Genomic DNA, 113,394 nt, shown 5'->3' on the forward strand with positions numbered 1-113,394 from the left:
AATACTGGGCGTACTTCTTGTCCAGCAGGTTCTTGCCGAACACGTAGATCCCCCAGTGCTCCTGCTCATAGCCGAACCGCCCGTTGACCAGGGCCCGCGCCTTGACCGGGTCGTCGGTGGCCTGGTTCACGTCGGCCTGGGAATAGGCCTTGGTGCGGAAGTTGGCGTTGAGGTTGGCCACGAAACCGTTGTCCCAGCGATAGTCGGCGCCGGCGGCCAGGGTCCAGTGCGGGGCGTAGGGGAACTCCGCGCCCGTCAGGTCGGTCGAGGTCGTGCCGACATTGACCTTGAACTCGTCGAACTGGGTGCGCGTGTGACCGGCCGAGGCGTACCAGTTGAACCGAGGCGTCACCTGCTGCGACACCTCCAGCTCAAAGCCGTAAAGGTGCGACTTGCCGGCGTTGACCACCTGATAGTCGTAGGCGTTCAGGCCCAGATAGACGATGACCTGCTGGTCCTTCCAGTCGGTGTAGTAGGCGTTGGCGTTGACCGTCAGGGTGTTGTCCAGCCAGGCGGTGCGCAGCGAGGCTTCGTAGTTCCAGGTATACTCCTGGTCATAGGGCGCGACCGTCGAGCGCGCGATGTTGACCATCTGGCCGCCTGAGCGATAGCCGCGTTGGGCGGTCAGGCTGGTGGAGATGTCGTCGGTCCAGGCGTACTTCACGCCGATCTTGGGTAGCCAGGCATTGAACTTGCGGGTCGATTCCGGGGCTGAGGCGCCGGCCTGCGCCACCATGCCGGTGACGAAAGCGTTCACGGTCGGCACGAAAGGTTGGTAGGGCGCGGGGAAGGCCGCTGCCGAGGGCAGGGCCGAGGCCAGGATCGCCGTCGCCGTGCTGCTGCTGGTGTTTTCTTCGTGATCGTAGCGCAGGCCGCCCAGCAGGGTCAGCTTGTCGTTCAGGGCGAAGCTGCCGTCGAAGAACAAGGCGCTCGTTTCGATCGTCTCGGGGTTCACCGAGCTGTAATTGACCGGAATGACTGGCAAAGCGCCGGCATAGCGGGCCGAGAAGTCCGCCGCCGTCGCCGCCGCGACGGGCTGGGAATAGCCCATGCCCGCCAGGGTTTGCGTCATGACCGCCGTGAGGGTCGAGGTTGGGAACTGGACGTTGGTCAGGCTGACGGAGCTTAGGTCGCTGTCTCGTTTGGCGTGATAGAAACCCAACAGGCCCTTGAAGCGGGTGTGGGCGTAGTTCAGCCGCAGCTCCTGCGAGGCGGTCTTGGTTGTATCGTCGCGCGTCCCGTAGCTGATACGGGCCGGCGAGTAGTCGGCGTCGTACTTGCCGATCGAGTGCAGCTTGTTCCAGGACACGACGCCGGTCGCCGTCAGCTGGTCGGTCAACTTGTAGCTGGCGTCGAGCGTGAAGATGTCGCCCTTGGAATTGGAGGTCTGCGGATCGCCGGAGGTGTCGACCCGGTGGTCGTAGTGGTCCGGCGTATCGGTGCGCGAATAGGTATAGAGGTAGCCGGCGTCGCGCTTGAAATGGCTGTAGGTCGCCAGCGCCTTGAGGCCGGGCAGGGCGGTCGGGGTCAGCAGCAGCTTGCCGCGGACGTTGAAGATGTCGGCGGCCTCGGCGTCGACGTGACGGGTCGGGTTGTAGATGAAGCCGTCGGTGGACTTGTCCTCGACCGCCAGGCGGAAGGCCAGCTGGTCGGCGATGATCGGGCCGCCCCCGGCGAAGGCGATCGAGCGCTCGTCGCCACTGGCGGCTTCGGCGCGGGCCTTGAAGCCCCAGGTGAAGGTCGGATCGGTCGAGCGGATCACCACCGCGCCGGCCAGGGCGTTGCGGCCCTGAAGCGTCGATTGAGGACCGCGGAACACTTCGATCTGGCCGATGTCCCACATCTCCAGCGGGCCGCTATAGGCCGCGGCGTCGGGCAGGGCCGCGCCGTCCAGGTAGATCGTCGCCAGGCCGCTGGAGCCGCCGCCCGAGACGTTGGTGTTGGACACCCCTCGGATGGTGAAGCCGCTCTTGCCGTAGGTGTCGCTCATGTTGGCGGTGCGATTGACCACATCGTAGAGGGTTTTCAGATGCTCGCGCTCGATCGTGCGGGCCGTGGTCACCGCGACGCTGGTCGTCGTCTCCTGCAGGCCACGCGACGACTTCTCGCCGGTGACGATCACGGCTTCGACGGCGTTGGTCGATGGATCGACCGCGGGCGCTGTCGGGGTTTCCGCCGCGTGGGCCATGCCCATGGTCAAGGCCAGAGCGCTGACGGCTCCGATCATCGAAAGTTGAAAACGCATCACCGCCCCAGAATCTAATAATGCGTCGCAATTACGTTTAAGTGAGAATGACTGTCAATCGCAGTTTCCGGGGCTGTATCTCTCTTGCGCGCTTGGGGATCGAAGGTCTTCCCGTCCGGAAACAGCCGACGCATCTGCACCTCGTGGAAGAGGCCCGGAAAGAGGTCGGCCGGCGACGGCGGCAGGCGGCAAAAAGCGGCGAGCAGCCAGCCGGGCCGGCTGCTCGCCAGTCAGGGCCATCGAACCGATCGCCCGGTCGGCCGGCCATAAGGGGAGGACCGGCCAGAGTTTAGCTTTTGCGGGTGCGGCCAGGGGCTACTTCGACAGGTAGGGCCCGAACCGCTTCATGGTCTCGCGGCGGGCGTCGGTGTCGTTGAGGACAAAGACTTCGTACTGCTCGCCGCCGGGCGCGACGCGGATGACGACGTGGCCGTTATAGCTCTTGTAGAGGCTGTCCATGATCGGCCCGATCGCAGCCCGCGTCTCCGGCGCCATGCCGGTGGAGAAGACATCGCGCGGACCCGGATAGAGACCCTTGGACGCCATGCGGGTGACGACTTCCTCGCCCGGCTGCGGCGAGAGCCAGTTTTCCTGCACCATGACGCGGGGCGCGAGATTGCGCAGGATGTTCTCGTTGATGGTGTCGCGGTTGCCGTGGTGGTCGAGCAGCATGACGTCGACCGGGCCGACCACCGCCGACACCGGAGTCTCGATGTCGCGCCACCAGGGCTGGGTGTAGTTGGGCACGCCCGGGATATCGCCGCCCGAATAGTATTTGAACCGGCCATAGGCGAGCGTCAGTACGTTGCTGAACGGGTTCTCGTCGAAGCCGCAATCCTTGACCGCGCCCTTGGGGATGTAGTCCTGGGTCTCGTCGCGCGCGCCGGTTTCGACGGTGCTCAGCGACATGCTCATCCGCCGGGCGATTTCCACTTGGGAGACCCCGTCGAAATGGTACTGGCTGAACACGTTGCGGACGGCGGGAGGCAGTTCGTAGAGCGCCGAGACCAGGCTCTGCAGGGTCTCGCGGCTTTGCAGCACCCGTTCGGGCGAGAAGCCGGCCTGATCCTCCGCATCGAAATCACCGTGCTGAGCGACGATGAAGGCGCGAGTGCTGGCTCGGCGCGCCTGATCGCGCAGAACATTGGCGGCGATCTGGAAGATATAGCCGTGGAGGTTGTCCACCGTTGAAAGGTTCTGCCGGGCCAGCCGTCCAAACACTTCCTGGACGAGATCGTCCGCCTCTTGGCCCGCCCGGATACGTCGCTGGAAAAAGCGCGTGAGCGGTCCTGAGTAGTCGATCACGACCTGCTCAAGCGGTGTTCTCATGACCGACGCCGACATGCTGGGGCCTCCTGTTCGTAGGACGCAGCAGCGTTTCGATGCCGTAAGAAAAATGTCTCCCGTCCCGATTCCGGGCTGTGGGCCAGACGCCCGCGTCTCCAGATGAGTCCGTTTCGGCGAAGGCCAGTGCTTGGAACGGCGAGCCTTGCCCGCCTCCTAATCCCTCACTTCGTTCGCGCAGCCCTGGCCATGACCCCAGAAGCTGCCCTTGCTGCTTTCCAGGATGTTCTGGTCGCGGCGGGGCAGGGCGGTCAGGAAGTCGAGGCCGGTCTCGACCTCGAGCTGGCTGATCGGCACGATGAACTTGTCCGACGGCGTCTTCTTGTAGGCCTTGTTGTCGAGGCGGAAGCCGATCGCCCGGCCGCGCTGCACGTCGTACAGCACCTTGAAATAGGCGGCCGGCGACAGGATCTTGTATGGGCCCTTGCCGATCCACAGCGCGCTCGACCCATAGATCGGGCCGGTGATGACGATCACGTCCTGGTGGCCGCCGCACAGCACGGCCGCGCGCACGTCCTCCTCCAGGAACCGCCACTGGGCGCGGTTGAAGCCGGCCCCGACCTGCGGCGACATGTTGCTCATGTAGAAGCTGTCGTCGGTCAGGGGCTGGCTGGACTTGAAGTCGGCCGCCGGGGCCTGGTGGCCGCGATCGCGGGGATTGGCCGGGTCGGTATAGTCCTGCGGCGTCGGGCTGAAGCCCTTGGCGTCGGGATCGGCGCGGAAATTGTCCTTGCGCTTGGCGGTTCCGGTCAGGGCGGCCGGCGACAGCCGCTCGATCACCCAGTCGGGATTGCGCGTCTCCTTGTTGAACGACACGGCGTAGCCGTCGCGGCAGATCAGGATCTGCTTGGCCAATTCGTCGTCGCCGCGATGCCGGGGCAGGCCGACCTGGGCGAAGCGGTTCAGGCAGGCCGCCGGGGCCGGATCGGCCCGCGCGCCTTTCTGCGGCGTCCCGGGCGGCGTGGCCTGGGCCCACGAAGCGTCTGGGGCGGCGGCCGGCGCCAGCGCCAGCAGCGCGGCCCCGAGCAGGCTTGAGCGAAGCATCGCGGTCTCTCCCGTCTCGCGGTCAGGGTTAGCGGTCAGCTTTCGGCGGTCAGGTCTGGCTGGCGTCGCCGGTATTGGCCGTTCCGCCCGTGCCGCCGCTGCTGTTGCTGGAAATGCCCTTGGAGATGATGAAGCTGCCGCCGCTGATGCCGATCAGGCCCAGCACGGTCGGCGGCACCTCGACGAAGGCCCCGGCCTCGATCGACAGCAGCAGGAAGAGTCCCGCCACCACGAAGGTGAAGATCAGGAACTGGAAGCGTGACAGGCTGGCCTTGACCGGCACGCGACGGACGGCGGCGGCCACGGCGTCGGCGGTCGGGGCCTGGCCGCCGGCGGCGGTGACGGCCGCGACCAGGGCCGCCTTCAGCGCCGTCTCGGACGGGATCTCGGCGATCAGCCCGTCCAGCTCGCCGCGCTTGGTGGCCAGCCGCCAGGCGACCACGGCCGCGAAGCCCAGGATGATGGCGACGACGGCGACGCCGACGATATAGGCCAGCAGGCCCCAGGGCGTGTTGATCATGATGCTTCCCCCTTATGTGCGTTCATAGAGCTTGCCGCCGATATGCACGCCGAGGCTGGCGGCCAGGATCGAGAGCGCCTCGGTCGGAAGTTCGGGCAGCTTGTCGGCGTGGGCCGAGACCGCCTGCAGCCCCAGGGTCGCGTACCAGCCGGCGAACCCGACCACGACGCCCAGGGCTTGCAGGCGCGCGGGCGACACGCCGCCGGTCTTGGGATTGACGATCAGCCCCCGGATGTCGCCGCCGGAGACGCCCTTCAGCAGCAAGACCGCACCGACCACGGCCAGCCAGATCAGCAGGCCGTATTGCGCGAGGTCGGCGACAGGCTTCAGCGACATGGCAGGCCCCGGACGGAGGTCGACGCGAACGAAAGCCAGAAAAGGAGGGCGCGGCCGGACGCGACGCGCGTCTACGGGCTCGACAAATTCACGCCCCCGGTACGGTGCGGACTTTGGCGAGAATTTATTCTTCTGTCAACTCAGAGATGTTTTACGAGTCGCTCCACCGTCAGCGGATCGGGCGCGCCCGAGAAGTACTTGTCGAGCGCCTTCTGGAAGCTCGGCTCGTCCGGCGCGGCGGCCTGGAACAGGGGCAGGGACGAGCGCAGCTTCAGGTCGTCGGGCGATCCGAACACGGCGGTGGCGTCGTGGCCGGGCAGGGCCAGGATGGCCTCGACCGCCTCGACGAGGCGCGGGCCCAGGACGGGATGGGCCAGGTAGGCGCGGGCCTCGTCCAGATCGGCGATGGCGTAGAAGCGCGCGGTCGGGCTGCGGCCCAGGCCGGCGATCTGCGGGAACACGAACCACATCCAGTGGCTGGTCTTCCGGCCGCGCTTCAGCTCGGCCAGGGCGGTGTCGTGGACGGTCGTCTGGGCCTCGACGAAGCGGCTGAGATCCGCCATCGCAAACCTCCCGATGCAAGTCTCTGTCATCCCGAACCGAACCGCCGCGCGGCCCAGTCGATGAACACCCGAACGCGCGGGGACAGCTGTCGGCTGCGCGGATAGAGCAGGGACACCGGCGTCGGGCTGGGCGGGAAGTCGGCCAGCACCTCGACCAGGCCGCCGTCGGCCAGCTGCGCCTCGACCCGGTAGCGCGGGACCTGGATCAGGCCCAGGCCCAGCAGGCCCATGGCCACGGTGTTCTCGGCCGAGTTGACGGTGACGTCGGCGGGCACGGCGATCTGGCGCGGCTTGCCGTCGATCGTCAGTTCCAGCGGGTAGGGATGTCCGGTCCCCGCTTGCAGGAAGCCGACCATGCTGTGGGCCTTCAGGTCCTCGGGCGTGCGGGGTGTTCCCTGGCGGTCCAGATAGGCCGGGGCGGCGCAGGTCACCTCGGGCAGCAGGGCCACGCGGCGGCCGACCATGGCGCTGTCCTCCAGGTCGCCCAGCCGCAGCACGCAGTCGACGCCCTCGCGCACCAGGTCCACGAGGCGATCGCCCTCGGTCATCTGGATCTTCAGCTCCGGATAGTGGGCGAGGAACGCGGGCAGACCCGGAACGATGAACCGCCGCGCCAGCGCGCCCTGGACGTCGATCCGCAGCAGGCCGCGCGGCGTGCGCTCGCGGAACGCGCCCTCGGCTTCCTCCAGATCGTCCAGCAGGCGCAGGCAGCGCTGGTAGTAGGCCTCGCCGTCCAGGGTGGGACTGACCTGGCGGGTGGTGCGCTGGAGCAGCCGCGCGCCCAGCCGGCTCTCCAGCTGCTGCATGGCCTCGGTGGCGGTCGAGCGGGGCAGGTCGAGATCGGCGGCGGCCTGGGTGAAGCTGCGGCGCTCCACGATCCGCGTGAACAGGCGCATCGCCTCGAACCGATCCACGTTTATGTCTCCATTATTCGACACTGCGAACAGTCATGTCGCGATTGGCTGAATTATTCAATCAGGGCGAAGGCGCATGGTCTCCCGGCCGACAAGAGGTCGGCCCCGAAAGAGACCGGAGACATTCCAATGACTCAGCAAACTTCGAAGGTGGCGCTGGTGACCGGCGCCTCGGGCGGCATCGGCGCGGAAACCGCCCGGCGCCTGGCCCGCGACGGCTTCGCGGTGATCGTCAACTACGCCGGCGCCGCCGCGCCCGCCGAACAGGTGGCGCGCGAGATCGAGGCCGCCGGCGGCAAGGCCGTCGTCGCCCAGGCCGATGTCAGCGACCCCGCCGCCGTCCGCCGCTTGTTCGACAGCGCCGAGACGGCGTTCGGCGGCGTCGACGTGGTGATCAACAACGCCGGGATCATGAAACTGGCCAACATCGCCGACACCGACGACGCCCTGTTCGACCAGACCCTCGCGGTGAACCTGAAGGGCGTCTTCAACGTCCTGCGCGAGGCCGCCCGCCGCCTGCGCGACGGCGGCCGGATCATCAGTCTGTCGTCCAGCGTCGTCGGCCTGCTGCCGCCCGGCTACGGCGTCTATGCCGCCAGCAAGGCCGCGGTCGAGACGATGAGCGCCATCCTGGCCAAGGAGCTGCGCGGCCGGAACATCACGGTCAATGCGATCGCCCCCGGACCGACGGCGACCAGGCTCTTCCTGGACGGCAAGCCGGCCGAGGTGATCGAGCGCCTGTCCAAGGCCGCCCCTCTCGAGCGCCTGGGCCAGCCGGACGATATCGCCGGGAGCATCGCCTTCCTGGCCGGTCCGGACGGCGCCTGGGTCAACGGCCAGGTCCTGCGCGTCAACGGCGGCATCATCTGAGGGAGGGCCAGCGCCTGTCAGCCCGGACAGCCCCGCGCGGCTTCCGGGCTTTCCCGTGGCGGAGAGCCGAACAGCGTTCCCCGGCTGTTGACTCCCTCTAATACTGTATGTCACACAGTGTGTATCGCACACCATGTGCCACACACTATGCGACGCACACCCAATGCCCACCGATACGGACATCTTTGAATCGCTCCGCCTGGAGCTACGGCGAGGGACCCTGATCCTCGCCGTCCTCGCTCAGCTGCGGGAGGAGCGGTACGGCTACAGCCTGCGCCAGGCCCTCCAGGCCGTGGGCGTGGAGATCGACGAAGGCGCGCTCTATCCGATGCTCCGCCGGCTGGAGACCCAGGGGCTCCTGGCCAGCGAATGGCGCGAGGAAGGCAAGCGCAAGAAGCGTTTCTACCAGCTGTCGGATGAGGGAAAGCGCGTGCTGGCCCGTCTCGCCGACGAATGGCGCGCGATCAACGCCGCCCTCGAGCCGCTGCTGTGAAGGCGGCCTCTCATTTCCAAGGGGACAAGACCATGAGCGATCTGATCGATCGTTACCTGGCGGCCGTGGCCGCCCTGCTGCCGAAGGCCCAGCGCCAGGACATCACCGCCGAGCTGCGCGACCTGATCATGAACCGCGTCGAGGAAACGGAAGGGCGTCTTGGCCGCCCGCTCGACAAGCGCGAGATCGAGGGGCTGCTGCATGAGATCGGCCATCCGATCGCCGTGGCCGGACGCTATGGTCCGCGCCAGTCGCTGATCGGACCGGAGCTCTATCCGTTCTGGGAGTTCGCGGTGAAGGTGATGCTGGTCATCGCCGCCATGGCCACCTTCATCCCCGGCGGCGTGCTGCTGGTGATCGGCGACGCCGACGCGCATCGGATAGGCGGCCTTTTCGGCGACTTCGTCTCGCTCGCCTTCAGCCTGGTTGGCGTGGCCACCCTCGTCGGGGCCGCGATCGAGCGCGGCTGGATCAAGGTCGACGAGTTCGCCAAGTGGAAGGTCGCCGACCTGCCGCATATTCCGCGCGGCAGGCCCCTGTTCGCCAAGAGCCGTTTCGACGCCGTGTTCGAGCTGGCGGCCCTGGCGCTGTTCGTCGGCTGGTGGACCGGCGCGATGAAGTTCCCGATCGGGGCCATGTTCGACGCCGGCCGCGGCGACCTCGAGGTCATCCTGGCTCCGGTGCTCACCACGTTCTACTGGCCGATCCTGGCCCTGGCCCTGCTGCAGATGGTCTCCGCCGCCATCACGGTGATCCGGCCTGGCGCGGTGCGCGCCCGCGCCGCCGCCGAGATCGTCTGCGCTCTGGGCGGCGTGGCCCTGGTCGCCGTGCTCTGGCCGGCCCAGCCGCTGATCGTCTTCCAGGCTCCGGAGGGCGCCTATGCCGCGCTGGGCAACCTGCGGCGCAGTGTCGACCTCTCCATCCAGGTGATCCTGGTGGTGATGGTGGCGGTCAGTCTGACGACCCTGGCCGTCAACGCCTGGCGCCTGGCGCGGGGACGCTAGGCGGTGATTTCGAAAGGGCGGTTCGGAGGGCGGAAAGCTCCGTGTTCTGAGTCTTCATTCACCGCGAATGTTAAGGTTTATGTCGTCGTCGAGTAACGATGCGGCGCCGCCGAAGGCGGCTCAGAAATCGGCGAACACAGGTGCGACAAGGCGTTTCCATCCACAAAAAAACGCCGCTCGCAGTCGTCCAGCTTCTCGCGATGATTCAAGGCGTTAACAATTCAACTGTGCGACTTCTGAGCGCAGAGGCCATGTTGCAGTGCGGCAAGTGCTTGCGAGTCGGTCACGGATACGTCATAAGCCGCTACAAGCAGGACCTTGGCCACATCGTGATACGGCCGGGTCTCCGCTTCGAAGCGCTCCCCGCAGTGATTTTTCCGGGGATTTCGGGGCGGTTTTTGTCGGGGGGCCGGAGCGCCCTCGCCGCGCAGGACACGAGTTTTGTATATCAAGTCGCAGACGCGCGCGGATGCGCGCGGGCTGGTCGGCGCCGTATTGGTCGGATCCATCACGGGTCTGGCCCTGGGCGGCGTTTACCTTCTGGGTGGCCTGGCCCAATCGGCCTCTACCCACGCCCGCGTCGCCCGATTGGCGGAAGGCGCTTCGGGGAACTTCTCCGATGCGGCGATGCTCAGCGCTTCTACGCGTATGGACCCCGGCGCCCTTGCCGTGGCCAAACGTCATGATCCCTATCTCTTCGCCGCGGTCGAACGCAGCGGCCGTCAGACCCAGCAGCTTGCCGCCCGCCTCGAAGGCGCCGGCTCCAGCCTGATGCCCGGCCAGAGCGGCCGCACCGGTCCGCTGATGCTCCGCGCCAGCTTCGGCAACGCCTTCAACGTCGGCGGCAGCACGCCGTTCCAGTTGGGCAACGCCCTGGAGAGCTCGCGCGAGCTCGAATGCCTGGCCGACGCCGTCTATTACGAAGCGCGCGGCGAGACCCCCAGCGGCCAGGCGGCCGTGGCCCAGGTGGTGATGAACCGCGTGCGCCATCCGGCCTTCCCGAAGTCGATCTGCGGCGTGGTCTTCCAAGGCGCGGTCAACCGCACGGGCTGCCAGTTCAGCTTCGCCTGCGACGGCTCGATGCGCCGCGCCCGCGACGTCGGCGCCTGGGCCCGGGCCCGCAAGATCGCCTCGCGCACCCTGGCGGGCGCGATGCCCAGCGAGGTCGGTTCGGCCACGCACTTCCACACGATCAATGTCTCGCCCGGCTGGGGTCCGCGCCTGCTGCGCGTCGCCCAGGTCGGCATGCACATCTTCTACCGCTTCGGTCGCGGCGGCGCCTCGACCTACGCGCCCTCGCGCCTGCCCAGCGTCGACGACATCGCCCCGTCCGAGATCGCCAGCCTGACCGCCGATGGTCGTCCGCCGGTGGTCTACGCCGCCAGCGCCCTGGGCCGCCTCGAGCCCGCCTCGACGACCGCTCCGGGCATGGGCGGCCCGATCGGCGCGGCGGTGACCGAACCCGCTTCGGCGCCGATCGCCACGGCCGCCAAGACGACGCCGGCCTCGGCGCTGTCGATCAAGGCTCCGGCGACCGCGGCCTCGACCAAGGCGATCCCGGTCTCGTCCGACCGCGCGCCGCTGGAAGGCCTCAAGACGACAGTAGGGGCCGGGAGCGGAGCTGCTTCCTGACGGCGCCCGGCATGTGGCTGGTGGCGAAGCGCATCTGCTTCGCCCGCTTGCCCACGAAATAGTGCAGCTGTTTGCCGTGGGCGGCGTCCCAGACCGCCTGGGCGGCGTCCTCCACGGGATAGACCTCCAGCCCGCCGGCGCGCAGGGCGTCGGCCATGTGCTCGTTGGAGCCCGAGGCCCCGGCGTTCAGGATCGGCGTCTCGACGAACCACGGCATGACGCAGGCGACGCTGACCCCGTGCCGGGCGTATTCGACGTCCAGGGCTTCGGACAGGCCCCGCACCGCGAACTTGGTGGCTGAATAGACCGCCAGCTTCGGCGAGCCGTAGAGCCCCGCGCACGAGGCGATATTGATCAGCCGCCCGCCGGCGGCCTTCAGCAGCGGCAGACCCGCCCGCGCGCCGTTGATCACGCCCTTGATGTTGACGTCGATCTGGATGTCGCAGTCGGCGTCGGAGAGATCCTCCAGCACCCCAAACCGGGCGACCCCGGCGTTGTTGAGCACGACATCGGCCTTGCCGTCCGTCTCCTGGCCGAATTCGCCCAGGGCGTTGGCCCATCCGTCGCGGTCGCGGACGTCCAGCGGATGGATGGAGCCGTTGTCCGGTCCGATCGCCAGCAGGGCGGCCTTCAGCCCGGCCTTGTCGATGTCCGACAGCCCGATGAACCACCCAGCGCTGGCGAAGCGCTTGGCGCAGGCCAGGCCGATGCCGCTGGCGGCCCCGGTGATGAAGATGCTCTTGCGCCCGTTGGCCGGCATGACGGCTCCCTCCCGTATCATTGTTATCAATGATCAGAAGGCCAGGAGCGGGAAGGGTCAAGGTATCTCTGAAAGATCCTCCCCCGCGCAGCGGGGGAGGTGGCCCAGAGGGCCGGAGGGGGCCTGCACGGCCTGCCCCCTCAGTCGGCTCGGCCGACAGCTCCCCCGCATCGCGGGGGAGCATCTATCACTCCGCCAGCGTCTGGTCGTCGATCTCGGCGCCCGGGCCGTTCTTCAGGATCGACTCGATCGCGTTCTTGGCCGAGGCCTTCGACGCATAGCCTTCGGTCCAGAAGATGGTCTCGCTGTTGTAGGTGAAGTAGGCGACGAACTCGCCCGCCTTGTTCTTCTTGATCACGAACTTATGGGCCATCGGTCGTCTCCATCGATCGGTTTGACTTGAGGTCGGCCCCACCCGACCCGCCGAGCGTCGCCTTGCGAAGGCGGGCCTGTCAATCACCGGGTGATGACGTTTAGGTTGGTCTCGCACGCCGGCTCAGCCGATGATCCGGTCTTCACCCGCCCAAGAGCCCGCCCATGAATGTCGACGACCGCCTCGACCAGTTGTCCCGCCAACTTCTGTCTGTCCCCTATGGACAGCTGAACGAGGTCCAGAAGAGCGTCATCGACCTGATCTGCGCCGAGGCGCCGACCGGCCTGAACTCGATCCTGCTCAATGACGACCGCTCGTTCTGGGACCGGCTGGCCGACAAGGTGGCGGCGGTCGGCGGCTCGTGGGGTTTCATCGGCGGTTTCAGCGCGGCCTTGCTGCTATGGACGGCGGTCAATGTCGCGCTCAAGCCGCTGAACCTGGCTTTCGACCCCTATCCGTTCATCTTCCTCAACCTGCTGCTGTCCACCGTCGCGGCGCTACAGGCCCCGGTGATCATGATGAGCCAGAACCGCCAGGCGCTGAAGGACCGCCAGAACGCCGAGCACGACTATGTCGTCAACCTGCGGGCCGAGCTGGAGATCATACACCTGCACGACAAGCTGGACGCCCTGCGCGAGCGTGACATCGTCGCGCTGAGCAAGCAGCACGCCGAGGCGCTGGGACGGCTCGAGGCCCAGATGACCGCGCTGACGGCGCGGCTGGAGGCCAAGGGGTAGACGGCATGGTTCTGAAGGTCGCGACCGCCCAGTTCGCCGTCTCGTCCGACATCGCCGGCAACCTGGCGGCGGTCGAGCGGCTGATGCGCCAGGCGCGGGCGGCGAACGCCGATGTCGTGCATTTCTGCGAGGCGGCGCTGTCGGGCTATGCCGGCGTCGACTTCGCGCGCTTCGCCGGTTTCGACTGGCCGCGCCTGGAGACCGCCACGCGGCGGGTCATGGCGCTGGCCGGGGAACTGGGCCTCTGGGTCGTGGTCGGCTCGGCCCATCGTCTGTCGAACGGCCACAAGCCCCACAACAGCGTCCATGTCATCGATGCGTCCGGCGCCCTGGTCGACCGCTACGACAAGCGCTTCTGCGCTGGCGACGCCGAAGGGCTGACCGGAGACCTGGCCCATTACACGCCCGGCGACCACTTCGCGGTGTTCGAGATCGCCGGCGTCCGCTGCGGGGTGCTGGTCTGTCACGACTACCGCTATCCGGAGCTCTATCGCGCCTATCATCGCCTGGGCGCGCGGATGATGTTCCACGGCTTCCACGCGGGCGGGCTGTCCGCGGAGCGGTTCGCCGCGATGGAGGCCGGGGTCGGCGTCCATCACCTGACCGGCGGGACCACCCTGCCGGCCATCACCATGCCCGCCGGCATGATCGCGGCCGCCTCGAACAACAACCTGTGGATCAGCTGTCCGAACTCGTCGGCGCCGAGAAGCTGCTGGCCGTCGTTCTTCGTGCGGCCCGACGGGGTGATCACCGGGGCGCTGGAGGCCGAGATCGAAGGCCTGCTGCTGTCCGAGGTCGACCTGACAGCGGACATTTACGACAGCACCGTCGCCTGGCGCGACCGGGCCATCGACGGGGTGCTGCACTCGGGGGATCTGGTCGAGGATCCGAGGTCGAAGGACCGGACGGGGCTTTAGAGTTTCAGACCCAGCTTCGGTCCGGCCCAGACCATCGCCGCGTAAAGCGCCATGGTCAGAACGCAGCCGGCGACGAGAGCCGTCCAGAACGGCGCGCCGCGCTTCAGCATCGCCGGGATCAGCAGGAACATCGGCAGCGAGGGCAGGACGAACCAGAACGTGCCGCTGGCGTGGGCCGCCATCCGCGCGGGATCATGGGTGTCGCGCCACAGCCAGATCATGCCCAGCACCGAGACCAGCGGCAGCGACGCCACCAAGCCGCCCAGACCCGGATAGCGCTTGGCGATCTCCGACACGGCGGCGACGATGACGCCCGAGACGGCGGCCTTGATGACGAGATAGAGCATGGAGCCGAGCCTGGACCGATCCGGCGTTCGGGCCAAGGGTGAGCGGACCTTGGCGCTCAGACGCTCTTGGCCGATCGCCGCAGCGCCTGGGGCGGCTGGCCGAAGGCGCGGATGAAGGCCCGGCGCATCCGCTCGCTGTCGCCGAACCCGGTCTCCAGGGCCACGTCCTCGACCTGCAGCGGCTGGCTGTCCAGCAGGGCGCGGGCGGCCTCGACCCGCAGGCGCTCGACGGCCTTGGCGGGGGTGACGCCAGTCTCCTGGGCGAACAGGCGGGCGAAGTTGCGCGGGCTCATGGCGGCGCGGTCGGCCAGCTGCTCGACCGACAGGGACTGCGCCAGGTTCTGGCGGGCCCAGGACAGCAGGGCGTCGAAGCGCCCGGGGCGCAGGTCGATTAGCGCCGAGAATTGCGACTGGCCGCCGGGGCGGTGGTGATAGACCACCAACTGCTGGGCGGTGCGGCGGGCGATGGCCTCGCCCTCGTCGGCGCCGATCAGGGCTAGGGACAGGTCGATGCCGGCGGTGATGCCGGCCGAGCTCCACACCGCCCCGTCCTGGATCCAGATGCGGTCGGGCTCCAGCTTCACGTCGGGATAGCGGCGTTGGAAGTCCTTCGTCCGGCTCCAGTGGGTGGTGGCGCGCTTGCCGTCCAGGAGGCCCGCCTCGGCCAGGACATAGGCGCCAGAGCAGACCGAGGCCACGCGGCGGCAGTCGCGGCCGGCCGCGCGGACGAAGGCCAGGGTCTCGGGGCAGGTCGCCGGGACCTTCACCCCGTCACCGCCCGAGATCAGCAGGGTGTCGAGGCGCGGCGCGTCGGCCAGGGCGGTGGTGTGGATCGTCACGCCCGACGAGCTGGGCGTCGGCTCGCCGCGCAGCGACAGGAAATGCAAGGCATAGGCGCCCGGCGAGAACCGCCCGGCGATCTCGAAGGCCGCGATGGGGCCGGTGGCGTCCAGCAGCTGGAAGCCGGGATAGACGAGGAAGCCGATCGCGCGGGGCATGCCCATAGCCTTGGCTGAAACCGTGGGAACTATGTCATTTCAGACGGACGCTAACTGAACCATGGTCTCCGCGCAATCATGACGGAGACCATCGCATGAGCCAGTCCCAAAGCCCTTCCCTTCAGATCGTGATCGCCATCTTCCCGGGCGTGACCCACCTGGACTTCACCGGTCCGCACCAGATCCTTTGCCGCCTGCCGGGCGCCAAGGTGACCGTGGCCAGTCTCGAGGGCGGCGAGATCGAGGCCGACGGCCTGGTCTTCGCGCGCCTGACGAAACTGTCGGACATCGAGGCCTGCGACGTGCTGATCGTGCCGGGCGGGTTCGGGACGACGCAGGCCATGGGCGACATGGACTTCATCGCGGAAATCCGGCGGCTGGCCGATGGCGCGCGGTACGTGACCTCGGTCTGCACCGGCTCGCTGGTGCTGGGCGCGGCGGGACTGCTGAAGGGCAGGCGCGCGGCGTGCCATTGGGCCTGGCGCGACCAGCTGGCGCTGTTCGGCGCCATCCCGGATCCGTCGCGGGTGGCGCGGGACGGCCGCTACATCACCGGCGGAGGGGTGACGGCGGGCATCGACTTCGCCCTGACCGTCGTGGCCGAACTGGCCGGCGAGGCGGTGGCGCAGGGCATCCAGCTGGCGGTCGAGTATGCGCCGGCCCCGCCGTTCGACGCCGGCCGGCCGGAGACCGCGCCGGCCGAGGTGCTGCGGCGGATTTCGGGGATGTACGGCAAGGGCATGGAGCAGCGGCTGGCGGCGGCGGAGAAGGCGGCGGCGGCGCTGTGAGCCGGCCGGCTCTCTCTCTCTCTCTCCTCCCCCTCTTTGGGGGAGAGGGACCGCCGAACGGCGGTGTAGGGGGTCAGCCGCAGCGCCATTGGGCCCGAGCCGTCCCCCTCCGTCACGGCGCGTATTCGCGCCGCGCCACCTCCCCCAAAGGGGGAGGAGAGACCTAAAGCGCCGCTCTAACCGATCCGCACCCCCGTCATCGAGATCGCCGCGAACACATCATCCGTGAAGAAGCTCACCGCCTCCCCGGGCGTCTGGGCGCCCAGCACATAGAGCAGCGGCAGGTAGTGCTCGGCGCTGTTGATCGAGATCTCCGCGTCCGGACCCAGGCTCCGCCAGTCGATCAGCGGATCATGGTCGCCGGCCAGGATCAGCGCCTTGGCCCTCTCGTTGAACCGGTCGGCCCACGGCGGCGCCTCGGGCCGGCGGAAGTCGGCCGCGCGCAGGTTGTGGACGATGTCGCCGCTGCCCATGATCAGCACGCCCTCGTCGCGCAGGGCGGCCAGGCGGCGGCCGGCCTCGTAGTGCCAGCGGTCCGGGCGGCCGCGGTCGATGCTGAGCTGCACCACCGGCACGTCCGCTGCGGGATACATCGGCTTCAGCACGCCCCAGGCGCCGTGGTCCAGGCCGCGCGTCGGGTGCTGCACCACGACGTCGGGGGACAGCAGCTCGGCGACCCGCGCCGCCAGGGCCGGGTCGCCCGGCGCGCGGTACTGGACGTCGAACAGCGCCTGCGGAAAGCCGCCGAAATCATGGATGGTCTCGGGCGCGCTGGAAGCGCTGACCGCCGAGGCGCCGCGCGTCTCCCAGTGAGCGCTGACCATCAGCACCGCCTTGGGACGCGGCAGGGTCTGGCCCAGCCGGTGCCAGTCGCGGCTCCAGGCATTGTCCTCGATGGCGTTCATCGGCGAGCCATGGCCGACGAACAGGACGGGCAGGCGAGACATGGTCGATCCTATTAGAAACAGTAGAAGTTGCAGATAGTGGCCGCGACGCCATACCGCAAGACGACGTTCCGGACACGGCTTTCACACGGGCGACGGCTTTGTTATGGCGGGGCCTGTGATCGTCCCGCTTTCCCAGATTCCTCCGGACGCGCCGCAGGCCGCGGTTGTGCTGGAGCGTCCCGACAAGGCCGCTGTCCGGGGCGGCGCGCTGGATTTCCTGCGCTTCCTCGCCTCGCTGCTGATCGTCGTCTATCACTATGGCGCCGAGAGCCCGATGCGGATCGAGCGCTTCGGCCAGGTGTTCTCGCGCGGCTTCCTGGCGACGGACTTCTTCCTGATGCTGTCCGGCTATGTGCTGGGCCGGGCCTATGGCGGCTCGGTGATCAAGGGGCATATCAGCACCCCGCGCTTCTGGGCTCGCCGCGCGGCGCGGGTGTGGCCGGGGCACCTCGTGGTGCTGGCCATGCTGGCCGTGCTGGTGCTGCTGCTCAACACCGTCGGCACCGACGCCCACAAGCCCAGCCGCTTCGCCTGGGACCAGCTGCCGGCCCAGGCCTTCCTGGTCCACGCCTGGGGCTTCACCAGCGACGGCTGGAACCTGCCCAGCTGGTCGCTGTCGGCCCTGATCGTCTGCTACGCCCTGTTCCCATTCTTCTGGAAGACGGTCAGCAAGGTGCGCCACGCCTGGATCCTGCCGCTGGGCGCGGCCGCGATCCTGGGCGTGTTCGAGGTGATCGCCCGCCACGTCTTCCACCACGCCCTGCCGGATCTGCAGTTTCAGTACGGCGTGGTGCGCGCCCTGCCGCTGTTCATCCTGGGCGTCTGCCTGGCGCGGGTCGTCGACATGCGCTGGCCGTCGGAGACGGCGGCCAAGGCCCTGCTGTGGGGCGGCGTCGCCCTGCTGGTCGTCACCCAGCCGCTGGACCGCTACGCCCTTCCCGACCCCTGGCTGTTCGACGCCCCGTCGCTCTTGGCCATCGCCATGATCGTGCTGGGCGCCGGGCGCCTGCCGGTCAAGCACCCGAAGGCCTGGATCGAGGAGGGCGCCAAGCTGTCGTTCGCCCTGTTCATCACCCACATCTTCGTCGGGGTGATCTACTGGAGCGCCGTGCACAAGCTGATCGAGACGGTGCCGATCGGCATCGGCTGGCAGTGGCTGATGTGGCTGGCCGGCTTCCCGATCGCCTATGGCTTCGCGTGGCTGTTTCACACCTATGTCGACCAACCGCTGCAGGATCGCATCCAGCCGCTGCTGAGGAAGTAGCTTAAATTTTCCGTTCTCCCCGGCTAAAGCCGGGGCCCAGATACATTCGGAGAGGCTGGGGTGTTCGCGCCTTGGGTCGTCGCCGAAACCACGAGAGCTCTGGGTTCGATCTGGGCCCCGGCTTTCGCCGGGGAGAACGGGTTTGGGGTTTATTTTGAGTTTGGGCGGCGCTAATTCGGCCCATGACCAGAACCATCCCCCTGCAAGGCGTCGAGAACTTCCGTGACTTCGGCGACTACGCCGCGGGGGCGGGGCGCCTGAAGCGGGGCGTGCTGTTCCGCGCCGCCCACCAGGCCGAGGCGACCGACACCGACCTGGAGGCCCTGGCGGCCCTGGGCATCGTCACCCTGGTCGACCTGCGCCGGCCCAATGAGCGCGAGCGTTCGCCGTCGCGCCGCTGGACGGGCTTTTCCGCCCAGGTGATCGACAACGACCTGGGCGTCACGGGGACGGATCCGTGGCTGGAGTTCATCACCAGTACGGACCTGACCGTCGACGCGGTCCACGACTACATGGACGAGTACTATCGCCGCCTGCCGTTCAAGGAACGACATATCGACCTCTTCCGCCGCTTCTTCCTGGCGTTGGCGCAGAGCAAGGGTCCGGCCCTGATCCACTGCGCGGCGGGCAAGGACCGCACCGGCGTTCTGGCGGCCCTGACCCACCACATCGCCGGCGTGGCCGACGACGACGTCATCGACGACTACCTGCTGACCAACGACCCGACCCGCTTCGACCGTCGCGGGACGATGTTCATGGACCACATCGAGGGGATCACCGGCCGCCGCCCGGACGAGGCCGCCATGCGCGCGGCCATGGGCGTCGAGGCCCGCTATCTGGCGGCGGCGTTCGAGGTGATCAAGGCCGAACACGGCAGCCTGGACGGCTATCTGGAGCAGGCGGTGGGGCTCGATGCGGACACGCGGGAAAAGGTGCGGGCGCATATTCTGCTTTAGGGTTTCGCACCAACCCATCCCCAACTTCCGTCATTCCCGCCCTTGTGGCGGGAATGACGGTTGGATTTGAGTTTACTTCCCAGCTCAATCCGTAAGGTGACAAACGCTCGTTTAAGGTCCAGCCTGATGCCACGGTTCCATCAGAGGGCCGAGCGTCACTAGGGTGTGGTATGAGCGAGTTGGCGGGTACGCCTCCGGGCATGAGCGATGTCGCCGGCGACGATGTCCTGGTCCCCGCCCCCAAACAGAAGCTCTCCCGAAGCGCGCTCAGCTGGATCCTGCACCAGGGCTCGCGCGACCCCTATGTGATCCTCGTCACCATCTATGTCTTCTCGCCCTATTTCTCGCGGGTGCTGGTCGGGGATCCGGTCAGGGGCCAGGCGACCGTCGCCGACATCTCCACCGTCTATGGCCTGCTGACCGCCGCCCTGGCGCCGATCCTGGGCGCCTCGATCGAGCGGTTCGGGCCGCGCAAGCCGTTCATGGCCCTGATCCTGGCGATCATGGCGCCCCTGCTGTTCGCCCTGTGGTGGGCCAAGCCCGGCGGTCTGCCGGTCGATCTGGTGGGCGTGGCCCTGATCATCCTGGGCGTGGCCTACAACTGCGGCGACGTGCTCAACAATTCGCTGCTGGCCCGCGCGTCCGAGAAGGGCCAGGAGCCGGTGCTGTCGGGGCTGGGCTACGCCCTGGCCAACGGCCTGTCGGTCAGTCTGCTGATCTTCGTGATGTGGGCCTTCGTGCTGCCTGGTGTCGTGCCCTGGTCGTTCGTGCCCAGCGCGCCGCTGTTCGGCCTCAGCCAGGTCGAGCACGAGCCCAGCCGCATCGTCGGCCCGCTGTCGGCGGCGGTCATGCTGCTGGGCGCGATCCCGTTCTTCCTGTGGACCCGCGACGCCCCGCGCGCCGGCGCCTCGCTGGGCGCGGCGATCAAGGAGGGCGTCAAGCTGATCCTCGACACCTTCGCCAACCTCAAGGGCCACGCCGACATCGCCAAGTTCCTGGGCGCGCGGATGCTCTATTGCGACGGCATGACCGCCCTGCTGATCTTCGGCGGCCTGTTCGCGGCCGGACTGATGAAGTGGGGCGAGCTGGAGATGCTGGCCTACGGCATTTCGCTGTCGATCTTCGGCGTGCTGGGCGGCCTGATCGCGCCATGGCTGGACAAGACCCTGGGTCCACGGCGGGCGATCCAGGTCGAGGTCGGCATCTGCATCCTGGTGCTGCTGGGCACGCTGGGCATGGGCCGCGAGAAGATCCTGTACCTGTGGACCTGGGACGCGGCGACCCATCCGGCCGTCTGGAACGGTCCGCTGTTCCGCACCCTGCCGGAGCTGATCTATCTGGGCCTGGGTCTGCTGATCGCCGTCTTCGTCACCGCCCAGTACGCCTCGAGCCGCACCCTGCTGGTGCGCCTGGCCCCGCCGGACCGCATGGCCGCCTTCTTCGGCCTGTTCTCGCTGTCGGGCACCGCCACCATGTGGCTGGGCTCGCTGCTGGTGGCCCTGGCGACCAAGATGTTCGCCAGCCAGGTGGCCGGCTTCATCCCGATCGCCGGCCTGCTGGCCCTGGGGCTGGTCGGCCTGTTCACGGTGAAGGGCGGGGGTCGGGAGGCTCAGCACTAGCCCCCACCTGACCTGCTAGCGCAGGTCTGTCCGCCCCCAAGAGGGTGGCGGAGAAATCTCTCCTCCCCCTCTTGGGGGAGGGGGACCGCCGAACGGCGGTGGAGGGGGACTGCTCCGCCTGCTACATCCCCGCCCATGCGTCGCGTCGCTCTCCTTACCGCCCCCTGGCGCGAGCCGACGTGGGCGCTGGCCCCGTTCCGGGACGAGCCGTACGCCTGCGCCCTGGTCACCGGCGGCGCGGGGCGGTGGTCGTATCTGCTGCGCCAGCCCGACGCGACCTTCAGCCTCGCCGCCGCCGATTCCGCCGATCCGTTCGTCAGGCTCGCCGAGCTGACCGGCCCCCGCCAGCCGAGCGACCCTGACGGTCCGCCGTTCCAGGGCGGGGTTCTGGGCCTGGCGGCCTACGAACTGGGCGACCGCGTCGAGGATCTGGGTCTGGCCCGCGCCGCCTGGCCGGACCTGACCTGCGCCCGCTATCCGGCCCTGCTGGCCTTCGACCACCACGCCCGGCAGGTCGTGGCCGTGGGGCGAGGCGAGACGGACGCCGAGGCGGGAACCCGCGCTCGTGAGGCTCTGGCCTGGCTGGACGCGTCGGCCGATCGCGCGCCGTTCGAGGGCGCGCTGTGCCTGGATCTGACCGCTTCCGACGGCGAGGCCTACGAGGTCGCCGTGGCCGACGTGGTCGGGCGCATCCTCTCCGGAGAGATCTTCCAGGCCAATATCGCCCGCGCCTGGACTGGACGGCTGGCGGCCGGCGCCGATCCGTTCGACCTGTTCACGCGGCTGCGGAGCCAGAGCCCGGCGCCGTTCTCGGCCTATCTGCGCCTGCCGGGCCGGGCCGTGGTCTCCAACTCGCCGGAGCGGTTTCTGAAGGTCGACGCGGACGGGGCGATCCTGACCCAGCCGATCAAGGGCACGCGTCCTCGCGGCCGCGACGCCGCCGAAGACCGGGCCCTGGCCGCCGAGCTGCTGGCCAGCGACAAGGACCGGGCCGAGAACCTGATGATCGTGGATCTGATGCGCAACGACCTGGCCCGGGTCAGCCCGCCGGGCAGCGTCAGGGCGCGCGAGCTGTTCAAGGTCGAGAGCTTCGCCAACGTCCACCATCTGGTTTCGACGGTGACCGGCCAGCTGGCCGGCGGCCGGACGGTCGCCGACCTGCTGCGGGCCAGCTTCCCGCCGGGCTCGATCACCGGGGCGCCCAAGGTCCAGGCGATGAAGGTGATCGCCGGGCTGGAACCGCCGCGCGGACCCTATTGCGGGAGCCTGTTCTGGGCCGGCTTCGACGGGGCGTTCGACTCGAGCGTGCTGATCCGCACGGTCGGCCTGGTCGAGGACGGCCAGGGTTGGACCCTGGAGGCCCGCGCCGGGGCGGGCGTCGTCGCCGACAGCGATCCGCGCGGCGAGCGCCTGGAGACCGAGGCCAAGATCGCCGCGCTGAAGAGGGCCCTGACGGAATGATTATTCCTCTTGAGGACAGGGGCTTGCTGCTCGGCGACGGCCTGTTCGAGACGATGCTGGCGGCCGACGGCGCGCTGCCGCGTCTGGCCGCCCATCTCGACCGCATGGCCGCCGGCTGCGCGGTGCTGGGCCTGCCGTTCGACCGCGATGAGGCCGAGCGGCTGGTTCGCGAGGCGGCGCCGGCCGCTGGCCGGTTCGCCGTGCGCCTGACCCTGACCGCCGGTTCCGGCGGCCGGGGGCTGGACCGTCCGGCCGCGCCGCTGCCGCGCCTGTTCGCCACCGCCGCGCCGTCCGCGCCCGTCACCGCGCCGGCGACCGCGATCGTCGCGGCCGCGCGCCGTAACGAGGGCTCGCCCGCCTCGCGCCTGAAGACCCTGAGCTATCTCGACAACGTCCTGGCCCGGGCCGAGGCCAGGGCCGCCGGCGCCGACGAGGCGGTGATGCTGAACAATCGCGGCGAGATCGCCTGCGCCGGGGCGGCCAATCTGTTCTGGATCGAGGGCGGGCGTCTGTTCACCCCGCGCCTGGACTGCGGCGTGCTGGCCGGGATCACCCGGGCGCGGCTGATGGCGGCCGAAGCGGTCGAGGCGGTCGCCGTCGGGGTCGAGGCGCTGGAACGGGCCGAGGCGGTTTTCCTGACCAACAGCCTGATCGGCTTGCGCCCGCTCTCGCGGCTCGTCACCCCCTTGGGCGAGCGGACCTACGCCCCGCACCGGCTGGTCGAGCGCCTTGCTACAGCGTGCTGACCCAGGTCACCGTGTCGGAGCGGCGCGGGCGCAGATAGTAGTTGCGCTTGAAGGTCATGGTGGTGGGCATGACCAGCTTGGTCGGCGAGCTGTAGTCGTAGGTGGCCCGCGAGACGATGATGCTCTGATTGGCCGCCAGCACGCCGGTCGAGATGTCGGCGACGGTCGCGCCCTGGGCCGGGCAGCCGGCCATGCCCACGCCGGCGGGGTTGGGCTGCACCCAGGCGACGGTGTTCTTGCCCGCGGCGTCGGAGACGACGCTGTAGACGCACATCTTCAGGCCCGCGGTCGGATAGGGCGCCATGATCAGATTCCCGATGTTGAAGATGTCGGTCATCTTGCTCGGGCCGGTCTGGGGGCTCTGGGCGACAAGGTCGCCGATCTGCGCGGTGATGTTCGACAGGCGGCGCTGGGCCATCATGGCCTGGGTCGTCTCGGCGAAGCCGAAATACATCAGGATCAGCACCGGGGCGATCAGGGCGAACTCGATGGCCGAGACGCCGCGGGCATCGCGCCAGAAGGTCTTCAGAGAGGCCTGCTTCAGCCGGGGCGACGCGCGGCGGGTCATTGGTCGAACGGCTCGTTGGTGAAGGCGGTGGCGGCGTAGACGATCCACCGGCCGTTGGAGTTCTGGAAACCGGTCTGCATCAGCGGTGAGATCAGCGGCCAGGTGTAGTAGGCGCGGACCAGGACGATCGAGCCGGCCGTGCCGGGGTTCCACTGCATGTTGGTTGGCACCGCGTTGGCCGCCGAGGCCGAGCTGGCGCTGGCCGAGTAGTCGTCATAGGTCTGCACGTCGAGCTGCAGGGCGCTGTCGCAGCTCATCGCGCCGATCGGTCCGATCTTGTTGCAGACGGCGGTCTTGAAGGTGGCGGCGGTGCCGCCGCTGGTCTGCACCTCGCCGGTGCGGATGGTGCGGCCCACGTCGATGACCGCGTTCTCGAGCAGCAGCGAGACCATGTAGACCAGGGCCAACTCGATCAGCGCGAAGACGAGCATCAGGAAGGGCATGAAGACCAGGGCGAACTCGACCGCCGTGGCGCCCCGCTCGGCGCGCGCGAAGCGACCGGCGAAGCGGGCCAGCCGGCGTCGGGCGCGAGCGAAGATGTGATTGTAGGCCATGCGGCGGCGCGGACCCTGAAATGATCGTCCGCTAGTCTAGCCGGACGATCCTAACCACTGGTTAGAGCGCGCGCTCGCGTGGGCGAGGGCGCCTACGGCGTGCCCGAGGCCGGGCCGGGGGCCGCGCCGGCCGCGCCGACGCGCATGCAGCGGGCGGCCCCGCAGGCATAGCTGTTGGCCGTCGCGCCGCGATAGATGGTGACGCCCCCGTCGCCGACCTCGGAGACCACGACCTGGCGGTTGGTCAGGGTGCGGCCGCCGGCTCCGAAGGCCATCAGGGTGGTGACACCCGGACGCTTGCCCATCACGACCAGGGTGCGCTCGTTGACGATGCTGACGTCGGCGATGGTGGGATCGGCCACCACCACGTCCCGCACCGTGCCCCCCACGCTCATATAGGAGGCTTCGCCCGCGGCCAGCGACAGGTCGGCCGAGGTCGCCTTCGCCGGCAGGACGCCCGTGTTCTGAGCGTTGGCGCCGGCCCCCGAGAGGGTCAGGACGGCGGCGATGGCGAGCGAAAGGCGGCGCATGAGGTTTCCGATCTCGGATCCGAACGTGCCTCAGCATCCTTTGGTTTGGTCAACAAAAGACTAAGGCCCGTTTGCGTGCGTCCAAGCGTCGCTTGAGAAAGTCCTTGATTCAAAAGGGGTTGATCGCTTTCGCTGTGGCCATGGTTAAGAATAGATAACGTTAAATACAAATAAACCAAAAGAAAAATATGAGAAACCAACTGATGTTTACTCAGCATTAAGTGAGCTCGGCGAAATTGATCGTGTTTTCGGGGGTTAGCAAGTCGAGCCGGCTTGAAGCCTCAAATCAACCAGCTCTGACTTTAGGAGATCTAGACATGACCAAGTTCGTCACGCGCTTTCTGAAGGATGAATCGGGCGCCACGGCCATCGAATACGGCCTGATCGCTGCCCTCATCGCCGTCGTCATCATCACGGGCGTTGGCGCTCTGGGCACCACGCTGAACACGAAGTTCAACGACATCAAGACGAAGGTCGCGAACGCTGGCACCTAAGTCCAGCTAACGCTCGAAAAGAAAAGGGCCGAGGCTTAAGTCTCGGCCCTTTTTCTTTGCCTGGATGACAGATGTTCCAGGCTCCCGCCGAGGCGCGGGAAACGATTGCTTCATCCGTCCGTCCCAGAATGGCCCGGTACGGAAGGGGTCCCCGACGGGGATTTTACAAGGCGCGAGAGCATGCAAGCTATCCAGATCCCGCTGCTGCTGATCTTTCCGGTCCTGGCCATCGTTGGCGGCCTGAAGGACCTGATCAGCTACACGATCCCCAACTGGATTTCGCTGGCCCTGATCGCCGCCTTCGTTCCGGCCGCCCTGGTCAGCGGCGCGCCCCTGGCCCAGATCGGTCTGTGCCTGGCCGTGGGCCTCGGCGGCCTCGTCCTCGGAATGGGTATGTTCGCCGCCGGCTGGATCGGCGGCGGCGACGGCAAGCTGTTCGCCGTCTGCGCCCTGTGGATGGGCTGGCCCGGCGCCTTCCTGTTCCTGGTCTATACTGGCCTGGCGGGCGGCGTCCTGACCTTCGCTATCCTGACCCTGCGCTCGGGTTATCTGGTTCCGGCCGTGGCCGGCGGGCCGGCCTGGCTGCGCAAGCTGGCGGCCAAGGACGGCGATCTGCCGTACGGCGTCGCCATCGCCGCCGGCGCCCTGTGGGCCTTCCCGCACGGCGCCCTGGCCGTCGCGGCCCTGGGCTGAGACTCTCCTGAGTTGAGCCCGGCCGCGCGCTGACTCATCCCGCGACACCCTGCCGCGCGCCCCGCCGCCTGAACGATGAAAACTTTTAGCAGCCGTTAACCATGCGCGGGCGAGCATGGAGCGTGGCCAGAAAGGCTGACTGACGAATCGCGCGCGCCCGCCGGACGGCGGCCGTTCGGTTCCCCCTTGAGTTACAGCCCGCGCCATGAGTCCCGTTCGCCTCCTGATCGTCCTGATCGCCGCCGTCTCGGCCATCGGCCTGGCCGTGGTCCTGCAGCGCGCGCTGGGCGGCAAGCCGGTCGCTCCCGCCGTCGTGGCCGCGCCCGCCGCGCCGGGCAAGCCGATGACCCAGGTCCTGGTGGCCAAGCGCGACCTGCCGATCGGCACGCGCCTGGTGGCCGCCGACGTCGCCTGGCAGGCCTGGCCGTCCGACGCCATCAGCGGCGCCTTCATCACCAATGGCGCGACCCCGGCCGCGCCCGACGGCAAGGTCGAGGCCGCCAAGGCCGCCGTCAGCGGCGCCGCCGACCAGATGATTGGCGGCGATCCGGCCAAGATCGTCGAGGGCGCGATCGTCCGCGACCCGATCCTGACCGGCGAACCGGTCACCAACCGCAAGATCGTGCGCGGCGGCGAGGGCGGCTACCTGTCCGTCGTCCTGACCCCCGGCAAGCGCGCCATGGCCGTGCCCGTGACGTCCGAGACCGCGGCCGGCGGCTTCGTGCTGCCCGGCGACCGCGTCGACGTGCTGGTGACGCACGAGGCCCAGGTCAACGCCACCGGCGACAGCGGCTCGGCCAACGGCCGGGTCGTCCAGGCCGAGACCGTCCTGCAGAACATCCGCGTCCTGGCCCTGGACCAGTCCACGTCCGCCGACAAGGACGCCAAGTCGATCGTCGCGGCCACCGCCACCCTCGAAGTTGGCCCGGCCGAGGCCGAGGCCCTGACCCGCGCCAAGGCCGGCGGTCCGGTGACCCTGGCCCTGCGCGCCTATACTGATCTCGGCGGCCCCTCGGGCATCGTCGGGAAAACGGCCGCTTCGGACTCCACCATCCGCATCAATCGGGGCGGCCAGACCTCCAACGTCTCGGTGCGCCCGTGAGCCGCCCCCTGGACGCCTTCGCGAAAGCTCAAATGTCCCTGAAGCGCCGTATCCTGACGGCCCATCTGGCCGTCCTGCTGGGCCTGTCCTCGACCACGCCGGTCTTCGCCGACGGCCCGATTGGCGGCTCGCACGTCTATCGTCCCGCCGCCCGCGTCTCGCGCCCGGCGCCCCTGCCGCCGCCGGCCATGCCGCTGGCCCCGCCGCCGCTCGGCGACCAGGCGACCCGCATCACCCTGACGGCCGACCAGAGCGCCGCCACGGTCGAGCTGGTCAAGGGCAAGTCGGCGATCATCGAGCTGCCCGCGGACGTCCGCGACCTGCTGGTCACCAACCCGCTCGTCGCCGACGCGGTGCTGCGCGACAAGCGCCACATCCACGTGGTGGGCCTGGCGGAGGGTTCGACCGACGCCGCGTTCTACGACGCCTACGGCCGCCGGATCGTGTCGCTGAACATCCGCGTGACCCAACCCGTCGACCTTCTGGCGGCGACCCTGGCGCGGGTGCTGCCCGACGCCAAGATCCAGGTGCAGGCGATGCGCGACAGCGTCATCCTGACCGGCATGGTGCGCAACGCCTCGGAATCCGAAGCGGTGTCGCGCATCGCCGCCCAGTTCGCCGGCAAGCCGGAGAACGTGCTGAACATGCTGACCATCGCTGGCAAGGACCAGGTGATGCTGCAGGTTCGCATCATCGAGGTGCAGCGCAACGTCATCAAGCAGCTGGGCTTCGACCTCAACGCCATCATGGGCCAGCTGGGCCAGGACCAATTCTCGTTCGGCCTGTCGCCGACCTACGGCGTCAACGGCGCCCTGCTGGGCGGCGTGACCGGCGGCTACAGCCGCGACACCACCAAGGCGCCGGTGATCTCGCGCGACGTGAAGGTGCCGCTGACGAGCTGTGCGAACGGGGTCTGCACGACGTCCGAGACACTGAAGGCCTACGACTTCGTGGATCCCAAGGATCCGCTGTCGACGATCCGGACCGTGGCCGGCAGCACGGGCCTCAACCAGGCCAAGAGCATGGTCCAGGCGTTCGAGCGCGTGGGCCTGGTTCGCACCCTGGCCGAGCCGAACCTGACCGCGGTGTCCGGCGAGGCCGGCCATTTCCTGGTCGGCGGCGAGTTCCCGGTTCCGACCGGCAGCGACCAGACCGGCAAGATCTCGATCGAGTTCAAGCCCTACGGCGTGGGCCTGGGCTATACGCCCGTGGTGCTGTCGGGCGGCCGCATCTCGCTGAAGATCTCGACCGAGGTCTCGGAACTCTCCAGCCTGGGCGCCTTCACGGTGTCCTCAGGCTCGGCCTCGACGGCCCTGACGGTGCCGGGCCTGTCGGTGCGCCGCGCCGAGACGACCGTCGAGATCCCGTCGGGCGGCTCGCTGATGATCGCCGGCCTGCTGCAGCAGACGACCAAGCAGACGATCGACTCCATCCCCGGCATGACCTCGATGCCGATCCTGGGCACGCTGTTCCGGTCGCGAGACTTCCTGAACGGCCAGACCGAGCTGGTGATCATCGTCACCCCGTACATCGTCGACCCGACCCGTCCGCAGAACCTGCAGACGCCGGCCGACGGTCTGGTCTTCGCCAACGACATGAGCACGGTCCTGCTGGGCCGTCTGAACAAGGTGGTTAAGGCCCCGGCCGGCGCCAACGAGGGGCGCGCGTACCAGGGCCCCGTCGGCTATGTGATCGAGTAGGACGCACCCATGACGCACAAGCCTTTCGTCAAGACCGTCCTGACGGCCCTGGCCTTGTCCGGCCTGGTCGCCTGCGCCTCGACGCCGCCCGGCGAGGGGCCGTCGAAGACCGCCGCCACCGACACCCAGCAGTGGACGGACCGCATCAAGGTCACCTCCGCGCCGGACGAGATCGTGCTGGCGCCGCACGCCAAGGGCCTGTCGGCCAACCAGTCGGCCGCGCTGGAGGCCCTGATGGACCGCTGGCTGCAGGCCGAGGGGCGCGAACTGGTCGTCACCTCGCCCAACAGCGCCGGCGCCATGGCCACCCAGATCCGCGACCGTCTGGTCAGCCTGGGCGCGCCGGGCTCGCGCGTGCGGGTCGTCGGCTTCAACCCGACCGGTCCCGATGACGAGACCATCCGCGTCGGCTTCCTGCGCTACGAGGCCGAGAAGCTGAAATGCGGGCAGCGCTGGGAAAACCTGGCCGCCACCCGCAACAACGAAGCCTATGACAACTTCGGCTGCGCCATGGCCGCCAATCTGGCCGCCCAGGTCGCCAATCCCGAGGATCTGGTCCGCCCGCGCGACATGACGCCGGCCGACACCGGCCGTCGCGACACGGTGCTGGGCCTCTACCGCAAGGGTGAGACGACCAGCTCCAAGAAGGACGACCAGGCCAGCGGCTCGATCTCGAAGGCGATCCAGTAATGCGGCCGTCCGATAGCGATCCCTTCGACCTGGGCTTTGACGCCGCCGACGAATTCACGACCGGCGCGAACGATCCCTGGCGCGCGTCCGCGCCGCCGTCGCTGAACCCGACCGTGGGCGGCTTCGACGACCCGTTCGCCGACTTCCCGCCCGCCCGTCCCGAAGGACCCCAGGCGCCGCGTCCCGCGCCCCAGCCCCAGTCCCAGCCTCAGGCGCAGCGCGCCGCCCCGCCGCCTCAGCCGCCGCCGGAACCGCGCGCGTCGCGGCCGGCGGCCGTCCATGACGACGACCTCGACATCGCCGAGGCCGCCGCCCCGGCCGCGCCGGTCTATCATGAGCCGATCTCGGACGGCGGCCTGGGCGACGCGGCGATCCCGCGCATCACCATCCACGCCTTCTGCGCCCGTCCGGAAACGGCGGCCCTGGTCGAGCACGCCGCCGCGGACCGCCGCATGGCCCGGGCCTCGACCATCGTTCGCGACGGCGGGCTGGAGGCGGCCGTCGACTACTACCAGAACCAGCCGACGCCCTCGCTGGTCATGGTCGAGACGACCGACGGCGCCCAGCGCCTGCTGCATCTGCTGGACAGCCTGGCCCAGGTCTGCGACCCGGGCACCAAGGTGGTCGTGCTGGGCCAGACCAACGACATCGCCCTCTATCGCGAGCTGATGCGCCGCGGGGTCAGCGAGTACCTGACCCAGCCGCTCTCGCCCCTGCAGGTGATCCGCGCCGTCGGCGGCCTCTACGCCGATCCGTCCGCGCCGTTCGTCGGCCGCCAGATCGCCTTCGTCGGCGCCAAGGGCGGGGTGGGGGCCTCGACGCTGGCGCACAACTTCGCCTGGGCGATGGCCGAGAAGATGCAGACCGCCACGGTGCTGGTCGATCTCGACCTGGCCTTCGGCACCGCCGGCCTCGACTTCAACCAGGATCCGCTGCAAGGCGTCCTGGACGCCCTGACCCAGCCCGACCGCCTGGACCCGGTGCTGATGGACCGCATGATGGTCCGCTGCGGCGACCGCCTGTCGCTGTTCGCCGCCCCGGCGACGCTGGACGACGACTACGACATCGGCGCCGACGCCTACGAGGAAGCGACCCAGAAGATCCGCGGCGCCGCGCCGTTCGTGGTGCTGGACATCCCGCACGTCTGGAACGCCGCGACCCGCCGGGTGCTGGTCGGGTCCGACGACCTGGTGGTGGTGGCCATGCCGGACCTGGCGTCCCTGCGCAACGCCAAGAACATCATAGACCTGGTCAAGGCCTCGCGGCCCAACGACGTGCCGCCGCGCCTGGTTCTGAATCAGGTCGGCGTGCCCGGCCGTCCCGAGATCCCGGTGAAGGATTTCGGCGAGGCCCTGGGCATCCAGCCCTCGCTGGTGCTGCCGTTCGATCCCAAGCCCTACGGCCAGGCGGCCAACAACGGCCAGATGCTGGCCGAGGTGGCGCCCAAGTCGAAGGCCGCCGAGGGCCTGGAGCACCTGGCGCGCCTGATCAGCCGCCGCGAGCCGCCGCCCTCGCAGAAGTCCTCCGTGCTCTCCGGCCTGTTCAAGAAGAAGTAGATGTTCGGCAAGCGCGACCCGTCAGCCCCCGCCGAACAGAAGGCGCCGCCCCCCGCCCCGGCGGGCGGCGCGGCCATCGCCACGCGTCCCCAGCGGATCGAGCCGGCCGCCGCGCCGACCGCGCCGGCGCCAAAGGTCAACGGTCCCGCCCCGAAGGCGACGGCGGGCCTGGACCAGCTGCGCGCCGCGCAGGGGATCGCCGCCGCCCAGACGACCAACATCGTCCGTGAGCAGAGCGACTACTACCACGCCACCAAGACCGTCATCTTCAACGCCCTGCTGAACACCATCGACCTGAGCCAGCTGGCCCAGCTCGATCAGAAGCAGGCCGCCGAGGAGATCCGCGACATCGTCGCCGAGCTGGTGGCGATCAAGAACGTCTCGATGTCCGTGGCGGAACAGGAGACGCTGGTCCAGGACATCATCAACGACGTCCTCGGCTATGGTCCGCTGGAGCCCCTGCTGGCCCGCGACGACATCGCCGACATCATGGTCAACGGCGCCCACCGGGTGTTCATCGAAGTGGGCGGCAAGGTCCAGCTGACCAATGTCCGCTTCCGCGACAACATGCAGCTGATGAACATCTGCCAGCGGATCGTCAGCCAGGTCGGCCGCCGCGTCGACGAAAGCTCGCCGATCTGCGACGCCCGCCTGCCCGACGGCTCGCGCGTCAACGTCATCGCTCCGCCCTTGGCTCTGGATGGTCCGACCCTGACCATCCGGAAGTTCAAGAAGGACAAGCTGACGATGAAGAACCTGGTGGAGTACGCCTCCATCAGCCCGGAAGGGGCGCGGGTTCTCGGCGTCATCGGCGCCTGCCGCTGCAACATCGTCATCTCGGGCGGCACCGGCTCGGGCAAGACCACCCTGCTCAACACCATGACCGCCTTCATCGACCCCACGGAACGGGTCGTGACCTGCGAGGACGCCGCCGAACTGCAGCTGCAGCAGCCGCACGTGGTGCGCCTGGAAACCCGTCCGCCGAACCTGGAAGGCTCCGGCTCGGTGACCATGCGCGATCTGGTCAAGAACTGTCTGCGGATGCGTCCCGAACGCATCATCGTCGGCGAAGTCCGCGGCCCGGAGGCGTTCGACCTTCTCCAGGCCATGAACACCGGCCACGACGGCTCGATGGGCACGCTGCACGCCAACAGCCCGCGCGAGGCCATCAGCCGTATCGAGAGCATGATCACCATGGGCGGCTACGGCCTGCCCTCGAAGACCATCAAGGAGATGATCGTCGGCTCGGTCGACGTCATCGTCCAGGCGGCGCGCTTGCGCGATGGTAGTCGCCGCATCACCCACATCACCGAGGTGGTCGGCCTGGAAGGCGACGTGATCGTCACCCAGGACCTGTTCGTCTACGAGATCACCGGCGAGGACGCCGACGGCAAGGTGATCGGCAAGCACCGCTCGACCGGCATCGCCCGGCCGCGCTTCTGGGATCGCGCCCGCTACTACGGCCTGGAGCGCGAGCTGGCCGAAGCCCTCGACGCGGCGGAGTAGGCCATGCTGTTCGTGATCGCCGGCATCCTGGGGTTCATCACCATCGCGGGCCTGGGCTTCGCCTTCGCGGGCGGGGACAGCGGCCAGGCCAAGGCCGCCAAGCGGGCCCAGATGATCGCCGGAGGCGGCGAGCGCCAGGTCGCCGTGCGCGCCAAAGCCGCCGCCAACACGCCCGACGCCCGCCGCCAGAACATCCTCAAGGCGCTCAAGGAGCAGGAGCGCAAGCAGAAGAAGGCCACGCTGAGCATCAGCGCGCGCATGCTGGCCGCGGGCCTGGGCCAGAACGTCAGGATGTTCTGGATCATCAGCGGCGCGCTGGCGGTGGTCGTCGCCCTGATCGTCCTCGTGCTGAGCCAGAACCCGCTGATCGCCCTGGCGGGCGGCTTCGCCGCGGGTATGGGCCTGCCGCGCTGGGTCCTGGGCTTCCTGGCCAAGGGGCGGACCAAGAAGTTCACCGAGGCCTTTTCGGACGCCATCGACATCATCGTGCGCGGCATCAAGTCGGGCCTGCCGGTCCACGACTGCCTGAAGATCATCGGCAAGGAGAGCCCCGAGCCCCTGGGCGGCGAATTCCGCACCCTGACCGAGAACATCGCCATGGGCGTGCCGATAGATGCGGCCCTGGAGAAGATGTACGAGCGCATGCCGACCAACGAGCTGCGCTTCTTCTCGATCGTGCTGGGCATCCAGGCCAAGACCGGCGGCAACCTGGCCGAGGCGTTGGGCAACCTCTCCACCGTGCTGCGCGCGCGCAAGCTGATGAAGGAGAAGATCAAGGCGCTCTCCGCCGAGGCGATCGCCTCGGCCTCGATCATCGGCTGCCTGCCGCCCGGCGTCGTCATCCTGATCAGCGTCACCTCGCCAGCCTACATGAAGCCGATGTTCACCGACCCGCGCGGCCACCTGATGATCCTGGGCGGCCTGCTGTGGATGACCATGGGCATCCTGGTGATGCGCAAGATGATCAACTTCAAGTTCTGAGAGGAGGGTCGCCGTGAGTCTCGCCACCGCCCTGACCGATCCCTCGAACCTGCTGACGGCGTTCATCGCCCTGGTGACGTTCGCCACGATCATCACCCTGGCCTCGCCGGCGCTGCGCGACAACAACCTCGAGGGCCGCCTGAAGTCGGTGGCCAACCGCCGCGAGGAGCTGCGTCGAAGATCGCGCCAGAACATCGCCTCGCGCGGCGCGACGGGCGGCACCCTGCGCCACCAGGACGAGGGCCTCTACAAGAACGTCGTCGAGCGGCTGCAGCTGTCGCGGCTGCTCGAGGATCCCAAGGTCGTCGACAACCTGGCCCAGGCCGGCTTCCGCGGCCCGCGCCCGGTGACCACCTTCTATTTCTTCCGCTTCGTGGCGCCGTTCGTGTTCGCCGGGGTGGTCGGGTTCTATCTCAATGTCGTCAACGGCTTCGGCCTGTTGCCGATGCAGAAGCTGTGCGCCTGCGTCGCGGCCCTGGCCCTCGGCTACTACGCACCCAACGTCTACATCAGCAACATCGCCCAGAAGCGCCGCGAGTCGATCGTGGCGGCCTTCCCGGATTCGCTGGACCTGCTGCTGATCTGCGTGGAAAGCGGGATGTCGATCGAGGCGGCCATCCAGAAGGTCGGCTCGGAAGTCGGCGCCTCGTCGATGGAGCTGGCCGAGGAGCTGTCCCTGCTCACCGCCGAACTGTCGTACCTGCCCGACCGCCGCCTGGCCTATGAGAACCTGGCGCGCCGGACCAACCATCCGGGCATCAAGTCCGTGGCCACCGCCATGATCCAGGCCGAGCGCTACGGCACGCCGCTGGGCACGGCCCTGCGGGTCATGGCCAAGGAAAACCGCGAGCTGCGCCTCTCGGCCGCCGAGAAGAAGGCCGCGGCCCTGCCGGCCCAGCTGACCGTGCCGATGATCGTGTTCTTCCTGCCGGTGCTGTTCGTCATGATCCTGGGCCCGGCGATCCTGAAGGTGCAGGACATCTTCGGGAAGCACTGAGGCTTCCCACCCCTAAAAGACCCGTCCAAGGCGTGGCGCGCGGCTTGCGCTGACCCGACCCCTCGGTTTCGATTTGGGACAGTGGGATGAAACACATGGGGAAGGGCCCTCCGGTCCGCGCGTTCGCGGCCGCGGAAGAGGGAGGCGCGGCCATCGAGACGGCGCTGGTGGCGGGCCTGGCGGCGTTTCTGGCGTTCACCATGAAGAACATGGTGGCGATGCCGCTGCTGGGCTTTCTCACCAAGGCCAGCCGGGTGCTCACCCAGGCGCTGGGGGCCTGATCACGCCGCGGGCGACCGGAGACCGGACGGCGGTCCCGGCGGAGGTTCGCGGCGGCGCCTAGGCGTTCAGGTCGCCACGGCTTCCAGCTCCGCCATCACCGCGTCCGACAATTCCAGGTCCGCCGCCGCCAGGTTCTCGCGCAGGTGGGCGACCGACGAGGTGCCGGGGATCAGCAGGATGTTGGGCGACCGGCGCAGCAGCCAGGCCAGGGCTGTCTGCATCGGCGTGGCGCCGAGACGCTCGGCCACGGCCGACAGGGCCGACGACTGCAGCGGCGAGAAGCCGCCCAGCGGGAAGAACGGCGTATAGGCGATCCCGGCCTTGGCCAGGTCGTCGACCATCGCGTCGTCGTGGCGGTGGACCAGATTGTACATGTTCTGCACGCAGGCGATGTCGGTGAGGCTTCGCGCCTCGGCGACCTGGGCCCGCGTGACGTTGCTGATCCCGATCTGGCGCACCAGCCCCTCGCGCTTCAGGTCGGCCAGGACGCCCAACGGCTCGGCGATCGAGCCCTCGGCCGGACCCATCATGTCGAACATGGCGCGGTAGTTGACCACGTCCAGCGCCTCCAGCCCCAGGCGGCGCAGGTTGTCATGCACCGCCGACCTCAGCTCGGCGGGCGAGGTCGCCGTCAGCCACGCGCCGTCGTCGCCCCGCCGCGCGCCGATCTTGGTGACGATCACCAGGTCGTCGGCATAGGGGTGCAGCGCCTCGCGGATGATCTCGTTGGTGACATGGGGGCCGTAATAGTCGCTGGTGTCGATGTGGTTGACCCCCAGAGCCACGGCCTCGCGCAGCACGGCCAGAGCCGCCGCGCGATCCTTGGGTGGGCCGAACACATGCGGGCCGGCCAGCTGCATCGCCCCATAGCCCAGCCGCCGGACGGCGCGGTCGCCGAGCTTGAAGGTCCCGGCCCGATCCAGGCTGGAGGTGTCGATGCTGGTCATGCTGACTTCCCTTGCTTGCGTCTCAACGCGAGCTGGAGCATCTGAAGAATCCTTCAGGTTTGGAATTCGCTTTCGATGACCGCCCTCGCAGCGCCCCTGAAGCCAAGGAAACAGCCGGTCCAGGCCCGGTCGGCGGCCACGATCGAGGCGCTGCACACCGCCGTGATTCAGGTTCTGACCCGCGAGGGTCTCAGCCGCTGCACCACCACGCGGATCGCTGAGCGGGCCGGCATGTCGGTCGGCAGCGTCTATCAGTACTACCCCAACCGCGACGCCCTGCTGGCGGCGGTGCTGGAGCGGCACCTGAGCGGCATCGCCGACGCGATGGAGCGGGTGTGTCTCGACAGCCGGGGCCTTCCGGTCGCCCGGATGGCCGAGGCTCTGGTCGAGGGCTACATGGCGGCCAAGCTGCGCGACGCCGGCGAGTCCCGGGCGCTCTACGCCGTGGCGGGCGAGCGGGGCGGATTCGAGCTGGCGGCCCGCGTCTACAAGCGCATCGAAGCGGCGGTCACGGTCCTGCTGGCCACCGCGCCTGACGCGCGGTTCGAGGACCCCGCCATGACGGCGTCGATCGCGCTGAACGCCCTGGTCGGGCCGGTGCGCTCGATCTTGGACGGCCAGGCCACGCCCGCCTTCGAGGCGCGGCTGCAAGGCCAACTGGTGCTGCTGCTGACGGCCTACCTCAAGGCCGGCAAGGCCTGAGGGCCTACTGCCCGCCGCCGGCCTTCATCGCGTCCCAGCTGCGGCCGGAGCCGGCCTGGCCGAGGGCGGCGCGCAGATAGGCCAGGTTGTTGCTGACCTGCTCGGGCGGCAGATCGGCGCGGGCCAGTTTCTCGGCTTCCGGCAGGCGGCCTTGCAGACCGACCACCAGAGCTAGGTTCTGGCGCACCTGGATGCCGGCCGAGGGCAGGGCGGCGGCGCGGCGCAGCTGGACCTCGGCGCCGACCAGGTCGCCCTTGGCGGCCAGGTGCATGGCGTAGTTGGCCAGCGGCGTGGCCTCGGTCGGCGCCAGCGCCAGAGCCTGGCGGTGCGCGGCCTCGGCCTCGTCGTCGCGCTCGGCCTGCTCGTAGGCCACGCCCAGCAGGGTCAGCGGACGCCAGTCGCGGGGATTAAGGGCGGCGGCCTTGCGGGCCGGCTCGATGGCGTAGAAGCCCTGGCCCCGGGCGATGTGGGCGCGGGCCAGCTCCAGCAGCAGCGGGGCGTCGTCGGGACGGGAGACCAGGCCCTTGGTCGCGGCCCCGGCGGCGTCGTCATTGCGGCCCAGGGCGCGCAGGGACTGGGCCAGGGCGGCGCCGGCCTCGGCGTCGGCCGGGTCGGTCTCGAACTCCGCGCCCCAGAAGGCGGCGCGGGCCAGCGGGTCGAGGCGGCGGGCCTCGGCGCGCTGCTGCGGCGAGGCCTTGACCGGCGCGGCCTTGGCGGCCTCGACCTGGGCGGGCTTGGCGGAGTCGGCGGCGAAGGCGGCCGGCGCGATCAGCAGGACGGCCGGGGCGAGCAGGGTTGCGACGAGCGCGCGCTTGCGACACATGAAAGACATGTCTCCAGAAGGTTCGCCCATTGTCCGGGCGCGGCCCTCAAGGAATCGTTAAGCATAATTTTAAAGGACTTCGTCGATGTCCGACGCGACGCATCCGATCCTGGCCTCGGCGCAGGGGCAGGCGATCCCGGTCCATCCGGTGAGCGAGGCCGAACTCGAGGGCTTCCTGGCCAGAAAGCGCGCGCCCGTAAGGACTTACGCCGCCGCCAACGCGTTCACGGCCAAGGCCGGCCAGGTGCTGGCTGTGCCCGGATCCAGCGGCGCCGTCGAGCAGGTGCTGCTGGGCGCCGGCGCCGGCCGCGTTGATCTGTCGCTGTTCCGCACCCTGGCGGGCAAGCTGCCAGCCGGAGAGTACGCCCTCTCGAAGCTGCCGCGCGGTGTCGATCCGGAGCAGGCGGCCCTGGCCTTCGCCCTGGGGACCTATCGCTTCGACCGCTACAAGAAGCGCGGCGAGCCGATCGCCCGGCTGGTGGCGCCCAAGGGCGTCGACGCCGCCACCGTGACCGCCACGGCCCACGCCTGCGCCCTGGCCCGCGACATGGTCAACACCCCGGCCAACGACATGGGGCCGCTGCAGATCGAGACCATCGCCCGCGAGATCGCCGAGAAGTACGGCGCGGGGTTCTCCGTCATCACCGGCGACGACCTGCTGACCCAGGGCTATCCCGCCGTCCACGCCGTGGGCCGCGCCGCAGTCGAGGCGCGCAGCCCCCGCATGATCGAGATCACCTGGGGCGATGTAGCCCACCCGGTCGTGGCCCTCGTGGGGAAAGGCGTGGTGTTCGACACCGGCGGCCTGGACATCAAGCCCTCGGCCGGGATGCGGCTGATGAAGAAGGACATGGGCGGCGCCGCCCACGCCCTGGCCCTGGGCCGGATGGTCATGGAGGCCGGGCTGCCGGTGCGGCTGGTCATCCTGACCCCGGTGGTCGAGAACGCCATCGCCGGCGACGCCATGCGCCCGGGCGACGTGCTGCGGACCCGCGCCGGCCTGACCGTCGAAGTGGGTAACACCGACGCCGAGGGCCGGCTGATCCTGGCCGACGCCCTGACCCGCGCCGCCGAGCTGAAGCCCGCCCTGACCCTGGACTTCGCCACCCTGACCGGCGCGGCGCGCATGGCCATGGGGCCGTTCGTGATCCCGTTCTGGACGCCCGACGACAAGCTGGCCGGCCAGCTGGAGACGGCGTCGAAAACCGTCGCCGACGCGCTGTGGCGGATGCCCTTGACCGAGGCCTATCGCGAGGCCCTGGACAGCGACATCGCCGACCTCAAGAACGATCCCGACGGCTGGGCCCAGGCCGGGGCGACCACGGCGGCCTTGTTCCTGCAGCGCTTCGCCCCAAATGCTGAAGGTGTGGGACCCTGGGCCCACTTCGACGTCTTCGCCTGGAACCCCAAGGCGCGCCCCGGATTCCCGGTCGGCGGGGAAGTCCAGGCCATCCGCGCCGCCTTCGCCATGCTCAAGGGCCGTTTCGCATGACTTTGGACACTCGGATCACCCTGGCCCGGCCCGACCTGGCCGACCAGCGCCTGGAGGGCCTGGTCCCGGCCGAGCGCTACGCGGCCAGCCGATTGATGGTCTGCGCCGCGCCCGCGGCCGCCATCCGCGCCGCCGCCGCGCCCGACGCCGAGCAGTGGGACCAGCTGTTGTTCGGCGAGGTCTTCCGGGTGCTGGAGGAAAAGGACGGCTTCGCCTGGGGCCAGGCCCCGCGCGACGGCTATGTCGGCTATGTCGCGACCGGCGACCTGATCGAGCAGGGCCACCCGCCGACCCACGCGGTGTCGGCGATCCGCACCTACGCCTTCAGCAAGCCCGACATCAAGTCGCGGCCGGAGGGGCTCTACAGCCTCAACAGCCTTGTGACGATCGAGGCCCGCGAGGGCCGCTTCGCCAAGGCCGCCGGCACGGGCTGGTTCGTCGACGCGCACCTGACCCCGATCGGCCGGGGCGAGAAGGACTATGTCGCCGTGGCGATGCGCTTCCTGGGCGCGCCCTACCAGTGGGGCGGCCGCGAGAGCCTGGGCCTGGACTGCTCGGGCCTGGTGCAGCAGGCGCTCTACGCCTGCGCGCGGGCCTGCCCGAGGGACACCGACATGCAGCGCGGCTTCTTCCCGGAGATCGCCGAGGCCGACCGCCGGCGCGGCGACCTGGTGTTCTGGAAGGGCCACGTGGCCATCCTGCTGGACCCCGACACCATCCTCCACGCCAACGCCCACCACATGGCCACGGCGATCGAGCCCCTGGCCGAGGCGATCGCCCGGATCGAAGCGACGCCGACGGGCGCGGTGCTGGGATATCGGCGGGTTTAACACCCAACTCCCTCTCCTTCAGGGAGGGGGACCGTGTGTATTTAAGGCAAGGTCACAGCCAAACAAAAAGGCCGCGCAGCTTTCGCTGCGCGGCCTCTTCGATCTTGTCAGCCTTGGAAGGCTTAGGCCTTCGGCGGGGCCGTCGCGCCACCGGCGGCCGGAGCGGCCGGAGCAGCGGCGGCGCCAGCGGCCGGAGCCGTCGTGCCGCCCGGAGCGGCCGGGGCCGCGGCGTCGGCGGCGGGCGCGCCTTCGGCCGGAGCGGCGGCGGCGGCCGGACGCGGCGGCGGGATCGGCAGCTTCGAGCCGAGGCTGTGCAGGTAGGCGATGACCGCGATGCGATCTTCCGGCTTCTTCAGACCCACGAAGGTCATGTTGGTGCCGGGGACGTCCTTACCCGGGGCCTTCAGGAAGGTGTACAGGGCGTCGTAGTCCCACACCGGGGTCTTGCCCGAGAAGTCCTTCATCGCGCCCGAATAGTTGAAGCCCGGGTGGCCGGCCGGCTTGCGGCCGACGACGTCCCAGAGGCCCGGGCCGGTGGCGTTGGCGTTCGAGGCGTCCAGCTTGTGGCAGGCCGCGCACTTGGCCGAGACGGCGGCGCCGGCGGCCGCGTTGGCCGGGGTCAGGACCGCGTTCCAGTCGGGCGGGGTGTCGACCGCCGCGGCGGCGCCGCCGGCGGAGTCTTCCTGGACCGCGATCTCGTAGCCGGCCTTCTCGACTTCATGCTTCTTGAAGACGATGTCCGACGCTTCTCGCAGACCAAAGATGATGAGGCCGGTCAGCAGCACGCCGCCAGCGATCTTGTTGAACGTCAGGTCGCTCATTTCAGCCTAGTCAGCCTCTTGTCGGCCCACCCCAGGGCGGGCTTTGAACCAGCGCCTCGGACTCGCGATACGAGTCTCCAGCGCACGTCATGTTGCGCTCGCGTCTCTTACACGCTACCGCCCCTCGCGCAACCGGTCCGCAAAGATTTGAGACCCAGAACCGCCATGAACCCGATCGTCCTGATCCCCGCGCGGATGGCCGCGACGCGTCTGCCCAACAAACCGCTGGCCGACATCGGCGGGACGCCGATGATCGTCCGGGTTCTGGACCAGGCCCTGGCGGCCGGCATTGGCCCTGTCGCCGTGGCGGCCGGCGATCGCGAAATCGTTGAGGCCGTTCAAGCCGCTGGCGGCGTGGCGGTGCTGACCGATCCTGATCTGCCATCGGGTTCGGACCGGATTCTGGCGGCGCTGGCCGAACTCGATCCGGGGTTCGAACATGACGTCGTGATCAACCTGCAGGGCGACATGCCGTTCGTCGATCCGGCCGTGCTGAGCGACTGCGCCCGGATACTTAAGGAGTTCGACGACGCCGATATCGCCACCGTCGTCGCCCCGGAAGCATCAATCGCCGACCGCTCGAACCCGGACGTGGTCAAGGCCGTCCTGGCCATGGAGGACGACGGGCAAAGCGGCCGCGCGCTCTATTTCACCCGTTCGACGCTCTATGGCGACGGGCCGGTATGGCGCCACATCGGCCTCTACGGCTATCGCCGCGAGGCGCTGGTGGTGTTCAACGACGCCGCGCCGTCCGCCCTCGAGAAGCGCGAGAAGCTGGAGCAACTGCGCGCCCTCGAGCTGGGCCTGACCATCCGCGCCGCCGTGGCGACGAGCGCGCCCATTTCCGTCGACAATCCTTCCGACCTCGAAGCGGCCCGTAAGCAGGCCGAGGAAAACGCATGAGCATCCTCAAGAAGATCGCCTTCCAGGGCGAGCCCGGCGCCAACAGCCACGAGGCGTGCCGGACCTACTTCCCGGACTACGAGGCCTATCCCTGCAAGACCTTCGAGGAGGCGTTCGAGGCCATCAAGACCGGGATCGCCGCCCTGGGCATGATCCCGATCGAGAATTCGATCGCTGGCCGGGTCGCCGACGTCCACCACCTGCTGCCGGCCTCGGGCCTGAAGATCATCGGCGAGCGCTTCAAGCCGATCCGCTTCCAACTGATGGCCAACAAGGGCGTCAAGCTGGAGGACGTGAAGGTGGTCAGCTCGATGCCGATCGCGCTGTCCCAATGCCGCAACAGCCTCAAGCGCCTGGGCGTGGACACCGAAGCCGCCGGCGACACGGCCGGGGCGGCCAAGGCCCTGGCCCTGAAGCCCAACCCGACCCACGGCGCGGTCGCCCCGGCCCTGGCGGCCGAGATCTACGGCCTGGACATTCTGGCCCGCGACATCGAGGACGAGCGCCACAACACCACCCGCTTCCTGGTGATGACGGCCGACAAGACCCCGCCGGCCCCGGACTTCACCCACCGTTGCGTGACCAGTTTCGTGTTCCGCGTCCGCAACCTGCCGGCGGCGCTGTACAAGGCGCTTGGCGGCTTCGCGACCAACGGCGTCAACATGACCAAGCTGGAAAGCTACATGGAAGGCGGGAACTTCACGGCGACCTTTTTCTACGCCGAGGTCGACGGCCGGCCGGAGGATCGCTCGCTGGCCCTGGCGCTGGACGAGCTGAAGTTCTTCTCGGAGAAGTTCGAGATCCTGGGGGTCTATCCGGCCGATCCGTTCCGGGATCGGGGCCAAGGTTAGCGCCGTCCCCCAACGTCACCCTTCCGATATCGGCGTTATCCCGTTAGGCTTTCCCAAAACAAGGGGAGGGTTTACGTGAATAGTTCGATGATCGCGCCGGTGATGGCGCTGGTGGCCTGGTCGCTGGTGATCTGGGTCTGGATGTACGTCCAGCGGATCCCGGCGATGCAGAAGGCCGGGGTCAAGCCGCAGGACGCCCGCTTTCCGGGCTCGCTGGACATCCTGCCGGATTCCGCGCGGCAGGCGGCCGACAACTACAACCACCTGATGGAGCAGCCGACGATCTTCTACGCGGCGGCGCTGGCCATCCAGGTCGCGGGCCACGCCGACCCGATGGCGGTGCATTTCGCCTGGGTCTATGTCGGCGTGCGGGTGCTGCACAGCCTGCTGCAGATCAGCATCAACCTGGTGCCGGTGCGGTTCCTGCTGTTCGTGATTTCGACGGGCGTGCTGGCGGCGATGGTGGCGCGGGAGTTGATGAAGGTCTTCTGACCGCAAACCATTCTTGTCATCCCGGAAAGCCCGCAGGGCTTGTCCGGGACCCAGGGACAGCCGCATTGCATTGGCCCCTGGGTCCCGGCTGTCCGCTTCGCCGCGGCCGGGATGACAAGCTATTTCTGGCTTCGACTAAACCGCGTCCAGCCCGATATCCAGCACCGGCGCCGAGTGGGTCAGCGCCCCGACGCTGATCACGTCGACGCCGGTCTCGGCGATGGCCCGGACGGTGGTCAGGTTCACCCCGCCCGAGGCCTCCAGCACCGCGCGGCCCTTGGCCAGGCGCACGGCGGTCTTCAGGTCGTCGAGGCTGAAATTGTCCAGCATCACCACATCCGGCCGATGCTTGAGGGCCTCGTCCAGCTGGTCCAGGCTGTCGACCTCGACCTCCACCTTGACCAGGTGGCCGGCATGGGCGCGGGCGCGCCTCACGGCTTCGCCGACCCCGCCGCAGGCGGCGACGTGGTTGTCCTTGATCAGGATGGCGTCATCCAGGCCGAAGCGGTGATTGACCCCGCCGCCGCAGCGGACGGCGTATTTCTCCAGGGCCCGCAGGCCCGGCGTGGTCTTGCGGGTGTCGACGATGGTCGCCCCCGTGCCCTCGACCAGGCGGACATAGGCCCGCGTCAGGGTGGCGACGCCCGACAGCCGGCCCAGCAGGTTCAGCCCCGTGCGTTCGGCGGCCAGCACGGCGCGGGCGTTACCCTCGGCGCGGGCCAGGATCGCGCCCGGCATGACATCCGAGCCGTCCGGGGCCGCGACCTCGAAGGTCGCGGTCGGGTCGAGGGCCGCCAGCGCCAGGCGCGCGCAGGACAGGCCCGAGACCCGGCCGTCCTGGCGGCTGGCCCAGACCACCGACAGGCGGGCGTCCGGGTCGATGCAGGCCTGGCCGGTGATGTCGCCGGCCCGGCCCAGGTCCTCGGCCAGGGCGTGGTCGACGATCGGGCGGACGAGGATGTCGTCCAGAGGTTGGATAATCATTCGGCGGCGTAGCGGACGGCGGCGTCCGCGCTCGTGAGGGTGACGAAGGTGCGGACCGGCTCGGCGGTCGCGGGGAAGTCGCGGCGATAGTGGCCGCCGCGGCTTTCCTGGCGGGCCAGGGCGGTGTCGACGATCAGCCGGGCGGCGACCAGGGGCGGGCAGGGGCCGTAGGCGGGCTCCAGGGCGTCGATCTGTTCCAGCAGGCGGGTCAGGCCCGCTTCGTCGCGGATCACCCCGGCGTCGCGGCTCATGGCCTTGCGCAGCACCTGGAAGGCGGCGTCGGGCAGGTCGGGCAAGGGCTCCAGGCTGACCGGTTCGCCGCCCGCTTGACCCTCGGCCGCCGCCGCGTGGCCGGCGCGGGCGCCGAACACGGCCGCTTCCAGCAGGCTGTTGGAGGCCAGGCGGTTGGCGCCCTGGACGCCGGTCGAGGCGCACTCGCCGGCGGCGTAGAGGCCCGGCAGGCTGGCGCGGCCGTCCAGGTCCGTGGCGACCCCGCCCATGTGGTAGTGCACCGCAGGGACGACCGGGATCATCTCGCGGCGCGGGTCCAGGCCGCCCGCGCGGCAGGCCTCGAACACGGCCGGGAATTCCTTGGGGAAGTGCGGGCCGACGGCGGCGACGGCGTCGAGGAACGCGCCGCGCCCGGATTCGCGCTCGGCGTGGATGGCGCGGGCCACCACGTCGCGCGGGGCCAGCTCGCGGGCCGGGTGATAGTCGGCCATGAAGGCGCGACCGTCGACATTGCGCAGGATCGCGCCCTCGCCGCGCAGGGCCTCGGTGGCCAGCGGGGCGGGATCGCGGCCGATGTCGATGGCCGTGGGGTGGAACTGCACGAACTCCGGATCGGCGATCGTCGCGCCGGCCAGGGCGGCCAAGCCCAGGCCCTCGCCGCGCACCTCCTTGGGCGTGGTGGTGACGGCGTAGAGGCCGCCGATGCCGCCGGTGGCCAGGATCACCGCCTTGGCGCGGATCTCCACGAGCTCGCCGTCGATCTCGGCCAGGACCCCGACCACGCGGCCGGTCGCGTCCTGAAGCAGACGACGGGCGCGGGCGGTCTCGCGGACCTCGATGGTCGGGACGGCGCGGACGGCGGCGATGACGGCGGCCATGATCGCCGCGCCCGCGCCGTCGCCGCCGACCCGGGCGACCCGGGCCCTGGCGTGGGCGGCTTCCAGGCTGAGCACGAAGTCTCCACCTGTCTTGCGGTCGAACGGCGCGCCCAGAGCGGCCAGGTCGCGGACGGCCTGCGGGCCTTCGCGGGTCAGCAGGTCGACGGCCTTCGGATCGCAGAGGCCCGCGCCGGCGGCGATGGTGTCGGCGGCGTGCAGCGCCGGGCTGTCCTCGCTCGACAACGCCGCGGCCATGCCGCCCTGCGCCCAGGCGCTGGAGCAGCCGGTCGCTAGCGGGGTCGGCGACAGGACGAGCGCCTTGTGCGCGGCCAGCGCGGCGCTGAGGCCGGCCAGGCCGGCGCCGAGGATGACGGGGCCGTCGAAGTCTACGCGTTCGATCATTCCACACTCCACTCCCCTCCCCCTTGCGGGGAGGGGTTGGGGGTGGGGGTGTAAGCTCGGCTCAGAGCCGACACCCCCATCCGACCGCTTCGCGGCCACCTTCCCCGCAAGGGGGAAGGGAGCCAGTTCGTTAAATCAGCTCGACATTCACGTGATGCCGGGCCTTGACCAGGTCGTACCGGGCCGGGACGGCCGGCGGCGGCAGGTCGATCATCCGCTGCACGGCCAGGCGGGCGCGGTCGAGGATGTCGGCGTCGACCGTCACCTCGAACTGCTCGTGAACGAGGGCGTCGTGGATGTTCTGGAGCGTGATCCGCTTCATGTGCGGGCACATGTTGCAGGGGCCGATGAACTGGGTCAGCGGGCTTTCGGCCTGGACGTTGCTGGCCATCGAGCACTCGGTGATCAGCACCACCTGGGCCGGCTTGCGCTGGGCCACGTAGTCGTTCATCGCCGCGGTCGAGCCGGCGAAGTCGGCGGCTTCCAGGATCTCGGTCGGGCACTCGGGGTGGGCCAGGACTTCCGCGCCGGGCCAGGCCGCGCGCATGTCGGCGATGTCGCTGGCGGTGAAGCGCTTGTGCACCTCGCAGTGGCCGGCCCAGGCGATGATCTTGACGTCGGTCTGGCGCGCGACGTTGCGGGCCAGATACTCGTCAGGGATCAGGATGACCTTGTCGACGCCCCATTCCCTGGCGGCCCACTCGACCACCTGCACGGCGTTGGCGCTGGTGCAGCAGATGTCGGTCTCGGCCTTCACGTCGGCGGTGGTGTTGACATAGGTGACGACCGGGATCCCCGGATAGCGCTGCTTGATCAGCCGCACGTCGGCGCCGGTGATCGAGGAGGCGAGGCTGCAGCCGGCCTTCAGATCCGGGATCAGGATCTTCTTTTCGGGGCTGAGGACCTTGCTGGTCTCGGCCATGAAGTGGACGCCAGCCTGGACGATGATCTGGGCGTCCGACTTCGCGGCCTCCTTGGCCAGGGCCAGGCTGTCGCCGACGAAATCGCCGACGCCGTGGAAGATGTCCGGCGTCATGTAGTTGTGGGCCAGGATGGCGGCGTTCTTCTCGCGCTTGAGGCGGTTGATCTCGGCGATCAGCGGGGCCTGGACGCGCCACTCCATCGGGGTGACGTGGTGCTTGACCTTGTCCCAGACGCCGGCGGTCTCCGCCTCGACCTGGGCGGTGAACTCGAGCGGAGCGGCAAACCCGTCAGCCATCTGATACTCCGTTATGCTCAAAGTGAGCATTTCCAGGGCCTCAAAAAACGCCGGAGCTTCCGCGGATGTTCCGCTGGCGACCCGGCGCCAAGGTTATGCTGAAAGTGAGCATAACTGATCCGTACATATAGCCCCTGCTAGCGAGAATGCAAACCCGGCATAAAAGCGCGGCGCCATTTTCCGAGGTGACAGCTTCGCCTTGGAAGCAGCACGTTAAACTACGGCGAGGCGCCCGCAGCGGTCGCCGCTTGCCAAGACCTGCCGCGTTATCGCCAGGTTTCAGGCTTACATATCCGTAATGTGGAAGAAAAATTCTGTCACCAGCGCGACTACGCGGAAAGCTAGGTGCTTTTCGATGCGTTTCAAATGTACAGTATTTAGTGTACAAGTATAAGGTAGGAAGATAAGCGCATCAAATTTCATAATTTTTTATGGAATAATATTATCGATAGTAGTGAACTAAACTTCAATCTCTTTCACAGTCTCAGAATAGGTGCGATCATTACAAACTTGTAAGGCTGTGACTTTATTGCGACAGCCGTTTGGCGACGCATTTCAGGCTCGCGATGTTCGTTGACCTGAGATCCATTAAGTTCGTAGCTCCCCGCCAGTCGGATCCCAATCCGTGATCCGGAGCCGCGCATGTGCGCATGCGCGATGTGAGACGCTGGGGAGTACTACCTTGAATACGAAGTCCATCCGGGAGCGCTTGCTCGCTTCCTCCATGATCTGCGGCGCCGCCGTGGCCGTGCTGGGCGCCAGCCAAGCCGCCGCGCAGACCGCGCCCGCGGCCCAAAGCGACCAGACGCAAGTTGAGGAAATTATCGTCACCGGTTCGCTGTTCCGCCGCACCGACACCGAAACCCCGTCGCCGGTCACCGTGCTGACCTCGGAAAACCTGCAACGCGCCGGCATCGTCACCGCCTCCGACGCCATCCGCTCGATCTCGGCCGACGGCGCCGGTTCGATCGGCACCGGCTTCCAGAGCGGCTTCTCGGCCGGCGGTTCGGCCGTGTCGCTGCGCGGTCTGGGCGTTTCGTCGACCCTCGTGCTGGTCGACGGCCTGCGTTCGACCAACTTCCCGATCAACGACGACGGCCACAACGCCTATGTCGACCTCAACACCATCCCGTTCAGCCTGATCGACCGGATCGAAGTGCTAAAGGACGGCGCCTCGTCGTCGTACGGCGCTGACGCCATCGGCGGCGTCGTCAACCTGAAGCTCAAGAAGTCCTTCGTCGGCGTGGCCGGCAGCGCCGAAGTCGGCGAAAGCGGCCATAGCGACGCCAAGCACCGCCGCATGGACCTGACCCTGGGCTACGGCGACTACCAGGAGAGCGGCTGGAACTTCTACATCAACGGCGAATACCAGAAGGACGGTCGCGTCACGACGCACAGCCGTGGTTTCCCGTTCAACAACCGCGACCTGACCTCGATCGGCGGCCTGGACAACAACTCGGCCGACAACAGCATGGCCGTCCAGACGCCGAACGCGATCGTCTATCGCACCAGCGTCCGCGACCTGAACGATCCGCGCACGGGCTCCGGCACCGTTCTGGACGCGTCGAAGGTCTACACCTCGCTGAACCTGAACTGCGCCAACGGCACGTTCACGCAGACCAGCGCCAACGTGAACGGCACCGGCTGTAAGTGGAACCTGGTCGACGCCTACAACCAGATCGCGCCGCTGCAAAAGCGCTACGCCTTCAACGGCCGCCTGAGCATGCGCCTCAGCGACAGCGTCGAGGCCTATGTCACCGGCAGCTATTCGAGCAACGAAGTCGACATCAAGAACGCGCCGCGCGGCGTTCAGAACACCCAGCCATTCGGCGCCGCTCCGGCCCTGTCGGCCCTGCAGATCACTCTGCCGGTCTGGATCTGCTCGACGGGCGTGAACTGCGCCACCGCCGGGGCTCCGGGTCGCACGCTGAACCCGAACAACCCGTACGCCGCCGCCTACGCCAACGATCCGGCCAACGGCGCCGCGCGTCTCTACTATCTGTTCGGCGACATCCCGGCCGGCAGCAACCGCGTCAACGAAGTCATCCGCGGCGCCGCCGGTCTGAAGGGTAAGTTCGGCGACGGCTGGAACTGGCAAGTCGACGCCGTCGGCGCTCGTGACAACCTGCGCATCCGCCAGCGCGGCTACCTGAACATCGCGGGCCTGATGACCGCGATCAACACGGGCTCGTACAACTTCGTCGATCCGTCGAAGAACACCGAGGCCGTGCGCAACGCGATCTCGCCTGACGTCGTGACGAACTCGCACTCGTCGATGATGTCGCTGGACGGCTCGATCACCCACAAGCTGTGGACCCTGCCGGCCGGTGACATGATGCTGGCCGTCGGCGGTCAGATCCGTAAGGAAGTTCTGGAAAACAACAACCAGAACGCCCGTCTGGACACCTACGGCCTGACCACCTCGTCGGCCTTCGGCAAGCACACGGTCAAGGCCGCGTTCTTCGAAGTGCAGGCTCCGATCACCAGCGACCTGGAAGTCAACGTCTCGGGCCGTTACGACGACTACTCGGAAGGCTTCAGCCACTTCTCGCCGAAGATCGGCGCCAAGTACACGCCGATGAAGCAGCTGGCTTTCCGCGGCACCTACTCGGAAGGCTTCCGCGCCCCGACCTTCGCTGAGTCGGGTCCGCGTTCGCAGTACGCCGGTTTCGCGACCTACGTGCCGCCGACCTCGTTCGTCACCGCCCACGGCGGTTCGTCCAACCCCTACGCCAATTCCTACTCGCTGGGCTCGGGTCTGGTCGGCAACCCGAACCTGAAGCCGGAAACCTCGCGCAGCTTCACGCTGGGCACCATCGTGCAGCCGACCCGTTGGCTGTCGATGACGGTCGACTACTACAACGTCAAGAAGAACAACCTGATCGTCAGCGGCTCCAAGATCTCCGAGGCGAAGGGTGCGTACTTCAAGGGCGCGACCCAGGCTGAAGGCTGCGCCCTCGTGGCCGCCGTGGGCCCGGGCTACTCGTGCAACGTTGTGGACGCGCCGGATCCGCTGTTCCCCAACGCCCTGCCGCGCGTCCTGATCATCAACGCGCCGTTCGAGAACGCCAACTACTCGCAGACCTCGGGTGTCGACTTCTCGGCCCAGGCCAACCTGAACGTCTGGAACGACGTCAAGTGGACCAGCCGCGTCGAAGTCACCCACGTGCTGAAGTACGACCTGCACACCGCCGATGGTAAGGTCCAGAAGTACGCCGGCACCCTGGGTCCGTACGAACTGTCGTCGGGCAATGGTACGCCCGATTGGCGCGGCAACTGGCAGAACACCCTAGCGTTCGGCCGCTACACGGTCTCGGCGACGACCTACTTCGTCAACAAGATCAAGCAAGTCGCCGCCGACGACTACGGCACCACCGACTGCGTTGCTGGCAACACCTACGCCAACAACAACCAGACGGTCGCGCCGAAATTCTGTCACATCAAGAAGTTCATCTACACCGACCTGAACGCCACGGCCCAGATCACCGATCAGGTCCAGGTCTACGGCAACGTCGGCAACGTGTTCGACCAGAAGTCCCCGCTGGCCGCGGGTTCCTACGCCTCGAACCCGAACTTCCTGACCACCTTCCACTACGCCGGCGCCGTTGGCCGGACGTTCAAGCTGGGCGTGCGCTTCGCCTACTAAGACCTGATGACCCTCGGGTCGCCAGTCTGGAGACGGGGCCGGTTCCGAAAGGGACCGGCCCTTTCTTTTTGGACGGAATGTGAGCGGAGCGTCTTCGCCCGACACATCTTCCGATCTCCCCGGCGAACGCCGGGAAGGTCGGATTTTGGCGAGACCCGCCGCCCCAAAGAAAAAAGCCCCGGAGCGCGGGGCTCCGGGGCTCGAGGTTTTCCGGGGAGGAAACGCTTATTTCAGCTTGGCGCTGAGCGAGACGCCGACGATGCGGGGCTCGTTGTAGACGGCGGCCATGTAGTTCTCGATCACGCCCTTGAGGTTCTTCTCGTTCGTGATGTTGCGGCCGAACAGGGCGATCTCGTAGCCCTTGTCGAGGTTCTCGTAGCCCAGCTTCAGGCCGCCCTCGAAGCTGCCCTTGGAGTAGAACTCCTTGGTCTTGTAGAGCACGAAGTTGGTGTAGCCCTGGACGTTCCAGTCGGTGGCCACGAACACGCGGCCGGCCTCGCCGACCGGGATGTCGTAGCGGCCCGTGAAGTTCAGGTTGTACTTCGGGGCGTTCGGCAGCGGCTGGCCGTCGATCTGGGCGAAGGTGTTGGCGCCCACCTTGATCGTCGGGTTCTCGACCGTGCAGACCACCACGCCGTTCAGCGCGCAGACTTGAGCGTAGACGCGCTTGTCCTTGATCTCGCTGTGCAGGTAGCTGGCGCCGGCGGTCAGCAGCAGGTTGCGGACCGGACGCCACTCGAGGTCGGCCTCGACGCCGTAGGCTTGCGCCTTGTCGGCGTTGAACAGCACGCCGTTGCCGTTGCTGTCGTTGCCGTTCAGCTGGATGTCCTTGACCTCATAGGTGAAGGCCGAGGCGTTGAAGCGCAGGGTGTTCTCGAGCAGGAAGCTCTTGAAACCGACTTCGTACGACTGGATCGTTTCCGAGTCCGCCGTGGTGAAGTCGGCGTTGAACACCGCCGAGCGGCCCTGGATGGTCGGGCCGCGGAAGCCCTTGGCCGCGCGGGCGTAGACGCTGACGTCCGGATTGACCTGGTAGTTGGCCGACAGGTCCCAGCTGACCTGCTCGTCGGCCATGCGCACGTAGCGGCGGCCGCCGTAGGTCGACACGTTGGCGGCGTTGTTCGAGGTCTTCACCAGGACGGTCTTCTTGGCGTCATAGGTGTCGCGCAGACCGCCCGTGATCGTCAGGGCGTCGGTCAGCTGGTAGCTGACCTGGCCGAACACCGCCCACGAGGTGTTCAGGTTGTTCAGGCGCACCCAGTTGTTGGGGTTGTAGCCGGCCGAGGTCGGCAGCAGGAAATAACCGCGCTGATAGAAGTCGGTGGTGTCGCGCGAGTCGAAGTACAGGCCGCCGACCTGCCACTTCAGCTTGCCTTCGCCGTTGCTGGCCAGGCGGATTTCCTGGGTCAGCTGGTCGAGGTCGCGGATCTGGCCCATCGACTGGCCGAAGCCGTTCGGCACGCCATTGACCGGGAAGTTGGCCGCCGCGCCGCCGTCGGTGTCGCCACGGCTGTAGCCGCTGGTCGACTCATAGGCGCTGATCGAGGTCAGGGTGACCGGACCGAAGTCGTAGTCGATGTGAGCCGACGTGCCGTAGGTCTTGTAGGCCTGCGGGTTGTTGTTGGCCTCGTCGAGAGCAACCTGGTCACGAGGCGCGGTCGACTTGTTGCTGCCCTTGGTCAGGGCCTGGCGCAGGAACAGGGTCGAGGTGCCGTTGTAGTCGCGGGCGTGGGCCGAGACCAGGACCGACAGCTTGTCGTTCGGCTTGGCCAGCACCTGGATGCGGGCGTCCTTTTCGTCGAAGCCGCCCATGGCGTTCTTCTTCGGCGAGGCGGTGCCGTCGGCGCTGACGCCCGAGAAGGTGTTGTCCACATAGTCGTCGCGGTGCTGGTACAGCACCGAGGCGCGGAACATCAGGCCGTCGGCCAGCGGGCCGCCGACGCCGCCGTCGAAGGTGGTCGTGCCGTAGGTGCCGTACGAGGCCGCGAAGCGGGCGTTGAAGTCCTCGCTCGGCTTGATGGTGTCGAACTTGACGATGCCGGCGGTGGTGTTGCGGCCGAACAGCGAGCCTTGCGGGCCGCGCAGCACTTCCACCTGGCCGATGTCGAACAGCGGGTTCGACTTCAGGACCACGTGCTCCATGATCACGTCGTCATGGATGATCGACACCGGCTGCGAGGCGCCGAGGTAGAAGTCGATGTTGCCCAGGCCGCGGATGTAGAAGCGCGGGAAGATCCGGCCCGTGGTGGTTTCAGCGTAGAAGCTGGGGACCTTGCCCGACAGGGCCAGGATGTCGCTGCCGTCGGCGGTGATGGCGCGCAGCTGCTCGCCGGCCACGGCGGCGACCGACAACGGCACCTTCTGCAGGTTTTCCGAGCGGCGCTCGGCGGTGACGACGACTTCGTCCAGCGCCGTCGAGGCGGTGTCGGCCGGAGCGGCCTGCTGGGCGTGGGCGGCGCCGGCGATCAGGGTCGCGGCGGCCGCGCCCAGGAGCAGGGCGAGCTTGTTGGTGTGGGGAGTACGCATGGTGTTTGAGAGACCCTCGTTCGCGGCCTTGATGGCCGTCTAAGACGCGCCGGCGGCGAGGGAGCAAACCTCCCCGCGCCCGAGCGCTGGGGCGCTATAGCGGGGAATCGATGTCGGTTCAGTGAAAGGTTACTTACTTCCGGCGGGGTGTGGCTTTCTTCTGGCGGGGTGTGGCTTTGGCGCCGCTTGGTGGGGGGCGGGGACGTCGATCCATCGCCCCAGAAGGACGACGGATCTAAGGCGTCGTCTCTCTTTGTCCCAGGAAACGGCCATAGGAGGCGAGTATCCCAAAGGCGCTCAGAGAAAGGCAGACATAGCTGAGCGCCAGGAAGAACGGCAGCCAGTTGACGTCCGGCAGGGCGAACGCCTTCATCAGGAGGATGAGGACACTGCCCAGATAGGCCCAGGTGTCGAACAGGTTGACCAGATAGCCGGTGTTCCCGCCGGATCGCAGGGCGGCGATCAGCCGGTCGGCCAGAACCGAGGTGCACGGTACGTAGCCGAGGTAGATCCCCGCGCCCAGGCTGATCATCCAACCGATGGGGCCGATCATCTTGAGCTGAAACAGGATCGTCGAGATCAGCGCCAGCGCGACGCCGCCCAGCATGGCCAGATGAACGCGCCGGACGGCCTGGCGATTGTCCTTGACGCGCGCCAGCAGCGCGACCGTCACCAGAACCAGCAGCGCGGCCGGCGCCTCCGACAGGGCCAACACCTGCGGCGCCTTCGCGTAGCCCACCGCCCGCCAGATCTCGACGGCGAAATTGTCCCGGAAGTCGCGGACGGTCGCCAGCAGCGCGAAGGCTCCGCCCAGCAGGAACAGTTCCAGACGATGCTGCTGAAAGAAGGCCTGGCGGTCGGCCTTGCGCATAGGGACGCGCGCTGTCCTTTCCTCTTTGTCCTGGCTGTCGGGCGCCGGCGTCTGGGCCAGCAGAAATATCGAACAGGCGATGATCGGCAGGAAGATCGCGCCGGCCAGGGCGGGCATCCAGGTGTCGGCGACATCGCGCTCGACCAGCAGCCACAGTCCGACGCCCTTCACCACGCCCGAGGAGAGAATAAAGCTCGTGCACAGGCCCGCGCCGAGAATTTCGCTGGTCCGACGCCCTTCCAGATAGCGCAGGACCAAGCTCCAGATCATGCCCAGCGGCAGTCCGTTCAGAAACATCGCGAACGGCTTCAAGGTCGTCGGCAGCACGGCGAACAGGACCAGGGAAAGCTCGCTCAGGCCGATCAGCGCCAAGATCAGCCACCCCCGTCCCCGATCGTCGGCCTCGGCGACGATCCTTATGCCAAGGGCCTTGGAGAGCGTGTAGCCGAGCACCTGGCTCAGGATGAGGCTGGCCTTGAAGTCGAAGGCGAAGGGCCAGCCGACGATATGATCATAGGTCGCGGCGGTGAACGGCTTGCGAAACGCGTACATGCAGAAATAGGTCGCGAACGCGAACGACAGGGCCCAGGGCGCGACCAGCCCGCGACGCTCTCGCAGAAAGTTCCTCAGGCCATCCATCGCGCACTCCGTCAGCGCCGTGAGACTTTCAGGCTCGTCGCGCGCAGGCGCGCAGAGCGTCGCGCCAGGCGTCAAGGCCCGGGACGACCTTGCCGACAACCTTGGCGGCGTCATCGGCTTCCCGAAGGCGCAGGGCGTCGTCGCGATGGGGATCGCTGGCGAACTGGGTGATTTCGGCCGCGTTCATGTCGCCGCCCTGCAGCTCGAAACTGCGCAGGCTGGTGGGGGACAGACGATCGCGATAGGCGCGCTCAGTGGTCACCAGATACCGCTTGGCCGCGACATGCAGGGCGACGAGCGCATTCACCCGATCGTTCATCACATCGCGTAGGGCGTGAGCGCCGAACTCGGCGTGGTCGCGGATGTGGCACAGGCCGTGAGCGACATCGTGCAGCAAGCCCGCCACCTGCAACTCGACGTCATCGGGTCTCATCGCCTTCAGCACCTCGGCGCATTGCAGTCCGTGGTCGAGTTCGCTCAGCTCCGGCGCCTCGCACGGCCGGTTGGCCATCTCTTCCAGGAAGGCGTCAAGCGCCTCGAGCGTTGGGAAATAGGCCTTCATCTCAGTCATCGGGCGCTCCTCGCTTAGGGAGAATGATGGCGCCGTCGTATCAATTAGAGAAATTGATATCAATATTTATCGGATCATAAAAACCTATAATTTGGCTTTGTTTTGGGCGGGTTGTTTCGGCGGATACGGGCGAGTGAGGGCCGTTTCGTCAGCGTACGTCGGGGTTTTCGCGTCGGTCCAACACCGACGCCGTGGGCCATCACATTAGTTTCATGGATTTATGAATATCTACTTATCAAGAAATCCGATCAACCGGCACGCCCATGCGTGTCAGGCAAATCCTGGGGGCACCATGAACAGGTTTGGACCATCGCTCATCGCCATCGCGACCGCGCTCGCCGCGGCCGCCAGCCCGGCGCTCGCCGAGACCCGCGACGACTCCGCGGAGCCGGCGAAGGCTTCGCAAGCCATCGAGGAAATCATCGTCACGGCGCAGCGGCGCGAGGAGAAGCTGCAATCGGTTCCGGTCTCGATCCTGGCCTTCACGGCCAAGCGGATCGACCAGCTGAACGCGGTCAGCCTCGACAATCTGGAGCGCGCGGCGCCCGGCGTCACCTTCGCCGTCAACCGGGCCAAGACCGTCGGTCAGATCGGCATGCGCGGCGTCGTCGACTACGCCAGCACGCCGGGCTACGACGCGCGCGTGGGCGCCTATCTGGACGGCGTCTACATCAAGCGTTCCTACGCCGACAACCAGACCCTGCTGGGCATGGAGCGGGTTGAATTCCTTCGGGGTCCCCAAGGCACGACCTTCGGCATGAACACCGACGCCGGGGCCATCAGCTTCATCACCCGAAAGCCCGACTTGGGCGATCTGGGCGGCGAGGCCGTCGGCGAGTTCGGCAGCTTCAGCCACCGCCGCTTCGGGGCGCGCGTGAACCTGCCGCTTATCAAGGACAAGCTCGCCCTGGCCGTGACCGCCACCAGCGAGACGTCGGACGGCTTCATCGACAACATCTACCTCGACCGGTCCTATGGCGGGGTGGATCGGCGCTCGTTGCGCGCGCAGCTGCGCTATCAGCCGAACGCGGATGTCGAGATCAATCTGCAGTATTCGGGCCTGTGGGACGACAACAAGTCCATCTGGACCATCGGCGTCTGGTCGCCCGCGCAGTGGGCGAGCTTCCAGAAGCTCTATCCGAAATTCAGCGGCCTTCCGCTGCCCGGCGACCTCCAGATCGCCGACAGCAACGACCAGGGCGAGACGGGCCGGTCGCAGTTCTTCATCGGCTCCGTCGACTGGCGCCTGAGCGAGGGGCTCAAGCTGACCTCGATCAGCGCCTATCAGACCGAGCGCTTCCAGCAGATTTCCGACGCCACCGACCTGCCGGCCCCGGGGCGCGTCTACGACCTCAACCAGACCTCGCGCCAGTTCAGCCAGGAGCTGCGCCTGTCGAGCGACGCCGCCCAGCCGCTCAGCTTCATCGCCGGGCTGTATTACCAGGACGGCGAGAACGGCGCCGAGACCCGCTACTATCTGGGCTCGGAGTTCGCGGCCCTGACCTTCTGGAGCCGAGGCGTCGCCGAGGCCGCCATTCCCGCCGCGGTGGCCGCTTCGCCGCTGCGGCTGTACAACAACACCGTCATCCACGCGCCCGCGACGGTGTCGGACCAGTCCTACGCGGCCTACGGCTCGCTGCTCTACCGGCCGACCCCTGATGTGGAGATCGGCGCGGGCGCCCGCTATTCGGTGATCCGCAAGACGCTCGAGCACTTCTCGGAAAACGATCCGCTGCGCGCCGACCCGACCAACGCGGCCAACCTGGCCTACGCCTCCTTCGCTCAGTTCTCCGACCAGACCGACAAGCAGACCTTCCGGGCGTTCACGCCCAAGGTCTCGATCAGCTACCATCCGACGGAGGACGCCACCCTGTTCGCCAGCGTGTCCAAGGGCTTCAAGGCGGGCGGCTGGAACACCGGCGTGATCACCCAGGCCGTGTTCAACGCCGGCCTGCGGCTCGGCGACGAATCCTCCACCAACTACGAGATCGGGCTCAAGTCCGAGTGGTTCGCGCGGCGCCTGCGCTTCAACGCGACCGGCTTCTGGGAGGATTTCACCGGCTTCCAGGTGTCGCAGTGGACGCCAACCGTGAACGGGTCGTCGGTCGCGCGCCTGGCCAACGCCGGCAAGGCGCGGTCGAAGGGCGTCGAGGCCGAGGTGGAGGCGATCCCGCTACAGGGGCTCAGCCTGACCGCCAATTTCGCCTATACTCGCGCGCGGTTCACCGATTTCTTGAACTGCAACGGGCTCAACACGAACTGCACCGGCAACCGGTTGCCCTATGCGCCGGACTACAAGCTCTCTCTGGCTGGCGCCTATGAGCGGCCGATCACGCCGGCGCTGAAAGCCTTTGTCGGCGGCGGCTACGCGATGGAGACGTTCTCGTATGCCAACGTGGTCAACGCGGTTCGGGAATATATTCCCCGCCACTATTCCATCGACGCCAAGATCGGCGTGGCGGCCCTGGACGAGCGCTGGTCCCTGACCGTGTTCAGCAACAACGTCACCGACCGCCTGAACCAGGTCTATTCGCAGAACGGCGCCTATGGCGACCAGATCCGCTTCTTCCGCGAACCGCGGTCCTATGGCGCGACCTTCAAGCTGCGCTATTGATCTGACATACGGCCATCGCTCCGCCGGGGCGGTGGCCAGTTCGCCAGACATACCGCTCTCGCCGCCCCCTGTTCTGGAAGCCGCACGCCTTGCGAACCCTGGATCTGACCGATGACCTCGTTCGCGGCGCCGTGACCTGGGCGCGGTCGACGGAAGGTCTTAGCCTGTCGCGACTCCCCGCCACCGCCGAGGGGAGGGACCCTGACCCCCAGCTGGTGCTGACGGCGAGCATGGCCGCCGGGATGCGGCTGCGGCTGGACAGCGACACGCGGGCGCTGGAACTGGACGCGGAAGCGACCGGACTCCGCTATGTCGGCGGCGCGCGACGGCCGGTCGCGTTCGACCTGTTTGTCGATGATCGCCTGTTCGAGCGCCGCGTCGCGGCCGACGGGCCAACCCTGCTGGTCGACTTCGGGCGGCTTCCGCCCGAGGTGACGCGGCAGGCGGGGCCGACCACGCGCCTTCGCTTCGCCCCTCTGCCGCCAGGCCTGAAGCGGCTCGAACTGTGGCTGCCTCAGAACGCGGCGATCACCCTCAAGGCTCTGCGGGTGGACGCGGACGCCCTGGTCGCGCCACCGCCCGGCGCCCAGCGGCGATGGCTGCACTACGGCAGTTCGATCAGCCACGGCAAGGAGGCCGAGGGGCCCAGCGACTGCTGGCCCGCCGTGGCGGCGCGGGGGCTGGACCTGGATCTCACCTCGCTGGGCTATAGCGGCAACTGCCTGCTCGAGGGCTTCGTCGCCCGGGCGATGGCGCGGAGCGACGCTGACATCCTGACCCTGGAGATCGGCGTCAACGTCATCACGACCGACGCCATGCGCGAGCGAGCCTTCATTCCCGCGGTTCACACCTTTCTCGACATCATTCGCCGCGAGCGGCCGGATGTCCCGATCATGGTCATCTCGCCGATCCACTCGGGCGTCTTCGAAACCCACCCAGGGCCCGCGCGGCGCACGGCCGAGGGCGTGGCGCCGCCGCCGCGTCCGGCCAACCTGGCCGAGGGCGCGTTGACCGCCGCCTCGGCGCGCCGTCTGCTTGAAGGCCTGGTCGACCGTCGCCGGGCGCAGGGCGACCGGCGGCTGCACTACCGCGACGGGCGTCTGCTGCTGGGCGACCAGGAGGCCGGCCTGCTCATCGACGGCCTGCATCCGTCCGCCGCCGGACAACAGCTGATGGGGCGACGCGCCACGCCGATCGTCGAACGCCTGCTTTCAGACGACTGAGTCCCCGACGGGCTCGGCGCGCGCGGCTTGCGAAGCGGTCAGCAGCGACGGCGCGGCGGGCTGCTTGCGTTCCACCAGATCGACAAAGGCGCGAACGGCGGGCAGATCGCACAGCGTTTCCGGATAGATCAGATAGGTGCCCGCGACGAGTTGCGGCTCGATCGGAATGAAGCTCACCCGGGAGTCGAAATTGGCTTCCGAGTTGAAGACGATGCCGGCGCCGACGCCGGCCGCGACCGCTTCGCGAACGCTTTCACGGCTATGAATGGTCAGGCGGACGTCTGGCGTCAGTCCCTTTTCCGCGCAGGCGCTCTCGAAGATCCGCCGCGTGATCGACCCCTGCTCGCGCATGACCAGGGGCAGCGTCGCCAAGGTCTCGAGATCGATCGCGGAGCGCCCCGCCAGCGCGTCGCCGGCCGGCAGCCAGGCGCACAGGTGGATGGCCTCGATCAGGCGGCAGTTGAAATCGGTCACCGCCTGCGGCAGGCCGGCGATGGCGATATCGATGCGGTTCTGCTCCAGCAGGCGCAGAAGATCGTCCGAGTTGCCGGCGATGGTGTGGACATCGACGCCGGGGTGATCGCGCATGAACATGCCGATCAGCGATAGCGCGCATCGGGGCGCGCTGATGCCGATCCGGATCTGGCCCAACTCAAGCTGCTTGAACTGGTCCAGACTGGCCTCCAGTTCGTTCACGCGGCTAAGGATGATCCGCACGCGCGTATAGACGTCCCGGCCCACCGAGGTCAGTTCGGGCTTGGGCCGCCTGTGGAACAGGGTCGCCCCCAGCATTTCCTCCACGCTGGCGATCTGAAACGAAACCGTGGGCTGGGCGATCTCCAGCTGTTTGGCCGCGTTGGAAAAGCTGCCCGTTTCGGCGACGGTCACGAAGGTCCGCAGGACCTGCAGACTCAGCGCGCCCAAGCCGCGCTTGCCGTCTTTCTTCTGTTCCATCCAAAACTCCGATGCGCGCGCTCGCCTGATGGATCCTCCCCGGACGCCGAGGACTCATGGCGCGGGCGCGGGGCGATCATGCCGGTCGGAGCGTCCGACGCCAACCATCCTTGAAATCAATATATATAATCATGGAGATGTTACATATTGAATTTATGTATCGTGCAATCGCTTGAGAACGAGGGAAATCGCATGCGTTCGCTGATCCGGTTCGCGGCCCTGATCGCCGCGCTGATGGTTGCATCCGGCTCAATCGCCAGAGCCAACTCCCTGGTGATCATCTCGATCGACGGCATGCGCCCAAGCGAGATCACCGGTCTGAAGGGGGGCGACCCCGACCTGCCCAACCTTCGCGGCTTTCTGCGGCAGGGCAGCTATGCGGAGTCGGTTCGAAACGAAACGCCGACCCTGACCCTGCCCAACCATGTTTCCCTGGTCACCGGCGTCGCGCCGGAGGAGCATGGCGTCGTCGACAACCTGGTGTTCGACCCTCTGCATCCGAAGGCCAATCAGTACTATTGGTACGCGCAGGACATCCGGACGCCGACGCTGTGGACTCGGGTCAAGCAGCACGGCGGAACCGTCGCCAGCGTCAACTGGCCCGTGACGGTCGGCGCCGCCGACATCGATTTCAACATCCCCCTGTACTGGCGCGACCAGACCCTTGAGGACGTCAAGCTGATCCGCGCCCTGTCGACGCCCGGACTGGTCGACGAACTGGAAAAGAAGACCGGCTCGAAGCTGGCGCAGGCGATCATGCACACGCCGGATTCCGATCGCGTCGCGGGCCGCTTCGCCGCCGAGATCCTGAAGTCGCGTCATCCGCGACTGCTGCTGATCAACTTCTCGGCCTTCGATCACGCGCAGCACCTGTCCGGTCCGGACAGTCCGGAGGCCAAGGCGGCCTTGCGGAATGTCGACCAGGTCGTGGGCGCGCTGGCGGAGGCGGCGAGAGCCGCCGACCCGGCGGCCGTCGTGGCCGTCGTGTCCGATCACGGCTTCGCGCCGCTGCACGACGACGTGAACCTGCTGCAAGCCTTCGCCGACGCCGGGCTCGCGCGGCTCAACCGGGACAAGTCCCAGTTCGAATCCTGGGAGGCCATGCCTTGGGGCGGGGCCACCGCTTCGGTGTATCTCGCGCGTCCGGGCGACCCTGACCTTCAGCGGAAGGTTCGCGCCTTCCTGACCGATCTCAAGAAAGACCCGTCGTTTCATATTCGCGATATGGCGGACCTGACCAAGACGCCGGCCTATGCCGCTGGCCGCGCGCCGGCGTTCCGGCTCGGCTTCGAGATCGGCTTCGAAATGGGCCGCGATCCGGCCGCGCCTCGGGTTTCGCCAAGCCGCTACCGCGGCATGCATGGCTATCCCGCCGACTACCCGGAAATGCGCTCGGCGTTCTTCATCCAGGGCGGGGCCGTTCCCAAGGGGCGCAACCTGGGGACCATCCGCATGGAGAGCATCGCCCCGACCCTGGCCACCGTGATGGGTCTGCCGGCGACGGGTGACGTTCTTTTCAAGGGCGACTCGACTTCGCCTCGGTGAACGCCCAGTTGCCGCGAGGCAAGCCAACGGCGGCTACGGCAGACTAGCCATCCAGCGCATGGGCGATGCCGCGCTCCATGCCCCGCAGTTCGGCCAGTCCCCTCAGGCGGCCGATGAGGGAGTAGCCGGGATTGGTGGTCCTGTTCAGGTCGTCGATCATCTGGTGGCCATGGTCCGGGCGCATCGGGATCGAACGCTGCTCTCGGGTCGAGACGTGATGGACGGCCGTGATGACCTTGGCCATCTCAGCGTCACCTTCCAGGTGCGCGGCCTCGTGGAAGGCGCCATGGGCCTCGCGTTGGATCGAGCGCAGGTGCAGGAAGGCGATGCGCGAGCCCAGGCGCTCGATCATGCCCGGCAGGTCGTTGTCGGGGCGGACACCCAGCGAACCGACACAGAAGCAGACGCCATTGGACGGATTGGGAACCGCCGCGATCAGCGCGTCGAAGTCGGCCTCGGTGCTGACGACGCGCGGCAGGCCGAAGATCGGGAAGGGCGGATCGTCCGGGTGGACCGCCAGCCGCAGGCCCAGGGCGTCGGCGGTGGGGCAGACGGCGTTGAGGAAGGCGATGTGATTGGCGCGCGCCTGCTCGGCGTCGACGCCGTCATAGCGCTGGATCGCCTGCAGGAACGCCCCGGCGGTGAAGGTCTCCTCGGCGCCGGGCAGGCCGGCGATGATCGTCCGCTCCAGGCGCTCGCGCTCGTCGCGGGGCAGCGAGACGTAGTGGACCGCCGCGCGCTCCAGCGTGCCGACGTCGTAGTCGCGCTCGGCGTCGGGCCGGCGCAGGATGAACAGGTCGAAGGCCGCGAGGGCGTCCAGCTCGAAGCGCAGGGCCAGGGCGCCGTCGGGCAGGCGCCAGGCCAGGTCCGTGCGCGTCCAGTCCAGCAGCGGCATGAAGTTGTAGGTGACGACCTTCACGCCCTCGGCCGCCAGGTTCGTCAGGCTCTGGCGGTAGTTTTCGACGAGTTCGTCCCACCTGGGGCCGCCGGTCTTCAGGTCCTCATGCACCGGCAGGCTCTCGACCACCGTCCAGCCCAGCCCGGCGGCCTCGATCATGGCGCGGCGTTCGGCGATCAGGGCGCGGGGCCAGATCGCGCCGTTGGGGATCTCGTGCAGGGCGGTGACCACCTCCGTGGCGCCGGCTTGCCGGATACCGGCGAGCGAAACCGGATCCGCGGGCCCGAACCAGCGCATGGTCTGCGTCATCAACACGTCTTGGGTTCCTATGGCTTGGCGGCGGGGAGGGGCGTGATCTCGATCGCGGAGACGACCGCCTCGCCCTTGGTGGGGTTGAACTCCAGCGTCAGGCCCTGGTCGCCGGCGCCGGTCTCGAACGTCTTGATCAGCGCCTTGAGCGGACCGCCGGCCTGCGCCGAAACATCAAGGTCGCTCAGCATCCGCGCGCCGTTGGCGACGACGTCGAAGCGCCGCTCGCCGCTCGCCAGCTTGGGCTCGACGAAGGTGAGGCTCACGCGATAGCGGCCGGGCGCGACAGGGACCGCATAGGCGAAGCGGCCCTGGCGATAGCTGGCGGCCACGTCGATCTCGTCGGTTCCGCTGATCTGGGCCCGCGCGGCGGGACGTCCGTAGTCGGCCGGGGTATTGGCCGACAGAGCCTCGCCGCCCTTGAAGAAGGCGTCGGAGCCAAAGGCCGTGGCCTTGCCCGCGCCGACGATCGCGCCCGCGTCGATGCGGAATGACGCCGCCGCGTCGGCCGGACGCTTCCAGGTGATGCGATCCTCGACGGGCCGGCCGCCGAACCGGGCGCGGGCGACCAGGACGTTTTCGCCGGGCGCCAGGCGCACGCCCGGCCAGACGCAGATCCGTAGCGGACAGTCGCTCAGCGACCCCAGAGAGCGGCCGTTGAGCGTCAGCTCGGTGGTCGCGCCGTTCGAATAGACCCGCACATCGGTGACCGGATAGGCGCGGTCGACATAGCGTCGGCCGTTGATATGCACCGTCGGCGTGGTCGCCCAGTTGGCCTTGTAGAAGTACCAGGCGTCCTTGCGGATCTTGCGGTCGTAGGTGACCAGGCCCTTGGTGTTGATGTCGTCGGCGTCGCCCTCGTGACGGATCGTGGTGGCGAAGTCGAAGGCGTTCCAAAGCCATGTGCCCCAAAGATAGGGGCGCTGTGACAGGGCCGCCCAGGCGGTCTCGTGAATATAGCTCTCGTACTCCTCGGGCTGCGTGCGGCCGCGAGAGTCGATCGGGCCGCCCAGGACATCGTCGGTGTGGAGGGTCACCGCGCCGCCAGCGCCATACTCCGTCACCGACAGGGGCTGGCGCGGACGCTTGGCGCGCAGGGCGTCCAGGTGCGGGCCAAGGTCGCCCGGCGCGCCGAAATACCAGCCGAAATAGCGGTTGGCGCCGCCCAGGTCGGCGGCCTCGGCCGTGGTCGGCACATCCACGCCGGCGGCGAAGACCCGGCCTTCGCAGCACGTCGCCAGCGCGGTGGGGCGTCCCGGATCTTCCTGATGGGCCAGGTCGTTCAGCGTCTTCAGCAACGGCATCGGATCGGGCGCCTTGCCGTCCTTGTAGCCGGTCAGGAAGGCGGGGAACGAGTTGCCGAAATCGACTTCGTTGGCGATGCCCCAGGTGGCGACCGAGGCGTGATTGTAGTTCTGCCGGATCAATTCCTTGAGCTGTTGGCGCGCGTTCTCGATCAGGGCCGGGGTCGGCTCGAGCGCGCCGCCGAGGGTCCAGGCCGAGACCAGCGGGATCTCGTCCCAAAGCACGAAGCCATACTTGTCGGCGAGGTCGTGGATGGTCTGGCCATGCTGGTAGTGGGTCAGGCGGATGGTGTTGGCGCCCATCTCGCGCAGGGTCGCCATGTCGTCCTCGACATCGGCGGGGCTGATCGCCCAGCCCTTGCCCTCGCGGTCCTGGTGGTAGCCGACCCCGTGCAGGCGATAGGGCTTTCCATTCAGCAGAAAGCCCCGATCGGGATCGACCGCCATCTGGCGCACCCCGAACGGCGTCGAGACCCGATCGAGCACCCGGCCGTCGGCGGCGACCAGATCGGTCTCCAGGCGGTAGAGATACGGGTCGGCCACGCCGTTCCACGGATGCGGATTGACCAGCGACAGGGTGAGGGTCGCCTCCTGGGCGCCCTTGGCGGGCAGGGCCGCGGTCGTGCTGGCTTGAGCGGCCAAGCGCCCCGAGGCGTCGTAGAGCTTGCTCACCATGCGGGCGGCCAGGGCTCCGGCCATCTCGTTGCGGAGTTTGCCGCGAACCTGGATCTCGGCCCTGGCGAGCGAAAGCGTGGTGGTGTTCGCATAGACGCCGGCGCCGCCGAAATCGAGCATGTCGAAATGGGCGGCGTTGGTGAGCACGAGGCTGACAGGGCGGTAGAGGCCGCCATGCACGAAGAAGTCGCCGGTCAGGGGCAGATTGTCGGCCGTGGAAGAGCCGGGCGCGGGTTTGCTGTTGTCGGCGCGCACGACCAGCAGGTTCCGGCCCTCGCCTCGCAGGGCGTCCGTGGCGTCGAGGCGGAAGCGCGAGAAGCCGCCCTGGTGTTCGCCCAGATAGACCCCGTTCAGCCAGACCTTGGCAGCGCGGCTGGCGGCGTCGAACTGCAGGTAGGCGCGGCGGCCCTCCAGCTTGGGCGCGGCGAACGCCAGCCGGTACCAGCCCACGCCCTGGGTCTTGTTGACGGTCTCGGCCTTGTGCGTGCGCTCGACCGGACCGGGCAGGTAGAGGCCTACCCGGTTCCAGGTGTGCGGCACGGCGACCCGCTGCCAGTCCTGGTCGTCGAAGGCGGGGTTCTCGGCGCCGCTCAGGGCGTCGTCCTGGCGAAAGCGCCAGTTTTCGGCCAGGGCGGTCTCGGCCCGCACCGGGGCGGCCGGCGACCCGGCCCGTACGATCGCCGGGGCGATGAGGCTCATCATGGCCGTGGCCAGCAGCAATCGTCTCATCGGCATCCCTCCCAGTCGCCACCTGATGGTTGCGTTGGAGCGAGCTTAGCGCCTTAAATCAAATCTGCCAGATCAATTTGAAAAATTGGTCAGTCAGATTTTTCGGGCAGGGCGGTGGAGAAGCGCGCACGCACGCCCGCGGCCGTCCGGCGCGCTTCCTCCAGCGCCAGCTCTTCGGTCGTGAAGAGCAGGTGATCCATCACGGCGGCGAGGTGGGCGCGCATGGCGGCGCGGGCGGCTTGCGGATCCCGGGCCTTGAGCGCCTCGACGATGCGACGGTGCTCGGCCACGACGGGACGGATCTTGGCGCTGCGGGCCTTGTTGTGAAGCAGCGCGCAAGCCGGCGACGTCGAGCGCAGGCGCCACAGCTCCTCGATCATCAGCACGATCCCGGCGTTGCGCGTCGCCTGGGCGATGGTCATGTGGAACGCCCGGTCGGCGTCCTCCGTCACCTTGGGGCGAAGGTTTTCGACGGCCATTTCATCCAGCAGCATTTCAAGCCGGGCGATCTCGTCGTCGTTGATATGGTTGGCCGCCAGCGCGGCGGCCTCGCCTTCGAACGCCAGTCGCGTCTCCGTCAGTTCGAAGGCAGTGATGGCGAAGCCGGGGTGGTCTTCGCGGCCCGGCAGTCGGCGAACATAGGCGCCCGAGCCCACGCGAATGTCGATATAGCCTTGCACCTCGAGCGCGATCAGCGCCTCGCGCACCGCGGGCCGGCTGGCGCCGTACTCGGCGCAAAGCTCGCGCTCGGCGGGCAGGCGGCTGCCGATCTCGTAACGCCCCGCGATCAGGTCGTCGAACACATGCCGAGCCAATCTCTGGTAGATGCGGTCTCCGCTCGCGGTGGTGTCGCCGGCGGGGTTCGCCTTCTCCACGTCCCCCTTTGCGCGCGCCGCCATTCGGTGTCTCCCAAGTCATCATCGGCCTGTATTTGCGCGCCCAGGCTGTCGGCCGGGTGACGCGCTAATCGATTGTGGCCTGGATCGCTCAGGTTGTCAGGCAAAAAGAGGTTGACGCCCCGACCGTAAATCCAAAAATTGGTAAGACAGATTAAGCGCGACCGGACAGACCGTTCGCTAAAATAAACAGGAGGGGAAATGAACAGGCGTCTTCTTTGGATGGCGAGCGCCGCCATGATCGCGGCTTCCGGCCAGGCTTGGGCGCAGACCGCGCCGCAGCCGGCCAACCAGGCCGTGGCGCTCGACGAGATCGTCGTCACCGCGCAAAAGCGCGAACAGAACCTGCAGGACGTGCCCGCCGCCGTCAGCGCCGTCAGCAGCGAGCAGCTGGAAGCGCGCAACGTCGTCCAGGTCACGGATGTGGTCCGCGTCTCGCCCAGCTTGACGGTCACGGAGAACACCAACGCCACCGGCAACAGCATCAATCTGCGCGGGATCGGCACGTTCTCGTTCAGCATCGGCATCGAACCCAGCGTCGCGGTCGTGGTCGATGACGTCGCCTTGCTGCAGCAGGCCCAGGCCTTCTCCGGTCTCAACGACATCGCTCGCCTGGAAATCCTGCGCGGTCCGCAAGGCACGCTGTTTGGCAAGAACGCAGCCGCCGGGGTCATCAACATCGTCACCCAGAAGCCGACAAAGACCCTGACGGGCTCCGTCGGCGGCGCCCTGACCAGCGATGGCGAAAAGCGCGTCGAAGGGATGGTCTCGGGCCCGATCTCCGACAAGGCCGGCTTCCGCCTCAACGCCTTCTACGGCGATCGCGACGGTTATATCCGCAACCTCAACACCGGTCACAAGCTGAACGGCGACCGGTCCTACGGTGTCCGCGGGCGGCTCGAGCTGGACCCGACCGATAATCTCAACATCAGCCTGACGGCCTCGCACACCAACACCAAGACCGATGGCCAGGTCCGCACGTTCCGCAGCGTCAATCCGGGCGCCAGCGCCTTTGGCGCGCCGCTGGCCCTGTCGACCGCGGGCCTGACGCCCGGCGACGACAACTACAAGATCCGTCTCGACACCGAGCCGAAGAACACCAGCAAGCAGACCATGCTGAACGGCCGCGCCAGCCTCGACCTGGGCGGCGCCAACCTGGTGTCGATCACCAGCTACCAGGACTGGCGCTTCCGCTTCCTCGAGGACCTGGACACGCTCGGTTCCCCGACCCTGCTGAACGCCGCTGATCCGACGAGCATCCTGCCCAAGGGCTCGACGGCCGGCGGCCCGTTCCACTCGACGAATTTCACGCAGGAACTGCGGCTGGTTTCGAGCGGCGCGCGCAAGCTCGACTACCTGTTCGCCCTGTTCTACGCCGACGGCGACTCCAACCGCTCCTATGCGCGCGGTCCGAACGCCGCGACGGCCTGGGCGGCGACCGCCGGCACCAAGACCATGGCCGCCTTCACCCAGCTGACCTACCACGTCGGCGAGAAGACCCATCTGGACGGCGGCGTGCGCTTCAACCACGAATCCATCGACGCGACCTTCGTCAACACCACGCCGACGGCGAACCCGCCGGCCAACAACGCCTCGTGCCTGTCGGTCTGCTCCGGCAAGGCCAAGGACGATCACGTCACTTACAAGGTCGCGCTGCGCCAGGACCTGGCCGAACACGTCATGGCCTATGCCTCGTTGTCGACGGGCTACAAGGGCCAGGGCTTCGACATCAGCACGGGCTTCAATCCCGGGCGCGCGGCCAAGCCGGTGCGTCCCGAGACGAGCAAGGCCTATGAACTGGGCTTGAAGAGCCGGATCCTGGAAAACCGTGTCCAGCTCAATGTCACGGGCTTCCTGACCGACTTCACCGACTTCCAGGCCCAGGGCGGCGTCACCCAGCCGGACGGCACCATCGTCCCGCAATTGAGCAATGTGGGGTCGCTGCGGAGCAAGGGCGTCGAGGTCGAGGTCTCGGCCAAGCCGGTGCGCGCCCTGCGCATCGACGCCACCGCCGCCTATACCGACGCGACGATCCGCGAATTCACGAACGCGCCTTGCTACACCAACCAGACGGTCGCCGAGGGGTGCCGCCGGGTCGGGACTCAGAACTTCCAGGACCTGTCGGGCAAGTCGTTGGCCAACTCGCCGAAGTTCAAGTACTCGCTGGCGGGCGCCTACGATGTCGCGTTGCCGAACCTGCCCTTCGACGGCTTCGTGACCGCCGAGTACACGCACCAGAGCGCCGTCATGCTTGACCTCCTGGGTACGCCGATCTCGCGCCAGAAAGCCTACGGCGTGGTCAACGCCAGCCTTGGCGTCGTGGGTCGTGACGAGGACAACTACCGCGTGGCGTTGTTCGTCAACAATCTGTTCGACCAGCACTACGCCAGCTCGCTCGGCTATACTGGCTCGTCCAATGCCGGCGCGGTCGCTCAACTGCTGCCGCGAAACTCCAAGCGCTATGTTGGCATCCGCGCGCGGATGGGCTTCTAGTCGGAATATAGGCGCGGCCGATCGCGCCGCGTTCTCTCGGGTTCCTCCTCCCTTTCCCTGGGACCCTCGTCGCTTCGGCGACCAGCGGCGCGCCTTAGGGCGCGCCGCTTTTTTGTCGTCGCGAGCGTTCGCCGGAGCAAGGCCGGGGCTCGTCCGTGCGGCGATTCCTGCTAGAGGTTGGGCGATGGGGAAAAGCAACGACAAGAGTGTCACGATCATCGACATCGCGCGCGAAGCGGGTGTGTCGATCGCGACGGTCTCCCGCGTTCTCAATCGGGGAGAGGGGGCCGGGCCCGAAGTCCGCACCCGGGTCCTCGAAATCGTCGAGCGCCTCGGCTACCGGCCAAACGTCTCCGCGCGCGCCCTGTCGGGGCGTCGCAGCTATCTGATCGGCGTCATGTTCCTGCGCCTGGGCGGTTACCACTATGTCGGGGAGGTTCAGCTTGGCGCGATGACCGCCTGCCGCCGCGCCGGCTACCACCTTGTCGTCGAGCAGATCGAGACCCCGCAAGGCGTCATTCCGCCCGAAGCCTTGGGCGCGATCCTGCGGGACGCCGCCTTCGACGGCCTCGTCCTGACCCCGCCGCTCTGTGACGACCTCGGGCTGCTGGCCGCGGTCGAGGATGCGAATATCCCCTACGTCCGCCTGGCGCCGAACAGCGATGTCGACCGCGCGCCCTACGTCTGGATGGACGATCAGGAGGCCGCCCGGGAGCAGACCCTGCGCCTGTGGGACATGGGGCATCGCCGCATCGCCTTCATAGGCGGTCCCGCCGGCCATCGCGCCGCGGTCCGCCGGCGCGCGGGCTATCTGGCCGCCATGCGAGACCGTGGCGCGACCGTTCCCGGCGATTGGATCGCCAACGGCGACTTCTTTAGCGGCTCGGGCTTCAGGGCCGCCGAAGCCCTCTTGGCCCTGGACCCGCGCCCCACGGCCATCTTCGCCGGCAATGATGAGATGGCCATCGGCGCGCTCGCCGCCTTGGCCAAGCATGGGGTAGGGGTGCCGGAGCGCATCTCGGTCGTCGGCTTCGACAACTCCATGGCCGCGCAAACATCCTGGCCGCCGCTCACGACCGTTCACCAGCCCATCGCCGAGATGGCCGAGGCCGCGGTGGACATGCTGATCGCCGGCTTTGGCGACAAGAGGTTTCGGGCGCGGATCAAGGAGCGACAGCTGGACTATCGCTTGATCTCTCGTCAATCGGTCGCGCCACCGCCCCTCTGAGGCCCTGCCGCGACGCGCCACGCATCGGTCCGCGAAAAAGAGGCCTGACCAATTTCGATTATTATAGAAAACGTTTTCGTATCGAGCTAAGCCTTGGCCCTCGCCGGCGCAGAAACGGTGAATCGCAGGGTCCTCGTCATGAGGGCCGGGGGAAGCCAAGGAATTTCATGTCACTCGCTTCTAGCCTCGCCGTCCTCACGTTCGCCGTGGCCGCCCAAGCCGCCGCGCCCGCCGAACGCCCATGGGCCGACGCCAAGCTCTCGCCGGACGCGCGCGCCGCGCTGCTCGACAAGGCGCTGACCGTGGATGAGCGGATCAGCTTGCTGCACGGGCCGATGGCCATGCCGGTCCTGGGCTTCAAGGTTCCGCAAGGCGCGATCGGATCGGCCGGCTATTTCCCCGGCGTGCCGCGTCTGGGCGTTCCGGCCCTGCAGGAGAGCGACGCCAGCCTGGGCGTGACCAATCCCTTGAACGTGCGGCCGGGCGACGGCGCGACCGCCCTGCCGTCAGGCCTGGCGCAGGCGGCCACCTTCAATACCCGCCTGATCTATGAAGGCGGCGCGGTGGTCGGCCGCGAGGCCCGCGCCAAGGGGTTCAATGTGCAACTGGCCGGGGGCGTCAACCTGGCGCGCGATCCCCGCAACGGCCGGAATTTCGAATATCTGGGCGAGGATCCCTGGCTCGCCGGCTCTCTGGCGGGCTCGGCGATCAAGGGCGTCCAGGACCAGGGCGTCATATCGACGATCAAGCACTTCTCGCTGAACGGTCAAGAGACCGGCCGGATGACCGCCAATTCGGTGATCGAGGAGGGCGCCCACCGCGAGAGCGACCTCCTGGCGTTCGAGATCGCCATTGAAAAGGGCCAGCCCGGCTCGGTGATGTGCGCCTACAACCTGGTCAATGGCGACTACAGCTGCGGCAACGACCACCTGCTCAACACCGTGCTCAAGCGCGACTGGGGCTACAAGGGCTGGGTGATGTCGGACTGGGGCGCGGTTCACGCCACCGACTACGCCCTCAAGGGTCTGGACCAGCAGTCCGGCGAGCAACTGGACGGGACCACCTGGTTCGGCGAGCCCCTGAAGGCCGCGGTCGAGAAGGGCGAGGTCCCGGCCGCGCGTCTTTCGGACATGAGCCGCCGGATCCTGCGCTCGATGTTCGCCGCCGGCCTCTTCGATCGCCCCGCCGCCAAGTCCGAGATCGACTACGCCGCCAATGGCGCGGTCAGCCTCGAGGCCGCGCGCGAAGGCGTCGTGCTGCTGAAGAACACCGAAGGCCTGCTGCCGCTGGCCAAGACCGCCCGGTCGATCGCGGTGATCGGCGGCCACGCCGACGCCGGTGTTCTGTCGGGCGGCGGCTCCTCCCAGGTCGTGCCGCCCGGCGGCGCGAAGACGATCATCCCCCTGGGCGGGGAGGGGATGATGGCCCAGTTCCGCAGCCAGTACTTCCACCCGTCCTCGCCGCTGGCCGCGATCCGCAAGCTGGCGCCGCAAGCCAAGGTGACCTTCGACGACGGCCGCTATGTCGCCTCGGCCGTGGCCGCGGCGAAGGCCGCCGACGTGGTGGTGGTGTTCGGCAATCAGTGGATGGGCGAGGGCGAGGACGCCGTCGATCTGTCGCTGCCCGACGGCCAGGACGCCCTGATCGCGGCGGTGACGGCGGCCAATCCCAAGGCCGTCGTCGTGCTGCAGACCGGCGGCGCGGTGGCCATGCCCTGGCTGAAGCAGGCCGGGGCCGTTGTCGAGGCCTGGTATTCGGGCGCGCGGGGCGGCGAGGCCATCGCCGACGTGTTGTTTGGCGAAGTCGACGCCTCGGGCCGGTTGCCCGTGACCTTCCCGGCTTCGCTGGCCCAATATCCGCGCGAGCGGTTGCCGGGTCTCGGCGCGCCGGAGAAGACGCGCTTCGACGTCAACTATGTCGAGGGGGCCGATGTCGGCTACCGGCGCTTCGCCAAGACCGGCGACAAGCCGCTGTTCGCCTTCGGCCACGGCCTGTCCTACACGACGTTCGCCTTCTCGAACCTGAAGGTCACCGGGGGCGACACCCTGACGGTCAGCTTCGACGTGGCCAATACCGGCCCGCGAGCCGGCAAGGCGGCGCCGCAGGTCTACCTGACCGGGGCTGGAGGCAAGCCGCTGCAGCGGCTGATCGGCTTCGACAAGCTTGATCTGAAGCCGGGCGAGACCCGCCGCGTCACGCTTGCCGCCGATGCGCGCCTGCTGGGCCGGTTCGACGTCAAGACCAATCGCTGGATCATCGACAAGGGCGGCTACCAGGTCGCGGTCGGCGCGGCCTCCGACGACCTAGCCCTGAAGGGCGGCGCCGATCTCAAGGCCGCGACCCTGAAGCCCTGACGTTCCCCCTACGGCGGCCTGTCGGCCGCCAGCATGACCTAGAGCCTCATCCGTGGAATCCGACACATGAACATGGTGCTTGTTGATCAAGAGCAGGTCCTGGTCCTTCGTCGTGCGCTGCCGGCGGTGACCAAGGTCTGGCTGCAGGAAGTGCTGGGCGTGAGCGAGACGACCTGGCGGTCTCTGCGCGATGGAAGACCGATACGACAATCGACGTACAATCGGTTGCTCGCCAAGCTCGAAAGGACGGGCGGACGTGACAGGGTTCGCCCGCGCTAGCGGCGACGTTCGACCCGCGGCGGGGATCAGCCTCGGCGCGGCCCGGCGGGCCTGGATCTCCCTGTTGGGCGCGCCCCAGATGTGACGCCTTCTTGCGACGGCCGCTTGGCGGACGGCCGTGATGACCTTATCGCACGGAGACGCTCGCGGCTGGCCGGATTCGCAGCATGCCCCAACGACCCTTTTCGACGACCGCCGGCCGGACCGGCCGTACGGACAACGAGCGTCGCCTGCTGACCCTGGTCCGCGACTTCGGTCCGCTTTCGCGCGCCGACCTGGCGCGACGGACGGGCTTGGCGCCGCTTTCCGTCACCCGCCTGATCGGCGACCTGATCGAGGAGGGGCTGGTCGTCGAGGGCGAGCGGGTGATCGCCGGGCGGGGACAGCCCAGCCTGCCGCTGAGCTTGGCCCCCGATGCGGCGTTCGCCTACGGGGTTTCGATCGCCGAGGATGCGCTTTCGGTCGTGCTGATCGACCTGCAAGGCCGGGTGCGGGCCCAGCGGCGTGAGCCTTTCGACGCCTTCGACAAGGACGCGGCGATCGCGCGGCTGGCGGACAGCTTCGACGAGATGGCGGGGGAGGCGCTCATCGATCGCGACCGGTTGTTCGGCGTGGGCGTCGCCGTCTCGGGGTTCTTCACGGGGCAGCGGCGGCAGATCAACACGCCGCTGGTCATGGAGCAGTGGGCCCTGGCCGACCTGGACGCCGAGTTCAGCGCCCGTTTCGGCCTGCCCGTGTGGATCGACAACGACGGCAACGCCGCGGCGATGGGGGAGGCGCTGTACGGTCTCGGCAAGGCGCTCTCCAGCTTCGCCTATCTCTATGTCGGCCGCGGCCTGGGGGGCGGGGTGGTCTTGGACGGGAGGCTGTGGCGAGGCCGCAACGGCAACGCCGGCGAGTTCACCGGCGTCTTGCCGCCCGAACGCCGCGAGGACCGGCCGACCCTCCAGCTGCTGCGGACCCTGCTGGAGGCGGACGGCCGGCGCTTCGACTCGATCGAGGCCATGCTGGCGGGACTGCCGGACGGCGACCCGATCATCGACAGATGGGCCGAGCGGGCGCGGGCGCAGTTCGAGGCCATCCTCTCGGCCATCGCCGCCATCGTCGATCCCGAGGCGATCGTGCTGGGCGGCCGCCTGACCCCGGCCTTGGCCGACGCCCTGATCGCGCGCTCGGCGTTCTACACCGCGCCCGTGCGCGACCTCGACCGGGCCTTCCCGCCGCTGCTTCGGTCGCGGGTGGAGGGCGACGCCACGGCGCTCGGCGCGGCGGCCTTGGCTTTCGGCGATCATTTCTTCTAGCCCGCGGGGCGCGACCGGCTCCTCCCCCGACCGTCACAAATATTAAATAACAGACTGTTATTTAATTGGCGTCAGAGGCATCAAGGGGCGCTCACATGTCTATCGTCGTCAAATCCATGCTCTGCGCGGGCGCCGCGCTTGGGGCGCTGGGCGGTGTCGCCCAGGCCCGGCAGACCGCCGTGGTCGACGAGATCGTCGTCGTCGGGCAGCGGGCGGCCGACCGCAACGCCATCGCCGCCAAGCGCGACACGGTGCAGGTGATGGACGCGATCTCGGCTGATGACATCGGTCAGATGGCCGACTTCAGCGTCGGCGACGCGCTGAAGCGGATCGCCGGCGTCAGCGTCTACGACTATCAGGGCGAGCCGCGCTTCGCGAGCATCCGAGGCTTCAACGCCCACTACATCACCACCACCCTGGACGGCCTGCAGATCGCCTCGCCGGACAACCAGAACCAGACCAACGGCGGCGGCCGCCAGTTCTATCTGGAGACCCTGCCGTCCAACATCGCCTCGCGCATGGAGGTCTACAAGACCAGCACGCCGGACATGGACGGCCACTCCGTCGGCGGCTCGATCAATTTCAGGCTTCCGGGCGCCTTTGACTTTCGCAAGGACCAGACCCGCTTGTCGGCCAAGCTGGGCTACCAGATTCAGGACAAGTCGAAGGGCGGCGAGCGCCCGGTCGCTCAGGCCGAGGCCTTCGTCACCCGCCGCTTTGGCGCGGACGACCAGTTCGGCCTGACGCTGAGCGCCTCGTACTGGCGGCGCGAGATGTGGATCCCGCAGCTGGAGCGCGGCAGCTCGGCCTATTGGTTCGACGCCAGCGGCAAGAACACCGGCCAACCCTATGTCGGCGCGGGCCCGGCCCCGGTCGAGCGGCGCTGGTACGCCTATGACAACACCCGCGAGCGGCGCTCGCTGATGAGCGTCCTGGACTGGCGGGTCAGCGATGAACTCAGTGTACGGACGACTGGCTACTATTTCGGCCAGAACGAGAAGTCGCTGCGCAACGACATGATCGCCAGCATCGGCGCCAACGCCCTGGTCAGCGGCCAGACCGCCACCTCGGGGGTGTTCTCGCCGCGCGCTGGCCAGCCCGGCGACGTCGCCCAGAACGTCCGCTCGTTCAAGCTGCTGTTCGATCGCAAGGTCTATGGCCTGCAGAGCGCCGTCGACTACCAGGCCGGCGACTGGACGCTGGGCCTGAAACTGGCCGCGTCGCGGGCCACCTACAACAATCCGCAGATCAGCGACAACTTCAGCCAGAACGGCCTGTCGTTCCGCTACGACGTCAGCGACGACGAGGTGGCCTTCACCCCGGTGAACCAAACCGCCTACGACAATCTGGCCGCCTATGTCGGCGGGACCGGCGCGTCGAACCCGCAGCACTATGACGAGCGCTACAAGACCGACGCCCGCAACTATGAGGGCCGGCTGAAGGCGGCCTACAACATGGACGCCGGCGACACGGGCCTGGGCGTCGAGTTCGGCGGCGGCGCGATCCGGCGCCAGCACGGCGAGAACTACGCCAAGAGCTATCAGACCGGCATGCCCTACACCCTGGCCGACGTCGCCTCGACCACGCGGATCTGCGCGCTGAACTGCGACGCCGGCCAGATGGTCTTCGTCGACCAGGGCAAGCTGATCGGCATGCTGGACCGCTATCTGTCCACTGTCCCCAAGACCGTCGACACGGCCAGCGCCTTCAGCAAGGCCTTCTGGATCCAGGAGGACCTCTACGCGGCCTATGGCATGGCGCGCTGGAAGACCGACCGCTGGACGGTCCAGGGCGGCCTGCGCCTGGAGGCGACCGACGTCGAGACCACCGGCTTCCGCGCCACGACCAAGGCCGGCAAGACCACCTACGACCCGGTGACCGCCGCCAGCGACTATTCGCACTGGATGCCGTCGGCCCAGGCGATCTACGACCTCGCGCCCGACAAGAAGATCCGCGCGGCCTACAGCCGCACGATCGGCCGGCCCAAGCTGACCGACATGGCCCTGCTGGGCGGCTCGCTGAACCTGGCGGACGCCTCGTTGCCCAAGCTGACGACCGGCAATCCGGACCTGAAGCCGCGGGTCTCCGACAATTTCGACCTGTCGCTGGAATGGTACCTGGACGAGGGCAAGGGCCTGGCCTCGCTGGCCCTGTTCCACAAGCGGATCCGGAACGAGATCTATTCGCTGGGCCGCACGGCCGACATCGACGTCGGCGGCGGGACGCTGGTTTCGGGCGTGCTGACCACGGCCGTCAACGCCGATGAGGCCGCCACGACGCAAGGCGTCGAGGTCAACCTGATCAAGTACCTGACCTTCCTGCCCGGCGCTTGGAGCAACTTCGGCGTCAACTTCAACGGCATCGCCTCGAAGACCGACTTTCCGATCAAGCTGGCGGACGGCGCGCCCAAGACCCTGGATGGCCTGCCGGGCCAGCCGAAATACGCGACCAACCTTTCGGTCTTCTACGAGGGCGACAAGCTGCGCGCCCGCGTGGCCTGGAACCACACCGACCTGATGACCGAGGAGCGCTATATCGGCAACGGCACGACCAGCCCGGCCAATTTCTACCGCATCCGCTGGGTGCTGCCGTCCGACAAGATCGACGCCTCGCTGTCGTACGACATCAACAAGACCTACACCCTGCGCATCGATGGCTCGAACCTGACGGGGCAGGGCGTGGACACCAATCTGGGCCTCGACAAGGAGATCCCGGTGGCGCGGATAAAACAGCCCAGGGCCGTGATGGTCGGCGTGTCGGCGAGGTTCTGATGCTCAGCCGACGCGTACTCCTGGCGGCGGCGCCCGCGTTGGGCCTCGCCGGCGCGGCCCTGGCGGGTGAGCGTGGGGCCTATCCGCCCGACGTCGGCCGCAAGTTCCGCGCCGACGGTCGGGTCATGCCGTTTCGCGGGAACACGATCATCAGCCACCTGCCGCAGCAGGGGCCGGGATCGGAATTCTTCGACACCCTTCTGGAGGTCTATCGCGAACTGCCGGCCCACGCCTTCAGCCGCAAGATCACGGCCCTGCCGCCGTCCAGCTATCACATGACCCTCTTCGGCGGGGCCAACGATTCCGACCGGCGGCCCGGACTGTGGCCCGCGGGCCTGCCGCTCGACCTGCCGATGGCCGAGTGCGATCGGATCCTGGGCGAGCGGCTGAAGGCCTTCGACCTCGACTGCGAGCTCCCCTTCCGCATGCGGGTCGACCTCGCCGAGCCGCCGCCCGCCGAACGGCCCCTGACCATTCGCCTGGTTCCGCTGGACGCGGCCGAGGACGCCAAGCTGCGCCGCCTGCGGTCTCGCCTGTCGGACGTCCTGGGCATCCGGGCGCCGGGCCAGGACGCCTACCGCTTCCATGTCACCCTGGCCTACCTCTATCGCTGGCTGACGCCGGAGGAGGATCGGGCGTTCCGCGCCGTCTTGGCCGGCTGGCGCGACCGGTTGGCCAAGGCCTGTCCGGTGATCGCGCTGGGCGCGCCGGAATACTGCCTGCTGGAGGACATGTTCGCCTTCAAGCGCCAGTTTTACCTGGGGCGGCCCTCGATACTCTAGCTTAAATAGACGGCGCGCAACGGCAGCATGGCCGCGCCGATCGCGGCGGCCTCGCCGGGCGCCTCGCTGGGAACGAGCCGTGCGGTCGGCCGCGGCGCCAATCGCCGCTTCTGGTCGAAAAGCTCGATGTGGCCGATCATTCGCCGCGCCAGGTCGGGCGGCGTGCGTCCGCCGATCACGATCGCTTCGAGGTCGAGGATCGCCGTGGCGTTCGAGGCGATGATCGACAGGGAGTCGCGGACCCGCGCGATCCATTCGTCGATGGCCGGCCAGCTGGGATCATAGGCCTCGATCATTTCGTCGACCGTGTCGAACCGCTGGCCGCCCTGGGCCACGATCAGGCGCAGCAGTTCCAGATTGGGGAACGGATAGATGTTGCCCGGCAGGCCGCCCGCGAACTCGCCGGCGTTGCCGAAACGGCCGCGCCAAAGCTCGCCGTCCAGCACGACGCCGCCGCCGACCCCGGCGCCCAGATAGAGATAGGCGAAGCTCTTGGCCCAGCGGCCGACGCCGATCATCGCCTCGGCCATGGCGGCGGCGCTGCCGTCGTTCTCGGCGAAGGCGGGCAGGGCGTAGCGCTCCGAAAACAGTCGGGCGACGTCGAGGCCGGCCCATTCTTCGAGGCTGTGGGGCGTGTTGAAGCCCGGCGCGTCACCGATGAACGAGCCGGCGACGCTGATCCCCAGGCCCGCCAGGGTCCCCAGCGGTCGCCCCAGGGCGCCGGCGGCTTCCGCCAGGGCCGCGTCGGTCCAGGCCAGCACCTTGGCCACGGGCATCGCGCCCATCCGGGCCTTGCGCTCGAACCGGACCTTGCCGGCGAAGTCGACCGCCGCCAGCGCCACCGCGTCGGCCATCACCGCCACGCCCAGGCCATAGGTGTGATCGGGCGCCAGGTGGACCAAGGTGGACGGGTAGCTGCGCTTGCCGAGGCCGGCCTTCTCGCCAAACACCACCATGCCCTGGGCGGCGAGGCCGCCCACCAGGCGCGAGACGGACTGCTGGGTCAGGTCCGTCGCTTCGATCAACGCCGCCTGGGTCGCCCCGCCGCGACGGAACAGCAGGCCCAGCAGCCGGCGCTCGCTGCGGGTCAGTTCCGGAGGGCGCGAGGGCGGGGAGGGAGCGTCCATGCGGCCCTCATAGCGCGACTCGATCATGGCGCCATCCATCTCACGCATGAAAGGTGAGATTCTGGATCCGAGCTCTGTACTTCGTCACATAATGTACGCATAAAAAGTGCAATAGCGCATCGAACAGGCTCGTTCCAGGTTGCATTGCACCCACGGCGAGTGACTTTAAGCCGCGCCACGGCGCTTCGGGGATTTCGTCATGCGACTACGCATCCGTCTTTGTTCGTCCGCCGCCCTGGCCATCGCCTTGACGAGCGTCGCCCTCGACGCCGCCCACGCCCAGGCGGACGATGCGATCGCCGAGATCATCGTCACCGCCACGCGCCGGCCGGAGAAGCTGCAGGACGTGCCGGTGGCGGTCACCGTCGTCGACGGCGAGCGACTGGCGCGGTCGAACCTCAACAGCCTGCGCGACATCGCCACGATCGTGCCGACCCTGAACTTCCGCACCGCGGCCTCGAACAAGGACCAGGCGCTGTTCATCCGCGGCCTGGGCACGGTCTCTACCTCGCCCGGCGTCGAGCCGACCGTCTCGACCGTGGTCGACGGCGTGGTGCTGGCGCGCCAGGGCCAGGCGACGCTGGACCTGCTGGACGTCGACCACATCGAGGTGCTGCGCGGGCCGCAGGGCACGCTGTTCGGCAAGAACGCCTCGGGCGGGGTGGTCAACATCGTCACCAAGGACCCCGGCCAGGACCTCCACGCCTTTGGCGAGGCCTTCTACGGCACGGGCGGCGACGAGCGGCGGTTCAAGGCCGGCCTTTCGGGCCCGATCGTGGCCGGCAAGCTGGCCGGGTCGCTGAACCTCTTCACCGGCAAGTACGACGGCAACGTCACCAACGTCTTCAACGGCGAGACGGTCAACGGCTACGAGCGGACGGGCGCGCGCGGCAAGCTGGTCTACACGCCGACCCCGGACCTGACCCTGCGCCTGGTCGCCGACTACATGGCCTCGCGCGACACCGCCCCGACCGGCGTGGCGCGGCGGACGTACCTGACCGCCTATCCGACCGGCGTCGTCAGCAACTTCCCGGCCTTCGCCGCCGCGCTGGGCCCCGTCGTCCCCGGCGACGATAACCGCCAGATCAACAGCAACCTCGACACCCACGCCCGCGACTTCAACAGCGGCCTGTCGCTGCAGGCGGACTGGAGCCTCGCCGGTCACACCCTGACCAGCGTCACCGCCTTCCGCCGCTGGGACAACATCCAGTTCCAGGACCAGGACCGCCTGCCCGGCGTGGTCGCGGGCCTGCCGCAACAGCATGATCGCGGCGACCTCGGCTTCGAGCAGCTGTCGCAGGAAATCCGCCTGGCCTCGCCGAAGGGCGGCCTGATCGAGTACGTGGTCGGGGCCTATTTCATGCGCGCGACCGACGACGAGCTCTATCGCCGCGAGACCATCACCCTGACCGGGACCACCCGCGCGGTGTTCAACGGCCTGGCCGACTATGGCGTCACGGACAACAACACCTCGCTGTTCGGCGAGGCGACGATCAACGCCTCCGACCGCCTGCGCCTGATCGCCGGCCTGCGCGGCGTGCGCGACGCGCTGAGCTACCGCTTCCAGCGCGTCTCCTCGTCGCCGACCCCGGTCGCGGGCATCCAGACCAGCTTCGTCAGCGCCGGTTCGACCGACAAGGACGGCTACGCCGCCCGCCTGGGCGCGCGGTATGACCTGACGGGGTCGAGCATGGCCTATGTCACCTATTCGCGCGGCTACAAGGGCCCGGCCTACAACGTCGCCTTCAGCATGCTGCCGCAGGACACCGGGGTCCTGAAGCCCGAGACCAACGACGCCTATGAGGTCGGCTTGAAGTCCCGGCTGTTCGACGGCCGCCTGCAGGCCAACCTGGCCGGCTTCGTCACCGACTTCTCGAACTATCAGGTTAATTTCTACGACCTTTACAACGGCTCGCCCGTCACCCGGCTGATCAACGCCGGCAAGGTCTCGACGCGTGGGGTCGAGGCCGACCTGGCGGCCAAGCCCGTCCGGGGCCTGACCCTGACCGGCGCGGCGGCCTACATCCACGCCCGCATCGACGACTTCAAATGCCCGACCGGGACCGCGGCCTCGTGCCAGGTCAACGGCAAGCCGTTGCCGTTCTCGCCGGACTGGAAGCTGAACGCTCGGGCCGACTACCGCCTGCCGCTGGAGAGCGCCTTCGTCGTCGAGCTGACGACCGAATACAGCTGGCGGAGCAAGACGCAGTACAGCATCAACCAGACCCCCGATACGGTGCAGGACGCCTATGGGATCTGGAACGCCGGCGTGACCGTCACCGCGCCCGGCGACTGGCGCTTCACGCTGCTGGCCAAGAACCTGGCCAACACCCACTATTCGTCGATGATGTCGACCTTCGGCAGCGGCGTGGTGCGCTTCGTGCCGCGCGACGACCGCCGCTACTTCGGCTTCGGCCTGCGCAAGGACTTCTGATGCGGCGGGGCGATCTCCTTTCCGAAGGCCGCCGCGCGCTGTTGCGGGCGGCGGCGGGCGTGGCGGTGGCCGGATCGGCGGCGCGGGCGGGCGCCGCCAGCCGCCCGGCCTATCCGCCGGACGTCTTCAGCAAGTTTCTGCCAGACGGTCGGCCCCTTCGGTTCGCCGGCAACACGATCATCTGCCACCTGGACCAGCAGGGTGAGCGGTCGGCGGCGTTCGACGCCTTCCTGGACATCTATCGCGAGGTCCCGGCCCTGCCGTTCGCCCGCAAGGTCGCGTGGCTGCCGCCGTCCAGCTACCACACCACGATCTTCGGCGGCGCGAACGACCGGCCGCGCCTGAAGGCGAGCTGGCCGGCGGACCTGCCGCTGGACCTGCCGATCGCCGACTGCGACCGGGTGCTGGGCGAGCGGCTGAAAGGGTTCGCGCTGGACCACGCGCCGTCGATCCGCCTGAAGGTCGACCTCGAACAGCTCCAGGATCCGGCGAGGCCGCTGACCCTGCTGCTGCTGCCCGTCGACGCCGCCGAGGAGGCCAGGCTGCGCGGCCTGCGCGACCGCCTGTCCCGCCTCCTGGCCATCCGCTCGCCGAACCACGACGCCTACCGGTTCCACGTCTCGCTGGGCTATCCGATCGCCTGGTTCACGGAAGGCGAGACCAGCCTGTTCCAGGCGATCTGGCGGCGCTGGGTGGGCGCCGTCGCCTCGAAGTCGCCCGTGATCAACCTGGGCGCGCCGGAGTACTGCCTTTTCGACGACATGTTCGCCTTTCATCGCCAATTCTATCTGCGCTAGACCCGCTGGGCCGTACTCAATGCAAATGCGCCAGAGTCCCCTTCTGGCGCGAACCCACCGCCATTTCGCGCCGGGCGTCACCGATTTGCTGTCATTGAACCGTTTCCGTCGCGCCCCATAGACGCGGCATGGCGTCGATCCAGAAGCCCCTTCGAGCGAATGGTCCCGCGAGCGCGGCCCTGCTGCGCTCGGCCTACGGCGCGGGTCACTTCGCCAAGAGCCTGGCCTGGACCTTCACCGATCTGCTGCTGGCCTATTACGCCAATGTGCGGCTGGGACTGTCGGCGGCCGAGACCGGGCTGCTGTTGTTCTTCTCGATGGCCTATGGCGCGGTGCTGGATATCGGCGTCGCCTTCCTGTTGCGACGGGCCGAGGGCAGCCGCCGGCGGATCCTGCTGATCCAGTTCGCCGCCGGTCTGGCCACGGCGACGACGCTGATCATCGTCTTCAGCCCGGTTCACGGCGCCTTGCCTCCGTTCGCCTATCTCATCGTCGCGCTAGGCCTGCTGCGCACGGCCTACGCGGTCTACGATGTCGCCCAGAACGCGCTGGTGTCGCTGCTGCCCAGCGACGGGGCCGACGCGGAGCGGTACGTGGTCTTGCGCCAGGCGCTGAGCGCCCTGGCCCGGCTCTGCGTGGCGGCGCTCTCCTTCCTGGTCGTCGGGCAGGGCGTGCGCGAAGGGCGCGAGATCGTCGTGGTCGGGGCGATCGCGATCCTGATCGCGCTGACGGCCGGATGGATCGTGCGCTGGGCCGGGCCCGCGCCGGTCGTCGCGACGCCGCCGCGCCTCAAGGGCCTGACCACGCCGCGAGGCATAGGCCGGCTGCTGCTGGCCGCGGCCGCCCAGGCGGGACCGCTGAGCATGACCGCGCGCATGGTCACCTTCGTCGAGCGCGACGGGCCTCACGACCACACCGGCGCGGCCCTGCTGTTCGCCCTGGTGCTCGGAAACCTGATCGGCCCGATCGCCGTGGCGCGCTGGCCGTCCCGGGGCGATGTCGGCCCCCAGGCGCTCGGCTTCACCACCCTGGCCCTGATCGCCGGCGCGGTCTTTCTGGCCGATCCCTGGTCGGGGCCGGTGGCCCTGGTCGCCTGCTGCGCGCATGGCGTCGGCCTGGGCGGGGTGATGACACTGTTCTGGCGCGGCATGAGCGCGGCGATCCGCGACCATGCCGAGCAGACTGGCGTGCGCACCGACATGGCCGCCTTCGCCCTGCTGACCGCCACGCTGAAACTGTCCAGCGCCGTCTTCGGCGCCAGCCTTGGCTTGCTGCTCGACGGGTTCAAGGCCGCTGACCCGATGAGCCTGTTGGCGCTGGCGGTGATGACCGCCGCGGGCGGCGTCGGTTTCGTGCTGGCGATCGCGCCGGTCCGGTCCTTCGGCGCGCGCGTCTGACGGTTCAGTATTTCGACATCAAGGACCCGATCGATCGCGAGCGGATCGACGCATGAAAAAGGCGGGCCGCTAAGTGGCCCGCCGGTGTTTCAAGCCGACAGATCCGCGGCTCCTTACCCCACGTCCTCGGTCGTCGACTCCGCGGGCTGGCTGCCGCCATAGGCTTCGCCCGAGCGTTCCCACCAGTAGGGCTGACGCGTGCGCTTGCCCGTGCCGACCTCGTTCAAGGTCGTCGGGTCGTAGAGCCGGCCGCCCAGCATCACGCGGTTGATCTTGTCGCTGTTGCGGATGTCGACCGTGGGGTCGGCGTCCAGGACCAGGAGGTCGGCCAGCTTGCCGGGCTCCAGCGAGCCGACGTCCTTGTCGTAGCCGAGGCTGCGGGCCGAGCTGATGGTGCCGGCCGCCAGGGCCTCCACCGGGGTCCAGCCGCCGCGCACGAACGACCACAGCTCCCAGTGAGGACCCAGGCCCGCCTGCTGGCCGTGGGCGCCGATGGCCACCTGCACGCCGCGATCGGCCAGCTTCTTGGCCTCCCGGGCCGTCGCGCCGTCGACATAGTCCTCTTCCGGCGCGGACGGGCGGCGGACGTTGCGCGCGGCCAGCAGGGCCGGCGGCGCGTGCCTGGACAGCAGCGGGTGCTTCCAGACGTCCATGTGCTGGCGCCAGTAGGGATCGCCGGCCAGGCCGCCATAGGCCACCACCAGGGTCGGGGTGTAGTTGGTCCTGGTCTGCGACCACAGGCTGACGATGTCGTCGTAGAAGTGCTCGACCGGCAGGTTGTGCTCCAGCGTCGAATTGCCGTCCTGCACCAGGCTGACGTCCATGCTGTAGAGCGAGCCGCCCTCCGGCACGACTTCCATCCCCTCCTTCTGGGCGGCGATCACCACCATCTGGCGCTGTTCGCGGCGGGGCTGGTTGTAGTTCTTGACGCTGTGGGCGCCCTGCGACTTCAGTCGGCGGACGTGGGCCAGGGCGTCGTCCAGCGTGTTGATCTCGGCATAGACCTCCGGCGCCTTGGCCCCATAGATGATTTCGCCGGTCGAGAAGGTGCGCGGGGCCAGGATCTTGCCGGCCCGCTGCATCTCGCCGGCCACGAAGATCTCGGCGGCGCGGGCCGACGGATCGTGGATCGTGGTCGAGCCCATGGCCAGGTTGACCATCGACGACCAGTTCTGTTGCGGCACCAGGTCGTCCTCGCCCTGCGGCCCGTGGGCGTGGGCGTCGACCAGGCCCGGGATGATGGTCTTGCCGGCCACGTCGATCAGCTTGGCGTTGGCGGGGATGACCGCGCTGGCCTTGGGGCTGACCGAGACGATGCGGTCGCCGTTGATGACGATGACGCCGTCCTCGATGACGCCGCCATCCTTGCTGGCCATGGTGACGATGCGCGCACCGGTCAGGGCCACCACGCCGGTCGGCTTGTCGGCGGCGACCTCCATCGACAGGGAGAGGCCCGTGGCGACCGGCTTGAACTTGCCAGACTCCTTGGCGCTGTCTTTGGGGGCGTCCTTTGGAGCCTCAACGGCCGGGGCGTTGGCGTACAGCGCCTCGGTGCTGGCCGTGAACAGGGTCGGGCCCATGCTCCAGTGGATCTGGGCCCCGCCGTTCGACCAGTTGATGAAGTCCGCGCCCTCGGCGCTGACCCGGGTGACGGGCAGGGGGCCGCCCTTCTGGTCGACCGAGACGTCCTGCGTTCCCGGCAGCAGCGGCATGACGAAGGCTTCGTAGTTCTGGCGGAAGGCCACGTTCTGGCCGTCGGGCGCGACCTGGTAGTCGTTGACCAGCTCGCCGCTGGCGTGGACGTGCTTGGCCTCGCCGTCGAGGTTGGTGCTGACCAGCTGGCGCTTGCCCTTCTCGGACATCACCATGAAGACGCGGTCGTTGCTGGCCCCGAACTGCGGCTCGGATCCTTCACGGGAGATGCGCACCGGGGTCCCGCCGGTCGCGGCCACGCGATAGACGCCGGGGTTCTGCGACCAGCGCGACGAGGTCAGCCCACCGCTGCGCCGCTGCTCGAACACGATCGTCTTGCCGTCCGGCGAGAACCGCGGGACGCCGAAGTGGCCCGGCTGGCTCATGACGTCCTTGGCCGCGCCGCCGGCGGCCGAGACGGTGCGGATGTGGCCCAGGCCCTGGTCGGTCCAGCCGACGAAGACGATGGTCTTGCCGTCGCGCGACCAGGCGGGGAACAGCTCGAACTCGGCCTCGTCGCCGGTCACCAGCCGGCGTGGAGCGCCACCCGATGTCGGCTTGATCCACAGCTTGCCGAGAGTCTCGAACACCACCGACTTGCCGTCGGGCGAGACGCTGGCCCAGCGCGGCATCTTGGTCTGGAACTTGTCGGGGGCGATCTCGACCTTCGGGTGGATGGCGTCGATAACCACGCGGGTGTCGTCGACCTTGAACGGGATCAGGCTGTTGGCGCCGTCCGCGACGTTGACTCGGCGGATCTTGCCGCCGGCCCAGAACACCACGCTGGCGCCGTCGGGCGTCCAGGCCATGTTCGGATAGACGCCGGTGACCGCCCAGGTCTCCTGCACGTCCTGGTCCAGGGCGTCATAGACCTTCTTCTCCTCGCCCGAGGCCAGGTCCTTCACATAGAGTTTGGACTTGGCGCGCTCACGGCGGACGAAGGCGATCTTCTTGCCGTCCGGCGACGGGGTCGGGCGCACCGAGCCGCCGACGCCCGAGACGACGGTGGTCACCTCGCCGGTCTCCAGGTCGTAGCGCTCGATGTCGAACAGGTCGGTGTTGGAGTCCTGGGCGTATTCGAAGATCGGGCCCGAGGTGACGTTGCGGACGTAGAAGATGCTCTTGCCGTCGGCGGCGTAGATCGGCTCGCCCAGCTCCTTTTGCAGCACCTCGTTCGGACGCTTGACCAGCGGCACGCCGCCGCCGCCCGAGACGTGGTAGATCCACACCTCGCCGGTGCCCAGCGAGCGGCCGGTGGTGAAGTGCTTCTTGGCGACGATGAAGCGGCCGTCCGGGCTCCAGCTGGGCTGGTTCAGCAGGCGGAAGTCTTCCTTGGTCACCTGGCGCTTGTCGCTGCCGTCCAGGTTCATCACCCAGATGTTGTCGCCGCCGCCGCGGTCCGAGGTGAAGGCGATGCGCTTGCCGTCCGGCGAGAAGCGCGGCTGGTGGTCATAGGCCAGGCCCTCGGCGATCCGGGTCGGCGTCCCGCCGGCGATCGGCATCGTGTAGATGTCGCCCAGCAGGTCGAAGGCGATCAGCTTGCCGTCGCGCGAGACGTCGACATTCATCCAGGTGCCGTTGTCGACGGTGATGCGCACTTCGCGGGTGGCCACGCCGGGCGGGGCGTTGACGTTCCACTTCTCGGGCTTGTCCGGCTTTGCAGTATCGGCGGCGGGGGCAGGAGCGGGCGGCGCGGTCTGCGCCAGGGCCGAGCCCGACATCAATAACAAGGCGACCAGCGCCGTCAGCCGACGATCCATTCCCAATACCCCCTCAGACGCAATCCGTACGCGCGGAAGCGGAGCCTAGGGGGGAAGGCGCGCGGAGTCACGGTGGAGGTTGGAAGGTTTGAGCAGGTGGAGATCTCCGAGGGCGGCTGCGCCTTCGAAGCCCCCTAATGCGGCCGCGCCTGGGCCAGCGCCTGCGCTAAACTCTCCAGGGAGAACGGCTTGCTCAGGAAGGGCCAGCCGCCCGCTCGCGCCCGGCCCTCGTCGCTGCCGGTGTAGCCCGAGCACAGCACGACAGGCAGGCCCGGACGGGTGGCGGCCAGCGTCTCGGCCAGGTCGACGCCGCTCATGCCGCCGGGCATGATCACGTCGCTGAGCACCAGCTGGATGCCGTCGTCCTGGGCCAGGCGGGTCAGGGCCTCTTCGACGCCGCCGGCGCGGACCACCGAGTGGCCCAGGTCGCGCAGCATGGTGTCGACAAGCTCGGCGACCTGGGGATCGTCCTCGACCAGCAGCACGCGCGAGGGGACCTGGGCCTGGACGTGGTCCACGGCGGGCGTGGCGTCGGCGACCGGCGCGCCCTCATCGATGGGCAGCAGCAGGGCCACGGTCGCGCCCTGACCGGGCTTGCTTTCGATGTCGACCGAGCCGCCCGACTGCCGCGCGAAGCCGTAGACCTGGGACAGCCCCAGCCCGGTGCCCTCGCCGGGGGCCTTGGTGGTGAAGAACGGCTCGACCGCGCGGGCGATGGTGGCCGCGTCCATGCCCATGCCGGTGTCGCGCACGGCCACGCGCAGGTACTGGCCGGGCTCCAGCTCGCCCTGCTTGCGGGTAAGGGTGACGGGGCGGCTCTCGATGGTGACCTCGCCGCCCGCCGGGGTGGCGTCGCGGGCGTTGACGACCAAGTTCAGCAGGGCCGCCTCGAACTGGCCGGCGTCGATCCTGGCCGAGCGGACACCGCCGCCCAGGCGCAGGTTGAAGGTGTAGGCGTCGCCCAGGGCGCGCTTGAGCAGGCCCTCGGACTCGGCGATCAGCCGGTCGACGCGGCAGACCTCGGGCTTCAGCGGCTGGCGGCGGGCGAAGGCCAGGAGGTGCTGGGTCAGCTTCTCGCCCCGCTTGGCGGCGGCGAGGGCGGCGCCGACCATCCGCGCGCGCCGGCGTTCGTCGTCGGGGTGGCGCTCGACCACGTCCAGGGCCCCGATGATCACGGTCAGCAGGTTGTTGAAGTCGTGGGCCACGCCGCCGGTCAGCTGACCGATGGCTTCCAGCTTCTGCGACTGGAGCAGGGCGGCCTGGGCCGCGTCGCGCTGGGCCACGGCCGCCGCGACGCGCTCCTCCAGAAGCTCGTTGATCCCGGTCAGCTTGGCCTCGGCCTGCTTGGCTTCGGTGGTGTCGAAAGCGATGCCGATGAAGCCGACGAAGTCGCCGCTCGCATCGAAACGCGGTCGCGAGAACGACTTCAGCCAGCGCCATTCGCCGTCGGCCCGGCGATAGCGCCCCTCCAGCTGGAACGGCTTGCGCGAGGCCTCGCCCTGGGCCTGGGCCTTGAGGATGTCGGGCAGGTCGTCGGGATAGAGACGCGTGCGCCAGTCCAGGGTCAGCGCCGCCTCGTAGTCCAGGCCGGCGAACTCGACATAGGTCTTGTTGACGAACTCGCGGACGCCGCCGGGGCGCGTGACCCACATCAGGGCTGGGGCGCTGTCGGCCAGCGTGCGGAAGCGCGCCTCGCTTTCGCGCACGCTCTCCTCGGCGCGGCGGCGGGTGGTGACGTCGAAGTTCAGGCCGATCATGCGGATCGGCTTGCCGTCCTCGTCGCGGACCACCTCGCCGCGGGCATGGATCCAGCGCTCGCCCTGGCTGGTGTCGGCCAGGCGGTACTCGACCTCGTAGTCCCCGAAGTCCTTCAGGGCCCGCCGCACCTGCGCCTGGATCATGGCGCGGTCGTCGGGGTGGATGTAGCGGGGGATGTCGTCCAGGCGGATCACCGCGTCGTCTGGAACGCCCATGCCGCGCCGGGCGGCCAGCGACATGTGGACCGCGCCGGTCAGCAGGTCGTAGTCCCAGGGACCCACGCCCGCCGCGGTCTGGGTGACGCGCAGCCGGGCCTCGGCCTCGGCGCGCTCCTCCCGCGCCTGGGCCAGGCCGCGCATCGCCCCGCGCAGGCCCTCGGCGGCGACCAGCACCATGACCGCGCAGAGCAGGTAGATGACCATGGTGGCCAGCTCGTCCTCGGACATCGGCACGGCGCCCTGGTCGCTCCACAGCCACGCGGCGAAGGCCGCGCCGGCGGCCACCGGGATCAGACCCCAGCGCCAGCCGGCGTACAGCGTCACCAGCATGATCGGCGGAAAGAAGGGCTGGGTGGCGCCGACGCCGCCGTGCAGGCCCAGCAGCGCGATGCGCATCAGCACGGCCATGGTCACGCCGATCAGCGCGGCGACGACACATCGCCACGCCGGCGGTGGAACCGGAGGGATGAGCCAAGCGCTAACTAGAGTATGGATTCGACGGTGCTCGTCGGAAGCCAAGTTCGGGGCGTCTCTCTTCTCCACCTTCGCTCCCCGCAAAGATGTCTTGCCATGAGCATGGACACGCTTACCTAGAGCACGCAACACGGGAGATCAGTGATGGCCGACACCTTGAACACCGGACTGAGCGCCAAGCAGCGCGCCGACATCGCCGCTTCGCTGAACAAGGTCCTGGCCGATAGCTACGCGCTCTATCTGAAGACGCACGGCTATCACTGGAATGTTCGCGGCCCGAACTTCCAGTCCCTGCACGTCCTGCTCGAAGGTCAGTACCAGGAGGAATGGGCGGCGCTGGACGACATCGCCGAACGCATTCGCGCCCTGGGTGAGCTGGCTCCGCAGGGCTACGGCGCGTTCGGCAATCTCTCCAGCATCAAGGACGGCAATCCCGAAAACGAGTGGGAAGCCATGCTGAAGGAGCTTTTGGCCGACAACGAGACGGTGATCCGCACCCTGCGCGACAGCTTCCCGACCGCCGACGACGCCGGCGACGAGGCCACGGCCGACCTCCTGACCCAGCGCCTTCAGGCCCACGAGAAACACGCCTGGATGATCCGCTCCACCCTGGGCGGCAAGTAAGCTGACCGGGGACGGGGTGGGGACCCTGACAGCGCCTCTAGCCTGGAAGGCCGCCGCGACCGGGCTGGTTGTCGGCGGCCTTTCCGCGTGCGCGACCTATTACGTGCCGTCCGGATCCGGGCGCGAGGCCGGCCTGATGCGGGTGACGGGCAGTTTCACCGAGCGCGCGCTGCGCCACTATGTCGCGGACTTCGACCCCGCCATGCTGGCCCTGGCCAAGCGTCATGATCCCCGCCCGCACCAGGACTATTGGGGCCGCGTCGAGGGCTGGGAGGTCATCGATCTGAAGGACATCCCGCGCCTGGGCGACCGGGCTCCGGACTTCGACGAGGCGCGGGTGATCAACGCCCTGCGTCCGGCGGTTCCGGAGGCCCTGGAGGCCGCCAGGCCGTTCGTGCTGACGGGTGGCGCCGAGGCCCGCGCCAAGGCGCTGAACTGCCTGACCCAGGCGGTCTATTACGAGGCCGGGTTCGAGCCGGGCGAGGGCCAGATGGCCGTGGCCCAGACCGTGATCAACCGCATGCGCCACCCGGGCTATCCGAAGTCGATCTGCGGGGTGATCTACGAGGGCGCGGCGCGGGCCACCGGCTGTCAGTTCAGCTTCGCCTGCGACGGCTCGCTGGCGCGCGAGCCCGTCCCCGTGATCTGGGCCAACGCCGAGGCGGTGGCGCGGCGCGCCCTGAAGGGTTTCGTGTTCAAGCCGGTGGGCGTGGCGACGCACTACCACGCCGACTATGTCTCGCCGTACTGGGCGCCGACCCTGGTCAAGCTGAAGCAGTTCGGCCAGCACATCTTCTATCGCTGGACCGGTCCTGCCGGGACGCTGAAGGCCTTCAGCGGCCGCTATTCCGGCAACGAGACGGTCAGCGCCGACATCCTGATGGCCGCCGACCCGCGCACCCTGGAGGCCGCGACGCCCGAGATCCTGGCCGCCCAGAACCCGCCGGCCAGCCCGGTGGCGACGGGCGCCATGGCCCAGATGCTGGGGGTCTCGAACCTGGCCCTGCCCGACGCCAAGCTGGTCAGCGTGCCGGACGAGACCTCGCCGACCGGCGAACGCCTCACGATGCAGGGCACGGTGGCGGGGCGGCGGATCCCGACCGCCGACGAGATCGCCCGGATCAACAAGGCGCTGGAGGCGGTCAGCGAGCCCGCGCCGACGGTGATCGCCGCTCCGCCCGCGCCGCCGCCGCCGCCGCCGCCGAAACCGAAGTCACGGCCGCCGAGTCTGCTCAATCCGCTGAATTAAATCCTCCCCCCAGCGGGGGGGGTGGTCGCGCAGCGACCGGAGGGGGAGGGGGCAAGCTCGCAGGACTTCCCCCTCCGTCGTCTCTACGAGCCGACACCTCCCCCGCTGGGGGGAGGATTTGATAACGCCCTCACCAAACCCCGATCTTGTTCGCCTCTTGATGGCTGATCGGATGGTGCGCCGCCTTGTGGTCTTCCTCGGCTAGGAAGCGGACGGCCTCCAGGGCGGCCATGCAGCCCATGCCGGCCGCGGTCACCGCCTGGCGGTAGACGTCGTCGGTCACGTCGCCGGCGGCGTAGACGCCCTCGATCGCGGTCGAGGCGCTGCCGGGCTTGACCTTCAGATAGCCGCCCGGACCAACCTCCAGCTGGCCGGCGAACAGCTCCGACGACGGCGCGTGGCCGATGGCGATGAACACGCCGTCGGCGGCGATCTCGGTGGTCTCGCCGGTCTTGATGTTCTTCAGGCGCGCGCCGGTGACCCCCATCGGATCGGTCTGGCCAATGACCTCGTCGATGACGCTGTCCCAGACCACCTGGATCTTCGGGTGGGCCAGCAGGCGCTCCTGCAGGATCCTCTCGGCCCGCAGCTCGTCCTTGCGGTGGACCAGGGTGACCTTGCTGGCGAAGCTGGTCAGGAACAGCGCTTCCTCGACGGCCGTATTGCCGCCGCCGACCACGATCACCTCTTTATTCCGATAGAAGAAGCCGTCGCAGGTGGCGCAGGCCGAAACGCCGAAGCCCTGGAACCTGCTCTCGCTTTCCAGGCCCAGCCACTTGGCCTGGGCGCCGGTGGCGATGATGATCGTCTCGGCGATCCAGTCCTGGCCGCTGTCGGTCTTCACCATGAACGGGCGCTTGGACAGGTCCACCGAGGTGACGATGTCGTTGACCAGCTCGGTCCCGACATGCTCGGCCTGGGCGCGCATCTGGTCCATCAGCCAGGGACCCTGGATGACGTCGGCGAAGCCCGGATAGTTCTCGACATCGGTGGTGATGGTCAGCTGGCCGCCGGGCTGGATGCCGGCGATCAGCACGGGCTTCAGCAGCGCGCGGGCGGCATAGATGGCGGCGGTGTAGCCGGCGGGGCCCGAACCAATGATCAGGCAGCGGGTCTGGCGGGGAGCGGTCGTGGACATGGCGGATATCTAGGCGCGATTCCGCTCCGGCGCTACTCGAAGACGCCCCCAGATCGATTGACGCCTCATCCACTTTTGATGGGTTAAACTGGCGGTGACCACGTTCTCGGGTGATCCGCCATGTCCGCCCCCTTCATCGAAATCGCTGGACGCAAGATCGGCGCCGACTATCCGCCGTATGTGATCTGCGAGCTGTCGGGCAATCACAACGGCAGCCTCGAGCGCTGCCTTTCGATGGTCGACGCCGCCGCCGACACCGGCTGCGACGCCATCAAGATCCAGAGCTACACCGCCGACACCATCACGCTGGACGTCGACCGGCCCGAGTTCCGGATCAAGGGCGGCCTGTGGGACGGGCGCACCCTCTACGAACTCTACGCCGAGGCCCACACGCCGTTCGAATGGCACGCGGCCATCTTCGAGCGCGCCCGCCGGCGCGGGGTGACGATCTTCTCCAGCCCGTTCGACGAGACCGCGGTCGATCTGCTCGACGCCCTGGACGCCCCGGCCTTCAAGATCGCCTCGTTCGAGGCCGTCGACCTGCCGCTGATCCGGTACGCCGCGTCCAAGGGCAAGCCGCTGATCATCTCGACCGGCATGGCCAACCTAGCCGAGATGCGCACGGCGCTGGACACCGCTTTGGGCGCCGGGGCGGCGGGGGTGCTGCTGCTGCACTGCGTGTCGAGCTATCCGGCCACGTTCGCCGACGCCAATGTTCGGACCGTCCCCGACATGGCCGCCCGCTTCGGCTGCCCGATCGGCCTGTCGGACCACACGCCGGGCACGGCGGCCTCGGTGGCGGCAGTGTCGCTGGGCGCCTGCGTGATCGAGAAGCACTTCACCCTGGCCCGCGCCGACGGCGGACCGGACGCCGCCTTCAGCCTGGAGCCCGCCGAGTTCAAGGCCCTGGTCGATGACACCCGGAACGCCTGGGCCGCGCTGGGCGTGGCGCACTACGACGTGCTGGGCGCCGAGCAGGGTAGCCTGCTCTTCCGCCGCTCGCTCTACGTCACCGCCGATGTGAAAGCCGGCGAACCGCTCTCCCGCGCCAACATCCGCTCGGTTCGCCCCGGCAACGGCCTGCCGCCCGCCGAACTGGACAACGTCCTGGGCAAGACCGCCACCCGCGACATCGCGCGCGGCGAGCCGCTGGACTGGTCGATGGTGGGTTAGATCAGCCCCAGCCTCTTGCCCGTGATCCGGTCCAGGGTCCGCTTGGGCAGGATCTCGGTCATCAGCACCTGCATCGGCGATGGCGAGACGACGTAGCGGACCTTGGGCCGCGCGGTCGTCAGCGCCGTGTGGATGGCCTCGCCGATCGTCTCGGGCGGCAGGCCGGACTTGCCGATCGACAGCATGTAGCCGCGCAGCCGCTCCAGGGCCGGGGCGTAGACGGTGTTGGCGTAGCGGGTGGTGTCGGTCTCGTCCGCCTTGTCCCAGATCGGGGTGGCGACTGCGCCCGGGGCGACGACCACGACGTCGACGCCGAAGGGCAGGAGCTCGCGGCGCAGGGATTCCGACAGGCCTTCCAGCCCGAACTTGCTGGTGCAGTAGGGGGCCATGAACGGATTGGCGTTGCGGCCGCCGACCGAGGAGATGTTGACGATGCGGCCAGGATCCTTGGCCGGCTGCGCGCCGCCGGCCCCGAGCAGGGGCGCGAAGGCCTGGGTGACAGTGACCACCCCGGTCAGGTTGACCTCCAGCTGCTGGCGCCATTCGTCGATCGGCAGGTACAGCAGCGGGCCGGCCACGGCGATGCCGGCGTTGTTGACCAGGCCCGCCAGGGTCGCGCCGGCCAGAGCCCTCTCGACCTGGCGCGCGCCGGCGCGGACGCCCGGACCATCGGTGACGTCGAACACCAGGGGCGTGAAGGCGTCGCCGAACTCAGCCTGCAGCCGGTTGGCGTCGGCCTGTTTCCGGACGCTGCCAAAGACGTGAAAGCCCTTGCTGATCAGCACCTTGACGGCTCCCCAGCCGATGCCGGTCGATACGCCGGTGATCACCACCGATTTCTTCTGCGCCATGTCGCCCCTCCGTTGGTTACGGCCAAGATAGGGGGAGTTGAACGCCGTTCGCTAGAGGGCGGGTTTCGCGAGCGCGCAAGTCAGGAAGGCCTCGGCCGTCCGATCCGCGCCCATCCCGTCGCACACGGCGGCGCTGGCGAGCGACAGGGCCGCGCGTTTGTCGGCGTCGGCCAGCAGGGTCCGCGCCGCGTCGACGAAGGCGGCGTCGAAGTCCGGCGCCTCGACCGCCAGGCAGGTCGTGACGCCGGCCGCCTCCAGCGCGCGGGCCGCGGCGACCTGGTTGTCGGCCAGGATCAGGGTCAGGGTTGGCAGGGCCAGGACGCAGCGCTCCCAGGTCGTCGAGCCGCCGGCGCCGATGGCCAGATCGGCGGCCAGGATCAGCTCGGGCATGCGCGGGGTGTCGACGTGCAGCGCCAGGCGCGGGTCGTCGGCGGCCAGGGCCCGCAGGGCCGGTAGGCTGGACGCGCCGCCGCCCAGGACGATGTCCAGCGTCACCGCGCCGACGATCGGGCGCAGCAGGTCGACGACGCGGCCGGTGATTCCGCCGACATCGGTCAGGCCCAGGGAGACCAGGATCCGGCCCACCGGCGCACGCTGGGCGCGGCGGGCCAGGGCGGCCTCTCGCAGCGCCGCGAAGGCCGGGCGGACGGGGGCGTAGCCGGGGCCGAGCAGTAGCCTGGCGGTCGGCGGGATCAGGCCGGCATAGTCCCGCGCCGTCCGCGCCGGGCCGGAGTCCAGGACCAGATCGGCGGCCAGCGGCCGGTCGGCCAGGTCGTCGATGACCAGGGTCGGGCGGCCCTTGGCCACCGCGCGGTGGTCGTCGGCGGTCAGGGCGTAGCTGTCGAAGACCAGGGCGTCGAAGCCGTCATCGGTCTTGGCTCGGGCCATGTCCGGCGCGAAGGCGTCCAGCACCGTGGCGACCTCGGGCGAGGCCAGGAAGGCGCAGGTCGCGCCGCGCGCTTCGAGGGCCCGCGCCAGGGTCAGGGACCGCATCACGTGGCCGCCGCCGACGCTGGGGCCGGCCGCGCAGACGAAGAGGATGCGGGTCACGGCGTTGACCGCCGACCGTAGGACAGCGCGGGCTCTATCACGCCCGGTCGCGCTGCTTCTTCTCGCGATTGTAGTCACGCATGAAGAACCAGTGAACGCCAAACGCCGAGGCGATGAACACGAGGCAGATCAGCATTGATTGAAAGATGGGGGCCATTCAGTCCTCCACGCGAAAAAGAATGTAGTGCAAGGCTCCTTGCAGGGCAACGAAGGCCAACAATGCTCCGGCCACCAGCAGCAGATTGGAATGGCCGGAAACCAAAGGTTGAAGGAGCGACGAGCCCAGAAACGCGATGGCCGTTGCATTGCAGGTCGCCGCCAGCGCCTTGCGCTGTTCGTTTCGCGCCGCCTTGCCTGGGCGGGATATCGGCGGCTCAATCATCGCGCGAACATAAAGCGAACATTCGCGCGCTCGCAAGCGGCAAAAATCAGGCTTTCGCTTTTGTCGCGCGAGGCTTCCGCGGCTTCGGCGCGGGTTTCTCGGCGGGCGTTTCCGCGACCGTCTCGACCGTCTTCGCCCGAGGCTTCCGCTTCGGCTTGGGAGCCTCCTCGACGACCGCGACCTCGACCTGCGGCTCCGGGATCTCCACCCCGATCCGGCTCAGCACTTCGCGCGCGGCGCGGTCGGTCTCGTTGACCGGCGCATAGGTCCAGCCGTGGAACGCGCCGCCGTAAGGCCGCGCCGCGCCCTGGCTTTCCAGCTCCTCGTGGAACATGCGGAACTTCAGGCTGGAGCCGTCCATCTTCAGCACGAACACCGGCTTGCCGGTCGAGGCCGCCTCGGTGGCCATGTTGGTCGAGTCCTCGGTGACGAGGATGTAGTCGGCGGCGGCCAGGAAGGCGAAATAGGGGTTCGGACCTTCCCCATCCCAGATCACGCCCGGCAGGTGGCGCAGGCGCGCGGTCATCAGGGCGCGGGCCGGCTCGGGCGTGCGCCGCGAGAAGGTCATCAGCAGCGAGCCGCCCTCCTGCTCCAGCGGGATCTGGATCGAATGGGCGATCTGGGCCGCGCGCTCGCTGGAGAGGTCGAAGGCCTTGGACTTGCCGCCGATCAGCACCGCCACGCGCGGCCGGGGCAGGGGATCGATGACCTCGGCGAAGGCCGCGTATTCGGTCTCGAGCCGCTTGGGCGTCACGCGATGCGGCGAGCCGGTGATCGGCAGGATGTTGTCGCCGGTCAGGCGGTCGTGCTTGGGCGGGATCACCAGGTCGAACATGGTGGCGGGCACGCGCGGGTCCTGGATCTGGACCACGAAGGTCTTGCCGCCGGACCAGCGCTTGGCGCGGATGGAGAGCGGCAGGGTGGCGCGGCCGGCGGCGATCCACAGGTCGGGCCAGTCGTCATCCTTGTTCCGGGGGATGCCGCTTTCTGGCGTCAGCCAGCGCTTGGGCAAGAGGTTCAGCCACCACGGCAGGCGGCCGATGGCGCCAGTCCAGCCCACGCGCTTGACGGTGACCTCGCAAGGGACCAGACGCGCGATCGCCTCCGACAGGCCCACGACCTGGGCCTCGATGCCGGCGCGGCCGTCGGACACGGCCCACACTTTCAAGGGAGGTTTCGGCGTTTCGGCCAAGTGGCGTCCCCGGGAACACGCAAACGAAACGAGGCCGCTCCAAGAGCGCGATAGCCGAAAGTGGCGGCCGGTTTCGGCGGCCATCGCGCTCTCAACTAACAGAACTCGGGCCTGCCATACGGCAGGCCCGTTGGGCAGCCTCGCTTCATTGTACTCGATTTATGGCGCGGCTGGGGCGGCGAACCGCCTTACAGCCACTCCACCTTGAGGATCTCGTAGGCCTTGGTGCCGCCGGGCGTGTTGACCTCGACCACCTCGCCGACTTCCTTGCCGATCATCGCGCGCGACAGCGGCGACGACACCGAGATCCGGCCCGACTTCACGTCGGCCTCGTGCTCGCCGACGATCTGGTAGCGGGCCTCGTCCTCGGTGTCCTCGTCGACCACCGACACGGTGGCGCCGAACTTCACCTGCTTTCCCGACAGTTTCGACACGTCGATCACCTGAGCGCGCGCGATCTTGTCCTCGATCTCGGCGATCTGGCCTTCGATCCAGCCCTGACGCTCCTTTGCCGCGTGATACTCGGCGTTTTCCGACAGGTCGCCATGCGAGCGCGCCTCTGCGATCGCGGCGATCACGGACGGTCGTTCGATGGTCTTCAAACGCTTCAGTTCTTCGTCGAGGGTTTGATACCCACCGACGGTCATCGGCACTTTTTCCATTGCGGATTTTAGCTCGGACGCCTTTGGGAGGAAATTCTTCCGGTCGAGGGCGCTCACAACCGGGGGCTGGGAGGATAGGCAGCCAGATCGGTAGACGCAAGGGGGGCGGCCAGCTTGGGGGCAACGACCGGTTTGGCTACGGATGTCAGCCAGAGAAATTGGCGAGGGTGTTTCGTCTTCTCGATCATCGCGTCCCCCGGGATGTGAGCCCCTATACCGATAGTAGGCGCTTGCGACGATGTTGACGTCTGTCGGGAGTTTCGACTTCAAGTGCGGAACGCCCCCGACCTGCTCGACTACGCGGCCGATGGCGTCTGCATCCAGAAGTCGACGTGGATCCGATCGTAGGGAAACACGATGCCGCCGTCGGCAGACTTCTCGACCAGGCCGGCGAGGATCAGCGCTCCGACGTCGGTGTGAACCGCCTTCACGTCGCGGCCGACCAATTCGGCCAGCCGGCGATAGGTCAGACCGCCCTGCCCGCACATGGCCTGCAGCAACTCCCAGCGCTTCTTCGTCATGGTCGACCACAGGACGTCCAGAGACTCGAACGTGATGTGCGCGCCCTGCTGCTCGCCGCCCAGGGCGGCCAGAGCGCGGCTGTTGATTTTCTCTCTGCCCCCGATCGAGAGCGTGACGGTGTTCATTTTGACCTCCACTGATCGACGTCGGCCCAGAATTCATTGAGCAGCTGGGCGGGGCTCGTGAACGTGACGCTGACTTCGCCGGTCGGCAGGTGCTTGTGGTCGCCCTTGCCGGCCTCGTCGTCATAGCGGACGACCGATTGGCCGTTCTCGACCAGGACGAACGAGTATTTCAGATCGTGGCTAGAGCCGCGCACCGGCGCCGGAACCCTCCACACCTTCAGCACGACGAAGGCCGTCGGGCTGAGGATCTGGCGTTCGTCGAGAAGGAGCGCCGCGTTCATGTTGTTGTAGATAACAACGCGCTGTCGCGTTGTCAATCACTACAACAGACGACGGGTGCCGGGGGCGACGGAAAGCTAGCCCTGCCAACAGCCGATCGGCCGCCAGCAGAGCTAGCTGAATTGTTTTCGATGTCCGTCGCATTGCAGACGTGCATCGCTGCAAAATTGCAGCCGTGCAGCGCCGCCGGTCCGCAGTTCGATCTCCGCCTCGGCTCGCGCCTCCTATCCGTGCCACTTCAGGATCAAGATCACGATCGTGGCGATCGTGCTCAAGCCGCCGGCAGTTTGTTTCGTGAGTTTCGGCAAACACTCGAAAAAGAGTTCACGTCTTGCCCACTTGTTCGCTTCATCCGCCTCACGGTTCTTGAGGCGCCAATCATATTCCTCCCAAAACTCTTGCCGATAGTCTTCGGGGTAACCCGTCCGATCCATCCACTTCTCAATCCAGAAGGGACGCTCAGGCGGGCGCGAAGGCCATGGGTTGGTTGGCTTCATCGTTTTTCTCCGGGGTGCCGGAGAGTCGGTAGTGGTCCGCCGTCTTCTCGAATGCCTGTGCGCCCGACGTCTCCAGCGAATAAAGGAAACGACGGCGGCCACCTTGCACAGGCCGAGGGGGAGTCTCGCTCTTGCTCACGAGGCCAAGTTCCTCGAGGCGGGCGAGAGATTTCGAAACCTGTCCGATCGTGACGTGCGATCGGCCAGGAGTGAGGTCGCCGATCATCCGCGCGAGAACACCCGGAAACGCATCGTCCGGATTTTCCCGCAGCACTTTGACCAGGTCGAACTGGAACCTCGTCAGCAGTGGCGCGTCGCGATCAGCGGCGGGGGGGGTGTCGGTGCCGCCGGTCGATTTGGCCGGGGAACTCGTCCCTCCGCCAAAATCGGGCGAGCGAAGCGCCCGCCGGAGCACGTTTCCAAAGTGATTACGATCCATGTGAAGAACATCCTTCTTCGGCTCACAGCCCGGACCATTCCGGGCGTGGCACCATTACGCACACGGCTAGTGTCAATGTGCAAGTAAATAGTTGCAACTAAATCTTAGATTGTATTTACAGGCCGCTTCGAAATCGGCATTGTCGCGACGCGCAGCCCTGCAACTTGCAATCCTGCAAGATTGCAGGAAAAAAGCCCTCACTTCGGCTGATCTGCCTTCCCCGGCGGTCGACCAGCTTGTCTCGGCGAAATTTGCTGCTTTCCCATCGGAGAGCCCTGCGGCATAGGCAGGTGGCAAAGCGCCAGACATGCGAAAGCAGCGCCTCCGGGGCCACCGGGTCGCTGCGGGTTGAAGCAGTGGGTCTGGGTTCGAGAACGGGCCTGGATAGCTTGTCGACCGGCAGGCCGACGCCTTTCCTCTTCCTTCTCTAAAAACGTCAGTCAGGGATTCACGCCCCTGGGGGAAATCACATTAGGTCGTGTCGGCTTCACCCTTGAGGGCCGCCAGACCCCTGGCGGTTTTTTCCGGGCGCGATGAAAGGGGGAGCCGGGGATTGGGGTGACAGGGCACTCTATCCCGGCCCACGGCCTGCGCCCCGCCCCGCCCCGCCCCGCCCCTCCCCATTCACGCGTAGGCGTAGGGCCCGCCCTTCTCCAGGGCCCTTTGATAAGCGGGGCGGGCGTGGATCTTGGCCAGGAAGGCCTTCACGTGCGGGCGGTCGCCCGCCCCGGCCCGCGCCGCGCCGGCCTCCAGCGGGAAGCTCATCATGATGTCGGCGGCGGTGAACTCGGCGCCGGCGAACCAGGGCGTCTTGGTCAGCTCGGCCTCCCAGTAGTCGACATGCGCCTTGAGCTGCGGGTCGACGAAGCCCTGCTGGGCCTTGCTGGCGATCGACCTGACCAGGCCCTTCAGCAGGCCTGGCGCGCGCTCCGGCAGGGCGGTGAAGACCAGCTTCAGCAGCAGGGGCGTCATGGCCGAGCCCTCGGCGTAGTGCAGCCAGTAGGTATAGCGCAGCCGCTCGGGACCGCCGGCGGCCGGGATCAGGCGGCCCTGGCCGTAGGTCTCGATGATGTACTCCACGATCGCCCCGGTCTCGGCGATCGTCTTGCCGTCGTCGGTGATGACCGGCGACTTGCCCAGCGGGTGGATCGCCCGCAGCTCCGGCGGCGCCAGCATGGTCTTGGCGTCGCGCTCGTAGCGCTTGACCTCGTACGGAACACCCAGCTCCTCGAGCAGCCAGAGCACGCGCTGGCTGCGCGAATTGTTGAGGTGATGGACGACGAGCATCGGGCGCTTCCCCATTATGGATAACGTGGCGGGCGAACGATGGTCGCGCGTTCAGCGTTCGGCAAGGTTTAGCTCCTCTTCTCGCTCCCTAGTCGAGTCGGGAGTGCGTAGGATGACCGGAGCGTTCAAGCGGTTGTCTCTGGCGGGAAAGCTGATGGCCGCGGGCGGCGCCGCCCTGGGCGGCTTGCTCCTGGTCGCCTCGCTGTTGATCAGCGTCGGCAGCGGCCAGGCCGTGCGGACCCTGGCCGAGCGCTACGCCGCCAGCCTGACCAGCGAGACCGCCATGGGGGTCAAGAACGACCTCGACGACGCCGACGCGGTGGTCCGTTCCGCCGCCGGCCTGTTCTCGGCCACCTACGCCGCCGGCCAGCGCGACCGCGCCGTCTACATGGCTCAACTGAAGCCGATCGCCACCGCGTCCAAGGGGATGCTGGGCGGCTGGCTGATGTTCGAGCCCGACGCCCTGGGCGACGACGCCGCCGTGGCCGGCAAGGCCGAGCTGGGCTCGACCCCGTTGGGCCGCTTCGTCGGCTACTGGGTGCGCGACGGCGAAACCCTGACCGCTGAACAAGGTGAGGATGGCGAGTTCAACGAGGCCTTCTTCACCACCAGCTTCACCAGCGGCAAGCCGGCGATCCTGGAGCCCTATTCCGACAATGTCGCCGACGGCGGCGCGCAGAAGCAGGTGCTGATGACCTCGATCACCTACCCGGTGGTCGCGGCCGGCAGGACCGTGGGCGTCATGGGCGCCGACCTCGCCTTGGGCGACATCGCCAGCCGCCTCAACGCCCTCAAGCCCTTCGACGATGGCCGCGCCATGCTGGTCTCGCCCGGCGGCGTATGGGTCTCGCACCCCGACGCGGCGTTGCGGATGAAGGCCTATGCCGATCCGGGCCTCGACGTGGTCAAGCGCGTGATGGCCGAGGGCAAGCCGGCCCTGATCCAAGGTGTGAAACTCAATGGCCACAAGGCCCAGCGCCTGGTGGCCCCGGTCAAGCTGGCCTCGGGCGCGACCTGGGCGGTGGTGGCCGATGTGAGCGAGGCGGCCCTGCTGGCCCCGGCGCGCAAGCTGGCCCTGGGCCTGGCGATCGGCGGCCTGGTGCTGCTGGCCGCCGCTCTGTCGGTGCTGGCCATCGCCTCGCGCAAACTGATCGCCAGGCCGCTGCTGGGCCTGCGCGCGGCGGTCGGCGAGCTGGCCGAGCATCGCTATGATCAGGCCGTGGCCGAGACCGACCGCGCCGACGAGATCGGAGCCATCGCCCGGGCCCTGGAGACCCTGCGCGCGGAGCTGGCCAAGGCTCAGGCCCTGCGCGACCAGCAGGACGCCCTGCGCCGCGCCGCCGACGCCGACCGCGACCGCGCCGCCGCCCTGACCCTGTCGATCGACGAGCAGACCGCCGTGGTCCGCCAGGTCGGCGAGGCCCTGGCCGCCGTGGCCGAGGGCGATCTCTCGCGCCGCATCGCCGGTCCGTTCGCGCCGGTTTACGAGCCGCTGCGCGCCGACTTCAACACCGCCGTCCAGAGCCTGGAGCAGGCGATCGGCGAGATCGCCCAGGCCGCCGACGCGATCGGCGCGGCTAGCGACACGCTGAGCCGCTCCTCGACCGAACTGGCCCGCCGCACCGAGCGTCAGGCCCAGGGGCTGGAGCGCGCGTCCGGCTCGCTGAACGCCGTGACCGGGGCCATGGACGAGGCCGCCGCCGGGGCGGATGAAACCCGCCGCCTGGTCGCCTCCGCGCGCGGCGAGGCCGACGAGGGCGGCGGCGTGGTCGCCGAGGCCGCCCGCACCATGGACGACATCGACGTCTCCTCGCGCCAGATCGGCGACATCGTCGGCCTGATCGACGAGATCGCCTTCCAGACCAATCTGCTGGCGCTGAACGCGGGCGTCGAGGCCGCGCGCGCGGGCGAGGCCGGCCGCGGCTTCGCGGTCGTGGCCCAGGAGGTCCGGGCTCTCGCCCAGCGCTCGGCGGACTCGGCCAAGCAGATCAAGAGCCTGATCGTCCAGTCCAACACCCGGGTCGAGGCCGGCGTGGCGCAAGTCGAGCGCACCGGCGCGGCCCTGCATGGCGTGGCCGGACGGATGGCCGGCATCGACGCCGCCGCCACTCGCATCGCCGCGTCGGTCCGCGAGCAGGCCCAGGACCTTTCGGCGGTCAACGCCGAGGTCGCCGCGATCGAGCGCTTCACCCAGGAGAACCTGGCCATGGTCGACCAGGCGCGCGTCGCCGACGAGGCGCTGGCCGGCGAGGGCGCGCGGCTGATGGAACTGGTTGGACGCTTCCGCCTCGGTGGCTTCGGGACGCGCCGCGCCGCCTAGTCGCCGCGCAGCACGGGCGCGGGGCGTTGCGACAGCGCCAGGCTGGCGGCGATCAGCCCGCCCAGGGTCGCCAGGCCCGTCGCGCCGGCCAGCAGCGCCAGCACCCCGCTCCAGTCGACGCTCCAGCTGGCCTCGAACACCTTGACCACCACCGGCCAGGCGGCGGCGAAGCCGAACGCGACGCCGGCCGCCCCCGCGATCAGCCCCACCGCGCCATATTCGATGACATAGGCGACCAGGATCTGGGTTCGCGTGGCGCCCAGCACCTTCAGCGTCGCGGCCTCGCGGGCCCGAGCCCTGGCCCCTGCGGCGATGGCCCCGGCCAGCACCAGCAGGCCCGCCAGGCCCGCCACCGCCGCCGCGCCGCGCACGGCCAGCGCCAGGCGGTCGAACAGGGCCGCCGCGGCGTCCAGCTGCTCGCGGACGCTGATCACATTGACGCCCGGAAACACCTCGCCGAGCTTGCGGGTCAGGGCCGCTTCCTGGGTGCGGTTCAGCCGGGCGATGGCGACGCTGCGCAGCTCCGCGCCCTCCAGGGTGGCGGGGTTGAAGATCAGGTTGAAGCTGGGGCCGAAGCCGCCGAAGTCGATCTTGCGCAGCACGGCGACCTTGGCCTCGATCTCGCGGCCCAGCACCAGGACGGTGAGGGTGTCGCCGACCTTGAGGCCCGCCGCCTGGGCGATCTCGGCGCTGAGGGCGACCTTGGGCGGGCCAGCGTCGTTGGCGGGCCACCAGCGGCCGGAGACCACGCCGGCGTTCCTCGGCTCCTTCGCCAGCAGCGACAGGCTGAGGTCGTTGTCGAAGGCCCAGCGCTCGGAACTCTTGATGGTCTTCACGTCGACCGGCTTGCCCTTCAGGGCGATGATCCGGCCGGTGGCGAACGGCATCCGCAGATAGGCGTCCTCGCGCAGCGGGCCGATGACGCTGGCCACGGCGGCGTCGAAGGCGGTCGCGCGGTCGCCGGGGATCTCGGTGAAGACCATGGCCGGGGCGGTGCGCGGGGCCACGTCGCTGACCTGGGCCAGCAGCGCCGACTGGATCAACACCACGCAGGCCAGCAGGGCCACGCCCAGGCCGATGGCCGGGCTGGCGGTCCGCGCCGCCGAACCGGGACCCGCCAGATTGGCCAGGCCCAGCTTGACGGGGCCTCGCGTCAGGCCGCGCGCCTTGCCCGCCAGCCAGGCGGCCGAGCGGCCCAGAACGGTCAGCAGGCCGAAGGCGACAGCGACGCCGGCGATCATGATCGCCGCGGCCATTGGGGTCGGGGCGGTGGCCACGGCCAGGGCGGCCAGGCCCACGCCGGCGACGACCGCGCCGAGGGTCTCCAGGCCCAGCGGCAGGCGGGCCTTGGGCGCGCGGCGGAACAGGGCCGAGGGCGGCGTGACTCGGGCGCGCGCCAGCGGGATCAGCGAGAAGGCCGCCGCCGCCAGGATCCCGAACAGCCCGGCCTTGGCCAGCGGCCACGGATAGACCTTGAACAGCGCCGGGATCGGCAGGCTCGAGCCGGCCAGCTGACCCAGCACCAGCGGCGCGACGGCCCCGACCGCTAGGCCGATGGCGACGCCCAGCAGGGCCAGGACCCCGATCTGGATCAGGTGCAGGTCGCGGATCAGGCCGCTCTCGGCGCCCAGGGCCTTGAGCACGGCGATGGCCGGCTCGCGGGTCGACAGATAGGCCGAGACCGCGCCCGCGACGCCCAGGCCGCCGGCCACCAGGGAAGCCAGGCCGATGAAGCCCAGGAAATATTCCAGCTGGTCGATCAGCCGCCGCGCGCCGGGGGCGCTGTCCAGCCGGTCGCGGACCCGCAGGTGGGACTCCGGCAGCGCGGCCTGCACGGCCTTGCCGAGGGCGCGGGGATCCTCGCTGGGCTTCAGCGCCACCCGAACGGTGCGGCTGGTCAGGCCGCCGGGCGCCAGCAGGCCGGAGCGCTCCAGCACCTCGCCGCGGACCAGCACGCGCGGGGCCATCGAGAAGCCGCGCGACAGGCCGTCGGGCTCGCTGACCAGGCGGGCGCGCACGACCAGGGTCATCGGGCCGGCCTCGAACCGGTCGCCGATCTTCAGATGCAGGCGATCCAGCAGCGCCGGCTCGACCGCCGCGCCGGGCAGGCCGTCACGGTCGGCCAGGGCGGCGGCCAGATTCGGCGCGCCCTCCAGGGTCACCGTCCCGGCCAGGGGGAAGCGGGCGTCGACGCCGCGCAGGCTGACCAAGCGGCGCTCGCCGCTGGGCGCCTGCGCCATGGCCCGCGCCACGGCGGCGTAGGTGGTGACGCCCAGCCTGTCGAAGGCCGCGCGCTCCTTGTCGGTGAAGTCGCGGTTCTCGACCGAGAACGACAGGTCGCCGCCCAGGATCTCGCGCGCCTGGCTGGCCAGGCCCTGGCGGAAGGCCTCGGCGGTCGAGCCGGCGGCGGCGATGGCGGCCACGCCCAGGGCCAGGCAGGCCAGGAAGATGCGAAAGCCGCGCACGCCCGAGCGCAGCTCGCGGGCGGCGAGGCGGAAGGAGAGGGGGAGGTTCACGAGGCGATGCGCCCGTCGGCCATCCGCACGATGCGGTCGGCGCGGGTGGCGAGAATGGGGTCGTGGGTGACCATGACCAGGGCGGCCCCGACCTCGGCGACCAGGTTGAACATCAGGTCCGCCACCGAGGCGGCGGTCGCGCCATCCAAGTTGCCGGTCGGCTCGTCGGCGAACAGCAGGGCCGGACGCGCGGCCAGGGCGCGGGCCAGGGCCACGCGCTGTTGCTCGCCGCCCGACAGCTGGTGCGGATAGTGGGTCAGGCGTCCGGACAGGCCCACGCGGCCCAGCCAGTCGCGGGCGGTGGGCAGGGCGTCGCGCGTCCCGGCGATCTCCAGCGGGGTGGCGACGTTCTCCTCGGCGGTCATGTTGGGCAGCAGGTGGAACGACTGGAACACCAGCGCCGCCCGGCCGCGCCGCAGGCGGGCCCGGCCGTCCTCGCTCAGCGTCGCCAGGTCCTGGCCGAACAGGCGCACCGTCCCGGCGGTCGGCTCCTCCAGCCCGGCCCCGACCGCGATCAGCGACGACTTGCCCGAGCCCGACGGCCCGACCACGGCCACGCGCTCGCCGGCGTTCACCACCAGGTCGACGCCGCGCAGGATGTTCACGGGTCCGGCGGCGGAGGGCAGGGTCAGGGCGACGGCGCTCAAAACCAGGGGGGAAACCAGGGGCGAGGCGTCGTCGGTCATGGTGTTTCCTGTAGGGCCGGTCCTTGTTCGGCCGGCAGCCTGACTACATAGGAAGGCATGAGCCTGACCGCACAGCGTTTTCCCAGCCGTCGCCGCATTTTGCTCGGCCTGGGCCTTCTGACCCAGATCGCCGCCGCGCCGAAGCCGCAGATCGTCACCGTATTAGGCGACTCGATCACCGCCGGCCTGGGCCTGCCGGCGCGCGACGCCATGCCGGCCCAACTTCAGGCGGCGCTGAGCAAGCTGGGCGTTTCGGCCGTGGTCCGGGCCGCCGGCGTCTCGGGCGACACCAGCGGCGGCGGGCTGGCGCGGGTCGGCTTCAGCGTCGCGGCCGACACCCGGGTCTGCGTGGTGGCGCTGGGCGGCAACGACCTGCTGCAAGGTGTCGAGCCGGCCCAGACCAAGGCCAATCTGCGCGGCGTCCTGCGGAAGCTTAAAAGCCGCGGCATCGGCGCGGTGCTGGTCGGCGTCGGCGCGCCCCCGACCATCGGGGCGTCCTACGCCCGCGAGTTCAACGCGATCTATCCCAGTCTGGCGCGGGAGTTCGGGGTTCCGCTCTACGCCAACATCCTGGCCGGGGTGGGCGGCCATTCGACCCTGCTGCAGCGCGACGGAATCCATCCCAACGCGGTCGGCGCCAGGAAGATCGGCGAGGCCCTGGCCCCGGTCGTGGCCAAGGCCCTGAAGGGGCGTCCCTAGGTTCTGATATTGACTTGCGGCTATTTGAGGTTGAGCTTCGCGCCCTGGAGTTGATCGCGAAGGGGGCGACGGAGAAAATGGGTATTCAACCTAAGACCTGGGCCGTGATGGCGGCGATGGGGGTCCTGGCGACCTCCGGCGCCCAGGCCGAGAACGCCAAGGGCGAGGCGACGCTGGCCAAGATGCTGGAAGGGCGGACCGTTCTCGCCGGGGTCAACTGCCTCGAGACGCGCAAGATCATCACCTCCCAGATCATCAACGGCACGGCCATCGTCTACCGCCTGCGCGGCAGCCCGACGCTGTACGTCAACCGGCCGACCGCCGGCCTCGACGACCTGAACTCGAACAACGCGCTGCTCGTCGGCGACACCCCGAGCCTGTGCGAGGGCAACAACCTGTTCGTGGGCGACAACGGCGGGCGCGGCGCGGCCGCCGGCTATACCGGCGGCGTCCGGCTGGGCGAATTCATCCCCTGGGCCAAGAACTAGAGGTCGTTCCGCGGCGCGGGCGGATGGGCCAGCGGCTTCAGGTCGGGGTCCACCCACCAGCGGCGGGCCTCGACCGAGAACAGCCGCTCGCGCGACCAGTGCGTGAGCGGCCAGTTCTTGTCGCCCAGCGGCGTGGCCAGCAGCAGGGCGACGGCCTCGGCGTCGGACGTCCCGGGCGGCAGGGCCGCCTCGAACGCGCGGATCGCGGCCAGATAGGCCTGGGTGATCGTCTCGTGATAGCCGCTGGTCTCGGTGTTCTGGCCGCCGACCGCGACATTGTAGGTGCGGATCACCCACGGCAGGTCGCGCTCCAGGTTCGCGTCGCGCAGACGGACCAGGCGAAGGGTGGCGGTCAGGTGGGCCGCGTGGGTCCACTGGTCCTTGGGCAGGCTGCGGTCCAGCAGCCCCTCGGCCAGGGCGGCGATCTCGGCGTCGGTGTAGCTCATGCGATCAGAGTTTAGCTGACTCTGTGCAAGCGCGTCAGGTCCTCACGCAGTACGCCGTCATCCCCGCGTCCGTGGCGGAAATCATGGGGGTCGACGATCGTCCCGACACAGGCGATCTGAAGGGCCGCTTGCCGGAAGAATACTGGCGGGGGCTCCCGACCCGTTGAGGAAGTTCCGCCAACGCGGAAAGATGGCCCATGAACTTGGAGTCGATCACTCGTCAGTCCCTATTGGCTTTGTTGGCACCGGCGGTTTTGATCGCGTTTGGCAGCGTGGTCGGCGGGCTGATGTTTGCCCGGATCCTATTTCGTGCTGAAAGGCCGTTCGCCATTTCTATGTGGCTGGCGATCGTTTTGTTTCCAGTTTGGATCCTCGCCCTTCTCGGCATGCGTCGCGGCTCTAAAAAGCTGTACCCTTTAGCTGCGGCTTCATGGCTATTCGGCGCGATGGTGGCGATCTACTATGTTTGGCAGCCCTACGGACGCCTGTGGGGCTGGTGACGCCAAGCTCCGACAACCACCCTTCTCGGCTTTTGGGCGCGACCGCTTTTCGGCACCTGCGGGAAACTCTGGGCATCTCCGAGAACGTGCGCGAAACGGTGCGCAGATACGGACGCTGCCGAGAACTATGAGTGGCCGCTGGCAATTTAGCGGACCAAAGACCGGCCGCAACGGGTGGCGAGCATTGCGTTGCAACCGCCGGAACCGAGGCATTGAACAGCGGACAACAGGCTTTCCGTGCTCTGCAATCGCTACTTGAGGAGCTCGTCCCCTACGCATCGCCATTCGCCATTACCTCGGACCATGCTGTGACCGAGCTCACGCCGAGCTGGTCATGTGGCGCCGGGTGAGACCCTGCGGTGACGGACGGGCGCTCGCGGAGATTGAATTATCGCTAGCGACGCCGTAGCGTTTTGCTTTGGCTGGACCGACGTCAAGGCTGGCCGATCAGGCATTTGATGAGGCGAGTCATGAGTCCCCCGCCTGTCTCCGCTCGCGCCAAGGTTTCGCGCTACGCGGCCGGCGTCATGGCAGTCCACAGTCATAACACGCCCAGTCTCACCCTGGTTCTGGACGGTCGCTATGAGGAGACGATCCGGGGGCGCGCCGCCTGGCATGGCCCCGGCGCGCTGCTGTTCTATCCACCGGGTGAGCCCCACTCGCAGCTTTTCGCGCCCGGCGGAGCAGTGAAGCTCGGCCTTTCGCTCCAGGCGCCCATGTTGGACTATCTGGCGGATAACCTGCCGCTGGCCGAAGCGCCGGTCGCCGTCGCGCCGGAGCTAGCGCGCCTGGGCCGCCGCATGGCGCAAGAGATACGGCTGGCCGACGCCTATTCGCGAACGGCGCTCGAGGGCCTGTCTTGGGAGATGATCGCGCTGTTCGGCCGTCATGCCGGGCGTACCGAGGTCGAGGGGGCGGGCAGCGTCGCCATGGCCCGCGACTTCATCGTCGCTCACCTGGATCAGCCGCTGTCGATCGCCCGCTTGGCCGAGCTTTGCGATGTCCATCCGGCTCGCTTGGCCCGGGCCTTCCGCCGCGAGACGGGTGTCGGGCCGGGCGAATACCAACGCGCGCTTCGCCTGCGACACGCTCTGCGCCTGGTGGCCGAGACCGACGCGCCGCTTAGCGAGGTGGCTCTGGCGTGCGGCTTCTGCGACCAGTCGCATTTCTCCCGCGCCTTCAAGGCCGTCTACGGCTGCGCCCCGAAGACCTATAGGCGTGCGTAGAATACCAATTGTCGTTCCCGTCCAAGACCGGGCCTCCACCCAACTATAGGCTTCTGGCGGAGCCGGATGGGGAAAGAGAATGATTCCGTTGCTGAGTGTGGCGTTGGCGTCCGTCGCCTTGACGAGCGCGTCCCCGCCGTATGACGCGGCCGCGTGGCGCGCCGACTTCGTCCAGATGCGCACTGAACTGGAGGCGCGCTATGTGAACCTGGCCTGGATGGGGTCCTATGAGAGCGGCGTCGACGTGCCGTCGATGGTCCGCCGGACCGAAGCGGCGCTGGACTCGGCCCACAGCGACGCCGAGGCTAGCGATGCCTTGCGAGCTTTCGTCGCGAACTTCCACGACGGCCATCTGTCGGAATTGGCCACCTTGGCGCCGTCCAGGACTAAAGCGCCCGAGCCCGACAAGGCGACGCTTAACCCGGACGATCCGATCTCGGGCTGCGCGGCGTTCGGCCATGCCTCGACGGCCAGCGTCGCCTTCAGCCTACCCATGGAAAGCCTTCCCGGCGTCCGCCTGCTCGGCGACGGACAGGACAGCGTGTTTCGCGTTGGCCTCGCCGAGGTTGGCGGCAAGCGCATCGGCTTGATCCGGATCCAGGTCTTCCGCGCGCGAGGGTTTCCCAGAGCCTGCCGTCGCGCCTGGGACAAGGCGCGCGCTGCGGGAACGCCGATCACGCGCGGGGCGATAGGCGAAGCGGCCGGCCATCTGTGGCTCCAGGATTTGGCCGATCAGCTAAAGGCCTTGCGGGCCGCCGGCGCCCAGGCCGTGATCGTCGATGTGGGTAATAACTCCGGCGGCGACGACAGTGGCGATTGGATTCCCCGCCTGTTCGGCTCACGGCCCATTGCCTCGGCCCGCCTGCTGGTCGTCGACGCCCCTTCCGGCGTGACATATCTCGACGAGGAGATCGACGACCTGACTGAAGCGCTGGGCGCCGGACCCGGCCCCAAGGCCAAGGCAGACCTTGAGAAGGCTCTGGCCTTGTTCAGGGCGCGCAAGGCCAGCGTCGGCGCGGCGCCTTGCGATCTGTCTTGGGTCTGGAGCGAGCGGCGCGCCTGGGGCGATCTCACCTGTCGCCGGGTGATCGAGGCCGGCTATGCCGACGGGCCGCTGCCCGGCCTGCCCGCCCACGCCTATGGCGACAAGCGGACAGAGAGCGCCCTGGCGTGGTCAACAGTCGTCCAGGATCTCTACGGCGCATGGCCCGGCCCAGCCTATGTCCTCACCGATCGCAAGACCTTTTCCTCAGCCGAGATGTTCTCGGCGACGATGCGGGACAATGGCGCGGCAAAGATCGTCGGCGTGAGAACCGGAGGCGACGGCTGCGGTTTCATGGGCGACTCCCCACCGCTGGTTCTGACCCACTCACGCCTACGCTTCCGGGTGCCCAACTGTATTCGTCTGCGCGCGGACGGGACCAACGAGGTCGCCGGCGTCGCGCCGGATCTGCCGGTCATCCCCACCGAGGACGAAAGCGACCGCGCCCGGGCCGCGCGTGTTCTTCAGGCCGTGGCGGCTGACCTGAAGCCTTAGCGGCTGCGAAGCCACCCCAGGCAGACGACGTCCGCCCACCCCCGAACAGACGACCGGAATGTCCGCTGTTCGCGAGGTCGGTGGAGGCTCCCGGCGCGAGGGCGGACCGGCGGAGCTTTCCTTCCTCAGAACGCATTGCTCCACCGCGCCTGTTCGGGCAGCGGCAGGCTGGCTTCGAAGACCAGGCCGTCGGGGCGGAAGTCGAACCGGGCCTGGCCCTTCTGCTCGCGGCGGATCGAGCTCTCGATCAGGCGGGTGCCGAAGCCCGATCGCTCCGGCGGGGTGACCGGCGGGCCGCCGACGTCGCGCCAGGTGAAGAGCAGGTTGTCGGTGACCGGATCGCGCTTCCAGGTCACCTCGACCCGGCCGCCCGGCGCGGACAGGGCCCCGTACTTGGCGCTGTTGGTGGCCAGTTCGTGGAACACCATCGACAGACCCACGGCCGTGTGCGGAGCCAGGGCCACCTCGGGACCGGAACGGTCGACGCGCTCGACATGCGCGCCCAGGCTGGCCTCGACCACGGCGGCCATGTCGGCCTCGCGCCAGCCGGTGCGGGTCAGCAGATCGTGGGCGCCCGAGAGCGCGATCAGCCGGTCGGTGAACACCTCGAGCGGCGCGCTCCCGTCCGTGGAATTCGGGATCTTGGCGAAGGTCTGGCGGGCCAGGGCCTGGACCGTGGCCAGGGTGTTCTTCACGCGGTGGTTCAGCTCGTTGATCATCACCGCCTGGCGCTCTTCGCGGGTCTTCAGCTCGCGGGAGGCCCGGCGCAGGGCGGCGTGGACGGCGGCGATCTCCTCCAGGCTGTCGGGATCGGCGGGCGGCAGGGTCTCGCCGCGTCCGATGAGGCGGGCGTCGGAGACCAGGCGGCCTATCTCCTGGTTGATGCGGCGGGAATAGACCACCGACAGGGCGACGCCCAGCACCAGCAGCAGCAGGAAGACGCCGGTTCCCAGGGCCACGGCGCGGTTGACCGTGCTGGCCAGGTCCTCGCGCGGGATGGCCACCACCAGGGTCCAGCCGGTCTGGGGCGAGCGGGTGTAGGCGACCATGGTCGGCACGCCTTCCAGCGAGACGCTCTTGCTGACGCCTTCGGTCGAGTGGCGGAGGTTCTCCTCCATGTCCTTGGAGGCCAGGTGTCCGGTGAACGCCTCGTTCAGCCGCGAGCGGGCGATCACGTGGCGGTGGTTGTCCAGCAGGGTGGCGACCCAGCGGTCGGGCACGCGCTGCTGGCGGAACACCGAGGTGAACGAGGCCGAGTCGACCACGTAGGAGAGGACGTAGAACTTGCCTTTGACGACGATCGGCGCGCCGACCGTGATCACCGGCTTGCCGGCCACGGGGCCGTCCAGCAGGTCCGAGACCTTGCTGCGCCCGGCCGAGAAGGCGGCGGCCTCTTCCCGCGTGCGTTTGACGCGCGGCAGGGGCGTTCCATAGGGCTTCAGCGTGTTGAGCACCTGCTGGCCGTCCTGGTCGGCGACGACGATCCAGCCGGCGCGGCGCTCCATGGCGCGGCGAGCGCGGGCGTCGAAGGCGGCCCAGTCGCCGTTGATCAGGGCCTGGTCGGTGGCCAGGGTCTCGACCACCGAGACGCCCACCGCCGCCTGGCGGTCGACCGCGCCGCTCAGGGCCCGGGCGGTGGTGACCAGCTGTTGATAGAGCCGCCCGCGCGACTCGCGGTCGGCGCCGGCCAGCAGGAAGCCCATCGACAGCAGGGCCGGAACCAGCAGGCTGACAGTCAGGAGCACGAGCCGGCCGCGCACCGAACTGACGCGGCGTCGGCCGCCAAGGCCGCCTCGATCCCGTTCTTCCATGCCTGGACGGACCCGCGATGACGAGCGCCGCGTCGCTCTCCTGGTTTGTATAGCGAAGCGAGTCGCGCCCGGCGTCTCAAAAATCGGAGGTCTCGGTTAAAGCGCGCGGGCAAGGCGTGGGCGGTTTCGCCGCCCGGACGCGCTTCAGGACCTCAAGGCTAAAGCCCTCTAATGAAGGCTCCTGGGGAGCGGCCGTAGCCCAGGCCCGCCTTTGTGCGTTATGAACAGCGCCATGAAGAACCTGCCCAATATCCTGACCGGCTCGCGCCTCGTGATGGCGCTGTTCATGTTCGTCGCCCTGGCGGCCGCGGCGGGCGCCGTGCCGTATCTGAGCGAGACCCTGACCGCCGAAACCCAGCTGCGGCTGGAGCGCTGGGCGTTCTACGCCTTCGTGGTGGCCGCGGTGACCGACTTCTTCGACGGCTGGCTGGCGCGCAAGCTGGACGCGGTCAGCGTCTGGGGCGCGATTCTCGACCCGATCGGCGACAAGATCCTGGTCTGCGGCGCGCTGCTGGGCCTGATGGCCCTGGGCCCCAACGCCATGGTCGTGCTGCCGGCCGGCCTGATCCTGTTCCGCGAGTTCGCGGTCAGCGCCTTGCGTGAAGTCGGGGCCGGCAAGGGCGTCAAGCTGCCGGTGACCCTGCTGGCCAAGTGGAAGACCACCCTGCAACTGGTGGCCATCGGCGCGGAGCTGATCCTGGCCAGCTGGGGCGCGTTCGGCCTGTCGCCGGAGCCCAGCGTGATGGGCGGCTTCACGATCGTGGCCCACGGCCTGCTGTGGCTGGCGACCCTGGTGACCCTGATCACCGGCGCGCAATACTGGGAAGCGGCGCGCAAGGCGCTGGTTTAGGGCTGAGCGGCTTCACTCCTCCCCCTCCTGGGGAGGAGAGTTTGAACCATCCCCGTCATTCTCCCGTTCCCCCCAGGCACAGCTTCGGGGAAGATTCTCAGTGACACTACACCAAGGCCTCGCGTTCGGTCTGATCGCGGCCACCATCGCCGCGTTCGTCTGGGGGCGGTGGCGCTACGACCTGATCGCGCTGGGCGCGCTGGCGGCCGGCATGGCCATGGGCCTGATCCCGGTGAAGGAGGCCTTCAACGGCTTCGCCAACGACATCGTCATCATCATCGCCAGCGCCCTGGTGCTGAGCGCCGCCGTCGCGCGCTCGGGGATCGTCGACCTGGTCATGGCCCCGCTGCTGCCCAAGCTGAAGGACGAGCGCACCCAGGTTCCCGTGCTGGCCGGAACCACGGCCGTGCTGTCCATGGCCACCAAGAACGTCGGGGCCCTGGCCCTGATGATCCCCAGCGCCCTGCAGATCGC

The 113,394-nt window shown here is 68.5% G+C and carries 99 protein-coding genes (2 of these 99 cut by a window edge); 53 read left to right on the top strand and 46 right to left on the bottom strand.

The window, feature by feature from the left end:
• From AC07R7_RS07835 to AC07R7_RS07865, 7 genes are all read right to left on the bottom strand, one after another.
• Positions 1-2,245, bottom strand: the 5' portion of a protein-coding gene (locus AC07R7_RS07835) for a TonB-dependent receptor (protein ID WP_494634731.1). It extends 74 nt beyond the left edge of the window; only the first 2,245 of its 2,319 coding nucleotides appear in the window; the start codon lies at positions 2,243-2,245; the stop codon falls past the left edge of the window.
• A gap of 315 nt (positions 2,246-2,560) precedes the next feature.
• A complete protein-coding gene (locus AC07R7_RS07840) occupies positions 2,561-3,589 on the bottom strand; it encodes an RNA polymerase sigma factor (RefSeq protein ID WP_494634732.1) in 1,029 nt (342 codons plus the stop codon).
• Between the two features lie 156 nt (positions 3,590-3,745).
• The gene (locus AC07R7_RS07845; RefSeq protein ID WP_494634733.1) at positions 3,746-4,633 is read right to left on the bottom strand and encodes a DNA/RNA non-specific endonuclease; all 888 of its coding nucleotides are present in this window, start codon (positions 4,631-4,633) and stop codon (positions 3,746-3,748) included.
• 49 nt (positions 4,634-4,682) lie between these two features.
• Positions 4,683-5,153, bottom strand: a complete 471-nt coding sequence (locus AC07R7_RS07850; RefSeq protein ID WP_494634734.1) for a hypothetical protein — start codon at positions 5,151-5,153, stop codon at positions 4,683-4,685.
• A 12-nt stretch (positions 5,154-5,165) separates the two neighbouring features.
• On the bottom strand, positions 5,166-5,489 hold the full coding sequence (locus AC07R7_RS07855) for a hypothetical protein (protein ID WP_494634735.1): 324 nt from the start codon (positions 5,487-5,489) through the stop codon (positions 5,166-5,168).
• Between the two features lie 140 nt (positions 5,490-5,629).
• A complete protein-coding gene (locus AC07R7_RS07860; protein WP_494634736.1) occupies positions 5,630-6,052 on the bottom strand; it encodes a DUF1810 domain-containing protein in 423 nt (140 codons plus the stop codon).
• Between the two features lie 26 nt (positions 6,053-6,078).
• Positions 6,079-6,966 (bottom strand): LysR family transcriptional regulator, encoded by an 888-nt coding sequence (locus AC07R7_RS07865; RefSeq protein ID WP_494634737.1) that lies wholly within the window; start codon positions 6,964-6,966, stop codon positions 6,079-6,081.
• Between the two features lie 129 nt (positions 6,967-7,095).
• On the opposite strand from AC07R7_RS07865, the gene AC07R7_RS07870 reads away from it, so the two are divergent.
• The 4 genes from AC07R7_RS07870 (at position 7,096) to AC07R7_RS07885 (ending at position 10,965) form a co-directional block, all read left to right on the top strand.
• Positions 7,096-7,836: an SDR family oxidoreductase gene (locus tag AC07R7_RS07870; RefSeq protein ID WP_494634738.1), complete on the top strand. Its 741-nt coding sequence runs from the start codon at positions 7,096-7,098 to the stop codon at positions 7,834-7,836.
• Positions 7,837-7,999: 163 nt separating this feature from the next.
• Positions 8,000-8,329: a PadR family transcriptional regulator gene (locus AC07R7_RS07875; protein WP_494634739.1), complete on the top strand. Its 330-nt coding sequence runs from the start codon at positions 8,000-8,002 to the stop codon at positions 8,327-8,329.
• Positions 8,330-8,361: 32 nt separating this feature from the next.
• Positions 8,362-9,333 carry a hypothetical protein gene (locus AC07R7_RS07880; protein WP_494634740.1) on the top strand — a complete coding sequence of 324 codons (972 nt, stop codon included), beginning with the start codon at positions 8,362-8,364 and terminating at the stop codon, positions 9,331-9,333.
• A 441-nt stretch (positions 9,334-9,774) separates the two neighbouring features.
• Entirely contained in the window at positions 9,775-10,965 is a 1,191-nt protein-coding gene (locus tag AC07R7_RS07885) for a cell wall hydrolase (protein WP_494634741.1), read from the top strand.
• Here AC07R7_RS07885 and AC07R7_RS07890 read toward each other — a convergent pair.
• A complete protein-coding gene (locus AC07R7_RS07890; RefSeq protein ID WP_494634742.1) occupies positions 10,925-11,755 on the bottom strand; it encodes an SDR family oxidoreductase in 831 nt (276 codons plus the stop codon). The genes AC07R7_RS07885 and AC07R7_RS07890 overlap by 41 nt on opposite strands.
• Before the next feature lie 157 nt (positions 11,756-11,912).
• Entirely contained in the window at positions 11,913-12,098 is a 186-nt protein-coding gene (locus tag AC07R7_RS07895) for a YegP family protein (protein ID WP_494634743.1), read from the bottom strand.
• A 164-nt stretch (positions 12,099-12,262) separates the two neighbouring features.
• Here AC07R7_RS07895 and AC07R7_RS07900 point away from each other — a divergent pair, with 164 nt between their 5' ends.
• Together AC07R7_RS07900 and AC07R7_RS07905 are read left to right on the top strand one after the other, a co-directional pair.
• Positions 12,263-12,835, top strand: a complete 573-nt coding sequence (locus AC07R7_RS07900; RefSeq protein WP_492886051.1) for a DUF1003 domain-containing protein — start codon at positions 12,263-12,265, stop codon at positions 12,833-12,835.
• 5 nt (positions 12,836-12,840) lie between these two features.
• Positions 12,841-13,752, top strand: a complete 912-nt coding sequence (locus tag AC07R7_RS07905) for a carbon-nitrogen hydrolase family protein (RefSeq protein ID WP_494634744.1) — start codon at positions 12,841-12,843, stop codon at positions 13,750-13,752.
• Here the strand turns inward: AC07R7_RS07905 and AC07R7_RS07910 are convergent.
• Positions 13,749-14,099 carry a DUF3147 family protein gene (locus AC07R7_RS07910; protein ID WP_492886047.1) on the bottom strand — a complete coding sequence of 117 codons (351 nt, stop codon included), beginning with the start codon at positions 14,097-14,099 and terminating at the stop codon, positions 13,749-13,751. The genes AC07R7_RS07905 and AC07R7_RS07910 overlap by 4 nt on opposite strands.
• A 56-nt stretch (positions 14,100-14,155) precedes the next feature.
• Positions 14,156-15,097, bottom strand: coding sequence for a GlxA family transcriptional regulator (locus AC07R7_RS07915; RefSeq protein WP_492886045.1), 942 nt, complete (start codon positions 15,095-15,097; stop codon positions 14,156-14,158).
• A gap of 95 nt (positions 15,098-15,192) precedes the next feature.
• Here AC07R7_RS07915 and AC07R7_RS07920 point away from each other — a divergent pair, with 95 nt between their 5' ends.
• A complete protein-coding gene (locus AC07R7_RS07920; protein ID WP_492886043.1) occupies positions 15,193-15,885 on the top strand; it encodes a DJ-1/PfpI family protein in 693 nt (230 codons plus the stop codon).
• Between the two features lie 176 nt (positions 15,886-16,061).
• Here AC07R7_RS07920 and ygiD read toward each other — a convergent pair whose 3' ends face one another.
• Positions 16,062-16,832 (bottom strand): 4,5-DOPA-extradiol-dioxygenase, encoded by a 771-nt coding sequence (gene ygiD / locus AC07R7_RS07925; RefSeq protein ID WP_494634745.1) that lies wholly within the window; start codon positions 16,830-16,832, stop codon positions 16,062-16,064.
• Positions 16,833-16,935: 103 nt separating this feature from the next.
• Here ygiD and AC07R7_RS07930 point away from each other — a divergent pair, with 103 nt between their 5' ends.
• From AC07R7_RS07930 to AC07R7_RS07950, 5 genes are all read left to right on the top strand, one after another.
• Positions 16,936-18,096: an acyltransferase family protein gene (locus tag AC07R7_RS07930; protein ID WP_494634746.1), complete on the top strand. Its 1,161-nt coding sequence runs from the start codon at positions 16,936-16,938 to the stop codon at positions 18,094-18,096.
• A 182-nt stretch (positions 18,097-18,278) separates the two neighbouring features.
• A complete protein-coding gene (locus AC07R7_RS07935) occupies positions 18,279-19,052 on the top strand; it encodes a tyrosine-protein phosphatase (protein ID WP_492886038.1) in 774 nt (257 codons plus the stop codon).
• A gap of 170 nt (positions 19,053-19,222) precedes the next feature.
• A complete protein-coding gene (locus AC07R7_RS07940; protein WP_494634747.1) occupies positions 19,223-20,671 on the top strand; it encodes an MFS transporter in 1,449 nt (482 codons plus the stop codon).
• Between the two features lie 135 nt (positions 20,672-20,806).
• Positions 20,807-22,132 (top strand): aminodeoxychorismate synthase, component I, encoded by a 1,326-nt coding sequence (pabB, locus tag AC07R7_RS07945; RefSeq protein ID WP_494634748.1) that lies wholly within the window; start codon positions 20,807-20,809, stop codon positions 22,130-22,132.
• Positions 22,129-22,878 (top strand): aminotransferase class IV, encoded by a 750-nt coding sequence (locus tag AC07R7_RS07950; RefSeq protein ID WP_494634749.1) that lies wholly within the window; start codon positions 22,129-22,131, stop codon positions 22,876-22,878. The genes pabB and AC07R7_RS07950 overlap by 4 nt, the downstream gene beginning before the upstream one ends.
• On the opposite strand, the gene AC07R7_RS07955 is transcribed toward AC07R7_RS07950, so the two are convergent.
• The 3 genes from AC07R7_RS07955 to AC07R7_RS07965 all read right to left on the bottom strand — a co-directional run bounded on the left by AC07R7_RS07955 (position 22,865) and on the right by AC07R7_RS07965 (position 24,530).
• A complete protein-coding gene (locus AC07R7_RS07955) occupies positions 22,865-23,446 on the bottom strand; it encodes a TadE/TadG family type IV pilus assembly protein (RefSeq protein ID WP_492886031.1) in 582 nt (193 codons plus the stop codon). The two genes, AC07R7_RS07950 and AC07R7_RS07955, sit on opposite strands and share 14 nt — an antisense overlap.
• Positions 23,443-24,000: a TadE/TadG family type IV pilus assembly protein gene (locus AC07R7_RS07960; RefSeq protein WP_494634750.1), complete on the bottom strand. Its 558-nt coding sequence runs from the start codon at positions 23,998-24,000 to the stop codon at positions 23,443-23,445. The genes AC07R7_RS07955 and AC07R7_RS07960 overlap by 4 nt, the downstream gene beginning before the upstream one ends.
• Positions 24,001-24,092: 92 nt before the next feature.
• Entirely contained in the window at positions 24,093-24,530 is a 438-nt protein-coding gene (locus AC07R7_RS07965) for a pilus assembly protein N-terminal domain-containing protein (RefSeq protein ID WP_494634751.1), read from the bottom strand.
• A gap of 317 nt (positions 24,531-24,847) precedes the next feature.
• Here AC07R7_RS07965 and AC07R7_RS07970 point away from each other — a divergent pair, with 317 nt between their 5' ends.
• The 10 genes from AC07R7_RS07970 (at position 24,848) to AC07R7_RS08015 (ending at position 34,530) form a co-directional block, all read left to right on the top strand.
• Entirely contained in the window at positions 24,848-25,024 is a 177-nt protein-coding gene (locus tag AC07R7_RS07970) for a Flp family type IVb pilin (RefSeq protein ID WP_494634752.1), read from the top strand.
• Positions 25,025-25,204: 180 nt separating this feature from the next.
• Entirely contained in the window at positions 25,205-25,717 is a 513-nt protein-coding gene (locus tag AC07R7_RS07975) for an A24 family peptidase (protein WP_494634753.1), read from the top strand.
• A 205-nt stretch (positions 25,718-25,922) separates the two neighbouring features.
• Positions 25,923-26,819, top strand: coding sequence for a Flp pilus assembly protein CpaB (gene cpaB, locus AC07R7_RS07980; RefSeq protein ID WP_492886024.1), 897 nt, complete (start codon positions 25,923-25,925; stop codon positions 26,817-26,819).
• Positions 26,820-26,851: 32 nt separating this feature from the next.
• Complete coding sequence (locus AC07R7_RS07985) at positions 26,852-28,519, top strand: type II and III secretion system protein family protein (protein ID WP_494634754.1); 1,668 nt, start codon at positions 26,852-26,854, stop codon at positions 28,517-28,519.
• A gap of 9 nt (positions 28,520-28,528) precedes the next feature.
• The gene (locus AC07R7_RS07990; protein ID WP_494634755.1) at positions 28,529-29,209 is read left to right on the top strand and encodes a CpaD family pilus assembly lipoprotein; all 681 of its coding nucleotides are present in this window, start codon (positions 28,529-28,531) and stop codon (positions 29,207-29,209) included.
• The gene (locus AC07R7_RS07995; RefSeq protein WP_494634756.1) at positions 29,209-30,765 is read left to right on the top strand and encodes a CpaE/TadZ family protein; all 1,557 of its coding nucleotides are present in this window, start codon (positions 29,209-29,211) and stop codon (positions 30,763-30,765) included. The genes AC07R7_RS07990 and AC07R7_RS07995 overlap by 1 nt, the downstream gene beginning before the upstream one ends.
• Complete coding sequence (locus tag AC07R7_RS08000) at positions 30,766-32,271, top strand: TadA family conjugal transfer-associated ATPase (protein WP_492886017.1); 1,506 nt, start codon at positions 30,766-30,768, stop codon at positions 32,269-32,271. It begins immediately after the preceding gene.
• Positions 32,272-32,274: 3 nt separating this feature from the next.
• Positions 32,275-33,252, top strand: a complete 978-nt coding sequence (locus AC07R7_RS08005) for a type II secretion system F family protein (RefSeq protein WP_492886015.1) — start codon at positions 32,275-32,277, stop codon at positions 33,250-33,252.
• Between the two features lie 13 nt (positions 33,253-33,265).
• Positions 33,266-34,249, top strand: coding sequence for a type II secretion system F family protein (locus AC07R7_RS08010; protein WP_492886013.1), 984 nt, complete (start codon positions 33,266-33,268; stop codon positions 34,247-34,249).
• 95 nt (positions 34,250-34,344) lie between these two features.
• Positions 34,345-34,530, top strand: a complete 186-nt coding sequence (locus AC07R7_RS08015; protein ID WP_494634757.1) for a hypothetical protein — start codon at positions 34,345-34,347, stop codon at positions 34,528-34,530.
• A 66-nt stretch (positions 34,531-34,596) separates the two neighbouring features.
• Here the strand turns inward: AC07R7_RS08015 and AC07R7_RS08020 are convergent, their stop codons facing one another.
• A complete protein-coding gene (locus AC07R7_RS08020) occupies positions 34,597-35,478 on the bottom strand; it encodes an aldo/keto reductase family oxidoreductase (RefSeq protein ID WP_494634758.1) in 882 nt (293 codons plus the stop codon).
• Positions 35,479-35,553: 75 nt separating this feature from the next.
• On the opposite strand from AC07R7_RS08020, the gene AC07R7_RS08025 reads away from it, so the two are divergent.
• On the top strand, positions 35,554-36,180 hold the full coding sequence (locus AC07R7_RS08025; protein WP_494634759.1) for a TetR/AcrR family transcriptional regulator: 627 nt from the start codon (positions 35,554-35,556) through the stop codon (positions 36,178-36,180).
• Between the two features lie 4 nt (positions 36,181-36,184).
• Here AC07R7_RS08025 and AC07R7_RS08030 read toward each other — a convergent pair whose 3' ends face one another.
• Complete coding sequence (locus AC07R7_RS08030) at positions 36,185-37,003, bottom strand: tetratricopeptide repeat protein (RefSeq protein WP_494634760.1); 819 nt, start codon at positions 37,001-37,003, stop codon at positions 36,185-36,187.
• An 85-nt stretch (positions 37,004-37,088) separates the two neighbouring features.
• Here AC07R7_RS08030 and AC07R7_RS08035 point away from each other — a divergent pair, with 85 nt between their 5' ends.
• Positions 37,089-38,495: a leucyl aminopeptidase family protein gene (locus AC07R7_RS08035; RefSeq protein WP_494634761.1), complete on the top strand. Its 1,407-nt coding sequence runs from the start codon at positions 37,089-37,091 to the stop codon at positions 38,493-38,495.
• Positions 38,492-39,325 carry a C40 family peptidase gene (locus tag AC07R7_RS08040; protein WP_494634762.1) on the top strand — a complete coding sequence of 278 codons (834 nt, stop codon included), beginning with the start codon at positions 38,492-38,494 and terminating at the stop codon, positions 39,323-39,325. The genes AC07R7_RS08035 and AC07R7_RS08040 overlap by 4 nt, the downstream gene beginning before the upstream one ends.
• A gap of 122 nt (positions 39,326-39,447) precedes the next feature.
• On the opposite strand, the gene AC07R7_RS08045 is transcribed toward AC07R7_RS08040, so the two are convergent.
• The gene (locus AC07R7_RS08045; RefSeq protein WP_492836993.1) at positions 39,448-40,146 is read right to left on the bottom strand and encodes a c-type cytochrome; all 699 of its coding nucleotides are present in this window, start codon (positions 40,144-40,146) and stop codon (positions 39,448-39,450) included.
• Positions 40,147-40,311: 165 nt separating this feature from the next.
• Here AC07R7_RS08045 and AC07R7_RS08050 point away from each other — a divergent pair, with 165 nt between their 5' ends.
• From AC07R7_RS08050 to AC07R7_RS08060, 3 genes are all read left to right on the top strand, one after another.
• Entirely contained in the window at positions 40,312-41,049 is a 738-nt protein-coding gene (locus AC07R7_RS08050; RefSeq protein WP_494634763.1) for a 3-deoxy-manno-octulosonate cytidylyltransferase, read from the top strand.
• The gene (locus AC07R7_RS08055) at positions 41,046-41,900 is read left to right on the top strand and encodes a prephenate dehydratase (protein WP_494634764.1); all 855 of its coding nucleotides are present in this window, start codon (positions 41,046-41,048) and stop codon (positions 41,898-41,900) included. Before AC07R7_RS08050 ends, AC07R7_RS08055 begins: the two co-directional genes overlap by 4 nt.
• 75 nt (positions 41,901-41,975) lie before the next feature.
• Positions 41,976-42,392: an MAPEG family protein gene (locus AC07R7_RS08060; protein WP_494634765.1), complete on the top strand. Its 417-nt coding sequence runs from the start codon at positions 41,976-41,978 to the stop codon at positions 42,390-42,392.
• Positions 42,393-42,527: 135 nt separating this feature from the next.
• Here the strand turns inward: AC07R7_RS08060 and nadC are convergent, their stop codons facing one another.
• The 3 genes from nadC to nadA form a co-directional block, all read right to left on the bottom strand.
• The gene (gene nadC, locus AC07R7_RS08065) at positions 42,528-43,376 is read right to left on the bottom strand and encodes a carboxylating nicotinate-nucleotide diphosphorylase (protein WP_494634766.1); all 849 of its coding nucleotides are present in this window, start codon (positions 43,374-43,376) and stop codon (positions 42,528-42,530) included.
• The gene (locus AC07R7_RS08070; protein WP_494634767.1) at positions 43,373-44,887 is read right to left on the bottom strand and encodes an L-aspartate oxidase; all 1,515 of its coding nucleotides are present in this window, start codon (positions 44,885-44,887) and stop codon (positions 43,373-43,375) included. Before AC07R7_RS08070 ends, nadC begins: the two co-directional genes overlap by 4 nt.
• A gap of 130 nt (positions 44,888-45,017) precedes the next feature.
• Positions 45,018-46,106 (bottom strand): quinolinate synthase NadA, encoded by a 1,089-nt coding sequence (gene nadA / locus AC07R7_RS08075; protein WP_492836987.1) that lies wholly within the window; start codon positions 46,104-46,106, stop codon positions 45,018-45,020.
• Positions 46,107-46,815: 709 nt separating this feature from the next.
• On the opposite strand from nadA, the gene AC07R7_RS08080 reads away from it, so the two are divergent.
• Positions 46,816-49,752 (top strand): TonB-dependent receptor plug domain-containing protein, encoded by a 2,937-nt coding sequence (locus tag AC07R7_RS08080; protein WP_494634768.1) that lies wholly within the window; start codon positions 46,816-46,818, stop codon positions 49,750-49,752.
• A 225-nt stretch (positions 49,753-49,977) separates the two neighbouring features.
• Here AC07R7_RS08080 and AC07R7_RS08085 read toward each other — a convergent pair whose 3' ends face one another.
• The 3 genes from AC07R7_RS08085 to AC07R7_RS08095 all read right to left on the bottom strand — a co-directional run bounded on the left by AC07R7_RS08085 (position 49,978) and on the right by AC07R7_RS08095 (position 54,359).
• Positions 49,978-52,278 carry a TonB-dependent receptor gene (locus AC07R7_RS08085; RefSeq protein ID WP_494634769.1) on the bottom strand — a complete coding sequence of 767 codons (2,301 nt, stop codon included), beginning with the start codon at positions 52,276-52,278 and terminating at the stop codon, positions 49,978-49,980.
• Between the two features lie 235 nt (positions 52,279-52,513).
• Entirely contained in the window at positions 52,514-53,788 is a 1,275-nt protein-coding gene (locus AC07R7_RS08090; protein WP_494634770.1) for a DUF5690 family protein, read from the bottom strand.
• Positions 53,789-53,816: 28 nt separating this feature from the next.
• Positions 53,817-54,359 carry an HD domain-containing protein gene (locus AC07R7_RS08095; protein ID WP_492885982.1) on the bottom strand — a complete coding sequence of 181 codons (543 nt, stop codon included), beginning with the start codon at positions 54,357-54,359 and terminating at the stop codon, positions 53,817-53,819.
• A gap of 292 nt (positions 54,360-54,651) precedes the next feature.
• Between AC07R7_RS08095 and AC07R7_RS08100 the strand changes: the two genes are divergently transcribed.
• The gene (locus tag AC07R7_RS08100) at positions 54,652-56,973 is read left to right on the top strand and encodes a TonB-dependent receptor (RefSeq protein WP_494634771.1); all 2,322 of its coding nucleotides are present in this window, start codon (positions 54,652-54,654) and stop codon (positions 56,971-56,973) included.
• Between the two features lie 89 nt (positions 56,974-57,062).
• The gene (locus AC07R7_RS08105) at positions 57,063-58,196 is read left to right on the top strand and encodes an SGNH/GDSL hydrolase family protein (protein ID WP_492885978.1); all 1,134 of its coding nucleotides are present in this window, start codon (positions 57,063-57,065) and stop codon (positions 58,194-58,196) included.
• Here the strand turns inward: AC07R7_RS08105 and AC07R7_RS08110 are convergent.
• Positions 58,185-59,150, bottom strand: coding sequence for a LysR substrate-binding domain-containing protein (locus AC07R7_RS08110; protein WP_492885976.1), 966 nt, complete (start codon positions 59,148-59,150; stop codon positions 58,185-58,187). The two genes, AC07R7_RS08105 and AC07R7_RS08110, sit on opposite strands and share 12 nt — an antisense overlap.
• 192 nt (positions 59,151-59,342) lie before the next feature.
• Between AC07R7_RS08110 and AC07R7_RS08115 the strand changes: the two genes are divergently transcribed.
• Complete coding sequence (locus AC07R7_RS08115; RefSeq protein ID WP_494634772.1) at positions 59,343-60,695, top strand: alkaline phosphatase family protein; 1,353 nt, start codon at positions 59,343-59,345, stop codon at positions 60,693-60,695.
• Positions 60,696-60,738: 43 nt separating this feature from the next.
• Here AC07R7_RS08115 and uxuA read toward each other — a convergent pair whose 3' ends face one another.
• The 3 genes from uxuA to AC07R7_RS08130 all read right to left on the bottom strand — a co-directional run bounded on the left by uxuA (position 60,739) and on the right by AC07R7_RS08130 (position 65,509).
• On the bottom strand, positions 60,739-61,902 hold the full coding sequence (uxuA, locus tag AC07R7_RS08120) for a mannonate dehydratase (RefSeq protein ID WP_494634773.1): 1,164 nt from the start codon (positions 61,900-61,902) through the stop codon (positions 60,739-60,741).
• Positions 61,903-61,919: 17 nt separating this feature from the next.
• On the bottom strand, positions 61,920-64,610 hold the full coding sequence (locus AC07R7_RS08125) for a glycoside hydrolase family 2 TIM barrel-domain containing protein (protein WP_494634774.1): 2,691 nt from the start codon (positions 64,608-64,610) through the stop codon (positions 61,920-61,922).
• Positions 64,611-64,699: 89 nt separating this feature from the next.
• Complete coding sequence (locus tag AC07R7_RS08130) at positions 64,700-65,509, bottom strand: FadR/GntR family transcriptional regulator (RefSeq protein WP_492885969.1); 810 nt, start codon at positions 65,507-65,509, stop codon at positions 64,700-64,702.
• A gap of 234 nt (positions 65,510-65,743) precedes the next feature.
• Between AC07R7_RS08130 and AC07R7_RS08135 the strand changes: the two genes are divergently transcribed.
• The 7 genes from AC07R7_RS08135 to AC07R7_RS08165 all read left to right on the top strand — a co-directional run bounded on the left by AC07R7_RS08135 (position 65,744) and on the right by AC07R7_RS08165 (position 76,714).
• Entirely contained in the window at positions 65,744-67,999 is a 2,256-nt protein-coding gene (locus AC07R7_RS08135; RefSeq protein ID WP_494634775.1) for a TonB-dependent receptor, read from the top strand.
• 184 nt (positions 68,000-68,183) lie between these two features.
• Positions 68,184-69,227, top strand: a complete 1,044-nt coding sequence (locus tag AC07R7_RS08140) for a LacI family DNA-binding transcriptional regulator (protein WP_494634776.1) — start codon at positions 68,184-68,186, stop codon at positions 69,225-69,227.
• 167 nt (positions 69,228-69,394) lie between these two features.
• Entirely contained in the window at positions 69,395-71,581 is a 2,187-nt protein-coding gene (locus tag AC07R7_RS08145) for a beta-glucosidase (RefSeq protein ID WP_494634777.1), read from the top strand.
• A 66-nt stretch (positions 71,582-71,647) separates the two neighbouring features.
• On the top strand, positions 71,648-71,860 hold the full coding sequence (locus AC07R7_RS08150; protein WP_492836972.1) for a hypothetical protein: 213 nt from the start codon (positions 71,648-71,650) through the stop codon (positions 71,858-71,860).
• Positions 71,861-72,027: 167 nt separating this feature from the next.
• Entirely contained in the window at positions 72,028-73,161 is a 1,134-nt protein-coding gene (locus AC07R7_RS08155; protein WP_492836971.1) for an ROK family transcriptional regulator, read from the top strand.
• A gap of 95 nt (positions 73,162-73,256) precedes the next feature.
• On the top strand, positions 73,257-75,932 hold the full coding sequence (locus tag AC07R7_RS08160; protein ID WP_494634778.1) for a TonB-dependent receptor: 2,676 nt from the start codon (positions 73,257-73,259) through the stop codon (positions 75,930-75,932).
• Complete coding sequence (locus tag AC07R7_RS08165) at positions 75,932-76,714, top strand: DUF1868 domain-containing protein (RefSeq protein ID WP_494634779.1); 783 nt, start codon at positions 75,932-75,934, stop codon at positions 76,712-76,714. The genes AC07R7_RS08160 and AC07R7_RS08165 overlap by 1 nt, the downstream gene beginning before the upstream one ends.
• Here the strand turns inward: AC07R7_RS08165 and AC07R7_RS08170 are convergent.
• Positions 76,711-77,868 (bottom strand): ROK family transcriptional regulator, encoded by a 1,158-nt coding sequence (locus tag AC07R7_RS08170; RefSeq protein ID WP_494634780.1) that lies wholly within the window; start codon positions 77,866-77,868, stop codon positions 76,711-76,713. The genes AC07R7_RS08165 and AC07R7_RS08170 overlap by 4 nt on opposite strands.
• A gap of 172 nt (positions 77,869-78,040) precedes the next feature.
• Here AC07R7_RS08170 and AC07R7_RS08175 point away from each other — a divergent pair, with 172 nt between their 5' ends.
• The 3 genes from AC07R7_RS08175 (at position 78,041) to AC07R7_RS08185 (ending at position 82,469) form a co-directional block, all read left to right on the top strand.
• Positions 78,041-80,275, top strand: coding sequence for a TonB-dependent receptor (locus AC07R7_RS08175; RefSeq protein WP_494634781.1), 2,235 nt, complete (start codon positions 78,041-78,043; stop codon positions 80,273-80,275).
• Positions 80,275-81,072 carry a DUF1868 domain-containing protein gene (locus AC07R7_RS08180; protein WP_494634782.1) on the top strand — a complete coding sequence of 266 codons (798 nt, stop codon included), beginning with the start codon at positions 80,275-80,277 and terminating at the stop codon, positions 81,070-81,072. The genes AC07R7_RS08175 and AC07R7_RS08180 overlap by 1 nt, the downstream gene beginning before the upstream one ends.
• Positions 81,073-81,200: 128 nt before the next feature.
• Positions 81,201-82,469: an MFS transporter gene (locus AC07R7_RS08185; RefSeq protein WP_494634783.1), complete on the top strand. Its 1,269-nt coding sequence runs from the start codon at positions 81,201-81,203 to the stop codon at positions 82,467-82,469.
• Between the two features lie 113 nt (positions 82,470-82,582).
• Here the strand turns inward: AC07R7_RS08185 and AC07R7_RS08190 are convergent, their stop codons facing one another.
• Both AC07R7_RS08190 and AC07R7_RS08195 read right to left on the bottom strand, forming a co-directional pair.
• The gene (locus AC07R7_RS08190) at positions 82,583-85,921 is read right to left on the bottom strand and encodes an amidohydrolase family protein (protein ID WP_494634784.1); all 3,339 of its coding nucleotides are present in this window, start codon (positions 85,919-85,921) and stop codon (positions 82,583-82,585) included.
• A gap of 134 nt (positions 85,922-86,055) precedes the next feature.
• Positions 86,056-88,455 (bottom strand): hybrid sensor histidine kinase/response regulator, encoded by a 2,400-nt coding sequence (locus tag AC07R7_RS08195; protein ID WP_494634785.1) that lies wholly within the window; start codon positions 88,453-88,455, stop codon positions 86,056-86,058.
• Positions 88,456-88,515: 60 nt separating this feature from the next.
• On the opposite strand from AC07R7_RS08195, the gene AC07R7_RS08200 reads away from it, so the two are divergent.
• On the top strand, positions 88,516-88,995 hold the full coding sequence (locus tag AC07R7_RS08200; RefSeq protein WP_492885943.1) for a Dps family protein: 480 nt from the start codon (positions 88,516-88,518) through the stop codon (positions 88,993-88,995).
• Between the two features lie 16 nt (positions 88,996-89,011).
• Complete coding sequence (locus AC07R7_RS08205) at positions 89,012-90,244, top strand: cell wall hydrolase (protein ID WP_494634786.1); 1,233 nt, start codon at positions 89,012-89,014, stop codon at positions 90,242-90,244.
• Positions 90,245-90,374: 130 nt separating this feature from the next.
• Here AC07R7_RS08205 and trxB read toward each other — a convergent pair whose 3' ends face one another.
• Positions 90,375-91,382, bottom strand: coding sequence for a thioredoxin-disulfide reductase (gene trxB / locus AC07R7_RS08210; protein ID WP_494634787.1), 1,008 nt, complete (start codon positions 91,380-91,382; stop codon positions 90,375-90,377).
• A gap of 120 nt (positions 91,383-91,502) precedes the next feature.
• Here trxB and pseI point away from each other — a divergent pair, with 120 nt between their 5' ends.
• Positions 91,503-92,555: a pseudaminic acid synthase gene (pseI, locus tag AC07R7_RS08215; protein WP_494634788.1), complete on the top strand. Its 1,053-nt coding sequence runs from the start codon at positions 91,503-91,505 to the stop codon at positions 92,553-92,555.
• Here the strand turns inward: pseI and AC07R7_RS08220 are convergent.
• The 10 genes from AC07R7_RS08220 to AC07R7_RS08265 form a co-directional block, all read right to left on the bottom strand.
• Complete coding sequence (locus tag AC07R7_RS08220) at positions 92,552-93,406, bottom strand: SDR family NAD(P)-dependent oxidoreductase (RefSeq protein WP_494634789.1); 855 nt, start codon at positions 93,404-93,406, stop codon at positions 92,552-92,554. The two genes, pseI and AC07R7_RS08220, sit on opposite strands and share 4 nt — an antisense overlap.
• A 51-nt stretch (positions 93,407-93,457) precedes the next feature.
• Positions 93,458-94,456 (bottom strand): UDP-2,4-diacetamido-2,4,6-trideoxy-beta-L-altropyranose hydrolase, encoded by a 999-nt coding sequence (gene pseG / locus AC07R7_RS08225; RefSeq protein WP_494634790.1) that lies wholly within the window; start codon positions 94,454-94,456, stop codon positions 93,458-93,460.
• Positions 94,457-94,613: 157 nt separating this feature from the next.
• Positions 94,614-94,874 carry a hypothetical protein gene (locus AC07R7_RS08230; RefSeq protein WP_494634791.1) on the bottom strand — a complete coding sequence of 87 codons (261 nt, stop codon included), beginning with the start codon at positions 94,872-94,874 and terminating at the stop codon, positions 94,614-94,616.
• A 10-nt stretch (positions 94,875-94,884) separates the two neighbouring features.
• Positions 94,885-96,030 carry a mitochondrial fission ELM1 family protein gene (locus tag AC07R7_RS08235; protein WP_494634792.1) on the bottom strand — a complete coding sequence of 382 codons (1,146 nt, stop codon included), beginning with the start codon at positions 96,028-96,030 and terminating at the stop codon, positions 94,885-94,887.
• Positions 96,031-96,218: 188 nt separating this feature from the next.
• Positions 96,219-96,692, bottom strand: coding sequence for a transcription elongation factor GreA (gene greA, locus AC07R7_RS08240; protein ID WP_492836952.1), 474 nt, complete (start codon positions 96,690-96,692; stop codon positions 96,219-96,221).
• Between the two features lie 296 nt (positions 96,693-96,988).
• A complete protein-coding gene (locus AC07R7_RS08245; protein WP_494634793.1) occupies positions 96,989-97,339 on the bottom strand; it encodes an HVO_A0114 family putative DNA-binding protein in 351 nt (116 codons plus the stop codon).
• Positions 97,336-97,620, bottom strand: a complete 285-nt coding sequence (locus AC07R7_RS08250) for a toxin-antitoxin system TumE family protein (RefSeq protein WP_494634794.1) — start codon at positions 97,618-97,620, stop codon at positions 97,336-97,338. The genes AC07R7_RS08245 and AC07R7_RS08250 overlap by 4 nt, the downstream gene beginning before the upstream one ends.
• A gap of 222 nt (positions 97,621-97,842) precedes the next feature.
• Positions 97,843-98,115 (bottom strand): hypothetical protein, encoded by a 273-nt coding sequence (locus AC07R7_RS08255; RefSeq protein ID WP_494634795.1) that lies wholly within the window; start codon positions 98,113-98,115, stop codon positions 97,843-97,845.
• A complete protein-coding gene (locus AC07R7_RS08260; protein WP_494634796.1) occupies positions 98,078-98,554 on the bottom strand; it encodes a hypothetical protein in 477 nt (158 codons plus the stop codon). Before AC07R7_RS08260 ends, AC07R7_RS08255 begins: the two co-directional genes overlap by 38 nt.
• A 624-nt stretch (positions 98,555-99,178) precedes the next feature.
• Positions 99,179-99,841: a glutathione S-transferase family protein gene (locus tag AC07R7_RS08265; RefSeq protein WP_492836948.1), complete on the bottom strand. Its 663-nt coding sequence runs from the start codon at positions 99,839-99,841 to the stop codon at positions 99,179-99,181.
• 112 nt (positions 99,842-99,953) lie between these two features.
• On the opposite strand from AC07R7_RS08265, the gene AC07R7_RS08270 reads away from it, so the two are divergent.
• The gene (locus AC07R7_RS08270; protein WP_494634797.1) at positions 99,954-102,161 is read left to right on the top strand and encodes a methyl-accepting chemotaxis protein; all 2,208 of its coding nucleotides are present in this window, start codon (positions 99,954-99,956) and stop codon (positions 102,159-102,161) included.
• Here the strand turns inward: AC07R7_RS08270 and AC07R7_RS08275 are convergent.
• Positions 102,158-104,677 carry an ABC transporter permease gene (locus AC07R7_RS08275; RefSeq protein ID WP_494634798.1) on the bottom strand — a complete coding sequence of 840 codons (2,520 nt, stop codon included), beginning with the start codon at positions 104,675-104,677 and terminating at the stop codon, positions 102,158-102,160. The genes AC07R7_RS08270 and AC07R7_RS08275 overlap by 4 nt on opposite strands.
• Positions 104,674-105,363, bottom strand: coding sequence for an ABC transporter ATP-binding protein (locus AC07R7_RS08280; protein ID WP_494634799.1), 690 nt, complete (start codon positions 105,361-105,363; stop codon positions 104,674-104,676). Before AC07R7_RS08280 ends, AC07R7_RS08275 begins: the two co-directional genes overlap by 4 nt.
• 57 nt (positions 105,364-105,420) lie before the next feature.
• Between AC07R7_RS08280 and AC07R7_RS08285 the strand changes: the two genes are divergently transcribed.
• Together AC07R7_RS08285 and AC07R7_RS08290 are read left to right on the top strand one after the other, a co-directional pair.
• On the top strand, positions 105,421-106,062 hold the full coding sequence (locus tag AC07R7_RS08285; RefSeq protein WP_494634800.1) for an arylesterase: 642 nt from the start codon (positions 105,421-105,423) through the stop codon (positions 106,060-106,062).
• Positions 106,063-106,139: 77 nt separating this feature from the next.
• Complete coding sequence (locus tag AC07R7_RS08290; protein WP_494634801.1) at positions 106,140-106,550, top strand: hypothetical protein; 411 nt, start codon at positions 106,140-106,142, stop codon at positions 106,548-106,550.
• Here the strand turns inward: AC07R7_RS08290 and AC07R7_RS08295 are convergent.
• Positions 106,547-106,996, bottom strand: a complete 450-nt coding sequence (locus AC07R7_RS08295) for a hypothetical protein (protein ID WP_494634802.1) — start codon at positions 106,994-106,996, stop codon at positions 106,547-106,549. The genes AC07R7_RS08290 and AC07R7_RS08295 overlap by 4 nt on opposite strands.
• Positions 106,997-107,193: 197 nt before the next feature.
• On the opposite strand from AC07R7_RS08295, the gene AC07R7_RS08300 reads away from it, so the two are divergent.
• The 3 genes from AC07R7_RS08300 to AC07R7_RS08310 all read left to right on the top strand — a co-directional run bounded on the left by AC07R7_RS08300 (position 107,194) and on the right by AC07R7_RS08310 (position 110,259).
• Positions 107,194-107,496, top strand: coding sequence for a hypothetical protein (locus AC07R7_RS08300; protein WP_494634803.1), 303 nt, complete (start codon positions 107,194-107,196; stop codon positions 107,494-107,496).
• A gap of 470 nt (positions 107,497-107,966) precedes the next feature.
• Positions 107,967-108,722 (top strand): helix-turn-helix transcriptional regulator, encoded by a 756-nt coding sequence (locus AC07R7_RS08305; RefSeq protein WP_494634804.1) that lies wholly within the window; start codon positions 107,967-107,969, stop codon positions 108,720-108,722.
• Positions 108,723-108,840: 118 nt separating this feature from the next.
• Positions 108,841-110,259, top strand: a complete 1,419-nt coding sequence (locus tag AC07R7_RS08310) for a S41 family peptidase (protein ID WP_492885909.1) — start codon at positions 108,841-108,843, stop codon at positions 110,257-110,259.
• Between the two features lie 125 nt (positions 110,260-110,384).
• Here AC07R7_RS08310 and AC07R7_RS08315 read toward each other — a convergent pair whose 3' ends face one another.
• Positions 110,385-112,070 (bottom strand): sensor histidine kinase, encoded by a 1,686-nt coding sequence (locus AC07R7_RS08315; protein ID WP_494634805.1) that lies wholly within the window; start codon positions 112,068-112,070, stop codon positions 110,385-110,387.
• 232 nt (positions 112,071-112,302) lie between these two features.
• Here AC07R7_RS08315 and pgsA point away from each other — a divergent pair, with 232 nt between their 5' ends.
• Positions 112,303-112,920, top strand: coding sequence for a CDP-diacylglycerol--glycerol-3-phosphate 3-phosphatidyltransferase (gene pgsA / locus AC07R7_RS08320; protein ID WP_492885905.1), 618 nt, complete (start codon positions 112,303-112,305; stop codon positions 112,918-112,920).
• A 100-nt stretch (positions 112,921-113,020) separates the two neighbouring features.
• Positions 113,021-113,394: the 5' portion of an SLC13 family permease gene (locus AC07R7_RS08325; protein WP_494634806.1), read on the top strand. Its footprint extends 1,408 nt past the window's final position; the window shows 374 of its 1,782 coding nt (coding positions 1-374); it begins with the start codon at positions 113,021-113,023; its stop codon lies beyond the right edge, outside the window.

This window comes from Caulobacter sp. GW821-FHT05F04 (assembly GCF_059419665.1).

Coding starts and splice junctions, on each gene's coding strand:
- AC07R7_RS07840 (WP_494634732.1), bottom strand. CDS start 3,589: ATGTCGGCGTCGGTCATGAGAACACCGCTTGAGCAGGTCGTGATCGAC.
- AC07R7_RS07845 (WP_494634733.1), bottom strand. CDS start 4,633: ATGCTTCGCTCAAGCCTGCTCGGGGCCGCGCTGCTGGCGCTGGCGCCG.
- AC07R7_RS07850 (WP_494634734.1), bottom strand. CDS start 5,153: ATGATCAACACGCCCTGGGGCCTGCTGGCCTATATCGTCGGCGTCGCC.
- AC07R7_RS07855 (WP_494634735.1), bottom strand. CDS start 5,489: ATGTCGCTGAAGCCTGTCGCCGACCTCGCGCAATACGGCCTGCTGATC.
- AC07R7_RS07860 (WP_494634736.1), bottom strand. CDS start 6,052: ATGGCGGATCTCAGCCGCTTCGTCGAGGCCCAGACGACCGTCCACGAC.
- AC07R7_RS07870 (WP_494634738.1), top strand. CDS start 7,096: ATGACTCAGCAAACTTCGAAGGTGGCGCTGGTGACCGGCGCCTCGGGC.
- AC07R7_RS07875 (WP_494634739.1), top strand. CDS start 8,000: ATGCCCACCGATACGGACATCTTTGAATCGCTCCGCCTGGAGCTACGG.
- AC07R7_RS07880 (WP_494634740.1), top strand. CDS start 8,362: ATGAGCGATCTGATCGATCGTTACCTGGCGGCCGTGGCCGCCCTGCTG.
- AC07R7_RS07895 (WP_494634743.1), bottom strand. CDS start 12,098: ATGGCCCATAAGTTCGTGATCAAGAAGAACAAGGCGGGCGAGTTCGTC.
- AC07R7_RS07900 (WP_492886051.1), top strand. CDS start 12,263: ATGAATGTCGACGACCGCCTCGACCAGTTGTCCCGCCAACTTCTGTCT.
- AC07R7_RS07905 (WP_494634744.1), top strand. CDS start 12,841: ATGGTTCTGAAGGTCGCGACCGCCCAGTTCGCCGTCTCGTCCGACATC.
- AC07R7_RS07910 (WP_492886047.1), bottom strand. CDS start 14,099: ATGCTCTATCTCGTCATCAAGGCCGCCGTCTCGGGCGTCATCGTCGCC.
- AC07R7_RS07915 (WP_492886045.1), bottom strand. CDS start 15,097: ATGCCCCGCGCGATCGGCTTCCTCGTCTATCCCGGCTTCCAGCTGCTG.
- AC07R7_RS07920 (WP_492886043.1), top strand. CDS start 15,193: ATGAGCCAGTCCCAAAGCCCTTCCCTTCAGATCGTGATCGCCATCTTC.
- ygiD (WP_494634745.1), bottom strand. CDS start 16,832: ATGTCTCGCCTGCCCGTCCTGTTCGTCGGCCATGGCTCGCCGATGAAC.
- AC07R7_RS07930 (WP_494634746.1), top strand. CDS start 16,936: ATGGCGGGGCCTGTGATCGTCCCGCTTTCCCAGATTCCTCCGGACGCG.
- AC07R7_RS07935 (WP_492886038.1), top strand. CDS start 18,279: ATGACCAGAACCATCCCCCTGCAAGGCGTCGAGAACTTCCGTGACTTC.
- AC07R7_RS07940 (WP_494634747.1), top strand. CDS start 19,223: ATGAGCGAGTTGGCGGGTACGCCTCCGGGCATGAGCGATGTCGCCGGC.
- pabB (WP_494634748.1), top strand. CDS start 20,807: ATGCGTCGCGTCGCTCTCCTTACCGCCCCCTGGCGCGAGCCGACGTGG.
- AC07R7_RS07950 (WP_494634749.1), top strand. CDS start 22,129: ATGATTATTCCTCTTGAGGACAGGGGCTTGCTGCTCGGCGACGGCCTG.
- AC07R7_RS07955 (WP_492886031.1), bottom strand. CDS start 23,446: ATGACCCGCCGCGCGTCGCCCCGGCTGAAGCAGGCCTCTCTGAAGACC.
- AC07R7_RS07960 (WP_494634750.1), bottom strand. CDS start 24,000: ATGGCCTACAATCACATCTTCGCTCGCGCCCGACGCCGGCTGGCCCGC.
- AC07R7_RS07965 (WP_494634751.1), bottom strand. CDS start 24,530: ATGCGCCGCCTTTCGCTCGCCATCGCCGCCGTCCTGACCCTCTCGGGG.
- AC07R7_RS07970 (WP_494634752.1), top strand. CDS start 24,848: ATGACCAAGTTCGTCACGCGCTTTCTGAAGGATGAATCGGGCGCCACG.
- AC07R7_RS07975 (WP_494634753.1), top strand. CDS start 25,205: ATGCAAGCTATCCAGATCCCGCTGCTGCTGATCTTTCCGGTCCTGGCC.
- cpaB (WP_492886024.1), top strand. CDS start 25,923: ATGAGTCCCGTTCGCCTCCTGATCGTCCTGATCGCCGCCGTCTCGGCC.
- AC07R7_RS07985 (WP_494634754.1), top strand. CDS start 26,852: ATGTCCCTGAAGCGCCGTATCCTGACGGCCCATCTGGCCGTCCTGCTG.
- AC07R7_RS07990 (WP_494634755.1), top strand. CDS start 28,529: ATGACGCACAAGCCTTTCGTCAAGACCGTCCTGACGGCCCTGGCCTTG.
- AC07R7_RS07995 (WP_494634756.1), top strand. CDS start 29,209: ATGCGGCCGTCCGATAGCGATCCCTTCGACCTGGGCTTTGACGCCGCC.
- AC07R7_RS08000 (WP_492886017.1), top strand. CDS start 30,766: ATGTTCGGCAAGCGCGACCCGTCAGCCCCCGCCGAACAGAAGGCGCCG.
- AC07R7_RS08005 (WP_492886015.1), top strand. CDS start 32,275: ATGCTGTTCGTGATCGCCGGCATCCTGGGGTTCATCACCATCGCGGGC.
- AC07R7_RS08015 (WP_494634757.1), top strand. CDS start 34,345: ATGGGGAAGGGCCCTCCGGTCCGCGCGTTCGCGGCCGCGGAAGAGGGA.
- AC07R7_RS08020 (WP_494634758.1), bottom strand. CDS start 35,478: ATGACCAGCATCGACACCTCCAGCCTGGATCGGGCCGGGACCTTCAAG.
- AC07R7_RS08025 (WP_494634759.1), top strand. CDS start 35,554: ATGACCGCCCTCGCAGCGCCCCTGAAGCCAAGGAAACAGCCGGTCCAG.
- AC07R7_RS08030 (WP_494634760.1), bottom strand. CDS start 37,003: ATGTGTCGCAAGCGCGCGCTCGTCGCAACCCTGCTCGCCCCGGCCGTC.
- AC07R7_RS08035 (WP_494634761.1), top strand. CDS start 37,089: ATGTCCGACGCGACGCATCCGATCCTGGCCTCGGCGCAGGGGCAGGCG.
- AC07R7_RS08040 (WP_494634762.1), top strand. CDS start 38,492: ATGACTTTGGACACTCGGATCACCCTGGCCCGGCCCGACCTGGCCGAC.
- AC07R7_RS08045 (WP_492836993.1), bottom strand. CDS start 40,146: ATGAGCGACCTGACGTTCAACAAGATCGCTGGCGGCGTGCTGCTGACC.
- AC07R7_RS08050 (WP_494634763.1), top strand. CDS start 40,312: ATGAACCCGATCGTCCTGATCCCCGCGCGGATGGCCGCGACGCGTCTG.
- AC07R7_RS08055 (WP_494634764.1), top strand. CDS start 41,046: ATGAGCATCCTCAAGAAGATCGCCTTCCAGGGCGAGCCCGGCGCCAAC.
- nadC (WP_494634766.1), bottom strand. CDS start 43,376: ATGATTATCCAACCTCTGGACGACATCCTCGTCCGCCCGATCGTCGAC.
- AC07R7_RS08070 (WP_494634767.1), bottom strand. CDS start 44,887: ATGATCGAACGCGTAGACTTCGACGGCCCCGTCATCCTCGGCGCCGGC.
- nadA (WP_492836987.1), bottom strand. CDS start 46,106: ATGGCTGACGGGTTTGCCGCTCCGCTCGAGTTCACCGCCCAGGTCGAG.
- AC07R7_RS08085 (WP_494634769.1), bottom strand. CDS start 52,278: ATGCGTACTCCCCACACCAACAAGCTCGCCCTGCTCCTGGGCGCGGCC.
- AC07R7_RS08090 (WP_494634770.1), bottom strand. CDS start 53,788: ATGGATGGCCTGAGGAACTTTCTGCGAGAGCGTCGCGGGCTGGTCGCG.
- AC07R7_RS08095 (WP_492885982.1), bottom strand. CDS start 54,359: ATGACTGAGATGAAGGCCTATTTCCCAACGCTCGAGGCGCTTGACGCC.
- AC07R7_RS08100 (WP_494634771.1), top strand. CDS start 54,652: ATGAACAGGTTTGGACCATCGCTCATCGCCATCGCGACCGCGCTCGCC.
- AC07R7_RS08110 (WP_492885976.1), bottom strand. CDS start 59,150: ATGGAACAGAAGAAAGACGGCAAGCGCGGCTTGGGCGCGCTGAGTCTG.
- AC07R7_RS08115 (WP_494634772.1), top strand. CDS start 59,343: ATGCGTTCGCTGATCCGGTTCGCGGCCCTGATCGCCGCGCTGATGGTT.
- uxuA (WP_494634773.1), bottom strand. CDS start 61,902: ATGACGCAGACCATGCGCTGGTTCGGGCCCGCGGATCCGGTTTCGCTC.
- AC07R7_RS08125 (WP_494634774.1), bottom strand. CDS start 64,610: ATGAGACGATTGCTGCTGGCCACGGCCATGATGAGCCTCATCGCCCCG.
- AC07R7_RS08130 (WP_492885969.1), bottom strand. CDS start 65,509: ATGGCGGCGCGCGCAAAGGGGGACGTGGAGAAGGCGAACCCCGCCGGC.
- AC07R7_RS08135 (WP_494634775.1), top strand. CDS start 65,744: ATGATCGCGGCTTCCGGCCAGGCTTGGGCGCAGACCGCGCCGCAGCCG.
- AC07R7_RS08140 (WP_494634776.1), top strand. CDS start 68,184: ATGGGGAAAAGCAACGACAAGAGTGTCACGATCATCGACATCGCGCGC.
- AC07R7_RS08145 (WP_494634777.1), top strand. CDS start 69,395: ATGTCACTCGCTTCTAGCCTCGCCGTCCTCACGTTCGCCGTGGCCGCC.
- AC07R7_RS08150 (WP_492836972.1), top strand. CDS start 71,648: ATGAACATGGTGCTTGTTGATCAAGAGCAGGTCCTGGTCCTTCGTCGT.
- AC07R7_RS08155 (WP_492836971.1), top strand. CDS start 72,028: ATGCCCCAACGACCCTTTTCGACGACCGCCGGCCGGACCGGCCGTACG.
- AC07R7_RS08160 (WP_494634778.1), top strand. CDS start 73,257: ATGTCTATCGTCGTCAAATCCATGCTCTGCGCGGGCGCCGCGCTTGGG.
- AC07R7_RS08165 (WP_494634779.1), top strand. CDS start 75,932: ATGCTCAGCCGACGCGTACTCCTGGCGGCGGCGCCCGCGTTGGGCCTC.
- AC07R7_RS08170 (WP_494634780.1), bottom strand. CDS start 77,868: ATGATCGAGTCGCGCTATGAGGGCCGCATGGACGCTCCCTCCCCGCCC.
- AC07R7_RS08175 (WP_494634781.1), top strand. CDS start 78,041: ATGCGACTACGCATCCGTCTTTGTTCGTCCGCCGCCCTGGCCATCGCC.
- AC07R7_RS08180 (WP_494634782.1), top strand. CDS start 80,275: ATGCGGCGGGGCGATCTCCTTTCCGAAGGCCGCCGCGCGCTGTTGCGG.
- AC07R7_RS08185 (WP_494634783.1), top strand. CDS start 81,201: ATGGCGTCGATCCAGAAGCCCCTTCGAGCGAATGGTCCCGCGAGCGCG.
- AC07R7_RS08190 (WP_494634784.1), bottom strand. CDS start 85,921: ATGGATCGTCGGCTGACGGCGCTGGTCGCCTTGTTATTGATGTCGGGC.
- AC07R7_RS08200 (WP_492885943.1), top strand. CDS start 88,516: ATGGCCGACACCTTGAACACCGGACTGAGCGCCAAGCAGCGCGCCGAC.
- trxB (WP_494634787.1), bottom strand. CDS start 91,382: ATGTCCACGACCGCTCCCCGCCAGACCCGCTGCCTGATCATTGGTTCG.
- pseI (WP_494634788.1), top strand. CDS start 91,503: ATGTCCGCCCCCTTCATCGAAATCGCTGGACGCAAGATCGGCGCCGAC.
- AC07R7_RS08220 (WP_494634789.1), bottom strand. CDS start 93,406: ATGGCGCAGAAGAAATCGGTGGTGATCACCGGCGTATCGACCGGCATC.
- greA (WP_492836952.1), bottom strand. CDS start 96,692: ATGGAAAAAGTGCCGATGACCGTCGGTGGGTATCAAACCCTCGACGAA.
- AC07R7_RS08245 (WP_494634793.1), bottom strand. CDS start 97,339: ATGAACACCGTCACGCTCTCGATCGGGGGCAGAGAGAAAATCAACAGC.
- AC07R7_RS08250 (WP_494634794.1), bottom strand. CDS start 97,620: ATGAACGCGGCGCTCCTTCTCGACGAACGCCAGATCCTCAGCCCGACG.
- AC07R7_RS08255 (WP_494634795.1), bottom strand. CDS start 98,115: ATGAAGCCAACCAACCCATGGCCTTCGCGCCCGCCTGAGCGTCCCTTC.
- AC07R7_RS08260 (WP_494634796.1), bottom strand. CDS start 98,554: ATGGATCGTAATCACTTTGGAAACGTGCTCCGGCGGGCGCTTCGCTCG.
- AC07R7_RS08265 (WP_492836948.1), bottom strand. CDS start 99,841: ATGCTCGTCGTCCATCACCTCAACAATTCGCGCAGCCAGCGCGTGCTC.
- AC07R7_RS08270 (WP_494634797.1), top strand. CDS start 99,954: ATGACCGGAGCGTTCAAGCGGTTGTCTCTGGCGGGAAAGCTGATGGCC.
- AC07R7_RS08280 (WP_494634799.1), bottom strand. CDS start 105,363: ATGACCGACGACGCCTCGCCCCTGGTTTCCCCCCTGGTTTTGAGCGCC.
- AC07R7_RS08285 (WP_494634800.1), top strand. CDS start 105,421: ATGAGCCTGACCGCACAGCGTTTTCCCAGCCGTCGCCGCATTTTGCTC.
- AC07R7_RS08290 (WP_494634801.1), top strand. CDS start 106,140: ATGGGTATTCAACCTAAGACCTGGGCCGTGATGGCGGCGATGGGGGTC.
- AC07R7_RS08295 (WP_494634802.1), bottom strand. CDS start 106,996: ATGAGCTACACCGACGCCGAGATCGCCGCCCTGGCCGAGGGGCTGCTG.
- AC07R7_RS08300 (WP_494634803.1), top strand. CDS start 107,194: ATGAACTTGGAGTCGATCACTCGTCAGTCCCTATTGGCTTTGTTGGCA.
- AC07R7_RS08305 (WP_494634804.1), top strand. CDS start 107,967: ATGAGTCCCCCGCCTGTCTCCGCTCGCGCCAAGGTTTCGCGCTACGCG.
- AC07R7_RS08315 (WP_494634805.1), bottom strand. CDS start 112,070: ATGGAAGAACGGGATCGAGGCGGCCTTGGCGGCCGACGCCGCGTCAGT.
- pgsA (WP_492885905.1), top strand. CDS start 112,303: ATGAAGAACCTGCCCAATATCCTGACCGGCTCGCGCCTCGTGATGGCG.